A 115,343-nucleotide genomic window follows, 5' to 3' on the forward strand; every position below is an offset into this window, starting at 1 on the left:
GGCGTTGGACCACCATCGCAGGCAGTGCTCGCCGATCCGCAGCGCCTCTGCCTGCAGCATCCGTTCGCCGTCGAGGAGGATCACCGCCCGGTAGCCCCCGGCGACGACGGGCTCGGCGCCCCGCGTCGCGATCACGAGTGCGGGGCGCGGCTCGACCTCGCTCAGCGGATGCTGGCCGTCGGAGACGATCACCCGCGTGCCGGCGAAGGCGCGCCCGAGCTCGTCGGCGGTGCGCTCGCTCCCCGACGACGACATGCGCAGGGTCGTGGCCTCGCAGTGCGGGCAGACCCAGGAGTGCGCGGCGCGTCCGCACCACGCGCAGACCGGGACGGCTCCCGGCCGGGCGGCGCGGAGGGGGCCCGTGCAATGCCGGCAGCGGGCGGGCCGCCGGCACTCGCCGCAGACCAGTGAGGGCGCGTAGCCGGGCCGGGCGACCTGGACGAGAACCGGACCCTGCGCGAGCGCTTCGCGGGCGGCGGCGAAGGCCGCGGACGGCACGCGGGAGCCGCGGTTCTCACCCTCGCGCGTCGCGCTGAGCACGATGCGCGGCGACGGGCGTCGTGCGGCAGGTGCCTCGTGCACGAATCCGATCTCGACGAGCCGCTGCACCTCGGTGGTGCGGGTGTGGCCTGCGAACAGCAGCGCCGAGCCCTCGAGCTCCTGTCGGACGAGGGCGGCGTCGCGCGCGTGCACCCCGGGCGACAGCTGCTCGGAGAGGAGGGGATCTCCGTCGTCCCAGATGGCCACGAGCCCCACGTCGTGCGCGGGGGCGTAGACCGCCGAGCGTCGCCCGACCACGATGCAGGGGGCAGTGCTCAACGAGCGCAGGAATTGCCCATAGCGGGCGGGGTTCGACTGGTCGGCGTCGTGTCGGATCACCGCGTCGTCGTCGACGAACAGCGCCAGTGCGGCCGTCAGTTGCGCCTGGTCGCGGTAGTCGGGAACCACCACGATGGCGCTGCGCCCCCGCGCGAGCGTGCGCGTCGCCGCCGCGGCGAGCACGACGGCCCATTCGCCGACCGCGATCGCGGTCGAGGGGCGAGGGGGTGCGTCGAGGGCGATGCGCGCACCGGCGTCGAGGTGCCCGCCGAGGGCGGGGAAGCCGGCGATCACGGCGTCGGCGCGGGCGAGGGACTCGTCGGAGACCCGCGGAGCGTCGGGTTCGGGCGCCGACGCCCAGACCTTCTCGGCGCGCACCATGCGCTTCGGGATGGCCAGTCGCAGGATGTCGGCCGCCGACCCCGCCGCGCGATCGGCGACCCGGCGGGCGAGGGCGTAGAGCCCCGGGGTCAGCACGGGCACGGGAGAGACCACCGCGTCGATCTCCGACAGCGGGCGCTCCCCCGGGTCGTCGTCGGTCTCGACGACGTAGGCGTCGACGAGGCGCCCCGCGGTGCGCAGCGGCACCCGGACGCGCACGCCGGGTACGGCCTCGTCGGCGAGCCGCTCGGGGATCGCGTAGTCGAACAGCCGGTCGAGCTGCGGCAGCGGCGACTCGAAGAGCACCCGCGCGACGCGCCGCGGCGTCACGCCGAGATCAGCACCCGGTGCCGACACCTCACAGACCTGCGGCCGCGCGCAGCTCCTCCACCCGGTCGGTGCGTTCCCAGGTGAAGTCGGGAAGCTCGCGGCCGAAGTGCCCGTAGGCGGCGGTCTGCGCGTAGATGGGGCGGAGGAGGTCGAGTCGATCGATGATCGCCTTCGGCCGGAGGTCGAACACCTCGAGCACGGCACGGGTGATCGCGTCGTCGTCGATGTGACCGGTGCCGAAGCTCTCGACGTAGAGACCGACGGGCTGCGCCTTGCCGATCGCGTACGCGATCTGCAGTTCGAGCCGGTCGGCGAGGCCCGCCGCGACCGCGTTCTTCGCGACCCAGCGCATGGCGTAGGCGGCGGAGCGGTCGACCTTCGACGGGTCCTTGCCGCTGAACGCACCGCCGCCGTGACGCGCCGCGCCGCCGTACGTGTCGATGATGATCTTGCGCCCCGTGAGGCCGGCGTCGCCCTTGGGGCCGCCGACGACGAAGGGCCCGGCCGGGTTGATGTAGTACTTCACGTCGGGCAGGTCGAGGCCGGTCTGCTCGAGTACGGGGTCGATGATCTCGGCGCGCACCCGCTCGCGCAGGTCTTCCTGCGACACCCCGGGGTGGTGCTGGGTCGACAGCACGACCGACTCCACCGTCTTGGGTACCTGGCCGTCGTAGCCGAGCGTCACCTGGGTCTTGCCGTCGGGGCGGAGGAACGGCAGCTGCTCGGACTTGCGGACCGAGGCGAGGCGCTCGGCCATGCGATGCGCGGTCCAGCTCGCCATCGGCATGAGCTGCGGGGTCTCGGTGGTGGCGTAGCCGAACATGATGCCCTGGTCGCCGGCCCCCTGCTCGTCGCGGGGGTCGACCGAGCCGCGCTCGCGCTGCTCGAACGCCTTGTTGACGCCGGAGGCGATGTCGGAGGACTGTGCCCCGATCGAGATGCTGACGCCGCAGGAGTCCCCGTCGAAGCCGGTCTCGCTCGAGGTGTAGCCGATGCGGTTCACGACGTCTCGGACGATCGCGGGGATCTCGACGTAGGCGCTCGTGGAGACCTCGCCGGCGACGTGGACGAGTCCGGTCGTGACGAGCGTCTCGACGGCGACGCGACCGGTGGGGTCTTCGCGGAGGATGGCGTCGAGGATGCTGTCGGAGATCTGGTCGCAGATCTTGTCGGGGTGCCCCTCGGTGACGGACTCGGACGTGAAAAGCCGCAGCTCGGTCATGGTGCTCCTGATCGGCGGGTCGGGGATGGCACAAGTATGCCCCGGGTGGCCGACAGCCGGCCCGGGGCTCTTGTTACTTCGTCATCCGCGCCGCCGGGGGCGACGGGGATGGGAGATCGCTGCGGGAGCGATCGCTCAGACAGCCTCTTCGACAGCGCGCAGGCGCAGCTTGTCTTCGTGGATCTCGTGGAGCGCGATCGTCAGCGGCTTGTCTTCGACGGTCGAGTCGACCAGCGGGCCGACGTTGTCGAAGAGGTTGCCCTCGTGCAGATCGGAGTAGTAGTCGTTGATCTGGCGGGCGCGCTTCGACGCGTAGATCACGAGCTGGTACTTCGAGTCGACCTTGGTGAGAAGGCTGTCGATGGGCGGGTCGATGATGCCCTGGTTACGAGTCGGCATGCGGAACCTCCTGGTTCGGTGACGGATGCGGCGCGCTGGGCGCCGAAGCATCCCCTCAGTCTACCGCGTCCGCCACCCGGGAGCCGAGAGTGCCCGTTCCTGCCGTTCGTGTCCGAAATCACGGGCACCGACGGTCGAAACGGGCACCTCGGCGGGTCAGTGCGCGGCGACCGCGACGACGGCGTCGGCCGCGGCCGGCACCTCGTCGTTGACGACGCGGTAGTCGAACTCGTTCTGGGAGGCGAGCTCGACACGGGCGGTGCGCAGACGCCGCGCGCGCTCCTCGGCGTCTTCGGTGCCTCGGCCGACGAGCCGCTGCACGAGTTCGTCCCAGCTCGGCGGCAGGAGGAAGACGAGCGTCGCCGACGGGTCGGCGGCTCGAACCTGCCGGGCACCCTGCAGGTCGATCTCGAGCAGCGCGGTGCCGCCGCCGTCGAGGACGCGCTCGATCGGCTCGCGCGGCGTGCCGTAGCGGTACTTGTTGTGCACGGTCGCGTACTCGAGCAGCGCGCCGGTGGCGATCATGCGATCGAACTCCGCGTCGTCGACGAAGTAGTAGTGCTCGCCGTCGACCTCGCCCGGTCGGGGCGGTCGCGTGGTGGCCGAGACCGACAGATGGATCTCGGGGTAGTGCTCCTTGATGTGCGCGGCGACCGTGCCCTTGCCGACGGCGGTCGGCCCCGCGAGAACCACGAGCCGGCTCCGGCCGGCGCGCGGGCCGGGCTCGGGCCAGCGGGAGTCGAGGAAGGCGGCGAGGGCACGGCGCTGGCGCGCGCCGAGGCCGCCGAGGCGCTTGACCGGCGAGATCGCGAGATCGGCGAGGATGCGATCGCGCTTGCCCTCGCCGATCGCGGGGATCGCGGTGAGGAAGTCGGTCACGCGCATGGCGCCGGCCGCCGATTCGGGGTCGGCCAGCGCACGGCGCAGCAGTTCCTGCGGGCTGATCACGCGGGTGGCGACGTCGCGCTTCAGCGCCGCGCGGGCGCGCCGCGCGGCGACGGCGCGACGGGATGCCGCGACCCGGTCGACCTCGGGCGGTCGGGGGGCATCAGCCACGGTCGGCTCCTCGGTACAGGGCGGCGCGCTCGGCGATGCGGTCGGCGAGACGGTCGGGGCCGACGGCGAGGATGCTGCGGCTCTCGTTCGCGATCACGTTCATGGCGACGTAGCCGAACAGGCGCGGGATGTCGGCGGGGTCGGCGCCCTGCGCGCCGAAACCCGGCGCGAGTATCGGCGTGCCCGCGAGCACCATGTCGGTCAGGCCGAACGCCTTGCGGTCGACGGTGGCGCCGACGACGACACCGATGGAGCCGAGTGCCCCGGGAAGGCCCATGTTCATCGACCCCACGTCGCGGGCCACCCGCTCAGCGACGCGCTGGCCCTCGACGGGTGCATCGTCGTCGACCAGAGCCTGCTGCACGACCGCGGCCTCGGGGTTGCTGGTCGCTGCGAGGACGAACGCGCCCTTGCGATGCCGGAGCGCCGTCTTCAACGTCTTGTCGAGGGAATCGGGCCCCAGGTAGGGGCTGAGCGTCACCGCGTCCGCCTCCAGCGGCGAGCCCGGCTCCAGCCACGCCGAGGCGTAGCCCTCCATGGTCGTGCCGATATCACCCCGCTTGGCGTCGGCGATCACCAGGAGGCCGGCGTCGCGGGCGGCGGCCAAGACGTCCTCGAGCGCGGCGAACCCCTTCGAGCCGTATCGCTCGAAGAACGCCACCTGCGGCTTCACTATCCCGACACGGCCGACCGATGCGTCGACCACGCGCAGACCGAACTCGCGCGCTCCGGCGGCGTCGGCATCCAATCCCCACGCCTTCAGCAGAGCTTCGTGCGGGTCGATCCCGACGCAGAGCGCGCCGTGCGCGTCGAGCGCCCCCGTGAGCCGCTGGCCGAACGTGGTCACAGTCGTGCGGCCCGGTCGACGGCGTACTCCTGGAGGCTGCGCACCTCGAAGCCCTCGCCGAGCACTCCGAGAGCGCTCACGGCCGCGCCGAGTACCGCCATCGTCGTGAACAGCGCCTTGTCGGCGGCGACCGCGGCCGCCCGGATCTCGTACCCGTCGGCTCGGGCGAGCCCCCCGCTCGGGGTGTTGACGATCATGTCGATCTCGCCCGCGTTGATGAGGTCGACGATGTTCGTCTCCCCCGACTCCTGGGTCGCCGAGTACTTGTTCACCACGCGTACGCGGATGCCGTTGCGCGCGAGGATCTCGGCGGTGCCCTCCGTCGCGATGAGCTCGAACCCGAGCTCCTGCAGGCGGTGGGCCGGCAGGATCACGGCGCGCTTGTCGGCGTCGGCGACGGAGATGAAGACGGTGCCCGACAGCGGCATGCCGCCGTAGGCCGCCTCCTGGCTCTTGGCGAACGCGGTCGGGAAGTCGCGGTCGATGCCCATGACCTCGCCGGTCGAGCGCATCTCAGGGCCGAGAACCGAGTCGACGATGTGCCCCTCCTTGGTGCGGAAGCGCTTGAAGGGGAGGACGGCCTCCTTGACCGCCACGGGCGCGTCGAGGGGCACGCGCGAGCCGTCGGCGACGGGCAGGAGACCCTCGGCCTTCAGGTCGGCGATCGACGTGCCCGACATCACGCGCGCTGCGGCCTTCGCGAGAGGGATTCCGAGGGCCTTCGACACGAAGGGGACCGTGCGGCTCGCGCGGGGGTTCGCCTCGATGACGTAGAGCACGCCCGCCGAGATGGCGAACTGCACGTTCAGGAGGCCGCGCACGCCCACGCCCTCCGCGATCGCGAGGGTCGCCACCCGCACCCGGTCGATGTCGGAGCGTCCGAGCGAGACCGGCGGCAAGGTGCAGCTCGAGTCGCCGGAGTGGATGCCGGCCTCTTCGAGGTGCTCCATCACACCGCCGATGTAGAGCTCGGTGCCGTCGTAGAGCGCGTCGACGTCGAGCTCGATCGCGTCATCCAGGAAGCGGTCGACCAGCAGCGGCAGGCCGGGGCCGATGATGGCCTGGTCGGCGACGCGCACGAAGTAGTCGCGCAGGCTCGGGGTGTCGTAGACGATCTCCATGCCGCGGCCGCCGAGCACGAAGCTCGGGCGCACGAGCACGGGGTAGCCGATCTCCTCGGCGATGACCACGGCCCCGTCGACGTCGATCGCGGTGCCGCTGCGCGGAGCGACGAGGCCCGCTTCGTCGAGCAGGCGCGAGAAGAGCTCGCGCTCCTCGGCCAGGTCGATGGCCTCGGGCGAGGTGCCGAGGATCGTGTAGCCCGCCTCCTCGATGCCCTTCGCCAGGCCGAGCGGCGTCTGGCCGCCGAGCTGGCAGATGACGCCGAGGATCGTGCCCGACGCGGCTTCGGCGTGCAGCACCTCCAGCACGTCCTCGAGCGTGAGCGGCTCGAAGTACAGGCGGTCGGAGGTGTCGTAGTCGGTCGAGACCGTCTCCGGGTTGCAGTTGACCATGATCGTCTCGTACCCGGCGTCCGACAGCGCGAACGAGGCGTGCACGCACGAGTAGTCGAACTCCACGCCCTGACCGATGCGGTTGGGGCCGGAGCCGATGATGACGACCTTGGTGCGATCCGACGGGGCGACCTCGGTCTCGAAGTCGTAGCTCGAGTAGTGGTACGGGGTCAGCGCCGGGAACTCCCCCGCACACGTGTCGACGGTCTTGTAGACCGGACGGATGCCCAGACCGTGCCGCACTCCGCGCACCTCGGCCTCGTCGTCGCCGCGCAGCTGCCCGATCTGCGCGTCGCTGAAACCGTGGTCCTTCGCGAGGCGCAGGGTCTCGGCATCCAGTTCGGCGGCGGTGCGGATCGTCTCGGCGACCTCGTTGATGAGCACGATCTGGTCGAGGAACCACGGGTCGATCGCCGTCGCGTCGAAGGCCTGCTCGACCGTCGCCCCCTTGCGCATCGCCTGCTGCAGCACGACGATCCGACCGTCGGTCGGCGTCTTGGCGACCTCGAGCAGCTCGTCGACCGACCGGGGCTCCTCGCCCCAGTGGAAACTCGATCCGCGCTTCTCGAGCGAGCGGAGCGCCTTCTGCAGGGCGGTGGCGTAGTTGCGGCCGAACGCCATCGCCTCTCCGACCGACTTCATGGTGGTCGTGAGCGTCACGTCGGCGGCCGGGAACTTCTCGAAGTTGAAGCGGGGCACCTTCACCACGACGTAGTCGAGGGTCGGCTCGAAGCTGGCCGGCGTGACCTTCGTGATGTCGTTGGGGATCTCGTCGAGCCGGTAGCCGAGAGCGAGCTTCGCGGCGATCTTGGCGATCGGGAAGCCGGTGGCCTTCGACGCCAGGGCCGAGGAGCGCGAGACGCGCGGGTTCATCTCGATGACGATGATGCGGCCGGTGGCGGGATCGACGGCGAACTGGATGTTGCACCCGCCGGTGTCCACGCCCACGGCGCGGATGATGTCGATGCTGATGTTGCGGAGCTTCTGGTACTCCCGGTCGGTGAGGGTGAGCGCGGGCGCGACGGTGATCGAGTCGCCCGTGTGCACGCCGACGGGGTCGACGTTCTCGATGGAGCAGACGACGACCGTGTTGTCGGCCGTGTCGCGCATCATCTCGAGTTCGTACTCCTTCCACCCGAGGATCGACTCCTCCAGGAGCACCTCGGTCGTGGGCGAGTCGTGCAGGCCGGCGCCGCCGATACGGCGCAGATCGGCCTCGTCGTAGGCGAAGCCCGAGCCGAGTCCGCCCATGGTGAACGAGGGGCGCACGACGAGCGGGTAGCCGAGCTTCTCGGCGCCGGCGAGCAGCTCGTCCATCGTGTGGCAGATGACGGATGCGGCGACGTCGGCGCCGGAGGCGAGCACGAGCTCCTTGAAGACCTGGCGGTCCTCGCCCTTGCGGATCGCATCGACCTTCGCGCCGATGAGCTCCACGCCGTACTTCTCGAGGATGCCGCGGTCGTGGAGAGCCATCGCGGCGTTGAGGGCCGTCTGACCGCCGAGGGTCGGCAGGATGGCGTCGGGCTTCTCCTTGATCAGGATGGTCTCGATGATCTCGGGAGTGATCGGCTCGATGTAGGTGGCGTCGGCGAAATCGGGGTCGGTCATGATCGTGGCCGGGTTCGGGTTCACGAGGATGACGCGCACCCCCTCTTCGCGGAGCACGCGGCAGGCCTGCGTGCCCGAGTAGTCGAACTCGGCGGCCTGGCCGATGACGATCGGGCCGGACCCGATGACGAGGACGGAGCGGATGTCGTCGCGCTTGGGCATCAGTTGTTGTCCTTCGTGTTCGCGGCGATGACCATGTCACGGAACCGGTCGAAGAGGTAGTTGGCGTCGTGGGGGCCGGCGGCGGCCTCCGGGTGGTACTGCACGCTGAACGCCGGGATGTCGAGGGCGCGGAGGCCCTCGACGACCTGGTCGTTGAGTCCGACGTGGCTCACCTCGACCCGGCCGTAGCCGTGCGGGCTCTCGAAGTCGCCGTCGAGCGGTGCGTCCACGGCGAACCCGTGGTTGTGGGCGGTGATCTCCACGCGGCCGGTGGTCTTGTCGAGCACCGGCTGGTTGATTCCGCGGTGACCGAACGGCAGCTTGTAGGTGCCGAGACCGAGGGCACGGCCCAGCAGCTGGTTGCCGAAGCAGATGCCGAAGAACGGCAGGCGGTCGTCGAGCACGGCGCGCAGCAGCTCCACGTGGTCGTCGGATGCCGCGGGGTCACCCGGTCCGTTGGAGTAGAACACCGCGACCGGGTCGATCGCGCGGATGTCGTCGATCGTCGCGCTCTGCGGGAGCACGTGCACGTCGAAGCCGCGCGCGGCCAGGTTCAGGATCGTCGCCTGCTTGACGCCGAGGTCGAGCACCGCGAGGTTGCCCACGCGCTCGCCCGTCGCCTCGGTCACCTCGGTGACGTCGACCGAGACCTCGGCCGAGAGGTTGAGTCCGGCCATCTGCGGCGCCTCGCGGACGATGCGCACCTGCTCCTCTGCGTCGATGCTCGCTGCATCTCCCGAGAAGATGCCGCCGCGCATCGAGCCGACCGAACGGATGCGGCGGGTCACGGCGCGGGTGTCGATGCCGCTGATGCCCACGACGCCGTCGTTCTCGAGCGCGTCGTCGAGGGTCTCCTCGGAGCGCCAGTTCGACACGACGCGCGAGGGGTCGCGCACGACGTATCCCGACACCCAGATGCGGCGGGACTCGCGGTCTTCGGCGTTCATGCCGGTGTTGCCGATGTGCGGTGCGGTCTGCAGGACGATCTGGCCGGCGTACGAGGGGTCGGTGAGCGTCTCCTGGTAGCCGGTCATGCCGGTGGCGAAGACGACCTCGCCGAGGGTCGTGCCGACGGCGCCGTAGGCGCGGCCGACGTGACGTGTGCCGTCTTCGAGGACGAGGACGGCGGACTCCGTGTGGGGCGTGGCGGTCATGCGTTTCCTGTCGGGAGGAGCGGGCGGATGGCGTCGGCGAGTTGGCGCGCCGATGCCTCCTGCGGGCGGATGTAAGAGTCCACGAGGGTGTCGGGTGACACGCGCCACGTGATGCGGGTGAGGCCGTCGCGTTCGACCACGCGATCGATGGCGACGGTGGCTTGTGCGGCGTCCACGAGACGGTCGGGGGTGATCGTCATGCGGGGCTTGCCGGCGAGGTCGAGGGCGATGCCCTTGTCGGTCACCGTGACGTCGGCACGGGAGCGGAACCCGAGGCCGCGGATGGCCAGGCGCTCGAGCGGCTCTCCGTGGCGGGTCGTCGCGACGTAGAGGGTGGTGAACGTCGCCGTCGTCCGGGCGCCCTCGGGCAGCTCGCCGAACGGCGCCGGGTACGCCGCGTCGCGACGCGCGCGACGCCACCACGACCACGCGAGCAGGCCCAGGCAGAGCAGGGCGAGCCCGATCATGATCGTCAGGAGCGCTTCGCGGGTCATAGCGAGGCCGCCGGATCGTCGCGCAGCGCGCCGTCGGCGACGGTGACGCGACCGCGATGGATGGTCCATCGCACGTCACCGGGGAGCTCGCGTCCGACGTACGGCGAGTTCGTGCTTCGGCCGCGCAGGTCGGCTGTACCGAACGTGCGCGCGGGCCGCGGGTCGTAGAGGGTGATGTTCGCCGGGCTTCCGACCGTCAGGGGCGTGCCGTGGTCGGCGAGGCGGCCGATGCGGGCGGGCATCCGCGACATGACGCGCGCCACGTCGCCCCACGTCAGCATCCCGGTGTCGACGACGGCCTGCTGCACGACGCGCAGGGCGCTCTCGAGCCCGACCATCCCGTTCGCCGCCGCCTGCCACTCGCAGGCCTTCGCCTCGGTGGGGTGCGGGGCGTGGTCGGTCGCGACGATGTCGATGGTGCCGTCCGCGAGCCCTTCGCGCACCGCCATCACGTCCTCTTCGCGGCGCAGCGGCGGGTTCACCTTGAACCGCGCGTCGTACCCGCGAACCAGTTCGTCGGTGAGGAGCAGATGGTGCGGCGTGACCTCGGCGGTCACCGCGACGCCGCGCTTCTTCGCCCAGCGGATGATGTCGACCGACCCCGCCGTGGAGAGATGGCAGACGTGCAGGCGAGAGCCGACGTGCTCGGCGAGCAGCACGTCGCGGGCGATGATCGACTCCTCCGCGACCGCCGGCCACCCGGCGAGACCGAGTTCGGCCGACACGGAGCCCTCGTTCATCTGGGCGCCCTCGGTCAGTCGGGGGTCCTGCGCGTGCTGCGCGACGACGCCGTCGAACGCCTTCACGTACTCGAGCGCGCGCCGCATGATCAGCGGGTCCCAGACGCAGAAGCCGTCGTCGCTGAACACCCGCACGCGGGCGCGGGAGTCGGCCATCGCGCCGAGCTCGGCGAGACGCTCGCCCTTCTGTCCGACCGTGACGGCGCCGATGGGCTGCACGTGGACGTACCCGGCGGCCTCGCCCAGGGCGAGCTCCTGCTCGACCACGCCGGCCGTGTCGGCCACGGGCGAGGTGTTCGGCATGGCGAACACCGCCGTGTATCCGCCGGCCGCCGCGGCGCGCGAGCCGGTGAGGATGGTCTCGGATGCTTCGTATCCGGGCTCTCGGAGATGGGTGTGGAGGTCGACCAGGCCGGGGAGGGCGACGAGGCCCGCGGCATCGACGACCGTCGCGCCCGTACGGGACAGGCTCGTGCCGATCTCGGCGATCACTCCGTCGTCGAGCACGATGTCGGCCGCCTGACCGCCCTCGATGCTCGCTCCGCGAAGAATCAGGACTCCGGTCATCGTGCGTCCTCCTCGTGCATCCCCGCGCTGCGGGCATTCCCTGCGCTAGTGGCGTTCTCGGTGCGCTCCCCCGCGAGCAGCAGGTAGAGCACGGCCATCCGCACCGACACACCGTTCGCGACCTGCTCGAGCACCGTCGAGCGAGGCGAATCGGCGGCTTCGGCGGAGATCTCCATACCCCGGTTCATCGGCCCGGGGTGCAGCACAATGCTACCGTCCGGTAGGGCCGCCGCACGCCGCGCGTCGAGACCCCACCTCCGGGAATACTCCCGTTCAGTGGGGAAATACGCGGCATTCATGCGCTCCAGCTGGATGCGCAGCATCATCAGGGCGTCGGGCCCGCGGCCGATCGCCTCGTCGAGGTCGTAGACGATCTCCACAGGCCAGGTCGAGACGTCCTGGGGCACGAGCGTGGGCGGCGCGACGAGCGTCACCGAGGCGCCGAGGGTGTGCAGCAGCCACACGTTCGAGCGGGCGACCCGCGAGTGCAGCACGTCGCCCACGATCGTGACCGCGAGGCCCTCGAGGTCGCGCCCGCGACTGTCGTCGCCGAACGTGCGCTTGCGGATCGTGAAGGCGTCGAGCAGCGCCTGGGTCGGGTGCTCGTGGGTTCCGTCGCCCGCGTTGACCACCCCCGCGGTGATCCACCCGCTGGTGGCCAGGGTCTGCGGGGCCCCCGACGCGCCGTGGCGGATGACGACAGCATCCGCCCCCATGGCCTGGAGGGTCTGCGCGGTGTCCTGGAGCGACTCGCCCTTCGACACGCTCGAGCCCTTGGCCGAGAAGTTGATGACGTCGGCCGAGAGCCGCTTCGCGGCCGCCTCGAACGAGATGCGCGTGCGGGTGGAGTCCTCGAAGAACAGGTTGACGACGGTCTTGCCGCGCAGCGTCGGGAGCTTCTTCACCTCGCGTCGCTGGGTGTCGGCCATGTCTTCGGCGACGTCGAGGATGCGCAGTGCGTCTTCGCGGGAGAGCGTGCGGGTATCGAGCAGGTTCCTCATGCGCCCGTCACCGGCCCCTCGATCGTGACGGCTTCGATGCCGTCGTGCTCGGTCAGGCGCACGTTGACCCGCTCGTCGCGGCCGCTCGGCAGGTTCTTGCCGATGAAGTCGGGGCGGATGGGCAGTTCTCGGTGGCCTCGGTCGACGAGGATGGCGAGGCGGACGGCCGCAGGACGACCGATGTCCTGCAGGGCGTCGAGGGCCGAACGGATGCTGCGCCCCGAGAAGAGCACGTCGTCCACCAGCACGACGACCTTGCCGTCGATCCCGCCCGGCGGGATCTGCGTCGGCTGCGGGGTGCGCGTGGGGTTGCGATGCAGGTCGTCGCGGTACATCGTGACGTCGAGCGCTCCGACGGGGACCTCCGCGCCGCCGAACTCGCCGACGAGCGCGGCGATGCGATGGGCGAGCGTGACGCCGCGGGTGGGTATGCCGAGGACGACCAGATCGTCGGGGCCCTTGTTGGACTCGAGGATCTCGTGGGAGATCCGAGTCAGTGCGCGGGCGATGTCGGCCTCATGAAGCACAGTTCGCGTGCTCATCCGCCGCTCCCTTCTCCGCCTCTCTGGACGGTGTTAAAGGTTGCTGTGGTGCTCCCCCAGCCTAGCCGGTCCGAGCGCGGACGCCGCGTGAGACACCAGAACCGGCGAACACGCCCCGCCTGGCGGGATGTGTCGGCCGATAGGTGTGTTTCGTACGGCGGCCGGCGCGCTCAGGCGGTGGGGACGGATGCGTCGGCGAGGCTCGCGCGGATCGGGTGGCCCTGGGTCGTCAGGCACTTGCCGCTGGTCAGGTCCCACTTCCAGTCGTGGAGGCTGCACGTGAGCACGCCGTCCTCGATCTTGCCCGTCTTCGTCAGATCGGCGCGCAGGTGCGGGCAGCGACGCTGCACGGTCCACCCATCGATCTCCGCGTCTTCGGTCTGATCGGACTGCTCGGCGTACCAGTTCTCGACGTACTCGATGCGGTCGCGCGAGAGGCACTTGAGGAACGTCGTGAGGAACTCGTTGAACTTCCCGCTGCGGCCGACGGAGAACTGCATCGACAGGAAGATCGAATTCGACCAGTCGATCTCGTGGTCGCGGATGTTGGTGGAGACGAGGTCGGCGGGGATCGTGTACCAGTAGACGCACTCCTCCCCCGCGTACTCGCGCACCTTGGCCTTCGGGAAGTCCACGACCATGTCGAGCTCGCCGATGCGGAAGCGCACGTTGCCGCCCACGCCGTTGCGGATCGTGCGCGCCCGGCGGATCAGGGGCTCCCACCACTCCTTGATCGCGGCGAGCATCTCGGCCGGCGGCAGGATGTCCGCCCGCGAAGCCTCCTCCGCCTGCACCTCTGCCTGGCGGCTGTCGCGCTGCTCGGCGAGGTAGGCCCACTTGTCGGTGAAGATCCGCTCGATCTCCTCGTCGGTGAAGAGCGTCTGCGTGACCTTGACGTCGCTGTGGTGCACGTCGACCTGCGTGCCCGGGACGAACAGGTAGCCCTTCTGCGCCGGGCGCTGCTCGCTCATGTGCGCGAGGAACTGGCTCTGGTCGGTGAAGATCGAGTCGTTCTCCAGCCCGACCCCGTTGTAGCGGAAGAGCTCCTCGCGCAGGAACATCGGCGGACCGGCCATCGGGAAGACGTGCTCGGCATCGACCTTGTCGATGTAGTACATCGCCCGCTTGTTCTGCGCATCGCGCTTGAGCTGGGCGAAGTTCTGCTTGGCATCCTGCGGGAGGTCGTAGACCATCGGCCACCAGATGGCCCCCGAGACCTGGGTGAAATACGCGTCGGGCTTGCCGAATGCGAACAGCTTGTCGAGGTCGAGCGGGTGGGAGTCGTTCTGGTTCAGCACGCTGGCAGTGCCGTCGTCGACGCTCAGCGAGGAGTCGCCGATGGGTCCGTCGCTGGGAGCCCGCAGCGGGGTCACCATGAGCTTCAGGTCGCCGAACTCCAGAGGCTCCCCCGCGTGGGTGTAGACGATGTTGTCGTAGCCGAGCGCACGCAGATCCGACTCGAGGTCGTCGGTCGGGTAGTCGGGCAGCAGGACGCGGATGCTGGTGGGAACGAATCTGCGCAACAGCGCCGGGTCGAAGTGGTCGCGGTGACGGTGCGAGATGTAGAGGAAATCGGCCGCGCCGAAGCGCTCCCAGTCGAGACCGCGGTTGTCGGGGAACGGAAACCACGAACCGAAGAAGCTCGGACCGATGACCGGGTCGCAGAGGATGCTGCCGCCCGCCGTCTCGATGAACATTCCCGCGTGCCCGAGCCCTGTGATGCGCATGGATACCTCTCGTGTCTGACCGATCGAGTCTACGTCGCCCCGCTGGACCGGCCCTGGGTCCGCTCGGTCGTCTCAGAGGTCGAGGAGCCCGCGGATGTCGTCGGCGCTCAGCGATTCGGCGAACAGGTCGCCGTCGTCGACCACCGCATCGAAGAGCTCGGACTTGCGCTGCTGCAGCAGCCGTACCTTCTCCTCGATCGTGTCGGACGCCAGCATCCGGTAGACGAAGACGTGGCGGTCCTGACCGATGCGGTGCACGCGGTCGATCGCCTGCGCCTCGGCCGCGGGGTTCCACCAGGGGTCGAGCAGGAACACATAGTCGGCCTCGGTGAGGGTCAGTCCGAAACCTCCGGCCTTGAGGCTGATGAGGAAGACCGGGGCCTCGCCCGAGCGGAAGCCTTCCACCACCTCCCCTCGTCGCAGGGTCGACCCGTCGAGGTGCGCGTACGCGATGCCCGCGGCGTCGAGGCGATCTGCCGCCAAGGACAGGAACGACGTGAATTGGCTGAACACCAGCGCGCGGTGCCCTTCGGCGATCACCTCGGTCAGACGGGTGAGCAGCGCGTCGAGCTTGCTCGACCCGATGGGTGCGTGGCGCTCGTCGATCAGCGCGGGGTGCAGGCTCAGCATCCGCAGCAGTGTCAACGAACGGAAGACGATGAAGCGGTGCCGGTCGAGGTCGTCGAGGAGACCCAGAACCTTCTGCCGCTCGCGGTGCAGCACGGTGTCGTAGAGGGCCCGGTGCTCTGGCGACAGGTCGATGTGCAGATCCTGCTCCTGCTTCGGCGGCAGATCGGGGGCGACCAGCTCCTTGGTGCGCCGCAGCATCAGCGGGCGGATGCGGCGCCGTAGGCGTGCGAGTCTCTCGGCGCCGTGCGCACTCGCCGTCGCGTCGTCGCGTCGCGCGTTCTCGATCGGGAGCACGTACTCTTCGCGGAATCGCCGCGCCGAGGGGAAGAGCCCCGGTGCCGTGAGCGAGAACAGCGCCCACAGATCGCCCAGTCCGTTCTCGAGCGGCGTGCCGGTGAGGGCGATCGTCATATCGGCCGTCAGGTTCTTGGCGGCGCGATGGCCCGAGGTCTGGGGGTTCTTCACGAACTGGGCCTCGTCGAGGACGACCCCGGCCCATCGCTCCGCCGTGAACGACGTCTCGTCGAGCCGGAGGATCGCATACGACGTGACGACGACATCGGCGCCGGCCGAAGCATCCGTCACGGTCATCCCCGTCTTCGTCACCGTCGCCTCGATGGTGCGGACGACGAGGCCCGGGGCGAAGCGCTCGGCCTCCTCGCGCCACGTCGCGAGCACCGACGTCGGGGCGACGACGAGGAACGGGCGCTGCTCGCCCCGCTCTCGGGCGTGCAGCATCAGGGCGAGCAGCTGGAGCGTCTTGCCGAGCCCCATGTCGTCGGCGAGGATGCCGCCGAGCCGATGGCGCCACAGGAAGGCGAGCCAGTCGAAGCCGCGCTTCTGATATCCGCGCAGGTCCGCCTGGAGCCCTTCCGGAAGCTCCGTCTCCTCGATGCCTTCGACGGAAGCGAGGCCGCGCACGAGCCGTCGCCACGCCTGCGCGGGCTCCGCCTGGTCGGCGAGGTCTTCGAAGTCCGACCACAGCGCGGTCTGGTGACGGTGGATGCGCTCACCGGTCTCCCACTCGTCGAGCGAAGCGGCTTCGTCGAGCAGCTCCTTGAGTCGTGTGAGCGCGGGATGGGCGAGCGAGAAGTAGGCGCCGTCGGACAGCCTCATGCGCCGGCGCCCCCGCGCCAGCGCGGTGAGCAGCGGCGCGAGCGGCACCCAGCGGCCTTCGATCGTGACGATCACGCCGAGGTCGAACCAGTCGGGATCGTCGGTCGGCACCGTGGTGACCGACACCTCGGGGGCTCCTGTGAGCTCCCGCACCGAGGGGCGCACCCCCGTGATCTCCACGCGGACATCGTCGAGCTGCTGCAGCGCGGGCACGATCTGCGTCGAGAACTCGCCCGCGTCGGGGCCGCGCAGTGTGCCCGACGCGGCGAAGGGGAGATCGGATGCGCCGGCCCACGCGAGGGTCAGCGCCGCAGCCCGTTCCGCCTCGGCCGCCGTATCGCGCTCGGGGTGCTCTACGGCTGGATAGGGAAAGGGCGGGAGCCCGGGGTAGATCCACTCGAGCGCGTAGGTCACGGTGTCTACGTCGAACGCCGCCGTGAGCCGCAGGCTCGGCCGGGGCGCGGGCGGCGGATCGAGTCCGCCGACCGGCGTCACCCTCGTGCGTCGGGCGAGGCGGGGGTATGCCTCGCGCACGAATTCCACCGCCTCGTGCGCCGGTACCTCGACGCCCTCGGGGGCGCCCAGGAGGGCGGTCACGGTGTCGTCGAGGGTCGCAGGGGCGATCGTGATCCCGATGACCTCGGTGTCGAGGGTGAAGGAGAAGAACGCGCCCGTGCCGAGCGGTCGCACGCGTGAGACGTCGGTGGGGGCGCCGTCGACGCTGATCCGTGCGGCGACGCGCAGCGTGCCACCGCTCTCCGGGCCGACCAGGACGTCGACCGCCGCCGTGCCTGCGAGGGCGATCGACTGCTGGGGATGAGTCGCGACCAGGGCGACCCCCGCACGTTCGGCGGCGCGCAGGTGCATCCACAGGAGCGACGACGACGACGGTCCGAGGGGCACCCACTCCGACACCGACGAGAACGCGCCCACCGCGGCGGAGGGGCGCGCGATGGCGAACAGCTCGGTGAACCATCGCACCGCCTCGGGGGCGAAGCGCGACGTCGACCGTCGGACGTCGTCCCAGGCGGCGTCCTTCTTCACCCACCCGCCCCGCGCCCCGCGCGTGAGGGGGCGCACCGCGAGCTGGAGCTCGTCCTGCCGCCGGGCCAGCGCGCGAGGGGCGACCGCGTCGGTGGTGCGCGGATCCCATCGGCGCGGGTCGTGCGGCTCGCGCTGCCGCAGCTCGACGCCCAGCGCCAGCGGGGCGTGCGCAGAGGTCGACGAGCTCGCGACGAGATCGCGCCACGACAGCGGCGACGCGTCGTGGTGCGGTCGATCGGCGGGCGCGTTCACGCGGAGATCCTCTCAGGGCTCTCCGACAGGCCGAGCGCGCAGCGCGAGTCTCAGCCCGCGCGGGAGATGCGGCCGAGCACTCCGTGGACGAACGAGCCCGACTCCTCGGTCGAGAACTCCTTCGCGAGCTCCACCGCCTCGTCGATCGCCACCGCGGCGGGGACCTCGTCGTTGAAGAGCACCTCCCACGTGCCGATCCGCAGCAGTGCGCGGTCGACGGCGGGCATGCGGGCGAGCGACCAGTCCTTCGCGAACGTCACGATCTGCTCGTCGATCTCGTCTCCGTGGTCGATGATCCCGTCGACGATGTCCCGGGCGTACAACCAGGACGACTCGCGGGCCGGCTCGTTCGCCGCGCGCTTCGCCTCGGCGGCCAGGATCACCGGCAGCTCTTCACCGCGGACATCGGACTGGAACAGGATGTCGAGGGCGCGCTTGCGGGCCTTCGTGCGTGCACTCATCGTGAGGGCGCGTCAGCTGACGCGGCCGAGGTAGTCGCCCGTGCGGGTGTCGACCTTGACCTTCGTGTTGTTCTCGACGAAAAGCGGCACCTGGATCTCGTGACCGGTCTCGAGGGTGGCCGGCTTCGTACCCGCCGACGAGCGGTCGCCCTGCAGCCCGGGCTCGGTGTAGGTGATCTCGAGCACGACCGATGCCGGCAGCTCGACGTAGAGCGGGTTGCCGTTGTTGGTCGCGAGGGTGACCTGCTGGTTCTCGAGCAGGTAGTTGGCCGCGTCGCCGACGATCGTGGCGGGCACGGTGATCTGGTCGTAGTCGTCGGTGTTCATGAAGACGAAGCCTTCACCGTCGTTGTACAGATAGGTGAAGTCCTGGCGGTCGACGTTCTCGATGTCGATCTTGGCGCCGGCGTTGTAGGTGCGGTCGACGACCTTGCCGGTCATGATGCTCTTCATCTTGGTGCGGACGAATGCGCCGCCCTTGCCCGGCTTGACGTGCTGGAACTCCACCACGCTCCAGAGCTGCCCGTCGATGTTGAGGACGACGCCGTTCTTGATATCTGCGGTGGAAGCCATGGCTGAAGGGAGTCCGTTCGTAGGAGGGTCTGCGGGCGGTGCGCTCGTCGGAGCGCGGCCCGAGGGTCGATTCTACGGGATGGGCGCGCGCAGCGCCGGGTTCAGCCCTCGGCTCGCCCGGTGACGACGTCGCAGAGCAGGGTGACGGCTCGGGCGTACCCGGCGACGCCCTCGCCGATCACGTGCACCACGGCGACGTCGGCGACATAGGAGTGGTGGCGGAACGGCTCTCGTGCCCGCACATCGGAGATGTGCACCTCGGCCACGGGGAGGTCGACGCCCGACAGCGCGTCGCGCAGCACGACCGAGGTGTGCGTGAGCCCGCCCGGGTTGATGACGATGCCCGCGCAGTCCTCGCGGGCGGCGTGGATCGCGTCGATCAGCACACCCTCGTGGTTGCTCTGCACGGCGCGCACCTCGAAGCCCCGCGCGCGGGCGGTGTCGGCGGTGAGCCGCTCGACGTCGGCGAGGGTCTCAGTGCCGTAGATGGCGGGCTCGCGGGTGCCCAGCAGGTTGAGGTTCGGGCCGTTCAGAAGGAGGAGTCGTCGCGGGGTGGTCACCGGGGCAACATATCAGCGAGGGCGTCGGCGGCTGCGGGAGTCGTCGTCGAGGTCAGGATGCGGTCGGCTCTGCTGTAGACGTTGAGCGACTGCCCGCGCGAGAAGCCGACGAGGGTGATCCCGCGAGCCTCCGCGAGGTCGACGGCCAACGACGAGGGCGCGGAGACGGCCGCAAGGATCGGGATCCCCGCCATCGCCGCCTTCTGCACGAGTTCGAAGCTGGCGCGGCCGGAGACCTGCAGCACGGTGCCGCGCAGCGGCAGCCGATCGTGGAGGGCGGCCCACCCGACGACCTTGTCGACGGCGTTGTGGCGCCCGACATCCTCGCGCAGGACGAGCAGATCGCCGGTCGCGGCGTCGAACAGGCCCGCGGCGTGGAGTCCGCCGGTCTTGTCGAAGACCGCCTGCTGGGCGCGTAAGAGATCCGGGAGCGACGCGAGCAGCGGGAGGTCCACGGTCGCCCGGTCGGTGGAGACGTCGTAGCTCGACACGGTCTCGACGGCGTCGATCGAGGCCTTCCCGCAGACCCCGCAGGAACTCGTCGTGTAGAACGAGCGGGCGAGGTCGGGTGACGGCGGGCGCACACCCGGTGCGAGCGTGACGTCGAGCACGTTGTAGGTGTTCTCCACCCCTCCGGTGCCCGGCCCACCGCAGTGGATGGCGCCGGAGAACTCGTCGCCGCGGGAGATCACGGCCTCGGAGACGAGGAACCCCGCCGCGAGTTCGACGTCGTGCCCGGGCGTGCGCATCGTGACGGCGAGCGGAGTGCCGCCGATGCGGATCTCGAGGGGCTCCTCCACGGCGAGCGTGTCGGGGCGGCGGCGTTCCTCCCCGTCCACGCGCAGCGTGAGGATCGGTTTGCGCACGGTGATGCGTCCCATTCGCGCCTCCATCGGCTCTTTCCCCCAGCCTAAGACGCACGGCAGGCCCGCGGCCGGTCGCGCTGTCGTTACGCTGGCCGGATGGTCATGCGCACTGTTGCGGAGCACCGGGCGCACGTGCTCGGTGCCGTGCGGCGGCTGCCGGCCGATGAGGTGCCGCTCACCATCGCCGCCGGTCGGACGCTCGCCGCCGACGTGGTCACCGCTCTCGACCTGCCGCTGTGGGACAACGCGGCGATGGACGGCTTCGCCGTCCGCTTCGCCGACGTGCGTGCCGCCTCGCCCGATGCCCCCGTCTCGCTGCGGGTCGTCGCCGACGTGCCGGCGGGTTCCGAGGCCGACCCGCCGCTGCGCGACGGCGAGGCCGCCCGGATCATGACCGGTGCACCGCTGCCAACGGCGGCCGACACCGTCGTGCCCTTCGAGGCCACTCGCACGGGGCTCGCCGACTCGCTGAGCGCCACGACGGTCGTCGCAGCGCCCCGCGCCCTCGGCGCGCACGTGCGCAGACGCGCCGACGACATCGCCGTCGGCGACGTCGTCCTCCCGGCCGGCGCACGACTCGGCGCGTGGCAGATGGGTGCGGCGGCAGCGGCCGGCGCCTCGACCGTGCGCGTGACACGCGCTCCACGGGTCGCTGTCGTCTCGACGGGCGACGAGTTGAGACCCCTGGGATCGGCGCTGCGTCGAGGGCAGATCCCGGAATCGAACGCGACCCTCCTTGCGACCTTGGTGACCGAGGCGGATGCCGACATCGTGCTCCGCGAGAGCGTCGGCGACGAGGCCGGTGCCTTCTTCGCGGTGCTCGATCGCGCCCGTGCGGCGGGCGCGGACGTCGTCGTGACCTCGGGCGGCGTCAGCGCCGGAGCCTTCGAGGTGGTGAAGATCGCTCTCGGCGGCGAGGACTCGGTGCGATTCGTGTCCGTCGCCATGCAGCCGGGTCGCCCTCAGGCGTTCGGCGCGCTCCCCGGGGGCGCGCTCTTCTTCGGGCTCCCGGGCAACCCCGTCGGCGTCGCCGTGTCGTTCGAGCTGTTCGTCCGGCCCGCGCTCCTCCGGCTGCAGGGGCGCGCCGACCTCGATCGTCCGGTGCTGCGGCTGCCTGCGGCGTCGGGGTGGCGCACTCCCCCGGCGCGGCGCCAGTACGTGCCCGTGCGGGTGATCCGCGACGATCCAGGGCGGTGGACCGTCTCGACGGTCGTCGCCGAAGGGTCCGGCGCGCACCGTGCGGGCGCCCTCGGACGCGCCGACGCCTACGCGGTCGTCGAGCCGGGATCGCCCGATATCGGTCCCGGCGACCTCGTCGACGTGATGCTGCTGTCGTGACGAGGATCGCTGCGATCATTCTCGCCGGGGGACGGGGAAGCCGTATGGGCGGCATCGCGAAGCCCCTCCTGGAGATGGGTGGCTCGACGCTCCTGGGGCGGGCGGTGGATGCGGCGCACGCCGTGGGCTGCGACGCGATCGTGGTCGTCGGTCCGCGCGTCGAGGGCCTGCGACGTGTGCGGTGGGCGCGCGAGGATCCACCGTTCGGCGGACCGGTCGCGGCGCTTGCTGCCGCGCTGCCGCTCGTCGCGGCCGAACGGGTGCTGGTGCTGCCGGCCGACCTCGTCTCGCCGCGTGATGCGGCGCGTGCCCTGGTGGATGCGGGTCGCGACGGCGACGGTGTCTGCCTCGTCGACGACGACGGTCGGGAGCAGTGGCTCACGGGCCTCTACCGCACCGCGGCTCTGAGCGAGCGGCTCGCAGCGTTCGGGGACGGTGTCGAGGGGCTCCCCGCCCGTCGGCTGCTGGACGCGCTGCGCGTGGCGCGGGTCGGAGCCGGAGCGGCGGCAGCGGCCGACGTGGATACGTGGGATCATCTCCGCGAGGCTCGGCGACGCGTCGGCGCCGGAACGGAGACCACCATGGCCGATTCCTCCTCCCGTACCCTCCCGCCCGAGGCGCTCGACGCCTGGGCCTCGGTGCTCCGCGATCGCTTCGGCCTCTCCGAGGACGATCTGCCGATCGCCCTCATCCTCGATCTCGCCCGGGACGTCGCGAACGGCGTCGCCCGCCCGGCCGCCCCGTTCAGCGCATATGTGGCGGGGCTCGTCGCCGGTCGCGCGGGCGGTTCGCCCGAGCAGGTCCGCGCGGCGGTGGCGGAGATCACCCGGCTCGCCGCCGCGCACGGCGCCGGCTGAGGCTCAGACCTCGCGGCGCTCGATCCGCACGATGACCGACTTGGAGGTCGGCGTGCCGCTCGTGTCGGCGACCGAGTCGAGGGGCACGAGCACGTTCGTCTCGGGGTAGTACGCGGCTGCGTTCCCCCGGGGCGTGTCGTAGGCGATCACGCGGAACGCCTCGGCGCGACGTTCCTCGACGGTGCCGTCGTGGGCGGTCCACTCCGAGACGAGGTCGACGATCTCGCCGTCGGAGAGCCCCTGTTCGGCGATGTCGTCGCGGTTCACGAAGACGACGCGGCGCCCGCCGTGGACGCCCCGATAGCGGTCGTCCTTGCCGTAGATCGTGGTGTTGTACTGGTCGTGCGACCGCAGGGTCTGCAGCAGCACGCGCCCCTCGGGGATGACCGGGTACTCCAGTGCATTCGCCGTGAAGTGAGCGAGGCCGTCGGGTGTTGCGAACGTGCGGTCGTCGCGGGGTCCGTTCGGAAGGACGAACGTGCGCCCCTTGGCGATGCGTGCCTCGTAGTCGGCGAAACCCGGGACCACGCGGGAGATGTGATCCCGGATGAGCGTGTAGTCGTTCTCGAGACGCCGCCAGTCGGCGCGCGGCACGTTGGGGGAATCGGCGCGGTCGCCGAAGACGAGGTTGCAGATGCGCGCGAGGATGGCGGGTTCCGACAGCAGATCGTCCGCCGGGGGGCGCAGGCGTCCTCGCGAGCCGTGCACGGCGCTCATGGAGTCCTCGACCGTGACGCGCTGTTCGCCGGTCCCCCGCACATCGCGGTCGGTACGCCCGAGCGTGGGGATGATGAGAGCCCGTTTGCCGGTGACCGCGTGGGAGCGGTTGAGCTTCGTCGATACCTGAACCGTCAGATCGACCGAGCGCATCGCCGCTTCCGTCACGAGCGTGTCGGGCGTCGCACTGACGAAGTTCCCGCCCATCGCCATGAACACGCGCGCCTTGCCGTCGCGCATGGCTCGGATCGCCTCGACCGTGTCGTAGCCGTGCTCTCGCGGAGCATAGAAGTCGAACTCCTCGTCGAGCGAGGCGAGGAAGCCCTCGTGCGGCTTCTCGTAGATGCCCATCGTGCGGTCCCCCTGCACGTTGGAGTGCCCGCGCACGGGACAGAGCCCGGCGCCGGTGCGCCCCAGGTTGCCCTGCATCAGAAGGAGGTTGACCACGTCGCGGAGGGTGGGGACGGAGTGCTTGTGCTGGGTGAGACCCATCGCCCAGCAGACGATCGTCGACGTCGAGCCGCGCACGATCTCGGCGATGCGGCGGAGCTCCGTCTCGTCGATACCGGTCGCGGTCTCGAACTCCGACCACGACGCGTCGTTCATCGCGCGCTCGAAGTCGTCGAACCCGCTCGTGTGGCGCTCGATGAACGAACGGTCGAGTACCCCGCCGCGCTCCCCCTCGACCTCGAAGAGGTGCTTCGCGATCGCCTGGAACAACGCCTGGTCCCCGCCGAGCCGGATCTGCACGAACTCGTCGGCGAGCTTCGTGCCGCCCAGCAGCACGCCGCGCGGGGTCTGCGGGTTCTCGAAGCGCATCAGGCCCGCCTCGGGGAGCGGGTTCACCGCGATGATCGTGGCGCCGTTCTGCTTCGCCTTCTCGAGGGCGCTGAGCATGCGGGGGTGGTTGGTACCGGGGTTCTGCCCGGCGACGATGAGCAGGTCGGCGCGGTGGATGTCCTCCAGCGAGACCGTGCCCTTGCCGATGCCGATCGTCTCCACGAGCGCCGAACCGCTGGACTCGTGACACATGTTCGAGCAGTCGGGAAGGTTGTTGGTGCCGGTTCCCCGCACGAGGAGCTGGTAGAGGAACGCGGCCTCGTTGGAGGTGCGACCCGAGGTGTAGAAGATCGCCTCGTTCGGGTCGTCGAGCGCGCGGAGGGCGTCGGCCACCGTCTGCAGCGCGTCGTCCCAGGAGATGGGTCGGTAGTGCGTCGCGCCCTCGTCGAGCATCATCGGCTCGGTGAGGCGGCCCTGCTGCCCGAGCCACCAGTCGTCGTGCTCGTTCAGCTCGGAGACGGAGTGCTGGGCGAAGAAGGCGGCGTCGACGCGTCTGACCGTCGCCTCCTCGGCGACCGCCTTCGCACCGTTCTCGCAGAACTCGGCGATGTGGCGCTTGTCCTCCTCCGGCCAGGCGCAGCCGGGGCAGTCGAACCCGTCCTTCTGGTTCACGCGGAGAAGCGTCTGCGCCGAGCGCGTGACGCCCATCTGGTCGACCGAGATCTTCAGGGCGTGGAGGACGGCCGGGACTCCGACGGCCACCTTCTTGCGGGAGCCGACGGTGACGTCGGATTCGTCGATGTCGTGTGCGGGGGGCTTCGTCGCCATGCCCTGAGCTTACCTATGTCGAGAGGGAAAAGGTCAGCCGGCGACTTCCTGGTAGGCCGCGAACAGCAGCGACTCGTCGGGTGCCTGGAGCACTGTCGGGCGAGCGAGATCGTCCAGCACGATGAATCGCAGCATTCCGCCGCGGCTCTTCTTGTCTCGCTGGATCGTCGAGAGCAGCTGCGGCCACGCGCCCGGCCGGTAGCTGACCGGCAGCCCCAGCGCGCCGAGGACGTCGCGGTGTCGCTGGGCGACAGCATCCGGAAGCCGCCCGGCCAGTCGCGAGAGCTCCGCGGCGAAGACCATGCCCACCGAGATCGCCGCTCCGTGACGCCAGCGGTACCGCTCGGCGTGCTCGATCGCGTGCCCCACGGTGTGTCCGTAGTTGAGCACTTCGCGCAGTCCCGCTTCGCGCAGGTCTTCGCCGACGACCCGCGCCTTCATGTCGATCGCCAGCTCGATGCACCGGCGGAACGCGTCGCCGCGGGAGTCGACCACACCCTCCGGATCGGCTTCGATGAGATCGAGGATCTCGGGGTGCCAGATGAACCCGGCCTTCACGACCTCGGCGAACCCGGCAGTGGCCTCGTTGCGCGAGAGCGAGTCCAGAAGCGCCAGGTCGCATACCACGGCACGCGGCGGCCAGAACGCCCCGACCAGGTTCTTGCCCTCGGCGGTGTTGACCCCGGTCTTGCCGCCGACGGCCGCGTCGACCATCGCGAGGACCGTCGTCGGCACCTGGACGACCGACACGCCGCGGAGCCACGTGGCGGCGACGAAGCCGGCGAGGTCGGTGACCGAGCCGCCGCCGAAGCCCACGACGACGTCGGTGCGGGTGAAGTCCGACTTGCCGAGGATCTGCCAGCAGAACGCCGCCACCTCGATGCGCTTGCCCTGCTCGGCATCGGGGATCTCGGCCAGCAGCACCTCGCGGTCGCCGACGAGCTGCTGACGCAGTTCCTCCGCCTTCTCGGCGAGCGTCGGCGCGTGGATGATGAGCACCTTGCGCGCGTCGGGCGGGAGCACGTCGCCGAGGCCCGCGAGGATGCCGCGACCGATGGTGACGTCGTAGGGGGCGTCGCCGGCGACGGAGATCGTGGTGAGGTCGGTCATGCGTGCTCCTCGGTGGGGGTGGGGGTGCGTGCCCAGGTCGCGATCGCGTCGACGACCGCCTGCAGGGGGCCCGAACTCGTATCGAAGGTGGCGTCGGCCGCCTCCTCGTACAGCGGACGGCGCTCGGCATAGATCGCCGTCCAGCGCCGCATCGCGTCGTCGCCCGCCAGCAGCGGGCGGGAGTCGTCACGCAGGCGTGCGGCCACCACCCGGGGGTGGACGGTCAGGAGCACCACGCGATGCGCACGGAGGTCGTCGCGCGTCTGAGGGTCGAGGATCGCTCCCCCGCCGAGCGAGACCACCCCGCCGGCCACGAGCGACGTGCGGACGGCATCGCGCTCGATCCGGCGGAAGTGGGCTTCACCGTGGTCGGCGAAGATCTGCGGGATCGGGCCGTGCTCGCGCACGAGGGCGATGTCGGTGTCGGTGAACGACGTGCCGAGAGCCTTCGCGACCCTCCGGCCGACGCTCGTCTTTCCGGCCCCCATCGGGCCGATCAGGACGAGCGCCTCAGCCGACGAGGTCATGCGCGGCCAGCGACGCGTCGCTGTCGGCGGTGGTGCGAAGGGTCGTCGGCAGGTGGGCGAGGTAGGTCTCGATGTTGCGACGGGTCTCGCCGACGCTGTCGCCCCCGAACTTCTCGAGCACGACGTCGACGAGCACGATCGCGGTCATCGCCTCGGCGACGACGCCGGCGGCCGGCACGGCGCAGACGTCGGACCGCTGGTGGTGCGCGGCCGCAGTCTCGCCCGTGGCGACGTCGACGGTGCGGAGGGCGCGGGGCACGGTCGCGATCGGCTTCATGCCGGCGCGCACGCGCAGCACGGTGCCGGTGGACATTCCGCCCTCGGTTCCGCCCGCGCGGTCGGTGGACCGGGTGATGCCGTCGGCCGTGGTGAACAGCTCGTCGTGCGCCTCGGATCCGCGACGGGTCGTCGTGAGGAAGCCGTCGCCGACCTCGACGCCCTTGATGGCCTGGATGCTCATGAGCGCCTGGGCGAGCTTGCCGTCGAGGCGGCGGTCCCAGTGCACGTGCGAGCCGAGTCCGGGCGGGAGGCCGTAGGCGAGAACCTCCACGATGCCGCCGAGCGTGTCGCCGTCCTTCTTCGCGGCGTCGACCTCGGCGACCATGCGCTCGCTCGTCGCGGCGTCGAAGCACCGCAGCGGATCGGCGTCGAGGGCGTCGACGTCGTCGGGGGCCGGGAATGCGGCCCCTTCCGGAACGGCGACGGTGCCGATCGACACCGTGTGGCTGACGAGCCGGATGCCCAGCTCCGACAGGAAGGCGCGGGCGAGGGCGCCGAGTGCGACGCGTGCCGCGGTCTCCCGGGCGCTCGCGCGCTCCAGGATGGGGCGCGCTTCGTCGAAGTCGTACTTCTGCATGCCCACCAGGTCGGCGTGACCGGGACGCGGACGGGTGAGCGCGGCACCGCGGCCGCGGGACTTCTCGGTCAGCTCCGCAGGCTCGGGACTCATCACCTCGACCCACTTGGGCCACTCGGTGTTGCCGATTCGGATGGCGATCGGGCTGCCGAGGCTCAGGCCGTGCACGACGCCGGACGAGACGTTCAGCTCGTCCTCCTCGAACTTCATGCGCGAGCCGCGGCCGTAGCCGAGCTTGCGACGGGCGAGGTCGGCGCGGATCGCGGCGAGCGAGATGGGGACGCCGGAGGGCAGACCCTCCATGATGGCGACGAGTTCGGGGCCGTGCGATTCGCCGGCAGTGAGCACGCGGAGCATTCGTCTAGTCTCCCATGACCGCTTCGCGCATCGCCGCCAGCACCCGGGGTTCGTCGGTCAGCGCGAGTTCGGTCGAGCCGGAGACGAACACGCGCACCTGCAGGACCGCCTGGTGCAGCAGCATCCCGAGTCCCGAGATCGCGCGACCTCCGCTGCGCTCCCAGGTGGTGGCGAGCGGCGTCGGCCACGAACCGTACACGACGTCGACGAGCAGACCGCCGCGCGCGGCGTACGGGTCGGCGCTCGCGCCGAGGTCGGTTCCGCCCGGGAGCGTCGCGATCGTCACGGTGGCGTCCGGCGAGGGGGCACGCGCGAAGTCCGCGGGCTCGACGTCGACGCCGAGCGCTTCGCCCAGGGCGACGAGGGGGTCGGCGGCCTCCGGCCGACGGGCGATCACGTCGACGCGACGCGCTCCGAGTTCGGCCAGAGCGACGAGAGCCGATCCTGCCGTGGCGCCGGCGCCGAGGATGCGCCCGAACGGCACCTCGTCCACGCCCTGCTCGCGGATGGTGGCGACCAGTCCCCCGACGTCGGTGTTGAAGCCGTGCGGGCCGTCGTCAGCGAGGAGCAGGGTGTTCACCGCTCCCGTCAGGCGTGCGCGCTCGTCCAGGGAGCGGGCGGCTGCTGCGGCGGACCGCTTGAGCGGCATCGTGAGCGAGAGTCCTCGCCAGCCGTCGTCGAGGCCGGCGAGGGCGTCGTCGAACGATGCCTCGTCGATCCGTCGGCGGTCGTACTCCCAGTCGAGCCCGAGCACGCGGTAGGCCGCCGCGTGCAGGCGCGGCGACATGCTGTGGGCGACCGGGTCGCCCCACACCGCCAGCTTCGTACCGGTCAGCATCCCGAGTCGGGGTTGTCGCGGCACCACTGGATCCACTGGTTCACCGCGGCCTGGTGTTCGTCGGCCGTCGAGGTGAAGACCGTCTCCCCCGTGTCGAGGTTCACCGTCACGAAGAAGAGCCACGTGCCGTCCGCCGGGTGCATGGCGGCGTCGATCGCCTGGTCGCCAGGGTTGGAGATGGGGCCGGCCGGCAGACCGGAGATCACGTAGGTGTTCCACGGGTTGTCGTCGAACTGCGCCTCGCCCGAGGTGCTCGCCGAGCCCGCGTGCAGCTCGCCGTAGCCGTACTGCGCCGTCGAGTCCATCTGCAGCTGCATGCCCTGGTCCAGACGGTTCTGGATGACGCGTGAGACCTTGTAGAAGTCCTCGGATTGCCGCGCTTCGCGCTGCACGATCGAGGCGACGGTCAGAACGCGCTGGCGGTCGTCGACGGGGACCCCGGCGGCATCCAGCGACTGGATGGTGCGGGTGACCATGGTCTGGATCGCCGCCGACGCGGTCGTGCCCGGATCGAAGGTGTAGGTCGCGGGGAAGAGCCAGCCCTCCAGGCTCGACGCGGAGACACCGTAGGCGGCGGGATCGGCCACGGCGGCCTGGAGATCCTCGAGAGGGATCTCGGTCTGCTCCGACATCCGGGAGATCGTCTGCTCCACCGTGAGTCCCTCGGGAAGCTGCGCGGTGTTGGTCAGGTGGTTCGCGGGATCGCGGAAGGCCACCAGGACCGCCTCCGAGGTCATCTGCTGCTGGAAGCGGAAGACGCCGGGCTGGAACGTGAACGGGGTCGACGTCTCGATCAGGTAGTCGTAGAACGAGGTCGGGGCCTTCGTGACGCCGGCGTCGTAGAGCTTCTGCGACACCTGCGGCCCTGCGTCGCCGCTGACGATCGTGATCGTGGCCTCGCCCTGCGCGATACCGGGTTCGAAGTCCTCGCGCACGTCGGGAGCGAAGATCCCCTGGATCTGCGCGCCGAAGGTGTTGACCGCCCAGAACCCGCCGAGCGTGATGCCGCCGATGATGACCACGGCGATCGCGAGAGCGATCCAGCCGCCGATGCGTCGCTTGCGGCGCTCCTTCGGCGGTGGCGTCGAACCCAGCTCGTCGGTGCTGCGGCGACCGGTGAACAGGTCGTCGAGCGTCCCTGCTGCGGGGGGCGGGCCGGCTCGGCCCGCCTCGGGGCGCGGGATCGGCGGAGCGGGACGCGTCTGGGTCTGCGTCGCCGTCGGCCGTCCCTGCGGCTCCGGCTGGGCGGCCGCCCGCGGTGCGGCGACGGGCTCGGCCGGCGGGCGGGTGATCGGGGGGCGAGCGTCGGTCGGCCCGGTGTCTGCTCTCGCGGCGCGCGCGGCACGGCGCGACGTCGGGGCGCCGCCGGGGGTGGGCGCACCGCCCTGATCGCGGCGCGGGTCGGGCAGTTTTCCGTACAGATCGGCGAGCGGATCGTCGAACGGGGAGGAATTGTCGGGCATGTCAGGCGGGCTCCTGTCCCGAAGCTACGGCGGTTCCGGCCGGGTTACCGGACTGTCTCTCGACATCGAGCGCCTGTTGCAGAAGGACAACGGCGGCGACCTGGTCGACAATGCTACGAGACTTTCGCTGAGAACGCCCGGATCGACGGAGCGCATCGTGCGCGGTGACGGTGCTGAGCCGCTCATCGACCAGCCGTATCGGAAGGTCGCTCGCTGCGGCGAGCTCGTCGGCGAACGCCCGTGCGTCGGCGGTCGATGCGGTCTCTCCCCCGCTCAGACTGACCGGGAGTCCGACGAGGATCTCGAGCGCGTCGTACTCCGTCGCGATCTCCACGATCCGCGCGATCGGGGTGCCGACGCGCGCCACGGTCTCGACCGGCACCGCCAGGAGCGCGTCGGGATCGCTGCGCGCGACACCGACCCTCGCGCGGCCGACATCGACCCCGAGGCGCACGCCGCGACGCAACGTCACGCGGCGGTCGTCCTCACGGCCGCCACGATGGCATCCAGGGCACCCGGCAGCGCCGCAGCATCCGTTCCCCCACCCTGGGCGACGTCGTCACGCCCGCCGCCGCCGCCGCCGAGCGCCGCAGCCGCCGCCTTGGCCAGGGCGCCGGCCTTAATGCCGCGAGCACGGGCGGCGTCGTTCGTCGCGACGACGACGGCGACACGATCCCCGACCAGCGCGCCGAGAGCGGCAACCGCCGGCTCGGAGCCGAGGCGATCGCGCACCTGCAGAGCCAGCGAGCGTACGTCGTCGGCGGTCGCGGCCGTGCCGAGCGACTGGGCGACGACGCGGACCGAACCCGCGGCGACCGCAGAGTCGACCAGCTGCGGCAGACGATCGGCGAGGGCGCGCGACTCGAAGGCGGCGATCTTCTTCTCGGCGGCCTTGAGGCTCGCCGCCAGCTCCGCGATCTTCGCGGGCAGCTGGTCGCGCGGAGTCTTGAGCGACCCGGTCAGCTGCGACACGATGGCGCGCTCGGCGGCGAGTTCTCGGAACGCGTCCAGGCCGACGAGGGCCTCGACGCGGCGGTTCGACGCGCCCACCGACGACTCGCCGACGAGGTTGATGAGGCCGACCTCGGAGCTGGATCCGACGTGCGTGCCGGCGCAGAGCTCGCGCGACCACGGCCCGCCTATGTCGACCATCCGTACCGTCTGCCCGTACTTCTCGCCGAACAGCGCCATGGCGCCGGCCTCTTTGGCCTCGTCGAGCGAGAGCACCCGAGTGGTGACCTCGAGGTTGTCGCGTACCGCGTTGTTGGCGATCTCCTCGATCTCCGAACGCGTCTCGGGCGAGAGCGCCTGCCCCCAGCTGAAGTCGAAGCGGAGGTAGCCTGCTCGGTTCAGCGAGCCGGACTGCGTCGCGCTCCTGCCGAGCGTGTCGCGGAGGGCGGCGTGCACGAGGTGCGTCGCCGAGTGCGCCTGGCGCGCAGCACGACGGTTGGCCGCATCGACGACGCTCGTCGCAGGCTGACCGGCCGCGACCTCGCCGATCTTCACCTCGACCGTGTGGCTGACCAGACCGGGCACCGGCTTCTGGACGTCGATCACGTCGAGCTCGTAGCCGGGACCGACGATGACGCCCTTGTCGGCGACCTGTCCGCCCGACTCCGCGTAGAGTGCGGTCTCGGCGAGGATCACCTCGGCGATCTGTCCCTCGCGGGCCCGGTCGACCGACACCCCGTCGACCAGGACCCCGAGGATCGTCGACGGCGTCTGAAGGTCGGTGTAGCCCGTGAAGACGGTCTCGCCCAGCGCACGGAAGTCGCGGTAGACGGTGTGGTCGGCGATCGCGCGGCGACGCGATTTGGCATCGTCCTTCGCGCGCTGACGCTGCTCCTGCATCAGCGCGTCGAACGCGGCGCGGTCGACCGTCAGGCCGGCTTCCTCGGCGACCTCGAGGGTGAGATCGACGGGGAACCCGTAGGTGTCGTGCAGCAGGAACGCCTCGGATCCGGTGATGGCAGAGCCGCCGGCATCCTTCGTCTGCGAGACCGCGAGATCGAGAATGGTCGATCCCGACGCGAGCGTACGGAGGAAGGTCTCCTCCTCGGCGTAGGCGTAGGGCGCGATGCGCGACCAGTCGTCGGAGACGATGGGGTAGGCGTCCTTCATCGCGTCGCGTGACGCGGTGAACAGCTCGGGGAAGGTCGCGCCCTCGACGCCGAGGAGGCGCATGGAGCGCACGGAGCGCCGCATGAGGCGGCGGAGGATGTACCCGCGTCCCTCGTTCGAGGGCGTGACGCCGTCGGAGAGGAGCATGAGCGACGAGCGCACGTGGTCGGCGATCACGCGGAAGCGCACGTCGTCCTCGTGAACGGCGCCGTACTTGCGGCCCGACAGCTCGACCGCGCGGTCGAGCACCGGGCGCACCTGGTCGATCTCGTACATGTTCTCGACGCCCTGCTTGATGAAGGCGACGCGCTCGAGACCCATGCCGGTGTCGATGTTCTTCTTCGGCAGCTCGCCGACGACGTCGAAGTCGACCTTCGAACGCACGTTGTTGATCGCGTACTGCATGAAGACGAGGTTCCAGATCTCGGTGAACCTGTTGTCGTCGGCGACGGGGCCGCCGTCGCGGCCGTACTTCGGGCCGCGGTCGAAGTAGATCTCCGAGCAGGGCCCGGCGGGTCCGGGCTGACCGGTCGTCCAGTAGTTGTCCTCGCGACCGAGGCGCTGGATGCGAGAAGCGGGCAGCCCCGCGACCTTCTGCCAGAGCGCGACCGCCTCGTCGTCGTCTTCGTAGACGGTGACCCACAGGTCGCGCTCGGCGAACCCGAGACCGCCGTCGGACTCGGCGGAGGTCAGCAGCTCCCACGCGTAGGAGATCGCGCCCTCTTTGAAGTAGTCGCCGAACGACCAGTTGCCCATCATCTGGAAGAACGTGCCGTGCCGAGCGGTCTTGCCGACCTCTTCGATGTCATTGGTGCGGATGCACTTCTGCACATCGGCGGCGCGTGGATACGGCGCCGGCACGACTCCGGTGAGGTACGGGATGAACGGGACCATGCCGGCGATCGTGAAAAGGATCGACGGGTCGTCGCTGACCAGGGAGGCCGACGGGACGATGGTGTGGTCGTTCTTCTCGAAGTAGTCGAGATAGCGCTGAGCGATGTCGGCGGTCTTCATGGGATGGAGTCTCCGGAGGGCAGGATCGTGCGCGCCCGCGAGGGGCGTCGGTGGCGACGGTTCAGTCGGTGAGCTTGGCGGTGGCGTTCTTCGCGGCCTCGGCAGCGTCGGCGGCGACGTTGCCGGCGGCGGCGACCGCATCGGATGCGGCGGTCTTGGCCTCTGCGACGAGGTCGACGAACTGCGCCTCCTGGTCGCGGTAGGCGTCACCCATGCGGTCGGTGAACTCACCGATGCGGGCATCGACCTGCGAGAGCATCTCGTGTCCGCGCGGGTCTTTGTTCACCAGGTGGGCGACGACGAAGCCACCGGCGATACCGAGCACGAACCAGACGAAGGTCTTCATAGTCACCATTTTCTCGCGAGGAGCCGCGAACACGGCGTCCTTTTCATCGTACTGCGCAGACGCGGAAGGGCGCCGGGGTGAACCCCCGACGCCCTTCTGAGCGGTAACGCTGAGCGCTTAGCGCGCCGCGTAGTACTCGACGACGAGCTGCACGTCGCACGTGACGGGCACCTCGGCACGCTTCGGACGACGCACGAGGCGCGACTGCAGCGTGGTGAGGTCGACCTCGATGTACCCCGGAACCAGGGGCAGCACCTCGGCGTGACCGCCGGCGGCTGCGACCTGGAAGGGCTCGAGGCCTTCGCTCTTGGTCTTGACGTGGATGAGCTGACCCGGCTTCACGCGGAACGACGGGCGGTCGACCGTCTGGCCGTCGACCAGGATGTGGCGGTGCACGACGAGCTGGCGGGCCTGCGCCGTGGTGCGGGCGAAGCCCGAACGCAGGACGAGCGCGTCCAGACGCATCTCGAGGAGCTCGACGAGGTTCTCACCGGTCAGGCCCTGGGTGCGGCGCGCCTCGTTGAACGCGTTGCGCATCTGCTTCTCGCGGATGCCGTACTGCTCGCGCAGACGCTGCTTCTCGCGGAGACGGACGGCGTAGTCGCTGTCGGTCTTGCGCTTGGTACGGCCATGCTCGCCGGGAGCGTAGGGACGCTTCTCGAGGTAGCGGGCGGCCTTCGGGGTGAGCGCGATACCGAGCGCTCGGGACATACGGACCTTGCGGCGGTCCTGGGACTTCGTAGGCACGAAGAACTCCTTCTGGGACGTGGCCGCGCATCTCGCAGCTCACGGACGTATCACCCGCTCCCGCCCTACCGGTGCGCACGTCGGGGCATACCGGAAGGTGATCGAGGAAGAAGGGGATGCCCGAAAACTGTGTTTCGAGCCGATCCAGCCTAACAGACGGAGCTGGGACGCCCTCTCCGCGTCACTCGCCGTCGACGATCCGGCGGATCTTGGCCAGACGCGCCGAGATGTCGCGCTCCTGCCCGTGCGTGGTCGGGTCGTAGTACCGACGCCCGCGGAGCTCGTCGGGCAGGTACTGCTGTGTCACGATGCCGATGTCGCTGTCGTGCGGATAGAGGTAGCCCTTGCCGTGGCCCAGACGCTTCGCGCCCGGGTAGTGCGCGTCGCGCAGATGCGGGGGCACGCGCCCGAAGCCGCCGGCGCGGACATCGGCGATGGCGCTGTTGATCGCGTTGTAGGCCGCGTTCGACTTCGCCGTCGTCGCGAGGTACGCCGTGGCTTCGGCCAGGGGGATGCGCCCCTCCGGCATGCCGATGAACGCGACGGCGTCGGCGGCCGCGATCGCGATCTGGAGCGCCTGCGGGTCGGCGAGGCCGATGTCTTCCGCCGCGGAGATGACGAGACGGCGCGCGATGAAACGGGGGTCCTCCCCCGCCTCGACCATCCGAGCGAGGTAGTGCATCGCGGCATCGACGTCGGATCCGCGGATCGACTTGATGAAGGCGCTGATGACGTCGTAGTGCTCGTCGCCCTGGCGGTCGTACCGCAGGAGCGCGCGGTCGACGGCCTGCGCGATGTGGTCGGCGGTGATCGTCGGGTCGGCGTCGTCGGTGTCGAGGGCGACGGATGCTGCGGCCTCGAGCGCCGTGAGGGCGCGTCGTGCGTCGCCCGAGGCCAGTCGTACCAGGGCGCTCCGCGCGTCGTCGTCGAGCACCACCGACCCGGCGAGTCCTCGGGGATCGCTGACCGCCCGGTCGATGAGCCCGGCGAGGTCGTCGTCTTCGAGCGGACGGAGGGTGAGCAGGAGCGACCGGGAGAGCAAGGGAGAGATGACCGAGAACGACGGGTTCTCTGTCGTCGCCGCGATCAGGACGACCCAGCCGTTCTCGACGCCCGGGAGCAGCGCGTCCTGCTGCGCCTTGGTGAAGCGGTGGATCTCATCGAGGAAGAGGATCGTCGAGGAGTCGTAGAGGTCGCGCTGCGTCAAGGCCTCCTGCATGACCTCGCGCACGTCCTTCACCCCCGCCGTCACCGCCGACAGCTCTACGAAACGGCGGCCCGATGATCGGGCGATCGCCTGGGCGAGAGTGGTCTTGCCTGTTCCCGGAGGGCCCCACAGGATCACGGAGGCCGCGGTGCCCGGACTCGATGCATCCGACGAGGCCAGCGTGACGAGGGGCGATCCGGGACGAAGGAGGTGGCCCTGGCCGGCGACCTCGTCGAGGCTCGTCGGCCGCATCCGCACCGCCAACGGCGTCTGCCCGGGGAAGAGGGCGGCGGAGGGAGTCACTCGAACAGGCTAATCGCGACACGCGACATCGGTTCCGCGCGCGTTTGGTGCGCCGCATCCGCCCTGCGTAGGATTTCTCGCGCCCGGACGCACCGGACGGAGGAGGCCCGCGTGGCGACAGGTGGCAAGGACCGAAGCGCGAAAGCGGCTCGCGAACGCGCGAGGATCTACCAGGCCCGCCAGGAGCTGCACGCCGCGCAGAAGCAGCGTCGCACGCGCGACAACCTGATTGCCGGGGTCGCCGGCGCGGTGATCGTGCTCGCGGCCATCGGCGCGCAGGTCGCCTACTTCACCGCCGGCCCGGGAGCGCCCGAGCCCGTAGCCACGAGCGAGCCGTCCCCCTCGACGAGCACCGCACCCGGCACGGAGTCGACGCAAGCGCCGACGCCCGATGCGACGGAGCCCGCCGCCACACCGACGCCCTGATCCTGCGAGCGTCTGCCGGTCGTACTAGGCTCAGGTCCGTCCATGCACGCCTACGGCGCGAGCCGCGATGAGGGTAACAACACGTGACTGCTGGCGCAGACCTCCCCGAAACAACTCCGACCCCGTGGGGTCGCGTCGATGAAGACGGAACCGTATCGGTTCGAGAATCCGACGGCTGGCGTGTGGTCGGCCAGTACCCCGACGGCACCGCCGAAGAGGCGCTCGCCTACTACGAGCGCAAGTTCGCCGATCTCGCCGGAGAGGTGACGCTCCTCGAGGTGCGCCACCGCCGCGCCGGTGCTTCGGCGTCCGACCTGCGGAGCACCGCGTCGACGCTGCGCGGCCGTATCGAGGGCGCATCGGCGGTCGGAGACCTCGCCGCGCTGCTCGCTCGCCTCGAGACGCTCACCGGCGCTCTCGCCGAGGCGACCGAGACAGAGGCCGCCGCCGCGAAGGAAGCCGTCGACGAGGCGGTGCGCGAGCGCACCGCTCTGGTCGAGCGTGCCGAGGCGCTGGCCGCCCGCGACCCCAAGACGGTGCAGTGGAAGCAGGCCTCGGCCGACATGACGGCCCTGTTCGATCAGTGGCAGAGCCACCAGCAGAACGGCCCGCGGCTTCCGAAGTCTCTCGCTCAGCAGCTGTGGCGCCGCTTCCGCGACGCTCGCGGCACCGTCGACCGCCACCGCCGCGAGTTCTACGCAGAGCTCGACGAGACGCAGAAGTCGGCCCGCGACGCCAAGACCCGCCTCGTCGAGCGTGCCGAAGCGCTCGCTCCGCGCGGGGAGGACGGAATCGGTTCGTACCGCGACCTCCTCGACCAGTGGAAGGCTGCCGGCCGCGCCGGCAAGAAGGCCGACGACGCGCTCTGGGCTCGTTTCAAGGCGGCGGGCGATGCCCTCTACTCCGCCCGGACCGAGCGCGAGGCCGCCGAGGTCGAGGACTCCCGCGAGAAGATCGAGCAGAAGAAGGCCCTCCTGGTCGAGGCCGCTCCGATCGTCGACGAGCGCGATCTCGCACGCGCGCGCGCCTCGCTCACTGCGATCCAGCGCAAGTGGGACGAGATCGGCCGCATCTTCCCGCGCGACCAGGAGCGCGTCCTCGACGACGAGCTCCGCAAGGTCGAGCAGAGCGTGCGCACGCGCGAAGACGCCGAATGGAAGAGCAACAACCCCGAAACGAAGGCGCGCACGAACGATATGACGCGCCAGCTCACCGACGCGATCGACAAGCTCGAAGCCGAGGTCGCCGAGGCGAACGCACGCGGCGACAAGCGTGCGGCGGCTCAGGCGTCCGAGGCCCTCGAAGCCCGTCGCGCGTGGTTGCGCGCCGTCGGCGGCTGAGTCCTCCCCCGGGTCGCGAGCCCGGGCTCTTGTCCACAGTCGTCCTCGATCCGGCGCACGGCGTCGAGCCGAGCGGCAGACTTCGAGGATGCCCTCGCCGTTCGTGTACCTCCCGGGCGTTCGTCTGACGGAGGCCGAGCTGTCCGCGGCGTGCCTCGACGGGCACGTCGTCGCCCTCGGCGATGGCTACATCCCGGCAGACGTGGTCGAGAGCACGGTGCTGCGAGCGGCATCGGTGGCGCACCTGCTCGGCACCACCCTCGCGGCTACCCACGAGAGCGCGGCGTGGATCCTGGGGCGGCTCGATGAGCCGCCCGCGCGGCACAGTGTTCAGCGCGCGGTCGACAGGCGGCTGCACCACGTCGTCTCCCGCCGGCTCCTCTACCGCGACCCGTTCATCGAGGGGTCCGACCTGCTCGAGATCGCCCGCGTCCGTGTGAGCACCCCCGCGCGCACGCTGGCCGATCTCGCGCGCAGCCCCGAGTCGTCGAGCCGGGCTCTCGCGCGCCGCTGGGCGCTAGAACGGCCCGACGACGCCGCCGAATCCCTGGCGTGGCTCGAGCGGCATCGCAGCATCCCCCACAAGAGGAACGCGCGGATGCTGCTGGCCTCGGTCAGGACGTCGTGACGCGGTAGACGTCGTAGACCGCGTCGATGCGACGCACGGCGTTGAGCACCCGGTCGAGATGCACGGTGTCGCCCATCTCGAAGACGAAGCGGCTCAGCGCGAGCCGGTCGTTCGTCGTCGAGACGGTCGCCGAGAGGATATTCACGTGATGCTCGCTGAGCACCCGGGTGACGTCGCTCAGCAGCGCCGAGCGATCGAGTGCCTCGACCTGGATCTGCACGAGGAAGACGCTCTTCGACGTCGGTGCCCACTCGACCTCGATGATGCGTTCGGGGTCGTTGCGGAGAGCCGTGACGTTCGTGCAGTCGGTGCGGTGAACGGAGACACCGCTCCCCCGCGTGACGAAACCGATGACCTCGTCGCCGGGCACCGGCGTGCAGCACTTCGCGAGCTTCACCAGGATGTCGGGAGCACCGCGCACGAGAACGCCCGAATCGCCGCCGCGCGGGGCATGGCTGCGGCCCACGTGCGGGATGTCGATGGGGCCGGTCGATGTGTCGCCCGCGCTGACGAGCGCGGTGACCTTCTCGATGACCGACTGCGTCGAGACGTTGCCCTCGCCGACGGCGGCGTACAGGGCCGAGACGTCTTCGTACTTGAGCTGGTGGGCGACCTCGGAGAACGAGTCCTGGTTCATGAGGCGCTGGAGCGGCAGGTTCTGCCGACGCATCGCGCGTGCGATGGCGTCCTTGCCCTGCTCGATGGCCTCTTCGCGGCGCTCTTTGGTGAACCATCCGCGGATCTTGTTGCGGGCGCGGGTGCTGCGCACGAAGCCGAGCCAGTCCTGGCTGGGGCCGGCATCGGGGTTCTTCGAGGTGAAGACCTCCACCACGTCGCCGCTCTTGAGCTCCGACTCCAGCGGGACGAGGCGGCCGTTGACCTTCGCACCCATCGTGCGGTGACCGATCTCGGTGTGGACGGCGTAGGCGAAGTCGACCGGGGTGGCACCGGCGGGCAGTCCCACCACGCGCCCCTTGGGCGTGAAGACGTAGACCTCCTTGGCACCGATCTCGAACCGCAGCGAATCGAGGAACTCGCTCGGGTCGGCGGTCTCGGCCTGCCAGTCGGAGATGTGCGCCAGCCACGCCATATCGGCGTCGAGCGACTTCGAGTCGGCCTTTCCGCCGGCCATGCGCTCTTTGTACTTCCAGTGCGCAGCGACGCCGTACTCCGCCTGGTGGTGCATCTCGTTCGTGCGGATCTGCAGCTCGACCGTGCGTCCTGACGGCCCGATCACCGTGGTGTGGAGCGACTGGTACAGGTTGAACTTCGGTGTGGCGATGTAGTCCTTGAAGCGCCCCGGGAGCGGGGTCCAGCGCGCGTGTATCGCGCCGAGCACGGCGTAGCAGTCGCGGACGGTGCCGACGAGGATGCGGATGCCGATGAGGTCATAGATGTCGTCGAACTCGCGGCCCCGCACGACCATCTTCTGGTACACGGAGTAGAGCTGCTTGGGTCGTCCCATCACCCGTCCGCGGATGCGGAGCTCGCGAAGGTCGGCGTCGACGGCGGCGATGACGTTCTGCACGTACTGCTCGCGCTGCGGGGTGCGCTGTTTGACGAGGCTGTCGATCTCTGCGTACAGCTTCGGGTGGAGGACCGCGAACGAGAGATCTTCCAGTTCGGACTTGATCGCCTGGATGCCGAGGCGGTTCGCCAGCGGAGCGTAGATCTCGAGCGTCTCGGTGGCCTTCTTCGCCGCCTTCTCGGGCGGGACGAAGCCCCACGTGCGGGCGTTGTGGAGTCGGTCGGCGAGCTTGATCAGCAGAACCCGGATGTCGCGCGACATCGCGACGATCATCTTGCGGACGGTCTCGGCCTGGGCGCTCTCGCCGTACTTGACCTTGTCGAGCTTCGTGACCCCGTCGACGAGCATCGCGACCTCGTCGCCGAAGTCGGCGGCCAACTCGTCGAGCGGATAGCCGGTGTCTTCGACGGTGTCGTGAAGGAGGGCCGCCGCGATGGCGCGCGGTCCGAGTCCGAGATCGGCCAGGATCTGCGCAACGGCGAGCGGGTGCGTGATGTACGGCTCGCCGCTCTGGCGCTTCTGTTCGCGATGCGCCTTCTCGGCGACCGTGTACGCCCGCGTGATGATCCCGAGGTCGCCCTTCGGGTGGTGCGTGCGCACCGTCTGCACGAGCTTGTCGACGTCGTCGCGGCGCGCCGCGCGCGAGAAGATGCGCGGCACGAGGCGGCGCAGGCTGGAGGTCTGCGCGGCAGGAGGAACGATCTCGGTCACCCGGTCACCTCCACCTGTCGACGAATCTCACAATCCTACGCCGCACTCAGCCGGTGATCGTCGCTCAGGCCGGGACGCGTGCGAGCTCGCGCGCCGCGAGGATGCGCTGATCGCGCGCCTTGATCGCCGGCTCGTTCTCGCGCATGAGCGAGAACAGCGGCGCGGCGACGAACAGCGTCGAGTAGGCCGCGACGATCGTGCCGACGAAGATCGACAGCGAGATGTCGCTCAGGGTGCGCGCACCGAGCCAGATGGCACCGATGAACAGGATCGCTCCGACGGGGAGGATCGCCACGACGGTCGTGTTGATCGACCGGATGAGGGTCTGGTTGACCGCGAGGTTCACCGACTCGCCGAAGGTGCGCCCGGATATCTCGCCGTCCTCCCGGGTGTTCTCCCGGACCTTGTCGAAGACGACGGTGGTGTCGTACAGCGAGTAGGAGAGGATCGTGAGGAAGCCGATCACCGCCGCGGGCGAGATCTCGAACCCGGCGAGGGCGTAGATGCCGATCGTGATGACGAGCACGTCGACGAGGCCGATGATGGCGGCCACCGACATCTTCCAGGTGCGGAAGTACAGCGCGAGGATGACGAACGTCAGGGCGAGGAAGATCGCGAGACCCCAGAGCGACTGACGGGTGACGTCGGCGCCCCAGCTCGGCCCGATGAGGGACGAGGTGACCTCGGACGTCGGGACCCCGTACGCCTCGGCGAGAGCGGTCGTGACCGCCTGCACGTCGTCGGCGTCGGCGATCTCTTCGGTCTGCACGCGCACGGCGTTCTCGCCGATGACGGTGACCTTCGTGGTCGCGCCGGGCGCGACCTGGAGCACCGCATCGGTCGCCGCCGTCTGGTCGGGCGAGCTGACGCCCGAGACGGTGAACTGCGATCCGCCGGTGAACTCGATCGAGAACTGCACCGGGCGCACGAGCGGCACGAGGCACGCGGCGATGACGAAGACCGCGGCGATGATGAACCACAGTCGGCGGCGTCCGACGAAGGGGAACGACGTCTTCCCGGTGTAGAGATCGTTGCCGAGCTGATTCATGGAACGCATCAGTCGTCGCCCTCCTTGACGGCGGTGCGTGTGCCGCGGTCGTTCGTGGCGGACAGCTCCGCCTGTTTGCGTTCCGCGATGGTCTGGCGACGCTGGGCCTCACCGCGTGAGCGGGCCGTTCGTCCTTCGCGCGACACCGGCGCGCGGAACTCGGCCCGACCCCGGTACACGGCGCCGAGGGCGTTCGGGTCCATACCCGACAGCGGGTGACCCGATCCGAAGAACCGGGTGCGGGAGAGCAGCTGCATCACCGGGTGGGTGAAGAGGATGAAGATCAGGATGTCGATCGCGGTGGTGAGGCCGAGCGTGAACGCGAAGCCCTTCACCGTGGCGTCGGCCAGGATGTACAGCACGACGGCGGCGAGGATGTTGATCGACTTCGAGATGTAGATCGTCCGCTTCGCGCGCGCCCAGCCGTCCTCGACGGCACCGGTGATCGACTTGCCGTCGCGCAGCTCATCTCGGATGCGTTCGAAGTAGACGATGAACGAGTCGGCGGTGAAGCCGATGGTCACGATGAGTCCCGCGACGCCGGCGAGTGACAGGCGGAAGCCCATGCGCCAGGCGAGGATGCACAGCGCGATGTAGGTCAGCACGCCCATCACGGCCAGCGAGGCGATGATGACGAAGCCGAGTGCGCGGTACACGATCAGCGAGTAGATCGCGACGAGGGCAAGACCGATGAGACCGGCGATCAGACCGATCTGCAACTGCTGCGAACCGAGCGTCGCCGAGATCGTGTCGGAGCTCACGACCTCGAAGCTGAGCGGCAGGGCGCCGTACTTCAACTGGTCGGCGAGGATCTTCGACGACTCCTGGGTGAAGCTTCCCGAGATGCTCGGGTTGCCGTCGAGGATCACGCCGTTCATCGACGGGGCCGAGAGCACGGAGCCGTCGAGGACGAAGGCGAACTGGTTCAGGGGCGACGTCGCCCCGTACAGCCGCTGGCTGATCTGGCCGAACGTCTGGGTGCCCTCGTCGTTGAAGTTGAGGTTGACCACCCAGCGGTTGGTCTGCGATTCGAGGCCGTTGGTCGCGTCGTCGATCGACGAACCGTCGAGCTCGACCGGTCCGAGGATGTACTTGGCGGTTCCGTCGGCGTCGCAGGTGATCAGCGGCTGGTCGGCGGGTGCCGCGGCGGGATCGTTGGCGGGATCGGCGCAGTTGTAGGCGAGGAACTCCGCCTGCAGAGCCGGCGTGATGTACGCGGTGTCGCTGCCGTTCGTGGGCGCCGTCGTCGGCGTCGACTCCAGCGAGGGGTCGGGGGTCGGGTACGGCGTCTCGACCTGGTCCTCACCGACGAAGGTGTTGGCGGGTGCTCCGGCGTAGAGCACCGCGCGCAGCTGGAGCTGGGCGGATGCTTCGATCCGGTCGCGCGTGGCCTGGTCGGCTTCGCCGGGGAGCTGCACGACGACGTTCTTGCCGCCCTCGGTCGTCACATCCGCTTCGGCGACACCGGAGGCGTCGACGCGCTGGCGGATGATCGACACGGCCTGGGTCAGCTGGTCGTTGGTCGGGTTCGCCCCGTCGGCGGTCTGCGCCTCGAGGATGATCTGGGTGCCGCCCTGCAGGTCGAGCGCGAGTTCGGGGACCCACGAGCTCTGCTGGAAGCCGTAGACGCCCAGCGCGTTGATCCCGAACAGGACGCCCGTGATCGCAAGGAGTCCGATCAGTGCACGCCAGGCGTGCCGGACGGGGGTGGAAGTGGCCACGACGGGTCGACTTTCTCTGGAGCAGGAGGCGGATCAGGCCTGGGGCTTGTTGCGGTTCTCCGGGTCGACGTCGTCGACGGCCTCGGCGCGCAGGCGCTTCTGGTCGTCGCTGATCGAGGTGATGTCGCCGTCCGCGACACCGGCGATGTACTCGGCTTCGCTCTCCTCGGCCTCGATGAACTCGTCTTCCGTGACGAAGCCCTCGGCCGGGTTCACGATGCGGAGGATGGCCTGGCTGTGCACGCGGATCTCGACGCCCGGGGCGATCGACACGACAGCGGGCTTGTCGAGGTCTTCAGCGTCGTACTCGACGATCGTGCCGTACAGGCCACCCTGGAGGAGCACCTCGGAACCGGGAACGGTCTGACGTGCCTTCTGCTCCTGCTCGGCCTTCTGCTTCTGCACGCGACGTCGCGAGCTGAAGAACATGAAGACCAGCAGGAGCACCAGCAGGATGATGATGCCGTAGTTGGCGAAGAAGTCGGCAAGAGCCATGAGAAAAGGAGAACCTTTCGGATCAGGCGCACACGGGAGCGTCGCCTAAAGGGGATGTCGGCGAAAGCCTCCGCCGATTATAGGTCATTCACGCCTCGTCGAATCTGAGGGCGCCGTCCGCGTGCGGGATCCCGAGGTGCGCGTAGGCGGGGGGCGTCGCGATCCGCCCGCGCGGGGTGCGGCCCATGAAGCCGATCCGCACGAGATACGGCTCGACGACCGATTCGATCGTCTCGGCCTCTTCGCCCACTGCGACGGAGAGAGTGCCGAGCCCGACAGGTCCGCCGCGGAACCTGCGCACCAGAGCGTCGAGGACGGCGCGGTCGAGGCGATCGAGCCCGATCTCGTCGACGTCGTAGAGCTCCAGCGCGGCCCGCACGGCGTCGACGCCCTTCCGGTCGCCGTGCACCACTTGGAAGTCGCGAACGCGCCTCAGCAGGCGGTTCGCGATGCGGGGGGTTCCCCGCGAACGCCGTGCGATCTCGGCGCGACCGTCGTGCGGCAGAGTGACGGCGAGCATCGCGGCGGCGCGGTCGACGACCAGCTCGAGCTCCTCCGGCTCGTAGTACTCGAGGTGGGCCGTGAAGCCGAACCGATCGCGGAGCGGATTGGGCAGCAGGCCCGAGCGCGTGGTCGCGCCGACGAGGGTGAAGGGAGCCAGCTCGAGCGGGATGCTGGTGGCCCCGGCGCCCTTGCCGACCATGATGTCGATACGGAAGTCCTCCATCGCGAGGTAGAGCATCTCCTCGGCCGAGCGGGCCATGCGATGCACCTCGTCGATGAAGAGCACCTCGCCCGGCGTGAGGCTCGACAGGAGGGCCGCGAGGTCGCCGGCATGCTGGATGGCGGGTCCGCTCGACATGCGCAAGGGCCGACCGGTCTCGTGGGCGACGATCATCGCCAGCGTCGTCTTGCCCAGCCCCGGAGGGCCTGAGAGCAGGATGTGGTCGGGCGGGCGCTGCTGGATGCGAGCGGCGTCGAGCAGCAGTTGCAGCTGCCCTCGCACTTTGTGCTGCCCGACGAACTCGGCGAGGGATTCGGGCCGCAGCGCCCCCTCGATCGCGAGTTCGCTGTCGTCGATGGGAGTGCCGACGTCGCGGACCTCATCCACCGGCGGTCTCCTTGCGCGCGGGGCCGAGCGTGCTCAACGTGCGCCGGAGAAGCGCCTGCACCGTGGCCTTGTCGGCGTCGGTCGCATCTTCCAGCGTCGCGGCGACCGCCTCGCCGGCGGTGCGCTCCGACCATCCGAGTCCCATCAGGGCCTGGGTGACCTGCAGCGGCACGCCGGGGGCGACGGATGCTGCGGGAGCGCCGCCCGCCGTGGGCGGTGCGAGACGGCCGGCCAGCTGCACGACGATGAGCTTGGCCGTCTTCGGCCCGATGCCCGACACGCGGCGGAACGGCGCGTCGTCGTCGGACGCGACGGCCTCGGCGATCTGCGGGACGGTGAGGGACGACAACACCCCGAGCGCCGACTTCGGCCCGACCCCGGTGACGCCGATGAGCTGCGTGAAGACGACCAGCTCCTCGCGGTTCTCGAAGCCGTAGAGCGAGAGGGCGTCTTCGCGGACGATGAGGTTGGTGTGCAGATGCACCTCTGCGCCGACATGCGTTGCGCGCGCGACCTGGGGCGTGACGGCGACGGAGAATCCGACGCCGCCGACCACGATGACGAGCGAGTCGTCGCCGACGGACGCAGCGGTGCCCTGGAGCGAGGAGATCATGCTCCGACCCTACGCGCCGGTTCGGATCTTTGTTCGAGCGACACGCGTCGGCGACTTCGACCGCGACTCGGCCTCCGCCCATGCCCGCTGCGCCGGGGTGAGGCCGCCGCCGGCCGCGGGGGTCGAGGCCGGCGTGCGCCACGCGTGGCACAGCGCGAGCGCGAGCGCGTCCGCAGCATCCGCCGGCTGAGGGAGGGCGTCCAGGCGCAGCACGCGGGCGACCATGGTCTGCACCTGGCGCTTGTCGGCCGCGCCGTACCCGGTCACGGCCGCCTTCACCTCGCTGGGCGTGTGGGTCGCCGCCGGGAGACCCGCCTCCGCGGCGACGAGCAGCGCGATGCCGCTGGCCTGGGCGGTGCCCATGACGGTGCTGCGGTTGTGCTGTGCGAAGACGCGCTCCACGGCCACGACCGCCGGGCCGTGCTCGGCGACGACGGCGCGGATGCCCGCTGCGATGGTCGCCAGGCGGCGCTCGATGGGGTCGTCCACCGCTGAGCGGATGACTCCCACGTGCACGAGCGTGGCCGACCGGTCGCGGGCGACGTCGACGACGCCGACTCCGCACCGGGTGAGGCCCGGGTCGATGCCGAGCACGCGGAGCGTTCGGGAGGTCACTCCCCCACGCTAAGCGCTCGCCTCGGCACCCGACCCAGGCGCGCGGGCCTACTCGTCGTTCTCGAGCTCGGCCTGCACCTCGGCGGTGAGGTCGAAGTTGCTGAAGACGCTCTGCACGTCGTCGCTGTCCTCCAGCGCGTCGATGAGGCGGAAGACCTTGCGCGCCGTGTCGGCGTCGATCTCGACCTTCAGCGAGGGCACGAACTCGACGTCGGCCGACTCGTAGTCGATGCCGGCCTCCTGCAGCGCGGTGCGAACGGTCACGAGATCGGTCGCTTCGGTGACGACCGCGTAGCCGTCGCCGTGCGGCTCGACCTCCTCGGCACCGGCTTCGAGCACGGCGAGCATGACGTCGTCCTCGCTCGCACTCTCGCTCGCCACGACGATGACGCCCTTGCGCGCGAAGTTGTAGGCGACGCTGCCCGGGTCGGCGAGGCTGCCGCCGTTGCGGCTGAGCGCGGTGCGAACTTCGGCGGCGGCGCGGTTCTTGTTATCGGTGAGGCACTCGATCATGAGCGCGACACCGTTGGGACCGTAGCCTTCGTAGAGGATCGTCTGGTAGTCGACCGCTTCGCCGCCGACGCCCGCACCGCGCTTGACGGCGCGGTCGATGTTGTCGTTGGGGACCGAGGTCTTCTTCGCCTTCTGGATCGCGTCGAAGAGGGTCGGGTTGCCTGCGAGGTCGGCGCCGCCCATCTTCGCGGCGACCTCGATGTTCTTGATGAGTTTGGCGAACGACTTCGCACGGCGGCTGTCGATGACGGCCTTCTTGTGCTTGGTGGTCGCCCACTTGGAGTGGCCGGACATAACGACCAGTGTACGAAACGCTCAGCCCGCGATCTTGCGCAACGTGCGGAGGTTCCGATTCGTGGTCGTCTCGCGGTACGCCCTCCCGGCGAGGACCTTGGCGAACGGGGTCGACACCGTGGTGCCTTTCGCGGGGTTCCAGTAGACGACGCCGGGTGCGTCGGCGACCGGGTCCACCTCGCCGTCGAGGTCGGCCGCCGCATCCACGAGCGCCCTCCGCGTCTGCTCGCGGAGACAGAACACGACGTAGGGCTGCCGCTCGCCGTCCTCCTCGTCGAAGGGGAACCCCGCTATGGCCGCGGCCACCTCGTCACGTGTCACGAGCACGATCCGCGCGTCGTAGTCGAAGCGTGCACTCAGCGCCTTCTCGATCCGCGCCGTGAGGTCGCCGCGCGCCCCCGCCGCGCGGAAGAGCAGGTTGCCGCTCGCCAGCACGGTGCGCGCGTCATCGAGTCCGATCGACGTGGCGACGTCGCGCAGTTCGGCACCGCGGATCGTGACGCCCCCGACATTCACCCCGCGCAGCAGCGCCACCCATTCGGTCACATCCCCATTTCACCGGAATGTGGCGCATTCCCGCGACTGACACCACCGATTCATGGGGGCCGTCACCGGAAAGTGGCGCATTCGTGCCGGGGAGTCGCGCGCGGGAGGCGTCAGCGGCGCGCGCGGACCTTCGCCAGGAACCGCTCGTGGAAGCGGGTCTCGCCGGAGACCTCGGGGTGGAAGGCGGTGCCGAGCAAATTGCCCTGCTCGACGGCGACGATGCGCCCGTCGGGCAGCGCGCCGATCGCCTTCGCTCTCTCCCCCACCGAGCTGACGATCGGCGCGCGGATGAACGCCGCGTGCACGGGGCCGCCGACGAACCCGTCGATCTCGAGGTCGGTCTCGAACGACTCGGTCTGCCCGCCGAAGGCGTTGCGCGCGACCACCGCATCGAGGCCCCCGAATGTCTCCTGACCGTCGATGGCACCGGTGATGCGGTCGGCGAGCAGGATCAGGCCCGCGCAGGTCCCGTAGACCGGCATACCGTCGGCGATGGCGGAGCGGATCGGATGCTGCATGCCGAACGCTCGCGCGAGCTTGTCGATCACGCTGGACTCCCCGCCGGGGAGCACCAGCCCGTCCACGCCCGCGAGCTCGTCGGGGCGGCGGACGGGCGCAGCGTCCGCCCCCAGCCGCGCGAGCATCGCGAGATGCTCGCGCACGTCGCCCTGCAGGGCGAGCACGCCGACGCGGGGACGACCCGCCACGGTTACCAGCCGCGCTCGGAGAGGCGGTGGGGTGCAGGCAGATCGGCCACGTTGATGCCGACCATCGCCTCGCCGAGCCCGCGCGACGCCTCGGCGATCACGCCGGCGTCGTCGAAGAAGGTCGTCGCCTTCACGATCGCCGCCGCTCGCTCGGCGGGGTTGCCCGACTTGAAGATGCCCGAGCCGACGAAGACGCCGTCGGCGCCCAGCTGCATCATGAGGGCCGCGTCGGCGGGCGTCGCGACGCCGCCGGCGGTGAAGAGGACGACCGGGAGCTTGCCGGTCTCCGCGATCTCGGCGACGAGCTCGTAGGGCGCCTGCAGCTCTTTCGCCGCGACGTACAGCTCGTCTTTCGTGCGCGAGCGCAGGGCGTTGATCTCGCCCTGGATCGTGCGGATGTGCTTCGTCGCCTCCGAGACGTCGCCGGTGCCGGCCTCGCCCTTGGAACGGATCATCGCCGCTCCCTCGGTGATGCGTCGCAGCGCCTCGCCGAGGTTGGTCGCCCCGCAGACGAACGGGACGGTGAAGCCCCACTTGTCGATGTGGTTGACGTAGTCGGCCGGCGAGAGCACTTCGGACTCGTCGATGTAGTCGACGCCGAGCTCCTGGAGCACCTGTGCTTCGACGAAGTGGCCGATGCGGGCCTTGGCCATGACGGGGATCGAGACCGACGCGATGATCTGGTCGATGAGGTCGGGGTCGCTCATGCGCGCGACTCCCCCCTGTGCGCGGATGTCGGCGGGTACGCGCTCGAGCGCCATCACCGCGACGGCTCCGGCGTCTTCGGCGATCTTGGCCTGGTCGGCGGTGACGACGTCCATGATCACGCCGCCCTTGAGCATCTCGGCCAGTCCCCTCTTCACGCGGGTGGAGCCGGTGGATGCTGCGGAGGTCTGCTCGGTGCCTTCGGGGGCGTCGCTGAGGGTCATGACGGCCAAGTGTATTGCGTTGGACCGCGGCTCTCGGCCGCATGACGTCCCGCGCGGTGGGAGGATCGAGAGCGTGAAGATCCTCTCCATCCAGTCGGCGGTCGCTTACGGCCACGTCGGCAACTCTGCGGCCGTGTTCCCCCTCCAGCGCATCGGCGTGGAGGTGCTGCCGGTCTACACGGTGAACTTCTCGAACCACACCGGGTACGGCGCGTGGCGCGGGCCGCTCATCAGCCCCGACGACGTGCGCGATGTCATCGCCGGCATCGAGGACCGCGGCGTGTTCGGGTCGATCGACGTGGTGCTGTCGGGCTACCAGGGCGGCGAGGGCATCGGCGACGTGATCATCGATGCGGTCTCACGCGTCAAGGCGGCGAACCCCTCCGCGATCTACGCGTGCGACCCCGTGATGGGCAATGCGAAGTCGGGATGCTTCGTCGCCCCCGCGATCCCGGAGCTCCTGCGCGAGCGCGTCGTCCCCGTCGCCGACATCATCACCCCGAACCAGTTCGAGCTCGGGTTCCTCACCGGGACCGACCCGCACACCCTCGACGAGACGCTCGCCTCGGCCGACGCCGTGCGTGCGACGGGCCCGCGGACGGTGCTCGTCACGAGCGTCGAGCGCCCCGACCGGGAGGACGGCACGATCGAGATGCTCGTCGCCGACGACGAGGGCGCCTGGATCGTGCAGACCCCCCTGCTGCCGATGAAGGCGAACGGCTCGGGCGACGTGACGGCGGCCCTCTTCACGGCGCATTACCGTCGCACGGGCGACGCCGCCGACGCCCTCGCCCGCACCACGTCGAGCGTGTTCGACCTGCTCGAGCGCACCCACCTGTCGGGCGAGCGCGAACTGCAGCTCGTCGAGTCGCAGGAGGCCTACGCCCACCCGCGCCTGCAGTTCGCCGTGCGTCAGGTGCGCTGACGGTCGGCCGAGTGCGTCGAACCCTCTTCGGGCCAGGCGTTCGCGACGGCCTCCCGCACCTCGCCGAGCAGCTGAGGCAGAGCCTTGGTGCGCGCGATGATCGGGAAGAAGTTCGCGTCGGTCGCCCAGCGCGGCACGACGTGCTGGTGCAGGTGGCCGTCGACGCCGGCGCCGGCGACCGCTCCTTGGTTCATCCCCAGGTTGAAGCCGTCGCATCGTGAGACGTCTCGCAGCACCCGCATCGCGGTCTGCGTGAGCGAACCGATCTCGGCGACCTCCTCGGGGGTCGCCAGGTCGTACGTGGCGATGTGCCGGTACGGGCAGACGAGCAGGTGGCCCGAGTTGTACGGGAACAGGTTCAGCAGCACGTAGGCCGTTCGACCGCGAGCGACGATGAGGCCGTCCTCGTCCGATTTGTGCGGCGTCGCGCAGAACGGGCATTCGTCGCGCAACGGCTGCGGCCCCGCCTGGATGTAGGCCATCCGGTGGGGCGTCCACAGCCGTTGGAACTCGTCGGGCACGCCCGCGAACCCGGCCGCCGACTCGAGCCCGTCGATCGCGGGCTCCGACCGACCGCCGGGGTTCGCAGCATCCGTCATCTTCGTCGCCCGCTCACGCCAGGTCGTCGGCGGAGTCGACGAGGGTCTTCGCGTCGATCGACGAATGGATGCGGCGGATCGCCTCGTCGACGGGGATGCCGTTGAGCTGCGTGCCGTCGCGGAAGCGGAACGAGACCGTCCCGCCCGCGCGGTCCTGCTCGCCGGCGATGAGCTGCAGCGGCACCTTCTGGGTGGTGTGCGTGCGGATCTTCTTCTGCATGCGCTCGTCGCTCGTGTCGAGCTCGGCGCGGACCCCGTCTTCGCGCAGGCGCGTGACGATCTCGCCGAGGTAGTCGGCGTACTCCTCGGCCACAGGGATGCCGATCACCTGGAGCGGCGCGAGCCAGACCGGGAAGGCACCGGCGTAGTGCTCGAGGAGGATCGCGAAGAAGCGTTCGATGGAGCCGAACAGGGCGCGGTGGATCATGATCGGGCGCTTCTTCTGCCCGTCGCGGTCGGTGAACTCGAGCTCGAACCGCTCGGGCAGGTTCACGTCGACCTGCACCGTGGACAGCTGCCAGGTGCGACCGATGGCGTCCTTCGTCTTCAGGTCGATCTTCGGACCGTAGAAAGCGGCCTCCCCCGGCACCTCGGTCACCTTGAGCCCGCTGGCGTGAGCGACGTTGCGCAGGGCGTTCGTGGAGTACTCCCAGAACTCGTCGCTCCCGATCCACTTCGACTTCTCGTCATCGCGCATGGAGAGCTCGAGCTCGAAGTCCTCGAGCCCGAAGTCGCGCAGCATCGAGATGACGAACTCGAGCACGCGGGTCGTCTCCTCCTCGAGCTGGTCGGGGGTGACGAACAGATGGGAGTCGTCCTGCGTGAAGCCGCGGACGCGGGTGAGACCGTGCAGGGCGCCCGACAGCTCGTTGCGGTAGACGGTGCCGTTCTCGGCGAGACGCATCGGCAGGTCGCGGTAGCTCCGTGCGCGCTCCCTGTAGATGAGGATGTGCATCGGGCAGTTCATGGGCTTCAGGTAGTAGTCCTGGCCCTCCTTGGTGACGTGCCCGTCGGCGTCGCGCTCCTCGTCCATGACGATGGGCGGGAACATCCCCTCCTTGTACGTCACGAGGTGGTTCGAGGTGAGGAAGAGGTCTTCCTTGGAGATGTGCGGCGTGTAGACGTAGGTGTAGCCGGCGGCACGGTGACGTCGCAGTGCGTGCTGCTCCATCTCCTGGCGCACGACGCCGCCTCGGGGGTGCCAGACCGACAGGCCCGAACCGATCTCCTCGGGGAAGGAGAAGAGGTCGAGCTCCTTGCCGAGCTTGCGATGGTCGCGCTTCGCGGCTTCCGCGAGGCGCTCCTCGTAGGCGCGCAGTTCGTTTTTCGTCGGCCACGCGGTGCCGTAGATGCGCTGCAGCTGGGGGTTCTTCTCGCTCCCCCGCCAGTAGGCACCGGCGATGCGCGTGAGCGCCCACCCGTTGCCGATGGTGCGGGTGCTGGGCACGTGCGGGCCGCGGCACAGGTCTTTCCAGACGGTCTCGCCGTCGCGGTTGACGTTGTCGTAGATGGTGAGCTCGCCCGCGCCCACCTCGACGCTCGCGCCCTCGGCTGCTTCCTTGCCGCCCTTCAGGCCGATGAGCTCCAGCTTGAACGGCTCGTCGGCGAGTTCGGCGCGCGCCTCGTCGTCGGTGACGACGCGACGGACGAAGCGCTGGCCCTCGCGGACGATGCGCTCCATCTCCTTCTTGATGGCCTTGAGGTCTTCCGGGGTGAAGGGCTGGTCGACGCCGAAGTCGTAGTAGAAGCCGTCCGTGACCGGGGGCCCGATCCCGAGGTTCGCCTGCGGGTTGATCCGCTGCACCGCCTGCGCCAGCACGTGGGCGGCGGAGTGGCGGAGGATGTTCAGTCCGTCGGGGGTGTCGATGCCGACGGGCTCGACAGCATCCGTCTGCTCGACCTTCGTCGCGAGGTCGCGCAGCTCGCCGTTGACGCGTAGCGCGACGACGGAGCGGTCGGGGAACAGGGTGAATCCGTCGGCGGGGTAGGACACGTCAACGGGCAGGGCGGCGTCGGTCACGAAAGGTCTCCAAAGTGGCTCGGCATCCAGGCTATCGCCGTGGAGCGATCCTGCCGCGCGGCAGAGGATGATGGATGCCGTGAAGCTCGCGGTCATCGGCATCGTTCTGCTCGTCGCCGGGGGCGTCGGGCTGCTCACGGGCGTCCTCACGACCGACGACGCACTGACGATCGCCGATCGCGTCTGGCCCATCCTGCTCTTCGTCGTGGCGGTGACGATCGTCGCCGAACTCGCGTCGTCGGCGGGTGTCTTCGACGCCGTCGCCGCGGTGCTCGCACGGGTCGCCCGCGGCCGCGCGCGCGTGCTCTGGGCGCTCACCGTCGTACTCGCCGTGTTCGTCACGGCCTTCCTGTCGCTCGACACGACCGCCGTGCTGCTGACGCCCGTGGTCATCGCCCTCGCCCGCCGGCACCGCCTGGACCCCGTTCCGTTCGTCTTCGTCACGGTCGTGCTCGCGAACACCGCGTCGCTCGCCCTGCCGGTGTCGAACCTCACGAACCTGCTCGCCGCCGACGTCCTCGGCACTCACGACCCGCTGCCCTTCCTCGCGCTCGTGGGCCCGTCCGCGCTGGTGGCCGCCCTCGTCTCCATCGCGGTGCTCGCCGCGGTGTTCCTCCGCCGGGTGCCGGTGCGGTTCTCGGACGCGCCCCCGCTGCGCACCGTCGATCGACCGCTGCTCGTCGTCTCGGCGGTCGTGACGGCCCTGCTGCTTCCGGCGCTCGTGGTCGGGCTCCCGCCGTGGATGCCGGCGTCAGCGGCCGCCGTCGTGCTGGTGATCGTCTTCGCGGTGCGCGCTCGGCGGACTCTGCGGCTGCAGATGGTGCCATGGCAGCTCGTCGTCTTCGCCTCGGGACTCTTCCTCGCCGTCGGGGTGCTCGAAGGCCTCGGGTCGCAGGCCCTCCTGGCGAACGTGGTGGGCAACGGGGAAGACCTCTTCTCCCTCTGGCAGGTCGCCGGAATCGGTGCGCTCGCCGCCAACATCGGCAACAACCTTCCGGCCTACCTCGCGCTCGAGTCAACGGCCGGCTCGCCCGCCCGACTCGCCGCTCTGCTGATCGGCGTCAACGCCGGACCGCTGATCACACCGTGGGCATCCCTCGCGACGCTGCTGTGGCACGACCGGCTGCGCTCGCAGGGCGTCGAGATCTCGTGGCGGCGATTCATCGTGCTGGGGTGCCTCATCGGTCCGCTGACCGTCGCCGCCGCCGTCGTGCCGCTCGCCCTGCGCGGGTAGGGCGGGGGTCGGCGCGCGGTCGCCGGAATCGGGCGGGTCGCTCAGCCCACCCAGACGATGTTGCGCAGCGACTCCCGCGTCTCGGCGAACCGGATGGACCGGTCGGTGACGAAGAACACCGCACCGGGTCCGTCGGAGTACGTCGTGCTCAAGTAGGTGCCGCCCTCGCCGGTCGAGACCTCGAAGGGCTCTCGCGCCTGCAGCTCGTCGATGACATCCGCGGCCTGGCCCGGCGCCAGCGGGCCCCACGAGTACACGTAGGTCGCCTGCTGTCCGGGGGCGCCGGCTGGTCCCCACGGGCAAGAGATGCCGCCTTCGACCTCCACCCCGTGGGCGGTGAGGAAAGGCTTGGCCAGCGGTTCGAGACCTTCCGCGCGATACTGCGCGGCGACGGCTTCGTCGATCATCGTGTCGCAGGTCACGGGTGCCCCCGCGGTCGGCGGCGCCGTGTCGCTGGGCGTCGGCGACGCGGTCGGCGAGAGGGACGGCGCGGCGCTGGCCGCCGGTGCGGGCGTGCTCGCGCTCGCGCTCGTCTCGGGAGGCTCGGGTGCCGCGGCGTCGGGGCTCGTGCATCCCGCGAGCAGCACAAGCGCTCCCAGGGCGATCGACGCCACGCGCACAGACCTCATGCGGCAACAGTACGGAGTCGCTGCGGGCGGGCACCGCTTCCCGTGCCGGTGCGTGACACCCTCGGGGTCGGCTGAACGGCGTACAACAATGTTTCGGGCCTTCCCCCCTACCCACGAGCCGGGGGCGGTGGGACGCTCAAGATCCCCGTTGCTTCGGCGCGGAACACGAGAGGCCTCCTCGAACCCGTCATCCCCCGATGGGTTCGAGGAGGTCTTCTTCATGAGGTGGACCCGCCGGGTGCGAAGGGGCCGCGGCCCGGCGGGTCCGTCAATGATTCGGAGAGGGCGCCGAACCGGATGTCGCCGGCGTGCGTCCGACCCGGTCGAAGGGTGGAGAGAACACCGGCGACGCGGGGTTCTCGCCCTCCGCGTGATCCGGGGATTCGCAGCATCCTGCTGACCTCTGAGGTGAGGGTCACCCGATGGCGTGTGGGGTATGCCGGTCCGCTCACGCTCCCCCCGGACGGAGCGGACCGACAAGTGAACAATGGCTTTCTCGCAAGCCCCAAGCTGGCGGCCCCCTCCACTGTTCGGCCGAGATAGCCCCGTCGCGTACCTCGGGCTTCCCCCAACCTCGACTGTAACCGTGCGCGTTAGACATGTCCAACGCGGAGGGCGACGACGCTCCGCGCAGCGGCCTCAGACGTCGTCGGCTCTGAGGAAGCGCGCGGTGCTCGCGATGTAGTCGGCCGGCCCGGCATTCCATCCTGTCGTGTGGCCGCCCGCGGAAGGCACCAGGGTGGCACGGGGTGCGCGCTCCGCGAATGCCCGGGAGTCGTCGAGGGGTACGGACCAGTCGCGGGATCCGTGATGGACGAGCACGGGCTGCGTGATGCGCTCGGCTCGGCGCACCCAGTCCAGCCGGTCGAGATCCACCGGTGACGACAAGCCCACGGCCCGAGCGCGACGACGCCCCTCGAGCCACGGGATGGCGAGACGCGCGAGCCTCGGCGGGACCTTCGCTCGCGCCGCATTCGCGTCCAGGACGCTTCGCCAGTCGAGCACCGGAGAATCGAGAACCAGGCGGTCGATCCGAGAACCCCAGGCGGCGCTGTCCGCCAACTGCAGGGCTATCTGCGCGCCCATGGACCACCCGAAGAGCACGAATCTCTCCCCGCCAGTCACGGACAGCGCGCCGAGCACATCCGCGACGTCGTCGACCTCCGTCGCGCCGAGGTGCGACCGGCCGCGGCCCACCGTCGGCCCCTCGAGCGTGTTGCGATATGCGGGAACGGCGGACGGGATCCCCTCATCAGAGGCGATGCCGACGCTCCGCAACATGCCCGATCGGGTCGACCCGAGACCGAAGATGTGAACGGCCCATACCGGGTGCTCGTCGCCCGGTGCGCTGTCGAAGAACCATGTGGGCACGGCGCCGGCTCGCGCGGGGACCGGGTGATCGACGTAGGTGCGTGCCGCTGACGCGGGGTCGACCGCGACGATGCCGCTCCACGCCGCGCGCCGGCCCTCCTCCGGTGGCCCGCAGCGCTCGTCGATCCGCCACGTCACCGTCGGCCCGTTCCGTCGTGGCTCGCCTGAGACGCGCAGGTGCGCGCCGCTGTCGAGGAAGACGCCCCACTCCCCTGCCTGCATGGTCGATTCCGTGGCGGGCACCGTGAGGAAGCCGGGAGCCGACGGCAGAACGGTCAGGCGGTGTCGCCGGGGACGCGGCGGGGCGGTGAGACGCCGCGCCATCGCGTATCCGAGGGTCACACTGCGCCCGCGCCGAGCCGGTCCTCCGCCTCGGCGAGCAGCCGGCGATCGTCGGCGGTGAGAGCGAATTGATTCCGGCCGTCCATGGCGGCGTCGCGGATCTCCACGATGCGGCGGTGGAGTCGGTGGGTGGCGTCGACCTCGGCCGTCTCGAGGCGGAGCGAGGCGCGAGCTTCGATGGCTTCCTGCCAGAGAGGGGTGATGCGGTCGAGGTACCGACGGACATTCCGCTCCCGTCGAGACTGCCCGACCCATCGCACGATCGGCGCGGACGCCAGACCGGCGGTGAGGAAGAGGAAGGTGCTGACCTGGAGGCCGTAGTAGGCGGGGCGCCACGGCTCGGCCGCGGGGAGCCCACCGATGAGCTGAGCGGTGCTCATCCCGATGACGGTGACGGACAGAGCCATCGTGCAGAGCGATCCGACGAGCAGGAGCGCGCCCGCGATCCGCTCGCGGGTGAGGGTGCTCTGCCGGATGGTCGAGACCGCGGTCAGGAGAAGTGCGCTGAAGACGATGAGGAAGTAGACGTATTGCGCGCAGGAGTAGACCGCGGCCGCGGGGTAATCGCCGTACTCGCGCATGAAGCTCTCGCTCGTGCCGCCCCGATGCGGCACGAGGAAGAATGCGACCGTGGTGACGACGATGGCAGCCCACAGCACCACCAGCGCGGGGACCCCGCGGAGATATCGCGGGGCGCCGGCTCGAGATATCCCCTGCGCGAGGAAGTGCACGCCGACCATGAGGATGATGGCGCTGAGCAGGTGCACGATGTCGCGGGCGCCGAACCACCCGTCGACGAGCATGTAGAGGTCGTCGTTGTTGAGCATCATGGTGACGGCGATGGTGATGGCGGCGTAGAGGACGGAGCGTTCCTTCCGGGCGCGGCGGAAGACGACGAGGACGACGACGAGCGCCCACATCAGGGCGCTGATGGTGAGTTCCACCATCAGCCGAAGATCTCCGAGAACCGAGACACGGGCTGGCTGCGGATGTACGTGGCGATGACGTCGGCGAGTCGCTCCGCGCGCCGCTCGTACTCGTCGTTGATGCTGTCTCGGGCGAGGGCCTTGATGACGGTGGCCGGCTCCATGTCGGGGAGGACGCTGCCGGTGACGTACTCGACCTTGTCGTCGACCCGGTCATGGAGGAGCAGCATGTGCGCGAGCTCGTGAAGGATGAACTGCTCGCGATGCAGTCTCGACTCGCTGGGGGCGTGAAGGATGATGTCGACGTCGTCGGTGGCGAGCCAGAGGCCGCAGAGCGCTCCGTCGCTGTCGGAGAGCGCGGGGAGCTCGTCGATGCGCAACGGCCTGCCTCTGGCCACCTGGACGCGGCGCGTCAGCTCAGCGAGGGTGATGCCGGGCTCGATGTCGACGGGCAGGTGCGGTCGGCCTTCTTCGATCCAATCTCGCATGGGATGTCCTCAGCTCTGCGGTCCGCGGACGCGCTCTGCTTCCTTATCCAGGTAGGTGGTGATGGCGCTCAGAGTCTCCGGCGACAGGTCGCCGAGCGTGCGCGCGGCGAACGAGCGCACCTTGGCCGCCCGCATCGCGCGGACGAGATCGAGCTGTGCTGTGATCGGCTCGGGGACTCCGGCCTCTCCCCGGAGGTACCCGTGCGGCATCTCGAAGAAGTCGGACAGCGCGTCCAGCAATGCGACATCGTCGATGCGGCGATGTCCGTTGAGGATGTACGACCATCGTGACCGGCTCAGGGTCACACCGCGGCCGGAGAGGTAGTCGGAGATGGCGGTGAAGGTGACCTCTTCGCCGGTGCGCGCCTCGACGACATCCATCAGCGTGCGCAGGCGGTTGGCGAGCAGCTCGGTCGCAGACTGCTGCTGCTCCTCAGATTCCTTCGCCGACACGGGCCTAGCGTACCTGCCGCTCGCCGCTCCCCGCCTGACATTCACCGAGCGATCGGCGCCAACGGCCGGATCGAGGACCTACGGAGCGCCGGGAAGACTCTCGCAGGGAATCCCGTCGTTGTTCCCGTCGAGCTTGGCGATATCCCCGTAGTAGGGGTAGTACGTGTCGAACCACGCCTTCGCCTCCGTGTAATTGCGGAAGTCGGAGCAGTTCTTCGTGTCGCCGGGATTACCCGGCTGGGAGGGACCGGGATTTGGGACGGGCGGCTGGTCGACGGGGACACCGGCAGCAGGAACTCGGAAATTATCGCCCTCATAGGACCAGGTCGCAGACCAGTTGCGAATAACGCCATCGCGCTCCGTCACGCTCGCGGTATAGAAGTGGTGCTGGGAGGCCGAGCTCCAGAAGCGAGCAACCGGAACGGTATCGGGGGCACTGGTGGTGTTCGGATAGACGTAGTACGCGACCCCTTCGTAAGACCACGTGTCGGGCCATCGAGCGATGACCGCGTCGCGCTCGGACACATCAGCCGTGTAGAAGTGGCCGTTCAGCTGTGCGGACCAGAATCGATACAAAGGAATCGTGCCGGCTACTTGAGTCGAAAACGCGGTGTACCTCGGCCCTTCGTACGTCCAGATGTTGGACCATCGCGCGTTGATGGCATCGCGCTCGGCAACGTCCGTCGTGAAGAAGTGCGCTTGGTAGACAGGGCTCCAGAACCGGTACACCGATACGGGCTCGGCGGCAGCCGCGGATTCGACTGACATGGTCGCGGCGGGAGCTTGATCGCTCAGAACGTCCACGTCGTGGAACGACTCGGTCGGCGCGGACTCGAGGGCGGTCGCCGCAGCGGGCGCGAGAGTCATGAGAAGCAGGAAGGCGATAGCGGCGCTGCCGACGCGCGTGTGTAGACGCATGAAGTAAAAATCCCCCAGGATCGCGAGGACGCTCGCGACATGGAGCATCCGAGATCAGTGTGAGGTATCTCAGCGAGGCTGCACAACTCCGAGAGGCCATCCGCTCTGTTTGCATTTTGCGCTCGAGTATTGGCTCGATGCGAGTGTCCGGGTGCATGGTGCAGATGCGTAGTGCGAGGAAATGCACGGGCCGTCCAAGGGAACGAAAAAACCCCCGGTCTCCCGGGGGTTTGTCTGTGCGCGATACTGGGATCGAACCAGTGACCTCTTCCGTGTCAGGGAAGCGCGCTACCGCTGCGCCAATCGCGCCCGTAATGGGCTATTAAGTTGTCGTCGAGGTGGCGACGGGATTCGAACCCGTGTAAACGGCTTTGCAGGCCGGTGCCTAGCCGCTCGGCCACGCCACCGCGTGGGGTTCGGCCCACGTGTCGTGGTCGCCTTCCGGATCACTCCGTATGACGACCTCGCACTCGAGCGGATGACGAGATTCGAACTCGCGACCCTCACCTTGGCAAGGTGATGCGCTACCACTGCGCTACATCCGCGTGTCCCTGGTTGCCCCGGGCACTCGTACGACTTTAGCCCATTCCGAGCGCAGCGACAAACCGAGACGCCACCCGCGTGTCGAGGGTTACTGCGTCCGTGAACGGTCCGCGAATCGGGTACGATCGATGAAGCCCTTCGGGGCGTCAGGGCGATTGGCGCAGCTGGTAGCGCGCTTCCTTCACACGGAAGAGGTCGTGGGTTCAAGTCCCGCATCGCCCACCATGAAACCCCCGGTCAGCCGGGGGTTTTTGGTTTCCGGCGTGGGGTTCACGCGGGCCGTGGGGCATCTGTGGGGCGCACCCAGCGGGTCACCAGCGGAGTGGTCACTCATCCTGTCATCGACACCACGGCTGCAGCCTCGGGAGCGGGGTCGACAGCCAGCCGGGCGTGCGTCTCGACGTCGTAACGGTCGCTCCCGTAACGGAGCTTCTCTCGCTCGATGCCCTCGACTCGGAAACCCGCCGCGGTCGCCACCCGACATGAGCCCGGATTGTTCACCCGGTGCCCGAGCTCGAGCCGGTACAGCCCGTTCTCAAAGGCCCAGTCGCTCGCGGCGATGAGAGCCCCGGTCGCATACCCCCTGCCGCGCGCTGAGGCCGCAAGCCAGTAGTACATCCACGCGGTCTCGTGCCGAAACTCGATCGCGGACGCTCCGACGTTGCCGACGGCAACGCCATCCTCGACGACAGCCCAGTTCTTCACGTGCTCGTCGAGTCGCAACGCCTGTTCGATGAACGCCTCAGCGGCTGGCCTGGTCGACAGGTCGGCGTCGCCGAACTGAGTCGCCAGATCGGGAGTGCTCTGAAAGGCGTCGCTCAGCGCCGAAGCATCGCTGCGGTTCCACGGGCGAAGCACGACACTCACGCCTCAATCCTGCCTCAGCACGGGCGCCGCGTGGATCGCTGCCGGCGCAGCATCCATCCGACGTCGAGACACCCGTTTCGGCCGAGAAACACCGCCCGGCGTGGTGTTTCGGCCGGAGGGTGTGTTCGGAGGCCCTGGCACGCGTTCAGCGCGCGGAGATGCGCCAGCCGTAGCGCTGGCGCAGCGCGGCGGCGACGACGGCGAAGCGGTCGCGCGGAAGAGCGGATGCTTCGCGCCTCAGGCCGCGCACGTGGACGCTGTAGAGCTGCTCGATGTCGACCCACGAGGGGCGCCGCTGGGGGTCCCACTCCCCCGCCCCGAGCGGCACGAAGTCGCGCGAGCCCTGGTGCGGGGTGCTCGTGAGGCGCACCGCGTACACGTGATCGGCATCGTGTGGCGCGATCACCAGCACGGGGCGGTCCTTCCCGCGTCCGTCGTTCTCCTCGTACGGCACCCAGGTCCACACGATCTCGCCGGCGTCTGCGTCGCCGTCGCGCATCGGCGCGTACGCGATCGTCAGACCCCGGGCCGACGGAGGGCTCACCGCCCTCGTGGCGGTCGCGCCGGACCGTCCGGGGCTGTCGACGGCGGTGACGCGCGCGGAATCCGAGACGGGCGCCCGTCCGCTCGGACGGAGGGCGCGGGCGAGAACGGAACCGAGGCGGCTGAGAAGGCTCACCTCGCCACCCTAGACCGCGGCCAAAACGCGGACGGCGCCGCAGGCCGAAGCCCGCGACGCCGTCCGTCGAGTGTCGAGATCAGGGGTTGGTCTCGACGAGGGCGTAGCCCTCCTCACCGTGAACGGTGGTGTCGATGCCGGCGATCTCGTCTTCGTTCTTGACGCGGAAGCCGATGGTCTTCTCGATCGCGAAGCCGATGATGAAGGCGACGACGAACGAGTAGATCAGCACGCCGAGGGCGGCGATGACCTGGACCACCAGCTGGTCGGCGTTGCCGCCGACGAACAGGCCGGTCTCGGTGGCGAAGAAGCCGAGGTAGATGGTTCCGATGAGACCACCGACGAGGTGGATGCCGACCACGTCGAGCGAGTCGTCGAAGCCCCACTTCCACTTGAGCTCGATGGCCAGGGCGCAGACGGCACCCGTGACGATACCCAGCAGCAGAGCCCAGCCGGGGGTGAGGTTCGCACACGCGGGGGTGATGGCGACCAGACCGGCGACGGCACCGGATGCGGCGCCGACCGACGTGGCCTTGCCGTCCTTGAGCTTCTCGACGATGAGCCAACCGATGATGGCGGCCGCGGTCGCACCGATCGTGTTGACGATGATGAGGCCGACCGAGGAGTCCTCGGTGCCCAGCAGGCCGAACGTGCCCTCGGCGCCGGCATTGAAGCCGAACCAGCCGAACCACAGGATGGCGGCACCGAGCATGACGAGCGGCACGTTGTGGGGCTTGTGAACGCCCTTCTGGAAGAGCACGCGGCGTCCGAGCACGAGCGACAGCGCGAGCGCGGCGGCACCGGCGTTGATGTGCACCGCGGTTCCACCGGCGTAGTCGATGACGCTGACGTCGAAGCCGAAGGTCTCACCGAGGCCCATGATCCAGCCGCCGCCCCAGACCCAGGCTGCGACGGGGAAGTAGACCACGGTGGCCCAGATGCCGGCGAAGATCATCCAGGCGCCGAACTTGGCGCGGTCGGCGATCGCACCCGAGATGAGCGCGACGGTGATGATCGCGAACGTCGCGCCGTAAGCGGCTCCGACGAGGGCGTTGTCATCGAGCGACGCCAGACCGAGGTCGGCGAAGGGGTTTCCGGCGAAGGCCCAGGTGCTGTCGACGGCGCTCATGTTGAAGCCGTACAGGATCCAGAGCACGCTGATCAGTCCGAGCGCGCCGAAGCTCATCATCATCATGCTGACGACGCTCTTGGCCTTGACCAGACCGCCGTAGAAGAACGCCACACCGGGCGTCATAAAGAGCACGAGCGCCGTTGCGGCGACGGCCCAGGCGAGATTTCCGCTGTCCATGAGGTTCCTCATCTGTGTGTCGTGTTACTGAGGGACCCGCGGCATGCGCTGTGTCGGGTAGCGATCTCGCGGGGCGTCAACAGTTTCGCGACGCGCGGTTTCCAACGTCGGCGGGGTCTTGTTTCGAGGGCGTTACAAGACTCGGGCTCGTGTAAACATCGCGTTTCGTGCGGCCGCGAGATCTCGACGAAAGCGGTGCTCGCCCTGGCGTCGGCGGCGAAAGCGGCCTCGGCGAGGGCGTCAGGAGTGCGTCAGGGCGACCAGACGAGAGACCGCGCGCAGGTACTTCTTGCGGTACCCGCCGGCGAGCATGTCGTCGCCGAACACCGAGCTCAGCGACTCCCCCGTGGCGCGGATGGGGATCTGCGCGTCGTAGGCGCGGTCGACGAAGGCGACGAGCCGGAGGGCGGCGGCCTGGTCGAAGAGCGTGTGAACGCCGCGAAGTCCGATGACGTCCACCCCGTCGAGCAGCCGCAGATAGCGGGAGGGGTGCACACGGGCGAGATGCGCGACCAGCCCGTCGAACGCGTCGTCCGAGACGACGCCTCTCAGCGAGGCCTCGTCGAGAGCCTCCGCGTACGCCGCATCCGTCCACACCTTCGCCTCGCCGTCGATCGCGCGCTGGCGATAGTCGGTTCCGTCGATGCGGAGCGTCTCGAAGCTCGCCGACATGGCCTGGATCTCACGCAGGAAGTCCTGCGCGGCGAAGCGTCCTTCGCCGAGCGCGTTGGGCGGGGTGTTGGAGGTCGCCGCCAGACGCGTGCCCGACGTGACCAGCTCACCGAGCAGTCGTGTCATCACCATGGTGTCGCCCGGATCGTCGAGCTCGAACTCGTCGATGCAGAGCAGATCCGAGCCGCGGAACAGCTCGACGGTCTTCTGATATCCCAGCGCGCCCACGAGCGCGGTGTACTCGATGAACGAGCCGAAGTACTTCCGGCGGGCCGGCATCGCGTGGAAGATGGCCGCCAGCAAGTGCGTCTTGCCGACGCCGAACCCGCCGTCGAGGTACACGCCGGGCTTGGTCTCCGGCTCTTTCTTCGCGCGCCGGAAGAACCCGCCGCGAGGGGCGGATGCTGCGGGCCGCGCGAACGCGCTGAGTCGCTCCTTCGCATCCTCCTGCGAGGGATACGCGGGGTCGGCGCGGTACGACTGGAAGGTCGCGCCGTCGAACTGCGGCGGCGGCACGAGCGAGGCGACCATGTCGGTCCCCGAGACCGCCGGGTCGCGGTCCGCGAGATGGACGATGCCGGTGGTGGCGGATGCAGCGGTCATTCGGCCGTCCTGTGTCGCAGTCTTACGCATCGAGTGCGCTGTTATCACGGCCCGCATAGGGTCGGAAGGGCGGTGTCCACCCTACGCCGTCGCACTGCAGCCCCGACTCCGAGGAGCCTTCCGTGACCATCGAATTCGACACCACATCGTCCAAGTTCGCCGAGTACTCCGAGCCCGGCCGACTCGTGACCGGGGAATGGCTCGAAGCCCGCCTCGGAGAGCCCGGCCTCGTCGTCGTGGAGTCCGACGAAGACGTCCTCCTCTACGAGACCGGGCACATCCCCGGTGCCGTGAAGATCGACTGGCACACCGAGCTGAACGACCCGGTCGTCCGCGACTACGTCGACGGCGCGGGTTTCTCCGAGCTCCTCAGCCGCAAGGGCATCTCGCGTTATGACACGGTCGTCATCTACGGCGACAAGAACAACTGGTGGGCCGCTTATGCGCTGTGGGTCTTCTCGCTGTTCGGTCACGACGACGTTCGACTGCTCGACGGCGGGCGGGACAAATGGATCGGCGAGGGCCGTCCGATCACGACCGATGCGACCGCGGTGACGGCGACGGACTATCCCGTCGTCGAGCGCGACGACAGCAAGCTCCGCGCATACAAGGACGACGTGCTGTCGCACCTCGGCCACCCGCTGATCGACGTCCGTTCCCCGGAGGAGTACTCGGGAGAGCGCACGACGGCGCCCGCCTACCCCGAGGAGGGAGCGCTCCGCGCAGGACACATCCCCACCGCGCAGAACGTACCGTGGGCGAAGGCGGTCGCGGAGGACGGCGGATTCAAGTCGCGCGCAGAACTCGACGCGATCTACCGCGACGGTGCCGGTCTCACCGACGGCGAGCCGATCGTGGCGTACTGCCGTATCGGCGAGCGGTCGAGCCACACCTGGTTCGTGCTGAAGCACCTGCTCGGGTTCGACGACGTCCGCAACTACGACGGATCCTGGACCGAGTGGGGCAGCGCGGTGCGCGTGCCGATCGTGACGGGCGCCGAGCCCGGCTCCCGCTGACGGGGTGGGACCGGCAGGCGCCTCGCCGCCGGTCCCCCGTCACCGAGCCGTCCGAGCCGGCCCCCCGGCGGCGTGGAAGGATGACGAGGGTGACCGAGACCGCTCTCCCCGAAACCCTCGCTGAAATCCGCGACGAGTTCCTCGAGCTCGCCGAACCTGAACGGCTTCAGCTGCTCCTGGAGTACTCGCAGGAGCTTCCGGCCGTGCCGCCGGAGTACGACGGTCACCCCGAGATGTGCGAGCGCGTCGCGGAGTGCCAGTCGCCCGTGTACATCGTCGTCGACGTGGACGAGGACGGCATCGTGGCGATGCACGCGACGGCTCCGGCCGAGGCGCCGACCACCCGCGGATTCGCCAGCATCCTCGTCCAGGGCATCAGCGGCCTCACCGCCGATGAGGTGCTGGCCATCCCTGACGACTTCCCTCAGACCATCGGTCTTATGCGGGCAGTGAGCCCGCTGCGTATCGCCGGGATGACCGGGATGCTGATGCGAGCGAAGCGCCAGGTGCGCGCGAAGCGCGTCTGACCGTGCGCGTCTCCGAGGTGCTCCCCGCAACGGGGATCGCCCACGACCCCGCTACGCCGGAGGGGCGGGCGTGGCTGGAATCCGTCTACGCCCGCGACGACGCCTCCTACGTGCGGCTCAACATGATCACGAGCATCACCGGCGCCGCGGCAGGAGGCGACGGCACGAGCGAGACGCTCACCAGCCGCATCGATCGCGCGATCCTCGGCATCATCCGCGCGCATGCCGACGTGGTCGTGGTCGGGGCGGCTACCGTGCGGGCCGAGGGGTATCTGCTCCCCCGGTCGACGCGACTCGCAGTCGTCACTGTCTCGGGAGACCTCAGCGGTCACCGTTTCGAAGACGACGGTGCGTCGATCCTCCTCGTCTGTCCGGCCGGGAGAGCGGATGCGGTGCAGGAGCGCTCGGGTCTGACGGCCGCGGAGGTCGTGGCCGTGGACGGCGGCGATGACCTCCATCCGGCGGCGATCGTCTCCGCCCTCGCCCACCGAGGACACCCGCGCATCGTCTGCGAAGGCGGTCCCACCCTCGCCGGGCGCTTCGCGTCAGCGGGCGTGATCGACGAGTACTGCGTGACGATCGCACCGGTGCTCGAACCCGCGGAGCACCCTTTCCTTCCGCTGACCGCAGGGAGCGCGCCCCGCACGGAGCCGACGGGGATGCTCGTCGACGACGCGGCGTTCAGCTACTTCCGGCTGCGGGCTCGTTCGTGAGGCCCTGCCGGCGCAGCCACTCGGTGATCGTCCGCGTCCAGCGGTCCTGGTCGTAGTTCCAGAGCTTCGTGTGACGGGCCACCGAGAAGGTCTCGAGCTGCACGAGGTCGGGCCGGGCTGCTGCCAGACCGTGGGAGGCTTCCGACGGCACGAAGCCGTCGTCGTCGCTGTGCAGGATGAGGATCGGATGCGTCAGTTCGTCCGCTCGCGCGACTCCGTCGAGCCGGTCGAAGGGAATCGCATGCCCCGCGCGTGTCACCGGCGTCGCCCAATCTGAGCCGAGCGCGCCGATCGCGAGGTTCGTCACGGGCGTCGGGAGGCGCAGCATCCGTCCCTGGTAGTCGAGCACCACCCGCCAGTCCACAACGGGCGACTCGAGGATGAGGCCGACGAGCAGCTCTTGGTGCGGGGACGACAGCTCGACCTGCAGGGCGACGGCTCCACCCATCGACCAGCCCATGACGATCACCCTGCGGGCTCCCGCTCGGCGCGCGTAGCCGATGGCGGCGTCGACGTCGCGCCACTCGGTGGCGCCGAGGGCATAGGTTCCGGCCCGGCTGCGCGGCGCCTCGCCGTCGTTACGGTACGACACCAGGAGAGACGTGATGCCGAGTGCGCGGAAGACCGGGACGGCGCGCAGCGCCTCCGCGCGGGTCGTCCCGCGGCCGTGCACCTGCACGACCCAGACGTCGGTTTCGACCTCTGCCGGGAACACCCATGCCGGGCACGGACCGACCGAGCTGCCGATGAGCTCGCTCCGGTACGGGACGTGGAGCTCATCGGGGCTGTCGAAGTACCAGCCGCTGAAGGCGGCGTCCGGCGCGAGCTGCTCTCCCGCCCCGACGTGGGTGAGCAGTTTGCGGGTGACGGACGTGGCGTCGGACGACAGCACCTGACCGAGCTTCACGTAGGACTTCGAGCCCGTCGTGAACAGCCCGTATCGACCCGGAAGCTCGGTGTCGGGCGTGCGGGCCAGGGTCACGGTCTGCGCCGGTGCGTCGACCGCGACGATCCGGGTGTCGGGGAGGCGCGGAGCGGGAGTGACCACGCGACGAGCGACGCGGATCGCGATCGCTCCGACGGCCGTGACCACCGCTGCGGAGGCGATCGCGACGAGAGCGATGGAGGTGCGCAGGGCGCCGGCGTACTGTCGGGAGCCGCCATCGGGCGCGGCGTGCCTGGACGCGTTCATCTCGGCCTCACTCTAGTCTGTGCGGGTGACCGATGTTCGTCCTCCCGAGGCGTTGACGCCGTTCGCACGGGCGGTCGACGAACTTCGTTCGACCTCGTTCCGTGACGATCTGCTCGTGCGCGAGATCTCCGCTCCGACAGGACTCGCCCCCGAGGCCCTCGCGCTCGCGGCCGACGTGCGACCCGACGTCGAGGGCGTCGACTCGCCCTACGGGATCGGTCGGTTCATTCTTCTGCACGACCCCGAGGAGCCCGATCCGTGGGGTGCGCCCTGGCGGATCGTGTGCTTCGCCCAGGCGCCTCTCGAGCCCGAGATCGGATCGGACGCGCTTCTAGCCGACGTCGCCTGGTCGTGGCTGGTCGACGCTCTCTCATCGCGCGGTGCCCGGCACCACTCGGCGTCGGGAACGGCCACGAAGACCCTGTCCAAAGGATTCGGCTCGTTGGCGGCACAGGGAGATGGCGCGCAGATAGAGCTGCGCGCCTCCTGGTCGCCTGAAGGACCATTCGGACCACACGTGGAGGCGTGGGCCGAGCTCGTTTGCATGCTGGCAGGTCTCCCTCCGGGAACCGAGGGAATCGCCACGCTCGGAGCCCGGAGGGCAGCCCGTGACTGAATACGTCGTGATCGAAGACGACGCCGCTCTCGCCGATGCGGCCGAGGCGCTCGCCTCCGCCGACGGCCCCGTGGCCGTCGACGTGGAGCGAGCGTCCGGGTTCCGCTACTCCCAGCGTGCGTACCTCATCCAGGTCTTCCGCCGGGGAGCCGGGGTCTTCCTGTTCGACCCCGCCACGATCGCCGACTTCACCCTGTTGCAGGCTGCGATCGGCGACGCCGAATGGGTCTTTCACGCGGCGAGCCAGGATCTGCCGTCGCTGCGCGAGCGCTCGCTCGAGCCGTCGCGCATCTTCGACACCGAGCTCGCCGCCCGGATCCTCGGTCACGAGCGCGTCGGTCTCGGCGCGGTGGTGGAGTCGACGCTCGGCATCACGCTCGCCAAGGCGCACTCCGCGGCCGATTGGTCGACGCGCCCGCTTCCGCAGTCGTGGCTCGAGTACGCGGCCCTCGACGTCGAGCATCTGGTCGATGTGCGCGACGCGTTGGCCGACCAGCTCGTCGAGCAGGAGAAGACCGAGATCGCGGCGCAGGAGTTCGCCGCGGTGCTCGAGCGTCTGCCCAAGCCTCCGCGCGAGGATCCCTGGCGCCGGTTGAGCGGCCTGCACACCGTGCGCGGACGCCGTTCGCTGGCCGTGGCTCGCGCGCTGTGGCAGGCCAGGGAGGACTACGCCCGTGAACAGGACGTCTCCCCCGGTCGACTCGTGCCCGATCGCTCGCTCGTCGCGGCGGTGATCGCCGATCCCCCGTCGAAGCAGGCCCTCGCGGCATTGAAGGAGTTCAACGGACGGGCCAGTCGCACGCAGCTCGACCGCTGGTGGAACGCGATCCAGGAGGGGCGGGCGACCGAGGAGCTCCCGAGCGACCGCGTCCCGTCCGATGCGCTGCCGCCGCCGCGCGCGTGGGCTGATCGCAACCCGTCGGCCGACGCACGCCTGCGTGCGGCTCGCCCGGTCGTGGAGGAACGGGCTGAGCAGCTCGGCATGCCGACCGAGAACCTTCTGACCCCTGAGACTCTGCGGCGCGTCGCGTGGTCTCCCCCGGCGTCGCTCAACGCGGAATCGGTCGGCGCGATCCTCGCCGAGCACGGTGCGCGGCCATGGCAGATTGAGCAGACTGCACAGCTGATCGCCGATGCCTTTGTGGATTCCGTCAACGCCCCGGCCGAGGTCGCCGCCGACCCTTCGTAGGTTCGACCCAACCGATTCCGGGCGATTCGGCGCCCTCCCTAGGCTGGCGTCATCCCTAGTTTTGGAGGCAGAGTGGCCGAGCTCTCGGACGTCTTCTTCGTCGATGGAATGCGCACCCCTTTCGGGCGCGCGGGCGAAAAAGGAATGTACTGGAACACCCGCGCGGATGACCTGGTCGTGAAGGCGATCATCGGTCTGCTCGAGCGCAATGATGCGGTGCCGAAAGACAGGATCGACGACGTGGCGATCGCGGCCACGTCGCAGACCGGCGATCAGGGGCTCACCCTCGGCCGCACCGCGGCGATCCTCGCGGGGCTCCCGATGTCGGTTCCCGGTCTGGCGATCGACCGCATGTGCGCGGGCGCCATGACGAGCGTGACGACGATGGGCGCCTCCATCGGCTTCGGACAATACGATCTCGCCCTGGCCGGCGGCGTCGAGCACATGGGCCGTCACCCCATCGGGGCCAACGCCGACCCGAACCCGCGCTTCGTCGCGGAGCGCCTCGTCGACCCGGGTGCCCTCAACATGGGCGTCACGGCTGAGCGCATCCACGACCGCTTCCCACACCTCACGAAGGAACGTGCCGACCGCTTCGGCATGCTGAGCCAGCACAAGGCGCAGACCGCCTACGAGGCGGGCAAGTTCCAGCCCGACCTCGTCTCGGTGGCCGTGAAGGACGCCGAGGGTGCCTGGGGCCTCGCAACTGAGGACGAGGGGCGCCGTCCCGAGACCACGATGGAGGGTCTCGCTTCTCTCAAGACCCCTTTCCGTCCGCACGGTCGCGTGACCGCCGGCACCTCCTCGCCCCTCACCGACGGAGCGACCGTGAGCCTCCTCGCGGGCGGCGACGCGGTGAAGGAACTCGGCCTCACCCCGAAGATGCGCATGGTGTCGTTCGCGTTCGCCGGCGTCGAGCCCGAGATCATGGGCATCGGCCCCATCCCGGCGACCGAGAAGGCGCTCCGCAAGGCAGGGTTGTCCATCGACGACATCGGGCTCTTCGAGCTCAACGAGGCGTTCGCGATCCAGGTGATCTCGCTGCTCGACCACTTCGGCATCGCCGACGACGACCCTCGGGTGAACCCGTGGGGCGGTGCGATCGCGCTGGGGCACCCGCTCGCAGCATCCGGTGTGCGTCTCATGATCCAGCTCGCCGCGCACTTCGCCGAGCGACCCGACGTGCGGTACGGCCTCACCGCCATGTGCGTCGGGCTCGGTCAGGGCGGCACGGTGATCTGGGAGAACCCGCACTTCACCGGCAAGAAGCGCAAGGGAGGACGGGCATGACGAACTACGACGAGATCGACTTCGCTCCCCTCGACGCCCTCGCCGTGGACGAGGTGGTCACGCACTCGCGAGTGCGCGACGTTCGCCTGGCTTCGGGCAAGGTGCTGGCGCTCATCACGCTCGACAACGGTCGTGACCACACGCGACCGAACACCCTCGGGCCCGGCACGCTGAAGGAGCTCGGCGAGACGCTCACCGGGCTGAAGGCGCGCGCGGCCGCAGGCGAGATCGATGCCGTCGGCATCACCGGGAAGCAGTACATCCTCGCGGCCGGCGCTGATCTCTCGCAGGTCGCTCAGCTGCCGTCGAAGGACATCGCCCGCCTCATCGCCCAGCGCGGACACCAGGTGCTCGGGTCGCTCTCCGAGCTCGGCGTTCCTTCTTTCGCGTTCGTCAACGGCCTCGCGCTCGGCGGCGGCGTGGAGATCGCGCTGAACTCCACGTATCGCACGGTGGATGCCTCGGCCGCAGCGATCGCGCTGCCGGAGGTCTTCCTCGGGTTGATCCCGGGCTGGGGCGGCGCGTACCTGCTGCCGAACCTCATCGGCATCGAGAACGCCCTCGAGGTCGTCATCTCGAATCCGCTGAAGCAGAACCGCACCCTCAAGCCTCGTCAGGCCTTCGAGCTCGGGATGGTCGATGCCATCTTCCCCGCGTCGAACTACCTCGAGGATTCGCTCCGCTGGGCCGACGGCGTCCTGACCGGACGGGTGAAGGTCGATCGCAAGAACGAGCCGGGCAAGATCGAGCGACTGACCAAGTGGCCGATCGCGATCAAGATGGCGCGCGGGATGCTGGAGAGCCGCATCGGCACCGTTCCGCGCTCTCCGTACGTCGCCCTCGACCTCCTCGACAAGGCCAAGAGCGGCACGAAGGCCGAGGGCTTCACCCGCGAGGACGAAGCCCTCGCCGACCTCATCAGCGGCGATCAGTTCGTCGCATCGATGTATGCCTTCGATCTCATCCAGAAGCGCGCCAAGCGACCGGTCGGAGCACCCGACAAGTCGCTGGCCAAGAAGGTCGCCAAGGTCGGGATCATCGGGGCAGGCCTCATGGCCAGCCAGTTCGCGCTGCTCTTCGTGCGCAAGCTCCAGGTGCCGGTGCTCATCACCGACCTCGATCAGGCGCGCGTCGACAAGGGCCTCGCCTACATCCGTGACGAGATCGGCAAGCTCGAGGCGAAGGGACGGCTCGACGGCGACTCGGCGAACCGTCTGCGCGCTCTCGTGCACGGCACCACCGACAAGACCGAGTTCGCCGACTGCGACTTCGTCATCGAGGCGGTCTTCGAAGAGGTCGGAGTGAAGCAGCAGGTTTTCGCGGAGATCGAGCCGCTCATCGCGGACGACGCGATCCTCGCGACGAACACCTCGTCCCTGTCGGTGGAGGAGATCGGCGCGAAGCTGGCCCACCCTGAACGCCTGGTCGGGTTCCACTTCTTCAACCCGGTCGCCGTCATGCCGCTGATCGAGGTCGTGAAGACCCCGACGGTGACGGATGCTGCGCTGTCGACCGCGTTCGTCGTCGCGAAGAACCTCGGCAAGAACGCGATCCTCACCGCCGACGCACCCGGTTTCGTCGTGAACCGCCTGCTCGCCAAGGTCATGGGAGAAGCGGCGCGCGCCGTCTACGAGGGCACTCCGCTGCTGACCGTCGAGAAGGCGTTCGCGCCCCTCGGCCTCCCGATGACCCCGTTCCAGCTGATCGACCTCGTCGGCTGGAAGGTCGCCGCCCACGTGCAGGACACGATGGCGGGTGCGTTCCCCGACCGGTTCTTCGCGTCGGAGAACTTCCACCGCCTGGCGGAGCTGCCGGAGGTCGTCGAGAAGGACAAGAATGGCAAGGTGACGGGCTGGAGCAAGAGCGCCCAGAAGGTGCTCGAGACCGGTTCTGCCCCGGCGTCCGAGGCGACGATCCTGGCGCGTGTGCAGGACGGCCTCGCGCAGGAGATCAGGATCATGCTCGACGAGGGCGTCGTACCGGAGGTCGAAGACATCGATCTCGGTCTCATCCTGGGTGCCGCCTGGCCGTTCATCGACGGCGGCGCCTCCGCCTACCTCGATCGCGAGGGGGCGTCCGAACGCGCCTTCGGCGATACGTTCCACCACCCGCCGCTGCGCGGCGTGGGGAGCTGAGGCGCACCACGATCGACGGCCCGTCACCTGCTCGGTGGCGGGCCGTCGGCCATGCGGCCGGCGTCAGACGTGCAGGGTCGTGCCGCGCTGCGACTGCGCGCGCTGGATGGCCATCTGCTCGTCGAACTCCTCGCGCCAGTTCTCGCTGACGACGATCGCGTTGCGGGCTGCTTCCTCCGTCGACAGCTCCACGGGGAAGCCGAACGTGTCGTAGAGCACGAACAGCTCACGACCCGTCACCCCCGTTCGGGAGTACTGGTTGAGCTGCCGGAGGCCCTTCCGCAGCGTTCGACGGAACGCCTGCTCCTCCTTCTCCAGGATGCGTTGCACGTCGGCCGTGTGCTCGCCCACCTCGGGGAAGTGCTCCTCGTAGATGCCGGCGATTGTGGGGATGATCTGCGGGAAGAAGTTCTCCTCCAGGCCGAGGTCGAAGGCGAAACGGATCGCGCGCCGGATGAGCCTGCGCATCACGTAGCCCTGCGCCTTGTTGCTCGGGGTCACCCCGTCGACGGCGAGGAACGTCGCCCCCCGCAGGTGATCGGCGATGACCCGCATGGCACGGGTGTGCTCGTCGTACGTGCGTCCTGAGAGCTCCTGCAGCCGCTCGATGATCGGCCAGAGGAGTCCGATGCGGAAGACGTCGGGGCTGTCCATCGCGGCAGCGGCGATCCGCGCCAGCCCTCCGCCGTAGTCGACATTGCGGCGCGGAAGCGGGGCGAAACCCTCCTCCGTGCGCTGGTACTCCATGAACACCGAGTTGCCGAGTTCGATGAAACGCCCGCAGTCGCAGTTCTGGTGGCAGTGCTCTCCGAACGCCGGGTCATGCTCGATCTGGGGGAAGAGGTAGAAGATCTCCGTGTCGGGTCCGCCGGGTTCGCCGACGGGCATATCGGCGGCGCTGCCGCCTCGACACCACCAGTTCTTCTTGCTGTAGAAGGCGATCCGCGCTCCCCCGGTGCCGACCGCGGCCGCATGCTCTTCGGTGCCGAGGTCGACGTGGTCGGCGCGGATGCCCTGCTCTTCGAACAGCCGCGACCAGATACCCGCGGACTCTTCGTCCTTCGGGATCCCGTGGTCCGGATCTCCGCTGAAGCACGAGACGAAGATCCGGTCGGCCGACAGACCCACACGCTCGGTGAGAAATGCCCAGATCTGAGGGATCTGCTGCTGCTTGAAGTAGTCCCCCAAGCTCCAATTGCCGAGCATCTCGAAGAAGGTCGTGTGCCGGTTGTCGCCGACCTCCTCGATGTCCTGAACGCGGAGGCAGGTCTGGCTGTCGGCGAGCCGAGTGCCGGCGGGATGCCGCGCACCCAGCAGGTACGGAAGGAGGGGCTGCATGCCGCTCCCGGTGAAGAGGGTGGTCGGGTCGTCCCGCGGGATCAGCGGGGCACGTGGGATGACCGTGTGTCCTCGCTCCTCCATGTACTCGAGGAACGCGCGGCGGATCTCGTCAGCGGTCAATGTCATGGGTGGCACCCTTCGTTGGTCGTCCGTTCGATCGAGTCGGACAGCGTCGTCCGTACCTTCGGCGTCGTGTTGCCTCTCGCGCTTCTGCCCTCGCTGTGGATATGATCACGGTCTCGGGGGACGCGCACATGAGGCGCCCTGTCAGGTGCGAATCCTGAGTCCTCCACCACGATCGGCTCGGTCCTCGCGCACAGTCTGCCAGTGCGGCGTGCTGCGCGGCAGGTGCAATTTTGCACCTGGCGCAGATGCTCCGGGTGCGACGATGATGAGTTCACCCGTCGCGGCTCGCGCGATGGAGGCGGGAGAACGTGCATGGAGACGGTTCTGCTGAATGCACCGGACGGGATCTCCGCGCGGCTCGGATCCGATGCGCACGCCGAAGACCACGATCGCAAACGTCAGCTGGCCAGGGAGATCGTCGCAGCGAGGCTCCACGTCAGAGAGGACGACGTGCGGGTGGAGCGGGAGTCGCCCGCACAGTTCGGATACCACACCCGGCTGGTGGCGAGAGTGGCCGGAGCAGTGGTTCCCCTGGCGATCACCAGCGCCGCCGCCGGCTCGTCGACCGTCGTCGTGGTGGCCGACAGCGTCGTGCCGTTGGGAATCGACCTTCGCTCCGCGCGGCCCGCCGCCGACGAGCTCGAGCAGATGCGTCAGCACTCTCACCTGTTCCCCGGCGTCAGCCGCGATGCCCTCCTGACCCACTGGACGCGCGTCCAGGCCGTCCGGCACGCTGACGGGCGCGCACGCATACGGCCGGAGGAGGTCATGATCGACCCGGCTCTCGTGAGGGGGTGGGTCCCCGATCGACGGGTGCACTATCAGCTCGCCGATCTCTCTCACGGCAGCTGGACTGTCACCCTCGCCTACGGCGCACTCCCGGTCTGAGGACACGACGGATGACGACGCAGGCCACCGCGGGAACGACGGAGCTCGAGCGCGGCCTCAGCAACCGCCACATCCAGCTCATCGCGATCGGCGGCGCGATCGGCACCGGTCTCTTCCTCGGTTCCGGCATCGGGATCCATGCGTCCGGACCGTCCATCCTCCTGGTCTACGTCGTCGTCGGACTGATGCTGTTCGTCATGATGCGGGCGATGGGAGAGCTGCTGCTCTCCAATCTCGGGTACCGCACCTTTCAAGACTTCGCCGCCGACTATCTCGGGGACTGGGCGCGATTCTTCGTCGGGTGGACCTACTGGTTGTGCCTCCTCTCCATCGCAGCCGCCGACGTCGTGGGCATCCAGACGTATGCGAGATTCTGGTGGCCCGAGCTGCCCGGCTGGGTCCCCATGACGATCGCCGTGGTCTTCGTCCTCGGGCTCAATCTGGTCGCGGTGAGGGCGTTCGGAGAGGCGGAGTTCTGGTTCGCGCTCATCAAGGTCGTCACCATCCTCGTGCTGATCGTCGTCGGAGTCGTCCTGATCGTCATCGGGTTCACCTCGCCGAACGGCGACCAGGCCAGCGTGACTCATCTGTGGGACGAGGGCGGGTTCTTCCCGAACGGGTTCGTGGGCTTCCTCGGCGGCTTCCAGATCGCCATCTTCGCGTTCGCGGGGATCGAACTGGTCGGCACCACCGCGGCCGAGGCGAAAGACCCCGAGAAGAATCTGCCGAAGGCGATCAACCAGGTGCCGCTGCGCATCCTGTTCTTCTACGTGCTCGCCCTGGGTGTGATCGTCTGCGTGACGCCGTGGACCGAGGTCGACCCGTCCGAGAGCCCGTTCGTCGCGCTCTTCACCCTCGTAGGTTTCGCGGGTGCGGCCGGGGTCATCAACGCGGTCGTCATCAGCTCGGCGACATCCGCAGCCAACAGCGGCGTGTTCTCATCGAGCCGGATGGTCTACGGGTTGGCGACGACCCATCAGGCTCCGGCAGTCTTCTCCCGACTCACCCGTACGGCGGTGCCCGGATTCGCGCTCGTGCTCTCGTGCGTCATCGTGCTGGTGAGCGGCTCTATCGGCATGATCTTCGACGACGCGTTCCAGCTCATCACCACGGTGTCGTCCATACTCTTCCTCTTCGTCTGGTCGGTCATCCTGGTCGCGTACCTCGTCTATCGCCGCCGCCGCCCCGACCTCCACGCTTCCTCCACCTACCGGCTCCGGTGGGGTGTTCCGCTGTGCTGGCTGGTGCTGGCGTTCTTCGGTGCGATGGTCGTGATCCTCGCGCTCTTCGAGAGCACGCGGGTACCGCTGCTCTGGACGCCGCTGTGGTTCGTCATCCTGGGCGGCGTCTATCTCGTCGTGCGGCGCCGCGTCGCGCGGCCGAACCCGGAGCGGTGACCTATGTGGACCCAGTCGATCGATCCCACCGGGCAGCTCTGGCTCTCGGCTCTCGTCGCGGTCGTGCCGATCCTCGTCTTCCTGCTGTGTCTCGTGGTCTTCAAGCTCAAGGGGATCACGGCGGGAATCATCGCCGTCGTGCTCCAGGTGGTGATCGCGGCATGGCCGTTCGGGATGCCGGCGGAATCCATCGCCGGGGCGGGTCTCCTGGGCATCCTCACCGCCGTCTGGCCGATCGCGTACATCATCGTCGCCGCCGTATGGCTGTACAAGCTCGCCGTGGCCAGCGGCCGATTCGACGTCATCCGAGCGAGCATCTCGGGGATCTCCCCCGACCAGCGCATCCAGGTACTGCTGATCAGCTTCTCGTTCGGAGCCTTCCTCGAGGGGGCGGCGGGCTTCGGCGTGCCGATCGCGATCTGCGCGGCACTTCTCGTTCAGCTGGGTTTCGGCCCCGTGAAGGCGGCGATGCTCTCGCTCGTGGCGAATGTCGCTGCCGGCGCATACGGAGCCATCGGGATCCCGGTCATCATCGGCGCCCAGGTCGGTGAGGTCGGGTTGTCGGGGCTCACCCTCGACATGGTGCTGGTGCTTCAGCTGCTGACCTTCGCGGTGCCCTTCATTCTCGTCATGATCCTCGACGGGTGGCGCGGGGTGCGGGAGACATGGCCGGTGACGCTGGGTGTCAGCGCTGCGTACAGCGTCGTCCAAGCCGGCATCCTGATCTTCCTCGGCCCCGAGCTCGCCGACATCGTGCCGGGCCTGTTCGGAATGGTCGTCATCTTCGTGATCGGCCGGGTGTGGCAGCCCCAGCGCATCTACCGCGAGGACGGCGGTGACGTGCCTGCCGTCGACAAGCACGACTTCGGCGAGGTGGTCGTGGCGTGGAGCCCGTTCTACATCCTCACCGCGGTGATCTTCGTCTGGAGCATCCCGTGGTTCAAGTCGCTCTTCGCTGCGGACGGGCCGCTCTCATGGCTCGTGTTCAGCGTGCCGATCCCCGGGGTGACGGGAGCCATCGTGCCCGCGGGGTCGGACGCCCCGGTCGCTACAGCCTGGGCGTTCACCCCGGTGAATGCGACCGGAACCGCGATCCTGGTGGCGGTGCTGATCACGTTCTGGACGACCCCGCAGCTGCGTACCCGTGATCTCTGGGCTCAGCTGGCGGCGACCGTTCGAGACCTGTGGCGACCGGTGATCCTCATCGCCTTGATCCTGGTCGTCGCCAACATCGCGAACTTCTCGGGAGGCTCGGCGAGCATCGGCAACGCCCTGGCGGCCGTCGGGCTCCTCTTCCCGCTCTTCGCGCCCATCATCGGATGGTTCGGAGTGTTCATCACCGGGTCGGTCGTGAACAACAACACCCTCTTCGCGCACCTGCAGTCGGTGACGGCCCAGCAGATCGGCGTCGATCCGACCCTGCTGGTGGCTGCGAACACTGCGGGCGGCACCGTCGCGAAGGTCGTGTCACCCCAGTCGATCGCCATCGCCGCGGGAGCGGTGGGCTTGACGGGCCGCGAGGGCGAGATCCTGCGCGCTTCCATCAAGTACAGCCTCGGGATGCTCGTCTTCGTCTGCGTCTGGGTCTTCCTGCTCTCGCTCGTGATGCCACACGCGAGCTGAATCCCTCCCCGCCTCAGGGAGCCGAGAGGCCGAGCACGGGGTAGAGAACCCGGAACCCCTCGTCGAGGCCGCCGGTGATGGCGGAGACGAGGTGGTCGGCGCCGGGGACCACGTAAGACGTGACAGACATCCCGGCCTGCTGCGCCGCCGCGGCGACGGTCTGGGATGCGGCGACGAAGCCGGGGTCCTCGCTTCCCGCGGTGAAGACCGCGGTCGTTCCCGCGTAGGTGCCCGGCGAGGCTGAGCTCATGATGTTGACGGGCTTCGACGCGTCGAAGGCGGCCTGGTCGCCGCCGTAGATCGTGGCGAGCACGCCGGACACGTCCTCGGACCCGGGGAACTCCTCCCCCGACACATCGATGATGTTGGAGAACATCTCCGGGTAGGCGGCGCCGTACTTTATCGCGCAGCCGCCTCCGTTGGAGTATCCGGCGATGACCCAGTAGCGGGGGTCGTCGATGATCTTCAGATTGGCGCGGGCCCAGGCGGTGACGTCCTTCGTGATGTACGTCTCGGCCGCGCCGTACGCCGCGGAGTCGGCGCACGCGGGATCCTGGCTGCTCCCGGTGCCCCCGATCTGATCCGCGACGATGACGATCGGGGCGAGGCCGTCATGGTCGGCGGCGTACTGGTCGAGCACGCCGGCGATGAACGACACGTCGGGGTTGCCGGGATAGCCCATCATCATGATCACGAGAGGCAGTGCAGGAGCATCGGGGGCCAGCGCGGCAGGTGGGAGGTAGATCCCGGCGGGACGGGCGACGAACCCCGACTGCGTACCGGGGATGTTCTGCGTTCCCTGCTGCCCGGCCGCCGCCAGATCCTCGGGGGCCCTCCACGTCGTGTAGATGGGCTGCGCGGGCGCGGCGGTGGAGCCACCCGTCTGGGGAACGTCGATGGGCGCGTCGACGACGACCCCCAGCAGGGATCCGAGTGTCGGGTTGAGTCCGTAGTAGGCGTTCACACCGATGACGCCGCTCACGAGGAACCAGACCACGGCCACCCCGGCGACGACGCGCCGCCAGGGCCGGGAGCGAGGAAAGGACGCGACCCCCAGACCGACGGCTGCGAAGCATCCGGCCGCCCAGAACCCCACGGTGAGGGGCAGGTCGGTGCCGAAGGCCTCGACGGCATTCGCCACCAGGAAGAGGACCAGTCCTGCCGCGGCACCGCCGACGAGGCCGATCGACGCCCGCGCCCACCAGCCGTCGCCGACGGGGCGAGCGAGCAGGACGATCGCGAGGACGACAACGCCGCCGTAGACCAGCCACATGGCCGGTGAGTCGATGATCGGCAATCTCAGAAGTGCGTCCACCGGGTTCTCCTTCGTGGTGATCAGGCACCCGCGGGGGTGCAGCCCGGCGGCTCCGAGTTGCCGCTGATGGCGAAGTCCTCACAGGTGAGGAAACGGGACTGGTTCACCCCGAGGAGGAACGAACCGCCGACGACGGCGACGACGACGAACGCGATGCTGACCTTCGCGCGGCGGGGAGTCTCGCCGCCGAGGTCCGGCCAGGTGATCTGAACGAGCACCCAGAGCGTGAACGGGAGGCCGACGAGTACGACGAAGATCCCCATGAGTGCCAGCAACCCCGCTGCGAGATCGGTGCTCTGGTCGTCGACGATGAAGTTCAGCAGCAGCCAGAAAGACGGCACCAGGAGCACGAAGGCTCTGAGCAGCTTCTGCCCGACGCGGCGGTGCTCGACCAGCACGAACACGAACCCGGCCGTCGATGCGGCCCACACGGCGAGGATGTCGTCGAAGAAGACCTCGTGCCACGCACCCAGGGTGAACGCGGGCCACCACACGATCACCGCCATCCCGACCATGACGACGCCGATCGGCACGTCGCGCCGGCGACGTTCCGACTCGCGAGACGGAGGGTTGACGGGGTCACTCACAGTCGCACGTTATTCGCCCGGGCGGCTTCGGGGAAGACGAGGATGCGAGAACCTCGTCCCCGCGCACGTATCGGGGGCGACTCATCGAATCGCTGGACGGAAAGCCTGTGCGGATCGCCGGCGTCTCCATATCCTGAGAAACATGAGCGAGTCGCAGAAGACCGGCGGAGCCGAGGTCGCGAAGGAGCCCGACCGCTCTCCCGTGCCCCGCGTGATCAGGGTCGTCTCCCGCATCCCGGCCACCGCGTCGTTGGTGGTGCTCGTCCTGGCGGCGGGGATCGCGTCGCAGGGTCTGTGGACGGCGGCGTCAGCGCAGGCGTGGTGGCCGGCCGTCGCCTACGGCCTCCCGTCGCTCCAGGAAGGGCGGTGGTGGACGCCGGTCACGGGCACGTTCTTCGTCGTCGACCCGTGGGCCTACGTGCCGACCATGATCGCGTTCTTCTGGGTGGGGCTGCTGGAGTGGCAGCGGGGAACGCGGGTGACACTGCTGTACTTCGTGGGTGGTCAGCTGTTCGCCGTCCTCGCGACCACGGCGTTCCTCGCCCTCGCGGGCATGCTGGCGTGGCCATGGGCGGTGACCCTCGCGGGCACGCTGGATGCCGGGCCGTCGGGCGGGACGATGGCCTGTTTCGCGGCGTGCGTCGGGTTGTTCGCGTCGCCGTGGCGACAGCGGGCGTGGATCGTCGTGTTCGGCTACGTCGTGATCGGCGTGCTGTTCTTCGGCACGCTCGCCGATCTCGAGCATGCGTTCGCAGTCGTCCTGGTCCTGGCGATCGACCGCTCGTTCCGCATCAGGCTCGCGAGCACTCGGGAGCGCCGGTTCCTCGCCTTCGCCATCAGCCTCGCACTCGGCGTCGTGCAGCTGATCACCCTGGTGATCCCGACGAACGGTCCTTTCGGACCGACCGCGGCCCTGGACGGATCGTGGATCGAGGTCGCCGTCGACGTCGTGGTGATCCTCCTCGTGTCGAACGGACTCCGTCGCGGACGGCGATGGGCGTGGACGCTGTCGGTCATCTGGGCGAGCGTCAACGTGCTCGTCGCCGGACTGTACGTGGTGCTCGCGGTCGCTTTCCCCGCCGATGCGCCTCTGGAGTGGGGCGACACGGATGTGTCCATCGCGACCTCGGTGCTGTGGCTCCTGTTCTTCGCCTACCTTCTCGCCACTCGGAGCGCGTTCGGCACGCGCAGGCGCCGTCAACTCGGGGTCGAGCGCGGCACGCGCTCGCCCGACCCGGCGACGGCCGACGATGCTCGTGAGCTCATCGAGACCCACGGCGGCGGCACTCTCTCGTGGATGTCGACGTGGGAGGGGATGGACTACTTCCGCACGTCGGATCGACTCGTGCCGTACCAGAAGCATGCCGGTGTCGTCGTCGCTCTCGCCGATCCCCTCGGGCCGCCCGAGGCCGCGCGGACGAGCGTTGCGGAATTCATCCATGCTGCGGAGCGCTCGGCCCTCATCCCGTGCTTCTTCAGCGCCAGCCAGGTCGTGCGCGACGTGCTCCCCACCGGATGGCGGTCGCTCGTCATCGCCGACGACACGATCGTCGATCTCCCGGGGCTGGCCTTCACGGGGAAGCCGTGGGCGCACGTGCGCACCGCGCTCAACAAGGCCGATCGCGAGGGCATCACCTTCCGGATGACCACCCTCGCCGCCGAGACATGGGGCATCCGCCAGCAACTCCGAGCGATCTCCGAATCGTGGGTGGGAGACAAAGGACTGCCTGAGATGCGTTTCACGCTGGGCACGCTGCAGGAGGCGGAGGCGTCCGAAGTGCGACTCGCCCTGGCGATCTCGGCGCAGGGCGATGTCGACGGATTCCTCAGCTGGCTCCCCGTCTACGGTCCCGCGGGCGAGCACCGCGGGTGGACGCTCGACCTCATGCGGCGGCGCGACGGCGGGTTCGCCGGAGTCATGGAGTTCTTGATCGGGTCGTCGGCACGCGTGTTCGCCGAGGAGGGCGCGCAGATCCTGTCGCTGTCGGGGGCGCCCCTCGCGCACGAGGTCGGTGAAGACGAAGGGCGCATCGCCCAGATGCTCGAACAGCTCAGCAGCATCCTCGAACCGGTGTACGGATTCCGGTCCCTGCATCGCTTCAAGCAGAAGTTCAACCCGCGCTACGAGCCCATCTATCTGCTCTACCGGGACGAGGGAGACCTCGCGCGCATCGGTCCGGCTCTCGTGAGGGCGTTCCTCCCCGATGCCACGCTCCGGCAGTACGCGGGCGCCGGCATTGACATGCTGCGAGGGAGCTGACCCTCAGTCGCGCGAGTCGTGCCGCTGAGCGTCTTCCGGGAGCCAGAGCGTCTGCTGGTCACTGGGACGGGCGATGGGGATGCGGGTACCGAGCACCTGCGACACCACGTCCTGTGCGATCTTCGCCGCCGTGAGACCGGCGTCTTCGAGGATCTGTTCGCGGGTGGCGTGCGGGATGAACTCGTCGGGCAGCCCCAGCTCGTCGACGGCCGTATCGACCCCGGCCTCGCGGAGCACCTGACGCACGCGCGTTCCGACGCCGCCTACACGGATGCCGTCTTCGATCGTGATGACGAGTCGATGGCTGCGCGCGAGTTCGACGATCGACGGCTGCACGGGGATGACCCATCGCGGGTCGACGACGGTGGCGCCGATCCCCTGTGCCTCGAGGCGCTCCGCCACCTCCGTGGCGAGATGCACCATGGGTCCGATGCCCACGATGAGGACGTCGTGCGTCGCGGCGCGGGAGATCACGTCGACTCCGTCGGCGAGCCGCTCGATGGCCGGGAGATCGGCGGCCGCCGATCCCTTGGGGTAGCGCACGACGGTCGGCGCGTCCGAGACCGCGACCGCCTCGCGGAGCTCCTCGCTGAGGCGGACGGCATCGCGCGGCGCCGCGATGCGGATGTTCGGCACGAGCTGCAGCATCGCGAGATCCCAGATGCCGTGGTGGCTCGGTCCGTCCGGGCCGGTGACGCCCGCGCGGTCGAGTGCGAAGGTGACGCCGGCTCGGTGCAGCGCGACATCCATCAGCACCTGGTCGAAGGCGCGATTCATGAAGGTGGCGTACATGGCGACGACGGGGTGCAGTCCGCCGAAGGCGAGACCCGCGGCTGACGCGACGGCGTGCTGTTCGGCGATGCCGACGTCGTAGGTGCGCTCGGGGAACCGCTCGGCGAACAGCTGCAGGCCGGTCGGACGCAGCATCGCCGCGGTGACGGCGATGATGTCGTCCCGCTCCGCGCCGATCGCGACCAGCTCGCGTGCGAAGACGTCGGTCCATCCGTCGCCGGTGGCGCTCGCGAGGGGTTCGCCGGTGATCGGATCGATCTTGCCCACCGCATGGAACTGGTCGGCCTCATCGCTGCGGGCGGGCGCGTATCCGCGGCCCTTGTCGGTGATCGCGTGGACGATGACGGGCGCGCCGTACGACTTCGCGAGGGTGAGGGTCTCGAGCAGTGTCTCGAGATCGTGTCCGTCGACGGGGCCGAGGTACTTGATGTCGAGGTTGGAGTAGAGGGCCTCGTTGTTCGTGAACCGCGAGAGGAACCCGTGCGTCGCACCGCGCACACCGCGGTAGACCGCGCGGGTGGCCGGGCCGAGCGCCCGGAAGAGCGAGTCGGAGCTCCGGTGGAGAGTGCGGTACGCGTCGGCGGTGCGGACGCGATTGAGATAGCGGGCCATACCGCCGATGGTCGGTGCGTAGGAGCGTCCGTTGTCGTTGACGACGATCACGAGATTGCGATCGTTGTCGTCCGAGATGTTGTTGAGCGCCTCCCACGTCATTCCGCCCGTGAGAGCACCGTCGCCGACCACGGCCACGACGTGCCGATCGCGGCGTCCGGTACGGGTGAGAGCGCGAGACACCCCGTCGGCCCAACTGAGCGAGCTCGACGCATGAGAGGACTCCACGACGTCGTGGATGCTCTCGGAGCGCTGCGGATACCCGGCGAGCCCCTCGCGGGAGCGCAGGGCCGAGAAGTCCTGCCGCCCGGTCAGCAGCTTGTGCACGTAGGACTGATGCCCGGTGTCGAAGATGATCGGATCCTGGGGCGAGTCGAAGATCTTGTGGATCGCGATGGTCAGTTCGACCACGCCGAGGTTCGGCCCGAGGTGGCCACCGGTGCGGGAGACGTTCTCGATGAGGAACTCGCGCACCTCGCCGGCCAGCTGCTCGAGCTGCGGCAGGTCGAGCGCATCGAGGTCACGCGGCCCCGTGATCGTCGGCAGAACAGCCATCGGACTCCTTTCGTCGTCGATCCCGAGGATCGACGGGCGACCAGCAGACAGTCTAATCCGGGCTCCCCCGGCAGCCGGCGGAGGCGCGTCCGGTTGACAGGCGGGGTGGAGCACGCTCGCAGGCACGGCGAAAGGGCCCCGACCGAGGTCGAGGGCCCTTCACGGTGGTTCGTCGGTCAGACCAGCGAACGCAGCACGTACTGCAGGATGCCGCCGTTGCGGTAGTAGTCCGCCTCGCCGGGGGTGTCGATGCGCACGGTGGCGTCGAAGGTCACCGTCTGCTTGCCGTCGGCCGAGAACTCGCTCGGCTCTGCGGTCACCTTCACCGTCTTGGGGGTGACGCCCTCGTTGAGCTGTTCGAGACCCTCGATCGAGACGATCTCGGTGCCGTCGAGGCCGAGCGACTCCCAGCTCTGTCCGGCCGGGAACTGCAGCGGCACGACGCCCATTCCGATGAGGTTCGAGCGGTGGATGCGCTCGAAGCTCTCGGTGATGACGGCCTTCACGCCCAGGAGGCTCGTGCCCTTCGCCGCCCAGTCGCGGGACGATCCGGAGCCGTACTCCTTGCCGCCGAAGACGACGAGCGGCGTGCCCTGCTCCGCGTAGTGCTGGCAGGCGTCGTAGATGAACGACTGCGGTCCCTCAGGCTGGGTGAAGTCGCGGGTGTAGCCGCCCTCGACCACCGCGCCGTCGTTGACAGCGCTGACCAACTGGTTCTTCAGTCGGATGTTCGCGAACGTGCCGCGGATCATGATCTCGTGGTTGCCGCGACGCGAGCCGTAGGAGTTGAAGTCCTTGCGGTCGACGCCGTGCTCCACGAGGTACTGACCGGCGGGGCTGTCGGCCTTGATGTTGCCGGCGGGGCTGATGTGGTCGGTCGTCACCGAGTCGCCGAGCGTCGCCATGACGCGGGCACCCGAGATGTCGCGGACCGGGGTCAGCTCCATGGTCATGCCCTCGAAGTACGGGGGCTTGCGGACGTAGGTGGACTCGTCGTTCCACTCGAACACGTCGCCGGTCGGGGTGGGCAGGTTCTTCCAGCGGTCGTCGCCCTCGAAGACGGTCGCGTACTGACGGGTGAACATCTCCTCGTTGATCGACGAGTCGATCGTGGACTGCACCTCCGCAGCATCCGGCCAGATGTCCTTGAGGAAGACGTCGTTGCCGTCGGTGTCCTTGCCGAGCGCGTCGGTCTCGAAGTCGAAGTTCATCGACCCGGCGAGCGAGTAGGCGATCACGAGCGGCGGGCTCGCGAGGTAGTTCATCTTCACGTCGGGGTTGATGCGACCCTCGAAGTTGCGGTTGCCCGAGAGCACGGCGGTGACGGCCAGGTCGTTCTCGTTGATCGCGGTCGAGACCTCTTCGATCAGGGGGCCGGAGTTTCCGATGCACGTCGTGCAGCCGTAGCCGACGGTGTAGAAGCCGAGGTCCTCGAGATCCTGCGTGAGGCCCGCCTTCTCGTAGTAGTCGGTGACGACCTTCGAGCCGGGTGCCAGCGTGGTCTTGACCCACGGCTTGGCCTTGAGGCCCTTCTTGACCGCGTTGCGGGCGAGCAGGCCCGCGGCGAGCATCACCGACGGGTTCGACGTGTTCGTGCACGACGTGATCGCCGCGATCGTGACCGCGCCGTGGTCGAGCACGAACGACTCGCCGTCGGCCAGCGTCACCGGCGACGGCTTCGACGCCGACTTCGGCGAGTGGCTGTGGTGGTGGTGCTGGTGATCGTTGTGCTCGTCCTCGGGAGTGTTCGACGGCGGATCGGATGCCGGGAACGACTCGGATCCTTCGAGGTCGACCAGATCGTGGGAGACCTGCGCGTAGTTGATGAGGTCGCTCTCGAACTGCTGCTTCGCGTGCGTCAGCTCGATGCGGTCCTGCGGGCGCTTCGGGCCGGCGATCGAGGGGACGACCGTGGACAGGTCGAGCTCCATGTACTCGCTGAATACCGGCTCCACCGAGGCGTCGTGCCAGAGGTGCTGCTCCTTGGCGTAGGCCTCGACGAGTGCGAGCGACTGCTCGCTGCGCCCGGTGAGGCGCAGATAGTCGATCGTCACGCTGTCGATGGGGAACATCGCCGCCGTGGATCCGAACTCGGGGCTCATGTTTCCGATGGTCGCGCGGTTGGCCAGCGGCACCGAGGCCACGCCCTCGCCGTAGAACTCCACGAACTTCCCGACGACCCCGTGCTTGCGCAGGAGGTCGGTGATGGTGAGCACGACGTCGGTGGCCGTGACGCCGGTCGGGATGGCGCCCGTCAGCTTGAAGCCGACGACCTTGGGGATGAGCATCGAGACGGGCTGCCCGAGCATCGCGGCCTCGGCCTCGATACCACCGACGCCCCAGCCGAGCACGCCCAGGCCGTTGACCATCGTGGTGTGCGAGTCGGTGCCGACGCAGGTGTCGGGGTAGGCGCGCAGCACTCCGTCGAACGAGCGGTCGTAGGTGACCTTCGCGAGGTGCTCGATGTTGACCTGGTGCACGATGCCGGTGCCCGGGGGGACGACCTTGAAGTCGTCGAACGCGGTCTGGCCCCAGCGGAGGAACTGGTACCGCTCGCCGTTGCGCTCGTACTCGATCTCGACGTTGCGCTCGAGGGCGTTCTCGCTGCCGAACAGGTCGGCGATCACGGAGTGGTCGATGACCATCTCTGCGGGCGAGAGCGGGTTGATCCGCGACGGGTCGCCGCCCAGGGCCGCCATCGCCTCGCGCATCGTCGCGAGGTCGACGATGCAGGGCACGCCGGTGAAGTCCTGCATCACGACGCGGGCGGGAGAGAACTGGATCTCGGTGTCGGGCTCTGCCGCGGCATCCCAGGATCCGAGCGCCTCGATCTGCTCCTTCGTCACGTTGGCGCCGTCTTCGGTGCGCAGGAGGTTCTCCAGCAGCACCTTGAGGCTGAACGGGAGCTTCTCGTAACCGGGGACGGTGTCGATGCGGAAGATCTCGTAGTCGGTGCTGCCGACTGTCAGGGTGCTCTTGGCACCGAAGCTGTCAACCGTGGACACGTGCGTCTCCTTCGTCGGCGGTGCGCGGGCGTTACCCGCACGAACCATCTTCTCCAGGTCGCTCACGACCGGCTAGCAAGGTGGACCTAACCGTGGCGCGTGGGGAATTTATCTTGATGTCGAGATAAATATATCAGGAACCGGTCGCGCGGGTCTTGACATACAGCGCTCGCACGGCGAGCAACGTGACCGCCACGAGCGGAGCGAACAGCGGCAGTCCCATGGCGATCTTGAGCGTTCCGAGCAGGGCCACAGCGCTCTCGCGGTTCGCCGGGTCGAGCGACGTCAGGTAGATCGGCAGCTGCACCGCCAGGCGGGCGAAGAACAGTGCGGCCCACGCGAGCGTCAACCAGAAGAAGGTGCGGCGCTTCCGTCGGTCGTTCCGCCAGGCGACGCCCTCCGCCATGAGGTACCCGGCGGCCAATCCGATGATCGGCCAGCCGACGAGGGCCGAGACGAGCATCGCGAGTCCGTACCCGGCGTTCGTGAGAAGCCCCGGTACGAAGTTGTCGGAGGGGTTGCCGGTGATCAGCGCGAGAGCGGCGGCGGCGCCGGCAGCGACGAGGCCGCCGATCGCGGCCGAGGGCGGAGATTTCTGCACGAGGCGGACGATGGTGAACACGACCGCGATGCCGACCGATGCGATCAGTGCGGGGATCAGCTGCTGCGTCGTGGTGAACACCACGACGAACAACAAACTCGGCAGAACCGACTCGAAGATGCCCCGCCATCCCCCCATCGCGGACCAGACCGCGGCGCCGGTCGAGGTGTGCTTCGCGGGGTCGAGCCCCGCCCGACGCGCCGCTTCGCCCAGCGCAGAACTCAGAGCCTCCGACGCGGAGGGCGGCTCGAGGCTCGTCGGCTTGCTCTCGTCTGGCGTCGGCGCGTCGGTCACGGCGTGCCGGGGGTCGCGGGCATCCGCAGGGGAATGAGGTCTCGCGGCGGCATCGGGGCGCTCCCGCGCACGACCACGATCGATCGGAAGAGGTCCTCGACCTGGGCTGCTGCCTGCACGTCGCTCGTGGCCGCGCCGCCGATCACCCCGCGCAGGAACCACCGGGGACCGTCGACGCCGACGAACCGAGCCAGCCGCATGCCCGCTCCGGCGCCCTCCGCCTGGACGGGGACCTCGGCGAGGAGTTCGGGACCGAGGGGGCCTTCGCGCTCCTCGACTCGACCGCCCTGCTGTCGCACCTGCCCTCGGATCTGCTCGCGCGTCTCCTCCCAGAGACCGGCGGTGCGCGGAGCCGCGAACGGCTGCACCTGCAGAGTCGAATCCGCGTAGTCGAGACCGACCGCCACGATGCGCTTGGTCTGCTCCTCGACCTCGAGGCGGAGGTTCAGTCCCTCGCGCGGGAGGATCTTGATCCCGCCGAGATCGATGTAGGGCCGAACGGGGTTCGCCTCCGACTCGTCGAAGGGCCCTTCGACGCTGCGGTCGCCCAGAGGTGACTGATCGGGCGTCTCGCCCGTGGACACATCGCTCATGCCGTGCCTTCTTCCCGCGTCTGATATCCGGTGGACCCGAAGCCGCCGCTCCCGCGGACGCTGTCGGGCAGTTCATCGACCGGCACGAACGTCGCCCGGTGCACGGGCATGACGATGAGCTGCGCGATCCGGTCGCCCGAGGCGACGTCGTACCGCGTGGTCGTGTCGGTGTTGAGAAGGGCGACCTTGATCTCGCCGCGGTAGCCGGCGTCGATCGTGCCGGGGGCGTTGACGATCGTGATGCCGTGCTTGGCCGCGAGACCGCTCCGCGGGACCACGAAACCGACGTACCCGTCGGGGAGCGCGATGCTCACACCGGTCGCGACGAGCGCTCTCTCGCCGGGTGCCAACGACACCGGTTCGGCCGCCCTCAGGTCGGCGCCGGCGTCACCGGGATGTGCGTACACCGGAGGTTCGGCCGCGATAATGGGGACGTCCACGGTTTCGGTCACCCCACGAGGGTAATGCAGGCAAGAGGGTGCAGCATGCGTGAACGTCCCGCATATCGTGAGCGGCTCAGTCCGTCGCTCTGGGTCCTGGTGGCGGCCGCCGTCTGCGCTCCGATGGCGGCGCTCGTCTTCGCCCCGGTCGATACGACGCTGGCACTCGTCGTGGGAGTCGTGGTCGGGGTGGCGATCGTCGTCGCCTTCGTGCTGCTCTCCCCCGTGATCGAGATCGACGGAGGCGTGCTGCGCGCCGGCAAGGCGCACATCGACGTCGCTCTTCTGGGCGATCCCGTGCCGACCGAGGGTCTCGAGGCGAGGGCCGCACGCGGCGCTGGACTCGACCCGCGTTCGTGGATGCTCATCCGCGGGGGGATCGACGGTGTCGTGACCATCCCCGTCACCGATCCCGACGATCCCACTCCCGTATGGGTCGTTTCTACTCGGACGCCCGACCGCCTCGCGGCCGGCGTCCGTCGTGCTCAGCTCAGGCAGCGCACTCCACGCAGATGAAGCCGGGGCCGTCTTCGTGGTCGATCTGCGAGCGGTGCTTCACGAGGAAGCAGCTCATGCAGGTGAATTCGTCTTCCTGAGGGGGCAGCACGACGACGTCGAGCTCGAGATCGGAAAGGTCTGCGCCCGGGAGTTCGAAGCCGGAGGGGTTGTCGGAATCCTCGACATCCACCGACCCCGACATCTTGTCGGGGACGCGCTCCTTGAGGGCCTCGATCGACTCGCTGTCGTCCTCGGTCTTGCGGGGTGCGTCGTAATCGGTGGCCATGCGTGAACGTCTCTACTTCCGGTGATGCGGGATGTGTCGCCCGAACGGGCGGCCACAGTTTGCATGAACGGCGTCCGTTTCGCAAATGCGCTCGGATCGCCCTCAGGCGTTGCGATGAAACTCGCGGCGCGCCCCGGATATTCCCGGACTCGGGGGCCGTGCGTGCGACCATGGGCGCTAACCGCAGAACGAAGGGGTGTTTCCGCATGGAACAGCTCAAGGTCATCGGAACCGAGGACGACGTCCTCGTGCTCGCGACCGAATCGGGCGAGCGTTTCACGCTGCCCGTCGACGAAGTGCTGCGCGCCGAACTGCGCCGCACGCGACGCGATCGCGATGAGCGCGTCCCGCGCGCCAGCCCTCGCGAGATCCAGGCGCACATCCGCTCCGGGCTCTCCGCTCCAGAGGTGGCGACGCTGCTCGGGGCGAGGCTCGAAGACGTCGTGCGTTTCGAGCGCCCCGTCCTCGCCGAGCGCGAGCACGTCGTCGGCCAGGCTCTCGCCGTGCCCGTGCTGCTGGGCGGCGACCTCGAGCACGACGCACCCGTCACCTTCGGTGCCGCGGTCAGGGCGAAGCTGGCGGAGGCCGGCGCGAGCAATGAGCGCTGGACGAGCTGGCGAGGCCCGAACGGGTGGATCGTGAAGCTGGAGTTCACGGCGAACGAGGTCGACCACGACGCCCGATGGGGCTTCGAGCCTCGGAGGAGTTCGCTGTCCCCGCAGAACTCCGATGCGATCCAGCTGTCGCGTCAGGGTTCCCTTCCTGAGGGACTCATCCCCCGTCTCCGCGCGCTCGACACCCCGCTGGCGAAAGACGACACACGTTTCGACAGCGGAGCCTTCGGTCCCCGCCGTATCGTCGAGCCCGAGGCCGACCTCGCACCCGAGACTCCCTCGCACGCGACGCCCGCCGTGCAGGATGCGGCGATCAAGCGCGCCCCCGATGCTCCTGTCACGTCGTCCGAGACGGCCGACCTCCTCGAAGCGCTCCGTCGACGACGTGGTCAGCGCGAACCGCTGCCGGGCACCGATTCCGACACTGCCCCCACCCGTACGGTGGCACCGGTCGCTCTCTTCGACGCGCTCGAACCGGGGTACGAGGAGTCGCCGCCCGAGGCGGCGCCCGAGCCCGAGTCTCCGTCGGATGCGGCGAGCCGACGCAAGGGCCGGACCTCCATGCCGTCGTGGGACGAGATCGTCTTCGGCGCTCGTTCCGACGACGCGTAGATCAGGAGAAGGCGCCCAGTCGTAGGAGCGGCACGACGCGTTCCTCGGCGGTGAGTGAGCCGTGCTGGCCCACCATCTTCTGCGGTCCCTTGTCCGTGAGCCGGTCGTCGTAGTACGCGACGGCCGAGCGTGCGGCGACGACGACGTCTCCGATACGTTCGCGGACCGCCTCGGCGACCGGGCCGAACAGTCCCGCGTCGATCGCCTCGTCGCGCGTCATGACCCACGATCTCGCCGACTCGGACGCGAGCCATTCGGCATGGACCTCATCCGCTCGACCGGCGTCGGTGTAGAGGTGCAGCATCCGCGGTTCGCCGCCGATACCCGCGACGCCGTCGACCAAGGGGCTGTCCGCGGTGAGCAGCAACTGGCGGTGACGGGGAACGTCGACCATCCCGTGGTCGGCGGTGACGAGGGCGCCCACGTCGGCGGGCAGGGCCTCTGATAGGCGTCGCGCCGCAGCATCCACCGTCTCGAGGGTTGCGCTCCACGACTCGGACTCCCACCCGAGCTTGTGACCGACGCTGTCGAGATCAGGCGCATAGAGGTAGACGAGGGCGCCGCTGTGGCGCGCGGCGAGGTCGGCGGCGATGGCCGCGCGTTCGGCGAGGTCGACGGCGCTGACGAACTCGGCGCCCCGCAGGGTCGCCTCGGTGAACCCCGTGCCGACGTACTCGGGTCGTGAGACGACGAAACACGGACGACCGCGCCGGGACTCCCGCTGCATGAGCGGCTCCTCCCGCTGCCAGGTCTCGGGGTCGAGCCCGTCGGTCTCCCAGCCCTTCAGCTGGTTCGGCAGGAGATCGGTGCCCGGGATGCGCAGGCGATAGCCGACGATCCCGTGCTGGCCCGGCGGCGTGCCGGTGAGCAGGCTCGTCAGCGCGGCCGCCGTCGTGGAAGGGAACACGGTGCGGGCGACGTCGCGCTTCGTCGTGAGCGACGCCAGGAAACGGGCGTGCCCCTTGCGGGCGGAGAGGTTCAGCGCTCCGAGCCCGTCGACCACGCAGATCACGACGCTGCGTGCGGGGGCGAACCAGTCGGATTCGCCGGTGAGTGCGGCGATCGACTCGGTGGCCACACCGGTGAGGCTCCGGGCGTGCGGGGGGTCGGCCGGTAGGCTGAGTGACATCCCGGTCAGTCTCGCACACGCGAGCTGTACGCGTCGGAACCCGACCCGAACCATTCCCGAGGCAAGAGGTACATGCCTGCATCCCGGCCCTCCCCCGCAGCTGCCGCGAACGTCGTCGAACGCATCGAAGACGTCGATGTGTCGACCGAGATGCAGGGGTCGTTCCTCGAGTACGCCTACTCGGTCATCTACTCGCGCGCCCTCCCCGACGCCCGCGACGGACTGAAGCCGGTCCAGCGCCGCATCCTGTATCAGATGGCCGAGATGGGCCTGCGTCCCGACCGGGGCCATGTGAAGAGCGCGCGCGTCGTCGGCGAGGTGATGGGAAAGCTCCACCCCCACGGAGACTCGCCGATCTACGACGCGCTGGTGCGTCTCGCGCAGTCGTTCACGCTCCGGGTCCCGCTCGTGGACGGACACGGCAACTTCGGTTCGCTCGACGACGGACCCGCCGCATCGCGGTACACCGAGGCGCGGCTCGCCCCGCCCGCGCTCGCCCTCACGGAGAACCTCGACGAAGACGTCGTCGACTTCATACCGAACTACGACGGACAGTTCCAGCAGCCGGAGGTTCTCCCGGCCGCGTTCCCCAACCTCCTCGTGAACGGCGCCACCGGCATCGCGGTCGGCATGGCCACGAACATGGCGCCGCACAATCTCATCGAGGTCGTCGCGGCGGCGGTGCATCTTCTGGCCAACCCCGGGGCCAGCGTCGAAGAGCTCATGGAGTTCGTCCCCGGCCCCGACCTCCCCACCGGCGGCATCATCGTGGGGCTCGACGGCATCAAGGACGCCTACACGAACGGCCGCGGAACCTTCCGCACTCGCGCCAAGGTCTCCATCGAGTCTCTCGGCCCGCGCCGTACCGGTCTCGTCGTGACCGAGCTGCCGTACCTGGTGGGTCCCGAACGCCTCGTCGAGAAGATCAAGGACGCGGTCAATGCGAAGAAGCTGACCGGCATCTCCGACGTCACCGATCTCACGGACCGCAACAACGGGCTTCGTCTCATCATCGGCATCAAGACGGGCTTCGACCCGCAGGCCGTGCTCGATCAGCTCTACCGTCTGACGCCGTTGGAAGACTCGTTCGGCATCAATAACGTCGCGCTCGTCGACGGACAGCCGAAGACCCTCGGACTCCGCGAGCTGCTGCGGGTCTACATCGACCACCGCATCCGCGTCGTCACCCGGCGGAGCGAGTTCCGCCTCGCCCGCAAGCAGGAGCGCCTGCACCTCGTCGAGGGCCTCCTCATCGCGATCCTCGACATCGACGAGGTCATCCAGGTCATCCGCGGGTCGGACGACGGCGAGGCGGCGCGGCTGCGCCTCATGGAGGTGTTCGACCTCTCACAGGCTCAGGCTGAGTACATCCTCGAGCTGCGTCTGCGCCGACTCACGAAGTTCTCGCGGATCGAACTCGAGGCCGAGCGCGACGCGCTCAAGGCCGAGATCGCGCAGCTCATCGAGCTGCTCTCGAGCGAGGCCCTGCTGCACGCGCAGGTCGCCCGCGAACTCGAGGCCGCCGCCGAGGCCTACGGTACGCCGCGACGCACGATGCTCCTGAACGGCGGACCCGTGGTGCCGCGCTCAGCAAAGGCTGCGGCGGCCGCCGACCTTCAGATCGCCGACGCCCCGTGCCGCGTCTTCCTCTCGGCAACCGGCCGCATGGTGCGCGCCGAGCTCGTCGCAGACGCCCCTGACGGGGGCATCGTGGCGCCCTCGCGCAGGTCGAAGCACGATGCGATCCGCTCGGCCGTCGACAGCACGACCCGGGGCGACCTGGGAGCGGTGACGAGCAAGGGGCGTCTCGTGAGGTTCACCCCGGTGGACCTTCCCTCGGTCCCCGCGAACTCGGTGCAGCTCGCCGCCGGCACTCGCGTCGACCAGTATCTCGGGCTTCCGGGTGGCGAGCACGTCATCGCCATCGTGCCGCTGGATGAGGCTCCGCCTCTCGCGATCGGTACCGCTCACGGCGTGGTCAAGCGCGTCGCGGCATCCGAGATCACCAATAAGCCCGACGTCGAGATCATCGCGCTCAAACCGGGCGACCGCGTCGTGGGCGCAGCCCCCGCCCCTGACGACGCCGAGCTGGTGTTCGTCGCGGCCGACGCGCAGCTCCTCCGCTTCGACGCGTCGGCGGTGCGGCCCCAGGGGCGTTCGGCCGGGGGCATGGCCGGCATCCGACTCTCTTCCGGTGTCGAGGTCGTCGCGTTCGCGGTCGTTCCCGCGGCGGCTGCGGAGACCGTGGTCGTCACCGTCGCCGGTGATTCGACCGCCCTCCCCGGCACGGACGCGGGCTCGGCGAAGGTCTCCGCATTCACCGAGTATCCGCCCAAGGGTCGCGCCACGGGCGGTGTGCGCGCTCAGCGTCTCCTCCGCGGTGAGGATGCGCTCACGCACGCCTGGGTCGGCGAGGAGCCGCGCGCGGTCGGGCCGGACGGCTCCACTCGGGCGCTCCCCGATGTCGGAGCGAAGCGCGATGCGTCGGGCTCCTCGCTCGACGGTTCCGTCGGCGCCATCGGCACCGTCGTTCGCTGACGGGTGCGCGCCCTGCGCCGGACGTCGGTGATGGCGTCGACGTAGGACCATCGCGCAACATCCGTCCTACGTCCGACGCATGTCCTACGTCCGACGCATGTCCTACGTCCGGCGGAGGTCAGACGTCGATGCGCTCGCGCGCGAGCCGATCGCTCGAGTCGATGATGAACTCCTTGCGGGGGGCCACGTCATTGCCCATGAGCAGCTCGAAGACGGATGCGGCGACCTCGGCGTCTTGCATGCGCACTCGCCGGAGCAGTCGACCTCCGCGGTCCATCGTGGTCGTGGCGAGCTGGTCGGCATCCATCTCGCCGAGGCCCTTGTATCGCTGGATGGGTTCCTGCCAGCGCTTGCCCGACTTGGTCAGCTTCGCGAGCAGGCCGTGGAGCTCCTGCTCCGAGTAGGTGTAGATCGTCTCGTTCGGCTTCGAGCCCGGGTTCATCACGATGACCCGATGCAGCGGCGGAACGGCGGCGTACACCCGGCCCTCGTCGATCAGCGGCCGCATGTAGCGGAAGAACAGGGTGAGCAGGAGGGTGCGGATGTGGGCGCCGTCGACGTCGGCGTCGCTCATCAGGATGATCTTGCCGTAGCGCGCCGACTCCAGGTCGAACGAGCGGCCCGATCCTGCACCGATGACCTGGATGATGGAGGCGCATTCGGCATTCGAGAGCATGTCGCTGATCGAGGCCTTCTGCACGTTCAGGATCTTGCCGCGGATCGGCAGCAGCGCCTGATACTCGCTGTTGCGGGCGAGCTTGGCCGTGCCGAGCGCCGAGTCTCCCTCGACGATGAAGAGTTCGGACGCGTCGACGTCGTTCGTGCGGCAATCGGCGAGCTTCGCCGGCAGCGACGACGACTCGAGGGCGTTCTTGCGCCGCTGCGTCTCCTTGTGCTGGCGCGCGGAGATGCGCGCCTTCATCTCGGAGACGACCTTGTCGAGCAGCAACGAGGTCTGGGTCTTGTCGTCGCGCTTCGGTGAGGCGAAGCGGGCGGCCAGCTCTTTCGCGACGACGTTCGACACGATCTGACGTGCGGCCGGCGTGCCGAGGATCTCTTTCGTCTGGCCCTCGAACTGCGGCTCGGGCAGTCGCACCGTGAGGACGGCGGTGAGCCCCGCGAGGATGTCGTCTTTGTCGATCTTGTCGTTGCCGACCTTCAGTCGCCGGGCGTTCTGCTCGACCTGACTGCGCAGCACCTTCATCAGCCCGACCTCGAAGCCCTGCTGATGAGTGCCGCCCTTGGGCGTCGAGATGATGTTGACGAACGAGCGCACTCGCGTCTCGTAACCCGTACCCCAGCGCAGGGCGACGTCGACCTCGCACTCGCGCTGCACCTCGGTCGGAACCATGGCGCCGGTGGGCTGGAGCACCGGAACCGTCTCGACGAACGACCCCGTGCCGGTGAGGCGCCAGGTGTCGGTGACGGCCGCGTCGGGGGCGAGGAACTCGGCGAACTCCGAGATGCCGCCGTCGAAGCGATAGGTGGTCTCGACGGGCTCGGTCGACACGACGCCGTCGGAGCCGGTCGAGGGGCGCTCGTCACGGATGACGATCTCGAGACCGGGAACGAGGAAGGCCGTCTGCCGGGCGCGCTGTTCGAGCTCCTCGAGGTTGAAGGAGGCGTCCTTGGTGAAGATCTGCCGGTCGGCCCAGTACCGGATGCGTGTGCCGGTCACGCCCTTGGGAGCCTTGCCGACGACTCGCAGTTCGCTCTTCTTGTCGAAGGGGCTGAATGCGGAGTCGGGCGCGTCGCCGGCGAACGAGCCGGGTTCGCCTCGGTGGAACGACATCGCCCAGGTCTTGCCGCCCCGGTCGACCTCGACGTCGAGTCGTTCTGACAGAGCATTCACGACAGAGGCGCCGACGCCGTGGAGTCCGCCCGAGGCGGCGTACGAGCCGCCGCCGAACTTGCCACCGGCGTGGAGCTTGGTGAAGACGACCTCGATGCCCGACAGACCGGTGCGGGGCTCGATGTCGACGGGAATCCCGCGCGCCCGGTCGCGGACCTCGACGCTGCCGTCGGTGTGCAGCACGATGTCGATGCGGCCGCCGTGCCCGCCCAGGGCTTCGTCGACGGAGTTGTCGATGATCTCCCACAGGCAGTGCATCAGGCCACGGGAGTCGGTCGAGCCGATGTACATCCCGGGGCGCTTGCGAACCGCCTCCAGCCCTTCCAGGACCTGCAGATGATGGGCGGAATACTCGGCTGTCACAATCTCCAACGATAACCGCGGGGCCTGACACGCGGCTCGAGGACACACGGGCGGGCATTCCCGCGTACGCGTAGAGCGAAATGTCGGGACACGACGGCATACCCCTCGGATACCCGTGGTTACATGTCTTGCACGCACCCGAACGCGCTGCACCGAGGAGGCACCGAGATGAGCACCACATCGACACCGACTGAGAACACCGCCGTCCTCGACTACCGACTCACGGCTGCCGATCGCTGCGACTCCTGCGGCGCTCAGGCGTACATCGCCGCCGAGGTCAACGGCAGCGAGCTCCTGTTCTGCGCCCACCACGGTCGCAAGTACGAGGAGAAGCTCCGCAGCATCGCCACGTCGTGGCACGACGAGACCGCACGCCTCAGCGAGAGCGTCTAGTCGACTCGTCCCTCGTAGCGGCGAGGGACCAGCGGCGACAGTCGCACGAGGATCTCCTCCCCCACCGATCCGATCGCCTCGGCGAGATCGGTGGGGGATTTCTCGTTGTCGGCGCCGCCGAAGACGGTCACCACGTCGCCGATCGACGCCGATGGCCACCCCGCGATGCGTGAGTGCTCGCCGACGGATTCGAGCTGACGCGGACCGGCCGGGGTGAGCACCTCGACACGCCCGCCGAGCGTGCTCGGCAGGCCGTCCAGCGCCCCGAGTTCGATGTGCGCACCCTCGTCGTCCACGCTCGTGACCTCCGCACGAAGGCTCGAGATGAGGCGCACGCCCAGATCGCGCTCGTCGACCCCGCCGGCCGAGCGCACGCCGTACGCGAAAGCGCCGATCCGCACGAGGTCGTATCGGAACTCCGCACGTGCGAACGAAGCCGCACTGGCCGCCAGATGTCGATGCGACGGCCGCAGACCGGACTGCTCGGCGACCGTCACGGCCGCGTCGAAGATGCGCCGGGCGTCGTCGTCGTCGTCATCGGACGCCTCCGCGATGTGGCTCCAGACGCCCACGACCTCCACGACGCCCTCGTCGACCAGGGCGGCGGCCCGCGTCACGAACGCGGGCCACTCCTCGGGCCGCACGCCGTTGCGGTGCAGGCCGGTGTCGATCTTGAGGTGGATGCGGGCCCGGCGTGCGAGGGTACGCGCGGCCGATGCGACGTCGTCCAGAGACGCGGCGTCGCCGACGCCGATGTCGAGGTCGTCGTGGACCGCGTCGAGGGCGTCATCGGCGGTCGCCGTCATCCATACGAAGATGCGGGCTGCCTCGCCGAGCTCGCGGCGGACGATGCGGCCGGTGCAGACGTCGAAGGCACCGAACCAGCGGACGCCTTCGGCGGCGGCGCGCCGGACGACGGGCACGAGGCCGTGCCCGTACGCGTCGTTCTTGACGACGAGCATCGGTTCGGACGGCGCGACGGTCGCCCGCACTCGCGCGAGGTTGGCCGCGAGGAGGTCGAGATCGACGTGCAGCGCGGCGGTCATCCGACGACTCGCCGTGTGGCATGCAGTCCCGCGGCGGTGGCGAGCTCGCCTCCGGAGAGCCCGGTCACGGCGCACCACTCCCCCAATGAGGGCTCGTCCCGGGCGGGATCGCCGAAGAAGACGGCCTCGTCGCCGCGCTGGATCGCAGCATCCGCGATCTCGACGACGCAGACGTCCATCGCGACCCGTCCGACGATAGGGTGGCGGCGTCCTGCGAAACTCACATCGACGGAGCCGCCCAGCGAGCGCACGACGCCTTGTCCGTAGCCGCCGGTGACGAGCGCGATGCGGGTGTCGGCCGCGGCGCGGTAGAGATACCCGTAGGAGACGCCCTCGCCGGCGCGGAGATCTTTCGTCGCAAGTACCGCACCGCTGAACCGCAGTGCAGGGGCGGATGCTTCGGGGCCACCGGGGAGCCCGAAGAGCGCGACGGGGTCGAGGGAACCCGGCGTCGCCGCGGCGGGATCGGTGAGGGTCAGCCCGGCCTCAGACAGAACGTCGACGACGGCATCGGCGCCGTGGCCCCATGCGTCGGAACGGAGGACGCGGGAGGTGTACGTGCGGGCCCGGGAGGCGACGGCATTGCGCAGCAGAGCGGCCCGTGAGACGGAGGCGAGCGGCGTACGGTCGCCCCTGCCCTCTGCTCGCTCACGGAAGGCCCCAGTCACGACAACTAGACTAACGGGGTCTTGTCCGCCGACCCCGGAGCTCGCATGCCAGACCAGGGCTTCGCCCTCGCGCCCCGCCTTCGCTACCTCGTCGGGCGCGCCCGACGCATCGACGTCGGATCCGTCTTCGAGCGCGCGCGGGAGGCTTCGCGCGACCACGGGAAGTGGACGCCGCTCGTCGTCGTCGACATGCTCTGGCAGGCGGGTTTCCGCAATGTGGGGTTCCAGGACTACATCGATTACGACTTCTCGATCCTGAACCGCGCCGAGCGCGCGACGTACATGACGCACCCCGTCTCGAACCAGATCTCGCAGAAGTACGACCACCCCGACTACCGGCATATCTTCCAGGACAAGGTCGAGTTCGACGGGGTCTTCAGTGAGCACCTGCACCGGGATTGGATGGTGGTGACGGCCGACAACGCAGACGACGTCAGGGCGTTCGCGGAGCGGCTCGGCACGATCGTGACGAAGGAGCCGGTCGGCCAGGCCGGCACCGGGGTGCACCGGTATCACGCGGCGGAGGTCGAGGACTGGGCGCAGTTCCACCGCGGTCTGTGGGAGCGGGGCGAGCTGCTCATCGAAGAGGTCATCGCGCAGCATCCCGACCTCGCCGCGGTCTGCCCCGGCACCGTGAACACGACCCGGGTCACCGCGTTCTTCGACGGTCAACGCACCCACATCCTCGCTATGGCGCAGAAGTTCGGACGCGGTGCGGTCAGCGATCAGATGACCTTCGGCGGCTTCTACACGATGCTCGACGAAGCGGGTCGAGCGGTCGGTCCCGGATACGACTCGCACGGTCATGTGCACGAGACGCACCCCGACTCGGGCTTCCGCATCGCCGACTTTCAGTTGCCCCTGATGGACGACGTGCGCGCGTTCGTCGACCGCGTCGCGCGTGTGGTCCCCCAGGTGCAGTACGTGGGGTGGGACATCGTCGTGACGGCCGACGGCCCGGTGCTCGTCGAAGGCAACTGGGGCGCGGGTGTCTACGAGAACAAGCCCAGTGTCACCGGCATCCGCACGGGGCACAAACCGCGCTACCAGGCCGCGATCGGTTTCTGACGAGACGACGGAGCCCCGTTGCCGATATCCCTCTCCGGGATGAGGGCAACGGGGCTCCGTCGTGTGTCAGACCTTGCGGACCAGGCCCAGGGGGGTCGATTCGTGTCCCTGGCCGAGAGGGTTGTCGGACAGGATCGCCAAGAGGCGACGCTCGCCCGCCTTGTCGAGGGTCGAGCCGAGGATGTTGCCGCCCAGGTCGTTGATGTCGACCACGGCCACCTCGGCGGACACCGGGAGCATCGACTTGACGTGTGCGGCGACCTCACGCGGACGCTCCGGACCCAGGACGACCGCCTTGTTGTACGGCGGGATCGTGCCCTTGGTCGGGCCGTCGATCGCGCGCGCCTTGTCTCCCGCGATGCGGTAGAAGTCGCCCTTGCGTCCGAACGCCTTCGTCACCGCAGAGACGGCGGCGGCGAAGAGGATGCGGGGTGTGCCGCACTCGCGCAGCGCCATCTCCATCGTCTCGGGCATGCCGAGACCGATCCCGTAGGGCGTACGCGTGACGTACTTGGAGAGGAACAGCGCCAGGCGGCGGGGCGTGATGTCTTCGACGAGGTAGGAGCGGCCCTGGGTGATCGCGACGATCTTCTCGGTCACGAACAGGATGTCGCCGGCCTCGACGGCCCCTACCGCGTACTCGCGAAGGAACGCGTCGAGGTCGTCGCCCGGTAGCACGACCCGCGTGCGGATCGGAATGCGAGCGAACGACGAACCGTCGACGGTCGTGGTGAGGGCTTTACCGGCGTTGGCTGCGTCGGTCACGGACACTCCTGCTTACTCGAGGTAGTCGCGCAGCGACTGCGACCGGCTGGGGTGGCGGAGTTTCGCCATCGTCTTCGACTCGATCTGGCGGATGCGCTCGCGCGTGACGCCGAACGTGTCGCCGATCTGGTCGAGGGTCTTGGGCTGTCCGTCGCCCAGGCCGAAACGCATGCGGATCACGCCGGCCTCGCGCTCGGAGAGCGAATCCAGGAGCGACTCGAGCTGGCGCTGCAGCATGGTGAATCCCACCGCGTCGGCCGGGACGACCGCCTCGGTGTCCTCGATCAGGTCGCCGAACTCGCTGTCGCCGTCCTCGCCGAGCGGGGTGTGCAGCGAGATCGGCTCGCGGCCGTACTTCTGCACCTCGATGACCTTCTCGGGGGTCATATCGAGCTCGCGGCTCAGCTCCTCAGGCGTGGGTTCGCGACCCAGGTCCTGGAGCATCTGGCGCTGGACGCGCGCGAGCTTGTTGATGACCTCGACCATGTGCACCGGGATGCGGATGGTGCGCGCCTGGTCTGCCATGGCGCGGGTGATCGCCTGACGGATCCACCAGGTGGCGTACGTCGAGAACTTGAAGCCCTTGGTGTAGTCGAACTTCTCGACCGCACGGATGAGGCCCAGGTTGCCTTCCTGGATCAGATCGAGGAACTGCATGCCACGACCCGTGTAGCGCTTCGCGAGCGAGACGACGAGTCGGAGGTTCGCGCCGAGCAGGTGGCTCTTAGCGCGCTGACCGTCGCGGGCGACCCACTGCAGGTCGAGTCCGAGCTGCTTCGACTTCTCGGCGGCCGACATGTGCGAGAGCTTCTCTTCGGCGAACAGACCGGCCTCGATGCGCATCGCGAGCTCGACCTCTTCGGCCGCGTTCAGCAGCGGAACCTTGCCGATCTGCTTGAGGTAGTCCTTGACGGGGTCGGCCGTGGCGCCGGTGATCTGCGCCGAGTAGACCGGCACCTCGTCGTCGTCGCCGGAGGAGATGACGATCGCGCCCGTCGGGAGCGGCTCGGCGAAAGCCGGCTTGGTCGACTCTTCCTCGTCGTCGTCGCCGTCGGTCTTCTTCGGGGTCGCCGCTGCGGGAGCGTCGTCGCTCGCGTCGTCGGAGTCGTCGGTGTCGTCGACCTCGACCTCGCCGTCCAGCTCGGTCTCGTCCTCGGCATCTTCGTCGGAGGCCTTGGCCTTCGCCTTCGATGCTGCCTTGGGCTTGGCGGCTGCCTTCGCCTTGGCGGGGGCCTTCTTGGCCGGGGCCTTCTTCGCGGGCGCTGCCGCGGTGTCGGTCTCGACGTCGTCGAGGTCGGTGTCCTTCGGGGTGCGGGTCTTGGTGCTCGTGCCTGCCACGTTTCGCCTTTCGCCGGGTAGGTCCGTCGGCTGCCGCCGGACGTTCTCGGACACTAGTAAGACCCTTGTCAAGTCCGAACGGCGAAGCGGATGCGAACGCCGACCGGTCGACAACGGGTCAGGGTCTTCATTGTCGCACACGTTGGACAGCGGACCTGACGCGCGCGGAAGGGTACACCTCGGATAACGCCGGGGTCCAGTGTGATATTCCGCTCAGCCCAGGCCGTTTCGAGGCTCTTCATCGCCGGACGGGCGCGAAGCGAGGAAGCGCTCGAGTTCGGCGCCGAGCTCGTCGGCGCTCGGGAGATCGCCGGTGTGGATGATCGGCGTCGCCTGGGTGGAACCCGCCATGTAGGAGTCGTATCGCTCCTCCAGGCCCTCGATCATGCGCGTCAGGTCGTCGCTGGCTCCGACCTGATCTTGGACCTTCGTCAGGAAGTCGCGGTTCTCGTCGCGGAGGCGGTCGCCGGAGAAGACGAGGCCGGTGGCGACGGTGAGGCTGTCGAGACCGGCCAACGCAGCCGCGGGGTACTCGGTGTCGCCGAGGTAGTGGGGAACGAGCAGGACGAAGCCCGCGATCTGCGCCCCCGACTCTGCGAAGCGGTACTCGAGCAGGTGGCCAATGGTGGCAGGCACCTGGGTCTGCGGCCGCCACACGGAATGGGCTTCGACGAGGTCGGCGCGCGTGCCGCTGACCGTGGTGCCGACCGGACGCGTGTGCGGGACGGGCATGGGGATCGCGTGGATCCAGGTGACCGAAGCGACCTGCAGCGTCGCCGCCAGCTCGAGGACGGAGGCGGCGAAGGCGTCCCAGGCGAAGTCGGGTTCGTAGCCGGCGAGGAGGACGAACGGCTGCCCCAGAGCGTCGTGCGCGAGGGAGACCTCGAGCCGCGGCGGCTGGTAGTCGGAGAGATGATCGCCGTCGAAAGAGATGATCGGGCGGCGGGCGCGGTAGTCGAGCAGGACATCGTTGGCGTACACGAAGACCGGCGACGGGTCGAGGTCATCGCGGAAGTACTCCACCACCTGTGCGACTGCTCCTCCGGCGTCGGTGAAGCCGGTGAGTGCGATCACGAGAGGCAGACCCGGCGGCACCGGCGGCGCCGACGCGGCGCGTTCGAACAGCGGCGCGGAAGAGGGCATACCTCCACTCTAGAAGCGTTGCGCGACACGGGACCCGCGCGGGGGTCCCGCTGACAGCGAACAGCGCTCCTTAGGATGGAGACATGCCGTTTCCCCGTCTCGCGCACAGCAGCTCATCGGTCCGCGAGGCCGATGCCGACGCGCTCCTCCTCGTTCTTCCGCACCTCGACGACGCCACGGAGATCGACGGATGGCCCGGACTCGCAGCGCAGTTGCGGCGCATCGGGTTCACCGGCGGCGCGGGCTCGTACCAGCGCATCGCCGCCGAGGGCATCGAGCTTCCGCTGGCCGTCGTCGGGCGCGGACGGAAGAGCGACGCCGCGGCTCTGAGGGATGCCGCGGGTGCGGGGATCAGATCGCTCACCGGCTTCGATCGGGTCGCCGTCGCCGCTCCCGGTGCGGAAGGCGACGTCTGGCGGCCGCTGGCGGAGGGCGCCGCACTGGGCGGGTACCGCTTCACGGGCTACGCGGTGAAGCCCCCCGCGTCGCGAGCGACCGAGGTCACCGTGCACACCGACGCCGCTCCGTCGTCGTCGGACGTCGCCGCCGTGGCCGCCATCGGTGACGCCGTCGCGCTCGTGAAGGATCTCGTCACCACCCCGGCCGAGTGGCTGGGACCGGCCGATCTGGCAGAACGCGCCCAGTCGTCCCTCGCCGACCTGCCCGTCGACGTGCGCGTGTGGGACGAGGACGCCCTCCGTGCCGACGGTTTCGGTGGAATCCTGGGCGTCGGGCAGGGCTCCGACCGCCCGCCACGCCTCGTGCGTCTCGACTACGCGCCCGCCGGTGCCACGCGCCATGTCGCCCTCGTCGGCAAGGGCATCACGTTCGATACCGGCGGACTGTCGTTGAAGCCCGCAGCGTCGATGGTGGGAATGAAGTACGACATGTGCGGGGCGGCGACCGTTCTCGCCGTGGTGTGCGCGGCCGCCGCGATGCAGCTCCCGGTGCGGGTCACCGGCTGGCTCTGCATCGCTGACAACATGCCGTCGGGTCGGGCCACCCGCCCGGGTGATGTGCTCCGGATGCTGGACGGGCAGACCGTCGAGGTGACCAACACCGACGCCGAAGGGCGTCTTGTGCTCGCCGATGGTCTGGTGGCGGCGAGCCGCGAGCACCCCGATCTGGTGGTCGACATCGCGACCCTCACCGGCGCGGTGACCGTGGCGCTCGGCACCCGCCACACCGGAGTGATGGGCGACGACGACGCGGTCGCGGGCTACCTCGCCGCGGCGGAACGCACCGCCGAACTCGCGTGGCGTCTCCCCCTGCCCGAGCACATGCGCGACGAGCTCGACTCCCCCATCGCCGACCTCCAGAACGCCAAGATGGGCGACCCTGCGGGCGGCACGATGTTCGCGGGTCTCTTCCTGGAGCGGTTCGTCGGGCGCGTGTCGGACGACGCGGATGCTGCGCGGATCCCCTGGCTGCACCTCGACATCGCCGGGGTCGGCATGAACAAGGGCGGCGCCTTCGGCTTCACAGACAAAGGAGTGACCGGGGCGGCGACGAGATCGCTCATCGAACTCCTCGCCGCAGAGGCCCAGCGGTGACCGACCACACGGCGGATCTCGTGATCCTCGGCGGAGGCAGCGGCGGTTACGCCGCGGCCCTCCGCGCGGCGGAACTCGGAGCCTCTGTCGTGATCGTCGAGAAGGACAAGCTGGGCGGCACCTGCCTGCATCGGGGCTGCATCCCGACCAAGGCGCTGCTGCACGCGGGCGAGGTCGCCGACACCGCGCGCGACGCGGCATCCGTGGGGGTGCACGTTCACCTCGACCGCGTCGATGCTGCCGGCGTGCGCGAGTACCGCCAGGGCGTCGTCGCCAAGAAGTACAAGGGTCTCCAGGGTCTGATCGGCGCTCGGGGCATCACCGTCGTCTCCGGCGAGGGCGTTCTCGTCGAGGGGCCGGCGGTGCGCGTCGGCGACGACGTCTACCGCGGCCGGGATGTGATCCTCGCCACGGGTTCGTACAGCCGGACGCTGCCCGGTCTGACGGTCGAAGGGCGCGTGCTCACCAGCGAGCACGCGCTCGAACTCGACGTGATCCCCGACCACGTCGTCGTTCTCGGCGGCGGGGTCATCGGTGTCGAATTCGCCAGCGCGTGGCGCTCGCTCGGGGCCGAGGTCACCATCGTCGAAGCCCTCGACCGCCTCCTCCCGACCGAGGATGCGACGTCGAGCAAGGCGCTCGAGCGCGCGTTCCGCAAGCGCGGCATCGTCGCGCGGACGGGCGTGCGATTCGACTCGCTCGCGCAGACGGCCGATTCCGTCACCGTGCGGCTGGAGGAGGGGACCGAACTGGTCGCCGACTACGTGCTGGTGGCGGTCGGCCGCGCCGCGGCGACGGAGGGCCTCGGGTACGAGGAGGCCGGCGTCGTGCTCGACCGGGGGTTCGTGCAGACGGACGAGCGGCTCCGCACCGACGTCCCGCACGTCTGGGCCGTCGGTGACATCGTGGTGGGCCCGCAGCTCGCGCACCGCAGCTTCCAGCAGGGCATCTTCGTCGCCGAGGAGATCGCGGGACGTGCGCCGGTTCTCATCCCGGACGAGCAGATTCCTCGCGTCGCCTATTCGCGACCGGAAGTCGCGTCGGTGGGCGTCACGGAGGCCGACGCCGTCGCCGCGCACGGCGCCGACGCCGTCGTGGCGTACGAGTACAACCTGGCGGGCAACGCCAAGAGCGAGATCCTCGGCACGACCGGTGTCGTGAAGATCGTTCGCAAGAAAGACGGCCCGATCCTCGGTGCGCACCTCGTCGGCGATCGCGTCGGCGAGCTCATCACCGAGGCGCAGCTAGCGATCGGCTGGGAAGCGCATCCAGAAGACATCGCACCGTTCATCCACGCACACCCCACGCAGAGCGAAGCCCTCGGAGAAGCGTTCCTCGCTCTCGCGGGCAAACCGCTGCACACGCTCTGACGCATTCCGCGTCACTAAGCTAGAACCACTTACGGTTTTGAAGGAGACAAGCTCATGAGCACTTCCGTCGTCCTCCCCGCGCTCGGAGAGAGCGTCACCGAGGGAACGGTCACCCGCTGGCTCAAGAACGTCGGCGACACCGTCCAGGAAGACGAAGGTCTGCTGGAGATCTCGACCGACAAGGTCGACACCGAGATTCCCTCGCCTGTCAGCGGTGTCCTCGAAGAGATCCTCGTCCAGGAGGACGAGACCATCGAGGTCGGCGCCATCCTCGCCAAGATCGGTGACGGTTCGTCCGCGCCGGGGTCGTCGGCCCCTGCCGACGAGGCACCCGCCGAGACGGCGGAGGCGCCTGCTGAGGAGGCACAGCCCGAGCCCGAGGCTCCCGCTGCAGACCCCGAGCCGCAGGCCGGGGCGGCTCCGGCCGACTCCGGGGACGCCGCCGAGGTGCGTCTGCCCGAACTCGGCGAGAGCGTGACCGAAGGCACCGTCACGCGCTGGCTGAAGGCCGTCGGAGACGACGTCGAGGTCGACGAACCGCTTCTCGAGATCTCCACCGACAAGGTCGACACCGAGATCCCCTCCCCCGTCGCTGGCAAGCTTCAGGAGATCCTGGTAGCCGAGGACGAGACCGTCGAGGTCGGTGCTGCGCTGGCACGCATCGGCAGCGGCTCCGCCCCCGCGGCGCCGGCCGAGCCCGAGGCCCCGAAGGCCGAGGAGCCCGCCCCCGAGCCCGAGGCTCCGGCTGCCGAGCAGCCCGCCGCGGAAGCCCCGAAGGCCGAGGCTCCCCAGGCCGCTCCTCCCGCTCCGAAGGCCGAAGCACCCGCGCCGAAGGCCGAGGCCGCGCCGGCTGCTGCCGACTCGGTCGTCGCGTCGAACGACGAGGTCACCTACGTCACGCCGCTGGTGCGTCGCCTGGCTCAGCAGCAGGGCGTAGACCTCGCGACCGTGACCGGAAGCGGCGTCGGCGGACGCATCCGCAAGGAAGACGTGCTGAAGGCCGCGGAGGCCGCGAAGGCTCCGGCAGCCGCCCCCGCTGCCGCGCCCACCGCTGCCGCACCGGCGGCGGTCGAGGTCTCGCCGCTGCGCGGAACCACGCAGAAGATGTCGCGTCTGCGCAAGGTTATCGCCGAGCGCGCGGTGGCATCGATGCAGGCCACCGCGCAGCTCACGACCGTGGTCGAGGTCGACGTCACCAAGGTGGCGGCCTACCGCGACGCGGTCAAGGCACAGTTCCAGGAGAAGACGGGCGACAAGCTCTCGTTCCTGCCGTTCTTCGCCCTCGCCGCGATCGAGGCGCTCCAGGCGTTCCCGATCGTCAACGCCACCGTCGACGGCGACTCGATCGTCTACCCGGAGTCGGAGAACGTGTCGATCGCGGTCGACACCGAGCGCGGACTGCTCACCCCGGTCATCCGCGACGCCGGCGGCAAGAACCTCGCCCAGTTGGCGCGTGAGATCGCCGATCTCGCCGCGCGGACGCGCGACAACAAGCTGAAGCCCGACGAGCTCGCCGGTGGCACCTTCACGCTGACCAACACCGGTTCGCGCGGCGCGCTGTTCGACACCCCGATCGTCTTCCTGCCGCAGTCGGCCATCCTCGGCCTCGGCGCGGTCGTGAAGAAGCCCGGCGTCGTGTCGGTCGACGGCAAGGACGCGATCTCGGTGCGCTCGTACGTGTACCTCGCTCTGTCGTACGACCACCGCATCATCGACGGTGCGGACGCGGCCCGCTTCCTCGGAGCGGTCAAGGCTCGCCTCGAAGCTGCGCAGTTCGAGGCGCAGCTCGGCATCTGAGAATCGATCCTCCCGGGGTTCACCGCCCCGACGAGGCTCAGGATGGCGCATCGGTGACGTCGTGTACGTCGCGGATGCGCCATCCGTCTTTCGTCTCGACGACCGTCACGATCTGCGTGCCTGGACCCGACAGGGAATCGACACGGACGACGACGATCCCGCCCAGGTCGTCGAGAAGCGTCGCCCGACGGGTCTCGGCAGGGTCGTCGATCACGCCCGCCGGAAGCTCCCGGGCCGGATCTTCCAGCACCGTCGTCAGACACGCGATGTCGTCGCACGCGGTTCGGCGATCAAGGAGTTCCATCGTGACGGCGGCAGCGTCTCCGGTCACGGGGCCGGGCACGACCGACCGCGACTCGGACGGGTGTGCTTCGTCGCGAGGCTCCGGTGCCGACGCCGACGTTCCCGGGTCCGCTGCGGGGGCGGTGTGCTCTTCGTCCGCGGGCCAGAGCAGCCCGGCGCCGATGATGAGGGCCGCGACCACGGCGCCGATGAGGAGCGGCCGTCTGGGGAACGCAGAGCGACGGATGCGGCGAACCGCTGCGTGCACCACGTCGGACGCGGTGTCGGCAAGGTCCGCGTCCATATGGGAGGCGAGGCGCCGCCAGAGGGATTGCTCCTGCGGCGGCTGCTCGGAGTCGGGTTCAGCGGCGAGGTGTCGTGCCCGGCGTGGACCGAAGACCTCGGTCACGAGGGGTTCGGGCTCGGCGCACGCGAAAAGCGTGTCTTCGCACTCCGTGTCGATCCGCGCCGGGTCGGCCTGCCGCGCCACATCGGCCAGTTCGCGCAGGGTCGCCCCGAGGCGACTGCGCGGCAGGTCTTCCGACATGGTCGCGAGGAGACGCGCGGAGGCTTCGCGAGCGGACTCGTCACCCACCCCCTCCACGAGGAGCGGCCGACCGTCGTCCGTGAGCCACCACTCGCCCTCGACACAGTCTTCCCGGAGGAGCGAAGCTGACAGACCGCGGACGATGCTGACGGCGAGGGTAACGGCTTCTCCCCCGGCGACCGGGGCTCCCGCATCCTGACGCCGCCGCATGAACTGCGCCACGTTCTCGGTGAGGAGGGGGAAGACGACATCGTGCCCATCTGCACGGCGGAGGACGTCGTGCGGCGTGAGCAGGTGCGCGTGTCCCTCCGCACTCCACCCGGGGAGGTCGGCGACCGTCGAGCGGTCTGCGAGCATCACGCTGCGCCCGTCCGCGCTCTCCGCGACCGTGGCATCGAAAGGACTCGCGGGCGGCCGCACCGACCGCACCGCGCGGAGGGTGTCGAAGGCCGGCGGGATCGGTGAAGGGAGCACGTTGCGATGCTCGTCCTCCCGGTCGCGGGGAGGGCGACATCACGCAGGACAGTGGATGGCGCGCAACCTCTCGACCGCTGGGGAGGAGACGACTCGACGCCAAAGCTAGAATCGAACCATGGCCGCTCGACCCACCGCTCCTGAGAAGCGCCCCAACTTCTTCTCCCAGCTCCGCACCCTCTTCACGTTCACGCGGGATGCCTACAAATGGCTCCCGTACGTGCTGGCGGGCATCGTCGTTCTGGGTATCGCCCTCGGCGTCGGTATCGGGTTCCTGATCCCGCCGTTCGCGATCTGGAGCGTGATCCTCTGGGGCTTCACCGGCCTCCTCGCGGGCATCCTGGGCGCGATGATCACGATGACGCGGCTGTCGACCAAGGCGATGTACCGCAAGATCGACGGCATGCCGGGCGCTGCGGGCCACGTGCTCTCGACGTCTCTCGGTCGCCATTGGCAGTCTTCCGAGATGCCGGTGGGCGTGAACCCCCGCACGCAGGAAGCCGTCTATCGCGCCATCGGTCGCGGCGGTGTCGTTCTCGTCGGCGAGGGCTCGCGTGGCCGTCTCACCCGTCTGGTGAACGAAGAGCGGTCGAAGATCCAGCGCGTGGCCTCGGGAGTGCCGGTGACGGTGCTCTATCTCGGCCACGGTGACGACGAGGTCGAGGTCAAGAACCTCGCCTCGGCGATCAAGTCGCTTCCCAAGAAGGTCGACCGCGCGTCGATGGCCGCGGTCATCAAGCGGGTGGACTCCGTGTCGCAGTCGCTCGCGTCGCTGCCGATCCCGAAGGGCATCGACCCCACCAAGGCGCGGGCGCCGCGCCCGCGCTGATCGCGCGTCAGCGGCGTACGAGCACCGTTCCGACCGCCTTGTCGTGCAGGCCGCGCTGATCGGCATCCCAGATCACCGCGGGGATGACGAGGATGAGCAGCACGGTGCGGATGACCGGCTTCCACAGCCCCACCCAGCCACCGTCAAGACGCTGCAGGCGCAGCCCGACGATGCGGTGTCCGGGGCTGCCCTGGAGCGTGGGCAGGAAGACGATCTGAATCGCCGCGAAGATCGCGAAGATCGCGAGGGCGTCCCACGCGAAGAACCCCGAGATCAGGTATGCCGCGCCGTAGTCGATGAAAAGCGCGCCGACACGTCGCCCGAGTCGAGCGACGGATCCGGGACCTTCTTTCGGGTATCCGAGTCGATCACCGGGGAAGTCGGACGGGGCGAAGGTCATCCGGCAAGCCTAACCACGGGCTCGTAACATCCCGGAAACATATGGGACACTGGCGAGCAATGCCCTGCCGATAGGTTCGACTGGTCAGGCCTGGCGGCCGGCACATCCCGATTCGCTACCTCTGGAGTCTTCATGTTCAAAGATTCGTCCGAGGTTCTGCGCTTCATCCAGGAAGAGGACGTCAAGTTCCTCGATATCCGTTTCACGGATCTCCCGGGTGTGCAGCAGCACTTCAACATCCCCGCGGCCACCGTCGACGAGGAGTTCTTCACCGTCGGGCAGCTGTTCGACGGGTCCTCGATCCGCGGATTCGCGAACATCCACGAATCCGACATGCAGCTCATCCCTGACGTCACCACGGCGTACCTCGACCAGTTCCGCGAGGCGAAGACGCTGGTCATGGTCTTCGACATCTACAACCCGCGCAACGGTGAGATCTACTCGAAGGACCCGCGCCAGGTCGCCAAGAAGGCCGAGAAGTACCTCGCCTCCACCGGCATCGCCGACACCGCGTTCTTCGCCCCCGAGGCCGAGTTCTACATCTTCGACGACGTGCGCTTCGAGGTGAAGCAGAACTCGAGCTTCTACTCGGTGGACTCCGAGGAAGGCGCGTGGAACACGGGTCGCGAAGAAGAGGGCGGAAACCTCGCCAACAAGACCCCCTACAAGGGCGGGTACTTCCCGGTCTCCCCCGTCGACAAGACGGCCGACCTCCGCGATGACATCACGCTGAAGCTGATCGAGGCGGGCTTCCAGCTCGAGCGCTCGCACCACGAGGTGGGCACCGGTGGTCAGCAGGAGATCAACTACCGCTTCGACACGATGCTGCACGCGGCCGACGACATCCTGAAGTTCAAGTACATCGTCAAGAACACCGCCGAGCAGTGGGGCAAGGTCGCGACCTTCATGCCGAAGCCGCTCTTCGGCGACAACGGCTCGGGTATGCACACGCACCAGTCGCTGTGGCAGGACGGCAAGCCGCTGTTCTACGACGAGACCGGCTACGGCGGGCTCTCCGACGTCGCGCGCTGGTACATCGGCGGTCTGCTCGCTCACGCGCCCGCGGTGCTCGCGTTCACCAACCCGACGCTGAACAGCTACCACCGTCTCGTGAAGGGCTTCGAGGCCCCGGTCAACCTGGTCTACTCGGCCGGTAACCGCTCGGCCGCGATCCGCATCCCGATCACCGGTTCGAACCCGAAGGCGAAGCGCATCGAGTTCCGTGCACCGGATGCTTCGGGCAACCCGTACCTCGCGTTCGCGGCTCAGCTGATGGCCGGCATCGACGGCATCAAGAACCGCATCGAGCCGCACGAGCCCGTCGACAAGGACCTCTACGAGCTCCCTGCCGAAGAGGCCAAGAACATCCCGCAGGTTCCGAACTCGCTGCTCGACTCGCTCGAGGCGCTCCGCGCAGACCACGAGTTCCTCCTCGCCGGCGGCGTGTTCACCCAGGAGCTCATCGACACCTGGATCGAGTACAAGATCGAGAACGAGATCCAGCCCATCGCACAGCGTCCGCACCCGTTCGAGTACGAGCTGTATTTTGGTGTCTAACACGTAGCAACGCGTACCCGTGCGTGCCCTATGCGCAGCAACAGCGACAGGGTTGGGCACGCTGAAGCGACTCGCAGAACCCCGGTTACTACTGGAACCCCCGCGAAAGCGGCCAGTTAGTCACCGGGGTTTTGTGGTTTCTGGGGCAGGCTCCCGATCCCCCGTGCAGGTACGGGTTGATACCGGATAGTTGGCCAAGGATCAGCCCTAGGTCTTTCCAAGCTCGACGGGCTCGGCCTCAAGTCAACTCTGACTTGACTGGCGGCGCATAACGCACATCCCGATCACCCCGCTTTCCCGGGCCTCCCCCTTCTAGTGCATCGCGAACGACCTCAGACGGCGTTGGGAATGGCTCGCGCAACTCCGAGCGGCGCCGCGTACAAGATCGATATGAGCATCCACAACCCCAATCTGGACACTTCGACACCACTCCGCCCGGACTCGGGAGCACCGCGCATAGGCGGGTCATGACCACGAACCGATTGATACTCCCGCTGCAGCTGACCCCTCGAGAGCTAGCGGAATATCTCAGCATTCCGCGGACTCGGGGGCTGGCGCACGACGAAGAAGGGGGCCGCCGTTCAACCGAATCGGCGAGCACGTAATGTACCCCGCTGGCAAGCTCGAGGTATGGCTGAGTCAGCGAGTGTCCGCTTAGACCGCTCTACTCTCTGGAAGATGTAGTTCATGCGACAGCTTGCTCGCCCGGCGTCCAGCGTCTTGTCCACGCGTCTGTGTCGGCGCGGGACGCATAGAGTCATTGAGTCAAACCTCACCTGATTCGGCCCTGAGGGAAGCGGCGGTGATTCTCGCGACCAGCAATCGATATGGTGATTCCGACGCTCGCGAGGCGCTGAGGACAACTAGTTCGAGCGGTTTGCGCAAGAGCGCCTGCGCGACTCGAACCCCTGACCCCCCTGCACTGCTTGGCCCCTCCCTGGATGTCCCCCCCGCTTCCCTGGATGTTCTCGTGACCGATCATGGGCACGCCCCCGCACTCATCTCGGCGACTTCTCCCGGAACACGTCAGGAGTGTGCCGAGGAGTTTCACGGCGGTGCAGCATGGAGCGTTTATGCAGAGCGACGCGGGAGTTGGTCAGCGGAGCGGGGTGATTCCCTGAGTCCCGCGGGGGAAGGTTGCGAGCACCGAAGGGTCGATGTTGAGGTGCGCGGACACCAGCTGCGGCGGAACGTGCGACAGCCAGTTCGCGAGAGAGATTTCTTCGTACGTGGGGGCTCGGAACACCTCGAGAAACTGCAGCACGTCATCGCCGGTGTTCTCGATGTAGTGGCCATAGTTCTTCTTCACGACCCCCACATCGCCCGGTCGGAAGTCTGTGGTGTTCGCGTGCGGACCCGTGTTGAAGACGGTCATGCGCGCTGAACCGCGAAGGTAGTACTGCCACTCGTCTGCGTTCGGGTGCCAGTGGAGCTCCCGCATCGATCCCGGTTCGACTGTGACCAACGCGGCGGCAACGGTGTTCGAGAGGGGAAAGGTGGTGCTGTCGGCGATCTGGATGCTGCCGCCGCTGTTCTGGTGGCGTGGCTGCGATCGGGACAGACGGAAGATGACCGGTTCAGATGCCCCCCAACTCACGCCCGCAGCGTCCTGATCGGCCGCAAGATCACCGGGCTCCTCGCCGGGGAAGATCCAGAGATTGTGCAGCGGGATGTCGGTGAACACCTCCTGCGCAACACCGAAGTTCTTCGCCAGCACCTCGGGCGGCGTGTGGGCGAACCAGTCCGTCAGCAGCAGGGTGTTGCTTTCGGATTGATTGCCGTCATCGAAGGCGAGGACGAACTCCGCGCCTTCCGGGCCCAGGCCCTGCAACGAGTGCGGGGTACCTGCGGGGAAGAACCAGAGGTCTCCCTCCTCGACGTCCTCGACGCTCGGGAGCCCGGCGCGGCTGAGGGTCGTGACTCGGCACTTGCCGCGGGTCATCACCGCCCATTCTGCTGTCTGGTGCCAGTGAAGCTCGCGAATGCCGCCGGGCTCGAGGTGCATGTTGACGCCAGCGATCTCCTCCTGGATGGCGAAGTCCTGCTTCGTGAGTTCCCGAGCCCACCCGCCCTTCTGGACGCGGCGGGGTGAGATGTTGAAAGAGGACCAGAAGAACGCCTGCGTGCTGATGTCCGTCGCGGGCGCGTCGATCTGGTTGGGGAACTGGCTTTCGATGACGGCGTTCTGCGGGCCGGTCATCGCCGTGGTCTGCAGGTTGCCGAGGGTGTTGATTTCGCCTTCAGCCGGGAGGTCGGGGTTCCCGAAAGTGGGCGTCTCGTGATTCGCCGCCGTGCCGTCGCTGGTTTCCATTGCGTGCTCCTCGATCCGTCGATAGTTACATCGCAAGAATCCATCGCCCATCGCCGGTGCCCTTCCTTCAGTTGTCGAGAATGTCTCGACAACTGTCGTGGAAGCCGTAGCGCGGCGACGGGTGTGATGGTCGCGTTGGCTTTCTACGAAGCGGAGGACCCCGAATGACCTCGACAGCGGTGACAGAACGCGCGCGATATCCGCTTCTGGAACGCCCATCGGCCGCTATCGCTTTAGCCTTCGTTGCCGGACTGTTGAACGCGTGGACCTTCGGAAATACGCAGACCTTCGCGACGGTTCAATCCGGCAACATCGTCTCGATCGGCTACTTCCTCGTCGCCGGCGATATGGGGCGTGTCGGCGTTGCCGCGGTGTCGGTTCTGGCCTTCTTCCTCGGCGCGTGCGCGTGCAGCATCCTGATCTTGTGGTTAGCGCGTCATCGCCGCGCATACTCGATGGTCGTTCTTGCCGTGGAGACGTTCCTGCTCTTGGTGTTGGCCGGTGTCTCGATGATGGGTGCGGTGGACCCGTGGTGGGTCGCGTGGAGCATCAGCTTTCTCGCTGGGGTCCAGGGCAACGCCTTTCATCGGGAAACGGGAATGCTGTACGGCAACGTCGCCGTGACGCTCGTGGTGCAGATGGCGGGAAGTCTCCTCGGTCGGGCACTCGGGGTGAGGATTGCGTCGGACGGCCAGCCGCATCTGCGTCCGGCGGGTGGGTTCCTGCTCATCCTGGGGGGATTCGCTGCCGGCGGGGCAGTGGGCTGCGCTATCGATCTCGTCTGGAGGGGCGGCCCCCTTCTGGCGGCCGGCCTGCTGCTGGCGGTCTTGGCCGTCATGGCAGCCACGCATCGCGGCCCGGTTGACCCGGCCCAGAATGCGCCGACGCCGTGAGGAATCGACGACCGCTCAGGCTAGGAAGTCGCGGCGACTCCTCCCATCGTCACCGCGCGGAGCGAGCCGTGAACCCGGAGCATCGCCGCTTCAGTCACGAAGATTATTTGCTGTCGCGTTGAGGCCCGGGCCTTCTACGGGGCGGCGGTGGCTCGGGGAAGTAATGCTGCTCGCGAGGTTCGCTCTCGGTGTGCGCACGAGCGGCCGTCTGGATCTCACGATCACGACCGGTCAGCCTTTGGGTCTGCTGCCGCCGGTATTCGCTCCACGAGGGGACCATGAACGACTCCAGCAGCGAATCCTCCTCCTCGCCGCTGCGAAGAAGCGTCCAGCGGTACCCGCCGGTGCGGCGCCGGGAACCCTCGACCAGTCGCATGGATTCGCGGAATGAATCGATGTTCTCGGGGTGAACGGCGTAGGTGATCTGCACAAGCACGGGGCCGTCGGTCGGCTGGGGATCGAGAACAAGGGTGGGCGTGGGCCACGACGTCGAGACAGTACGGTCGACGGTGCTGGTGCCCGGCAGAAGCGGCAACCACGCCACACTGGCGGCGACGACGACAAGCATCGCCGCGGCCACCGCTAATGATGTCGCCGTGCCGACGGTCCCCGCCAGGGCGCCCCAGCCGAACG

100 protein-coding genes, 4 tRNA genes and 1 pseudogene (2 of these 105 cut by a window edge) are annotated in these 115,343 nt (G+C 69.0%); 30 read left to right on the forward strand and 75 right to left on the reverse strand.

Features of this window, described 5'->3' with window-relative positions; genetic code table 11:
- From FVP77_RS06000 to fdhD, 17 genes and pseudogenes are all read right to left on the reverse strand, one after another.
- Positions 1-1,530: the 5' portion of a primosomal protein N' family DNA-binding protein gene (locus FVP77_RS06000; RefSeq protein ID WP_147893683.1), read on the reverse strand. 450 nt of this gene lie to the left of the window's left edge; 1,530 of the gene's 1,980 nt are visible here — the first part of the coding sequence; it begins with the start codon at positions 1,528-1,530; its stop codon lies off the left edge, out of view.
- Between the two features lie 28 nt (positions 1,531-1,558).
- Positions 1,559-2,752: a methionine adenosyltransferase gene (metK, locus tag FVP77_RS06005; RefSeq protein WP_147893684.1), complete on the reverse strand. Its 1,194-nt coding sequence runs from the start codon at positions 2,750-2,752 to the stop codon at positions 1,559-1,561.
- Between the two features lie 135 nt (positions 2,753-2,887).
- Complete coding sequence (gene rpoZ, locus FVP77_RS06010; protein ID WP_116646616.1) at positions 2,888-3,151, reverse strand: DNA-directed RNA polymerase subunit omega; 264 nt, start codon at positions 3,149-3,151, stop codon at positions 2,888-2,890.
- 156 nt (positions 3,152-3,307) lie between these two features.
- Positions 3,308-4,207, reverse strand: a complete 900-nt coding sequence (gene gmk / locus FVP77_RS06015) for a guanylate kinase (protein ID WP_147893685.1) — start codon at positions 4,205-4,207, stop codon at positions 3,308-3,310.
- A complete protein-coding gene (gene pyrF, locus FVP77_RS06020) occupies positions 4,200-5,054 on the reverse strand; it encodes an orotidine-5'-phosphate decarboxylase (protein WP_147893686.1) in 855 nt (284 codons plus the stop codon). Before pyrF ends, gmk begins: the two co-directional genes overlap by 8 nt.
- Positions 5,051-8,338, reverse strand: coding sequence for a carbamoyl-phosphate synthase large subunit (carB, locus tag FVP77_RS06025; protein ID WP_147893687.1), 3,288 nt, complete (start codon positions 8,336-8,338; stop codon positions 5,051-5,053). The genes pyrF and carB overlap by 4 nt, the downstream gene beginning before the upstream one ends.
- Positions 8,338-9,492, reverse strand: a complete 1,155-nt coding sequence (carA, locus tag FVP77_RS06030; RefSeq protein WP_147893688.1) for a glutamine-hydrolyzing carbamoyl-phosphate synthase small subunit — start codon at positions 9,490-9,492, stop codon at positions 8,338-8,340. Before carA ends, carB begins: the two co-directional genes overlap by 1 nt.
- Positions 9,489-9,986 carry a PH-like domain-containing protein gene (locus FVP77_RS06035; RefSeq protein ID WP_147893689.1) on the reverse strand — a complete coding sequence of 166 codons (498 nt, stop codon included), beginning with the start codon at positions 9,984-9,986 and terminating at the stop codon, positions 9,489-9,491. Before FVP77_RS06035 ends, carA begins: the two co-directional genes overlap by 4 nt.
- Positions 9,983-11,293: a dihydroorotase gene (locus tag FVP77_RS06040; RefSeq protein ID WP_147893690.1), complete on the reverse strand. Its 1,311-nt coding sequence runs from the start codon at positions 11,291-11,293 to the stop codon at positions 9,983-9,985. Before FVP77_RS06040 ends, FVP77_RS06035 begins: the two co-directional genes overlap by 4 nt.
- A complete protein-coding gene (locus FVP77_RS06045; protein WP_222707696.1) occupies positions 11,290-12,294 on the reverse strand; it encodes an aspartate carbamoyltransferase catalytic subunit in 1,005 nt (334 codons plus the stop codon). Before FVP77_RS06045 ends, FVP77_RS06040 begins: the two co-directional genes overlap by 4 nt.
- Positions 12,291-12,839: pseudogene (gene pyrR, locus FVP77_RS06050) on the reverse strand (bifunctional pyr operon transcriptional regulator/uracil phosphoribosyltransferase PyrR); the annotation flags it as partial. The gene FVP77_RS06045 and the pseudogene pyrR, both read right to left, overlap by 4 nt.
- Before the next feature lie 167 nt (positions 12,840-13,006).
- Positions 13,007-14,563 (reverse strand): Rieske 2Fe-2S domain-containing protein, encoded by a 1,557-nt coding sequence (locus FVP77_RS06055; protein ID WP_147893692.1) that lies wholly within the window; start codon positions 14,561-14,563, stop codon positions 13,007-13,009.
- Between the two features lie 72 nt (positions 14,564-14,635).
- On the reverse strand, positions 14,636-17,605 hold the full coding sequence (locus FVP77_RS06060; RefSeq protein ID WP_246133993.1) for a DEAD/DEAH box helicase: 2,970 nt from the start codon (positions 17,603-17,605) through the stop codon (positions 14,636-14,638).
- Positions 17,606-17,655: 50 nt separating this feature from the next.
- Complete coding sequence (nusB, locus tag FVP77_RS06065; protein WP_116646606.1) at positions 17,656-18,066, reverse strand: transcription antitermination factor NusB; 411 nt, start codon at positions 18,064-18,066, stop codon at positions 17,656-17,658.
- A 12-nt stretch (positions 18,067-18,078) separates the two neighbouring features.
- Positions 18,079-18,639, reverse strand: a complete 561-nt coding sequence (efp, locus tag FVP77_RS06070; protein ID WP_116646605.1) for an elongation factor P — start codon at positions 18,637-18,639, stop codon at positions 18,079-18,081.
- Positions 18,640-18,740: 101 nt separating this feature from the next.
- Positions 18,741-19,199, reverse strand: coding sequence for a type II 3-dehydroquinate dehydratase (locus FVP77_RS06075; protein ID WP_147893693.1), 459 nt, complete (start codon positions 19,197-19,199; stop codon positions 18,741-18,743).
- Entirely contained in the window at positions 19,196-20,080 is an 885-nt protein-coding gene (gene fdhD, locus FVP77_RS06080; RefSeq protein WP_147893694.1) for a formate dehydrogenase accessory sulfurtransferase FdhD, read from the reverse strand. Before fdhD ends, FVP77_RS06075 begins: the two co-directional genes overlap by 4 nt.
- A gap of 87 nt (positions 20,081-20,167) precedes the next feature.
- Here fdhD and FVP77_RS06085 point away from each other — a divergent pair, with 87 nt between their 5' ends.
- Positions 20,168-21,403, forward strand: a complete 1,236-nt coding sequence (locus FVP77_RS06085) for a molybdopterin molybdotransferase MoeA (protein ID WP_147894461.1) — start codon at positions 20,168-20,170, stop codon at positions 21,401-21,403.
- Positions 21,400-22,260 (forward strand): NTP transferase domain-containing protein, encoded by an 861-nt coding sequence (locus tag FVP77_RS17025; RefSeq protein WP_147893695.1) that lies wholly within the window; start codon positions 21,400-21,402, stop codon positions 22,258-22,260. The genes FVP77_RS06085 and FVP77_RS17025 overlap by 4 nt, the downstream gene beginning before the upstream one ends.
- 3 nt (positions 22,261-22,263) lie before the next feature.
- On the opposite strand, the gene FVP77_RS06095 is transcribed toward FVP77_RS17025, so the two are convergent.
- The 11 genes from FVP77_RS06095 to FVP77_RS06145 form a co-directional block, all read right to left on the reverse strand.
- On the reverse strand, positions 22,264-24,585 hold the full coding sequence (locus tag FVP77_RS06095) for an FdhF/YdeP family oxidoreductase (protein ID WP_147893696.1): 2,322 nt from the start codon (positions 24,583-24,585) through the stop codon (positions 22,264-22,266).
- A 33-nt stretch (positions 24,586-24,618) separates the two neighbouring features.
- Positions 24,619-25,695 (reverse strand): 3-dehydroquinate synthase, encoded by a 1,077-nt coding sequence (gene aroB, locus FVP77_RS06100; protein WP_147893697.1) that lies wholly within the window; start codon positions 25,693-25,695, stop codon positions 24,619-24,621.
- On the reverse strand, positions 25,692-26,222 hold the full coding sequence (locus FVP77_RS06105; protein ID WP_147893698.1) for a shikimate kinase: 531 nt from the start codon (positions 26,220-26,222) through the stop codon (positions 25,692-25,694). The genes aroB and FVP77_RS06105 overlap by 4 nt, the downstream gene beginning before the upstream one ends.
- Positions 26,206-27,435 (reverse strand): chorismate synthase, encoded by a 1,230-nt coding sequence (gene aroC / locus FVP77_RS06110; RefSeq protein ID WP_147893699.1) that lies wholly within the window; start codon positions 27,433-27,435, stop codon positions 26,206-26,208. The genes FVP77_RS06105 and aroC overlap by 17 nt, the downstream gene beginning before the upstream one ends.
- 4 nt (positions 27,436-27,439) lie before the next feature.
- A complete protein-coding gene (locus tag FVP77_RS06115; protein WP_425463122.1) occupies positions 27,440-28,297 on the reverse strand; it encodes a shikimate dehydrogenase family protein in 858 nt (285 codons plus the stop codon).
- Complete coding sequence (gene mltG / locus FVP77_RS06120) at positions 28,267-29,736, reverse strand: endolytic transglycosylase MltG (protein WP_147893700.1); 1,470 nt, start codon at positions 29,734-29,736, stop codon at positions 28,267-28,269. The genes FVP77_RS06115 and mltG overlap by 31 nt, the downstream gene beginning before the upstream one ends.
- A gap of 1 nt (position 29,737) precedes the next feature.
- Positions 29,738-30,202, reverse strand: coding sequence for a Holliday junction resolvase RuvX (ruvX, locus tag FVP77_RS06125; protein ID WP_147894463.1), 465 nt, complete (start codon positions 30,200-30,202; stop codon positions 29,738-29,740).
- Between the two features lie 2 nt (positions 30,203-30,204).
- On the reverse strand, positions 30,205-32,871 hold the full coding sequence (gene alaS / locus FVP77_RS06130; RefSeq protein ID WP_147893701.1) for an alanine--tRNA ligase: 2,667 nt from the start codon (positions 32,869-32,871) through the stop codon (positions 30,205-30,207).
- A gap of 61 nt (positions 32,872-32,932) precedes the next feature.
- Positions 32,933-33,217: an ATPase gene (locus FVP77_RS06135; RefSeq protein WP_147893702.1), complete on the reverse strand. Its 285-nt coding sequence runs from the start codon at positions 33,215-33,217 to the stop codon at positions 32,933-32,935.
- A gap of 117 nt (positions 33,218-33,334) precedes the next feature.
- Positions 33,335-33,964 carry a 30S ribosomal protein S4 gene (gene rpsD / locus FVP77_RS06140; protein WP_116646592.1) on the reverse strand — a complete coding sequence of 210 codons (630 nt, stop codon included), beginning with the start codon at positions 33,962-33,964 and terminating at the stop codon, positions 33,335-33,337.
- 181 nt (positions 33,965-34,145) lie between these two features.
- Positions 34,146-35,474, reverse strand: coding sequence for a replication-associated recombination protein A (locus tag FVP77_RS06145; protein WP_246133994.1), 1,329 nt, complete (start codon positions 35,472-35,474; stop codon positions 34,146-34,148).
- A 111-nt stretch (positions 35,475-35,585) separates the two neighbouring features.
- On the opposite strand from FVP77_RS06145, the gene FVP77_RS06150 reads away from it, so the two are divergent.
- The 3 genes from FVP77_RS06150 (at position 35,586) to FVP77_RS06160 (ending at position 37,868) form a co-directional block, all read left to right on the forward strand.
- The gene (locus FVP77_RS06150) at positions 35,586-35,900 is read left to right on the forward strand and encodes a dioxygenase (protein ID WP_147893703.1); all 315 of its coding nucleotides are present in this window, start codon (positions 35,586-35,588) and stop codon (positions 35,898-35,900) included.
- A gap of 83 nt (positions 35,901-35,983) precedes the next feature.
- Positions 35,984-37,240: a DUF349 domain-containing protein gene (locus FVP77_RS06155; protein WP_147893704.1), complete on the forward strand. Its 1,257-nt coding sequence runs from the start codon at positions 35,984-35,986 to the stop codon at positions 37,238-37,240.
- Positions 37,241-37,328: 88 nt separating this feature from the next.
- Entirely contained in the window at positions 37,329-37,868 is a 540-nt protein-coding gene (locus FVP77_RS06160) for a type IV toxin-antitoxin system AbiEi family antitoxin (protein ID WP_147893705.1), read from the forward strand.
- On the opposite strand, the gene FVP77_RS06165 is transcribed toward FVP77_RS06160, so the two are convergent.
- The 11 genes from FVP77_RS06165 to pdxS all read right to left on the reverse strand — a co-directional run bounded on the left by FVP77_RS06165 (position 37,855) and on the right by pdxS (position 48,699).
- Positions 37,855-40,107: a RelA/SpoT family protein gene (locus tag FVP77_RS06165; RefSeq protein WP_183042386.1), complete on the reverse strand. Its 2,253-nt coding sequence runs from the start codon at positions 40,105-40,107 to the stop codon at positions 37,855-37,857. The genes FVP77_RS06160 and FVP77_RS06165 overlap by 14 nt on opposite strands.
- 64 nt (positions 40,108-40,171) lie before the next feature.
- Positions 40,172-41,164 (reverse strand): protein translocase subunit SecF, encoded by a 993-nt coding sequence (secF, locus tag FVP77_RS06170; RefSeq protein ID WP_147893706.1) that lies wholly within the window; start codon positions 41,162-41,164, stop codon positions 40,172-40,174.
- Entirely contained in the window at positions 41,164-42,876 is a 1,713-nt protein-coding gene (secD, locus tag FVP77_RS06175; protein WP_147893707.1) for a protein translocase subunit SecD, read from the reverse strand. The genes secF and secD overlap by 1 nt, the downstream gene beginning before the upstream one ends.
- A 33-nt stretch (positions 42,877-42,909) precedes the next feature.
- Positions 42,910-43,371, reverse strand: coding sequence for a preprotein translocase subunit YajC (locus tag FVP77_RS06180; RefSeq protein ID WP_147893708.1), 462 nt, complete (start codon positions 43,369-43,371; stop codon positions 42,910-42,912).
- An 88-nt stretch (positions 43,372-43,459) separates the two neighbouring features.
- Positions 43,460-44,482: a Holliday junction branch migration DNA helicase RuvB gene (gene ruvB / locus FVP77_RS06185; RefSeq protein WP_147893709.1), complete on the reverse strand. Its 1,023-nt coding sequence runs from the start codon at positions 44,480-44,482 to the stop codon at positions 43,460-43,462.
- A complete protein-coding gene (gene ruvA / locus FVP77_RS06190) occupies positions 44,475-45,095 on the reverse strand; it encodes a Holliday junction branch migration protein RuvA (protein ID WP_147893710.1) in 621 nt (206 codons plus the stop codon). Before ruvA ends, ruvB begins: the two co-directional genes overlap by 8 nt.
- Before the next feature lie 9 nt (positions 45,096-45,104).
- Entirely contained in the window at positions 45,105-45,710 is a 606-nt protein-coding gene (gene ruvC, locus FVP77_RS06195; RefSeq protein ID WP_147893711.1) for a crossover junction endodeoxyribonuclease RuvC, read from the reverse strand.
- A gap of 48 nt (positions 45,711-45,758) precedes the next feature.
- Positions 45,759-46,517, reverse strand: coding sequence for a YebC/PmpR family DNA-binding transcriptional regulator (locus FVP77_RS06200; RefSeq protein WP_116646580.1), 759 nt, complete (start codon positions 46,515-46,517; stop codon positions 45,759-45,761).
- 21 nt (positions 46,518-46,538) lie between these two features.
- Entirely contained in the window at positions 46,539-47,063 is a 525-nt protein-coding gene (locus tag FVP77_RS06205; protein WP_147893712.1) for a DUF1697 domain-containing protein, read from the reverse strand.
- A 110-nt stretch (positions 47,064-47,173) separates the two neighbouring features.
- Positions 47,174-47,770 (reverse strand): pyridoxal 5'-phosphate synthase glutaminase subunit PdxT, encoded by a 597-nt coding sequence (gene pdxT, locus FVP77_RS06210; RefSeq protein ID WP_147893713.1) that lies wholly within the window; start codon positions 47,768-47,770, stop codon positions 47,174-47,176.
- Positions 47,771-47,772: 2 nt separating this feature from the next.
- Positions 47,773-48,699, reverse strand: coding sequence for a pyridoxal 5'-phosphate synthase lyase subunit PdxS (gene pdxS, locus FVP77_RS06215; protein ID WP_147893714.1), 927 nt, complete (start codon positions 48,697-48,699; stop codon positions 47,773-47,775).
- 73 nt (positions 48,700-48,772) lie between these two features.
- Here pdxS and pdxY point away from each other — a divergent pair, with 73 nt between their 5' ends.
- On the forward strand, positions 48,773-49,624 hold the full coding sequence (gene pdxY, locus FVP77_RS06220) for a pyridoxal kinase PdxY (protein WP_147893715.1): 852 nt from the start codon (positions 48,773-48,775) through the stop codon (positions 49,622-49,624).
- Here the strand turns inward: pdxY and FVP77_RS06225 are convergent.
- Both FVP77_RS06225 and thrS read right to left on the reverse strand, forming a co-directional pair.
- Positions 49,612-50,223, reverse strand: coding sequence for an HIT family protein (locus tag FVP77_RS06225; RefSeq protein WP_147893716.1), 612 nt, complete (start codon positions 50,221-50,223; stop codon positions 49,612-49,614). The two genes, pdxY and FVP77_RS06225, sit on opposite strands and share 13 nt — an antisense overlap.
- Positions 50,224-50,236: 13 nt before the next feature.
- On the reverse strand, positions 50,237-52,243 hold the full coding sequence (gene thrS / locus FVP77_RS06230; RefSeq protein ID WP_147893717.1) for a threonine--tRNA ligase: 2,007 nt from the start codon (positions 52,241-52,243) through the stop codon (positions 50,237-50,239).
- Positions 52,244-52,313: 70 nt separating this feature from the next.
- Here thrS and FVP77_RS06235 point away from each other — a divergent pair, with 70 nt between their 5' ends.
- Positions 52,314-53,477, forward strand: coding sequence for an SLC13 family permease (locus FVP77_RS06235; protein WP_147893718.1), 1,164 nt, complete (start codon positions 52,314-52,316; stop codon positions 53,475-53,477).
- Positions 53,478-53,518: 41 nt separating this feature from the next.
- Here the strand turns inward: FVP77_RS06235 and FVP77_RS06240 are convergent, their stop codons facing one another.
- From FVP77_RS06240 to FVP77_RS06270, 9 genes are all read right to left on the reverse strand, one after another.
- Positions 53,519-54,106, reverse strand: a complete 588-nt coding sequence (locus tag FVP77_RS06240) for a hypothetical protein (protein ID WP_147893719.1) — start codon at positions 54,104-54,106, stop codon at positions 53,519-53,521.
- 639 nt (positions 54,107-54,745) lie between these two features.
- Entirely contained in the window at positions 54,746-55,801 is a 1,056-nt protein-coding gene (locus FVP77_RS16755) for an alpha/beta hydrolase family protein (RefSeq protein WP_187266832.1), read from the reverse strand.
- A 14-nt stretch (positions 55,802-55,815) separates the two neighbouring features.
- Entirely contained in the window at positions 55,816-56,766 is a 951-nt protein-coding gene (locus FVP77_RS16760) for a DUF6545 domain-containing protein (RefSeq protein WP_187266833.1), read from the reverse strand.
- On the reverse strand, positions 56,766-57,233 hold the full coding sequence (locus FVP77_RS16765; RefSeq protein ID WP_187266834.1) for a hypothetical protein: 468 nt from the start codon (positions 57,231-57,233) through the stop codon (positions 56,766-56,768). Before FVP77_RS16765 ends, FVP77_RS16760 begins: the two co-directional genes overlap by 1 nt.
- Positions 57,234-57,242: 9 nt before the next feature.
- Entirely contained in the window at positions 57,243-57,686 is a 444-nt protein-coding gene (locus FVP77_RS06250; RefSeq protein WP_147893720.1) for a hypothetical protein, read from the reverse strand.
- A gap of 78 nt (positions 57,687-57,764) precedes the next feature.
- A complete protein-coding gene (locus tag FVP77_RS06255; protein WP_147893721.1) occupies positions 57,765-58,652 on the reverse strand; it encodes an excalibur calcium-binding domain-containing protein in 888 nt (295 codons plus the stop codon).
- A 189-nt stretch (positions 58,653-58,841) separates the two neighbouring features.
- Positions 58,842-58,913: transfer RNA gene (locus FVP77_RS06260), tRNA-Val, on the reverse strand.
- A gap of 27 nt (positions 58,914-58,940) precedes the next feature.
- A tRNA-Cys gene (locus FVP77_RS06265) sits at positions 58,941-59,011 on the reverse strand.
- Between the two features lie 66 nt (positions 59,012-59,077).
- Positions 59,078-59,149 (reverse strand) — tRNA-Gly (locus FVP77_RS06270).
- 147 nt (positions 59,150-59,296) lie between these two features.
- Between FVP77_RS06270 and FVP77_RS06275 the strand changes: the two genes are divergently transcribed.
- Positions 59,297-59,372 (forward strand) — tRNA-Val (locus FVP77_RS06275).
- A gap of 105 nt (positions 59,373-59,477) precedes the next feature.
- Here the strand turns inward: FVP77_RS06275 and FVP77_RS06280 are convergent.
- From FVP77_RS06280 to zapE, 4 genes are all read right to left on the reverse strand, one after another.
- Positions 59,478-60,014 (reverse strand): GNAT family N-acetyltransferase, encoded by a 537-nt coding sequence (locus FVP77_RS06280; protein ID WP_147893722.1) that lies wholly within the window; start codon positions 60,012-60,014, stop codon positions 59,478-59,480.
- 145 nt (positions 60,015-60,159) lie between these two features.
- Positions 60,160-60,693 (reverse strand): type II toxin-antitoxin system PemK/MazF family toxin, encoded by a 534-nt coding sequence (locus FVP77_RS06285; protein ID WP_246133995.1) that lies wholly within the window; start codon positions 60,691-60,693, stop codon positions 60,160-60,162.
- A gap of 79 nt (positions 60,694-60,772) precedes the next feature.
- Positions 60,773-62,002 (reverse strand): ammonium transporter, encoded by a 1,230-nt coding sequence (locus FVP77_RS06290; protein ID WP_147893723.1) that lies wholly within the window; start codon positions 62,000-62,002, stop codon positions 60,773-60,775.
- A 240-nt stretch (positions 62,003-62,242) separates the two neighbouring features.
- Positions 62,243-63,277, reverse strand: coding sequence for a cell division protein ZapE (gene zapE, locus FVP77_RS06295; protein WP_147893724.1), 1,035 nt, complete (start codon positions 63,275-63,277; stop codon positions 62,243-62,245).
- A gap of 122 nt (positions 63,278-63,399) precedes the next feature.
- Here zapE and FVP77_RS06300 point away from each other — a divergent pair, with 122 nt between their 5' ends.
- The 3 genes from FVP77_RS06300 (at position 63,400) to FVP77_RS06310 (ending at position 65,533) form a co-directional block, all read left to right on the forward strand.
- Positions 63,400-64,293, forward strand: coding sequence for a sulfurtransferase (locus FVP77_RS06300; protein WP_147893725.1), 894 nt, complete (start codon positions 63,400-63,402; stop codon positions 64,291-64,293).
- Positions 64,294-64,373: 80 nt separating this feature from the next.
- Complete coding sequence (locus FVP77_RS06305) at positions 64,374-64,820, forward strand: SufE family protein (RefSeq protein WP_147893726.1); 447 nt, start codon at positions 64,374-64,376, stop codon at positions 64,818-64,820.
- A 2-nt stretch (positions 64,821-64,822) separates the two neighbouring features.
- Complete coding sequence (locus FVP77_RS06310) at positions 64,823-65,533, forward strand: dihydrofolate reductase family protein (RefSeq protein ID WP_246133996.1); 711 nt, start codon at positions 64,823-64,825, stop codon at positions 65,531-65,533.
- On the opposite strand, the gene FVP77_RS06315 is transcribed toward FVP77_RS06310, so the two are convergent.
- On the reverse strand, positions 65,502-66,725 hold the full coding sequence (locus tag FVP77_RS06315; RefSeq protein WP_147893727.1) for an alpha/beta hydrolase family protein: 1,224 nt from the start codon (positions 66,723-66,725) through the stop codon (positions 65,502-65,504). The genes FVP77_RS06310 and FVP77_RS06315 overlap by 32 nt on opposite strands.
- A 25-nt stretch (positions 66,726-66,750) precedes the next feature.
- On the opposite strand from FVP77_RS06315, the gene FVP77_RS06320 reads away from it, so the two are divergent.
- From FVP77_RS06320 to FVP77_RS06335, 4 genes are all read left to right on the forward strand, one after another.
- Entirely contained in the window at positions 66,751-67,341 is a 591-nt protein-coding gene (locus FVP77_RS06320; protein ID WP_147893728.1) for a DUF3000 family protein, read from the forward strand.
- On the forward strand, positions 67,334-68,530 hold the full coding sequence (locus FVP77_RS06325) for an HRDC domain-containing protein (protein ID WP_147893729.1): 1,197 nt from the start codon (positions 67,334-67,336) through the stop codon (positions 68,528-68,530). Before FVP77_RS06320 ends, FVP77_RS06325 begins: the two co-directional genes overlap by 8 nt.
- Positions 68,531-68,602: 72 nt before the next feature.
- On the forward strand, positions 68,603-69,820 hold the full coding sequence (locus FVP77_RS06330) for a thiolase family protein (RefSeq protein ID WP_147893730.1): 1,218 nt from the start codon (positions 68,603-68,605) through the stop codon (positions 69,818-69,820).
- Positions 69,817-71,955: a 3-hydroxyacyl-CoA dehydrogenase NAD-binding domain-containing protein gene (locus FVP77_RS06335; protein WP_147893731.1), complete on the forward strand. Its 2,139-nt coding sequence runs from the start codon at positions 69,817-69,819 to the stop codon at positions 71,953-71,955. The genes FVP77_RS06330 and FVP77_RS06335 overlap by 4 nt, the downstream gene beginning before the upstream one ends.
- 63 nt (positions 71,956-72,018) lie before the next feature.
- Here the strand turns inward: FVP77_RS06335 and FVP77_RS06340 are convergent, their stop codons facing one another.
- Positions 72,019-73,422: an alanine--tRNA ligase-related protein gene (locus FVP77_RS06340; protein WP_222707697.1), complete on the reverse strand. Its 1,404-nt coding sequence runs from the start codon at positions 73,420-73,422 to the stop codon at positions 72,019-72,021.
- A gap of 312 nt (positions 73,423-73,734) precedes the next feature.
- Here FVP77_RS06340 and FVP77_RS06345 point away from each other — a divergent pair, with 312 nt between their 5' ends.
- The 3 genes from FVP77_RS06345 to FVP77_RS06355 are packed head-to-tail and all read left to right on the forward strand — an operon-like array spanning position 73,735 to position 77,330.
- The gene (locus tag FVP77_RS06345) at positions 73,735-74,310 is read left to right on the forward strand and encodes a hypothetical protein (protein ID WP_147893732.1); all 576 of its coding nucleotides are present in this window, start codon (positions 73,735-73,737) and stop codon (positions 74,308-74,310) included.
- Between the two features lie 11 nt (positions 74,311-74,321).
- Positions 74,322-75,707 carry an amino acid permease gene (locus FVP77_RS06350; RefSeq protein WP_147893733.1) on the forward strand — a complete coding sequence of 462 codons (1,386 nt, stop codon included), beginning with the start codon at positions 74,322-74,324 and terminating at the stop codon, positions 75,705-75,707.
- A gap of 3 nt (positions 75,708-75,710) precedes the next feature.
- Complete coding sequence (locus FVP77_RS06355; protein ID WP_147893734.1) at positions 75,711-77,330, forward strand: L-lactate permease; 1,620 nt, start codon at positions 75,711-75,713, stop codon at positions 77,328-77,330.
- 13 nt (positions 77,331-77,343) lie between these two features.
- Here FVP77_RS06355 and FVP77_RS06360 read toward each other — a convergent pair whose 3' ends face one another.
- On the reverse strand, positions 77,344-78,645 hold the full coding sequence (locus FVP77_RS06360) for an alpha/beta hydrolase (protein WP_147893735.1): 1,302 nt from the start codon (positions 78,643-78,645) through the stop codon (positions 77,344-77,346).
- A gap of 20 nt (positions 78,646-78,665) precedes the next feature.
- The gene (locus tag FVP77_RS06365; protein ID WP_246133997.1) at positions 78,666-79,232 is read right to left on the reverse strand and encodes a hypothetical protein; all 567 of its coding nucleotides are present in this window, start codon (positions 79,230-79,232) and stop codon (positions 78,666-78,668) included.
- 142 nt (positions 79,233-79,374) lie between these two features.
- Between FVP77_RS06365 and FVP77_RS06370 the strand changes: the two genes are divergently transcribed.
- On the forward strand, positions 79,375-81,492 hold the full coding sequence (locus FVP77_RS06370; protein WP_147893736.1) for a bifunctional lysylphosphatidylglycerol flippase/synthetase MprF: 2,118 nt from the start codon (positions 79,375-79,377) through the stop codon (positions 81,490-81,492).
- A 3-nt stretch (positions 81,493-81,495) separates the two neighbouring features.
- Here the strand turns inward: FVP77_RS06370 and dxs are convergent, their stop codons facing one another.
- The 5 genes from dxs to dut all read right to left on the reverse strand — a co-directional run bounded on the left by dxs (position 81,496) and on the right by dut (position 88,396).
- Entirely contained in the window at positions 81,496-83,451 is a 1,956-nt protein-coding gene (gene dxs, locus FVP77_RS06375; RefSeq protein WP_147893737.1) for a 1-deoxy-D-xylulose-5-phosphate synthase, read from the reverse strand.
- Between the two features lie 176 nt (positions 83,452-83,627).
- On the reverse strand, positions 83,628-86,456 hold the full coding sequence (acnA, locus tag FVP77_RS06380) for an aconitate hydratase AcnA (protein ID WP_147893738.1): 2,829 nt from the start codon (positions 86,454-86,456) through the stop codon (positions 83,628-83,630).
- A gap of 133 nt (positions 86,457-86,589) precedes the next feature.
- The gene (locus tag FVP77_RS06385; protein ID WP_147893739.1) at positions 86,590-87,351 is read right to left on the reverse strand and encodes a DUF3159 domain-containing protein; all 762 of its coding nucleotides are present in this window, start codon (positions 87,349-87,351) and stop codon (positions 86,590-86,592) included.
- The gene (locus FVP77_RS06390) at positions 87,348-87,944 is read right to left on the reverse strand and encodes a DUF3710 domain-containing protein (RefSeq protein WP_147893740.1); all 597 of its coding nucleotides are present in this window, start codon (positions 87,942-87,944) and stop codon (positions 87,348-87,350) included. Before FVP77_RS06390 ends, FVP77_RS06385 begins: the two co-directional genes overlap by 4 nt.
- The gene (gene dut, locus FVP77_RS06395) at positions 87,941-88,396 is read right to left on the reverse strand and encodes a dUTP diphosphatase (protein ID WP_187266836.1); all 456 of its coding nucleotides are present in this window, start codon (positions 88,394-88,396) and stop codon (positions 87,941-87,943) included. Before dut ends, FVP77_RS06390 begins: the two co-directional genes overlap by 4 nt.
- Before the next feature lie 33 nt (positions 88,397-88,429).
- Between dut and FVP77_RS06400 the strand changes: the two genes are divergently transcribed.
- Complete coding sequence (locus tag FVP77_RS06400) at positions 88,430-88,900, forward strand: DUF3093 domain-containing protein (RefSeq protein ID WP_246133998.1); 471 nt, start codon at positions 88,430-88,432, stop codon at positions 88,898-88,900.
- On the opposite strand, the gene FVP77_RS06405 is transcribed toward FVP77_RS06400, so the two are convergent.
- Positions 88,875-89,168: a DUF4193 domain-containing protein gene (locus tag FVP77_RS06405; protein WP_147893742.1), complete on the reverse strand. Its 294-nt coding sequence runs from the start codon at positions 89,166-89,168 to the stop codon at positions 88,875-88,877. The genes FVP77_RS06400 and FVP77_RS06405 overlap by 26 nt on opposite strands.
- A 206-nt stretch (positions 89,169-89,374) precedes the next feature.
- Between FVP77_RS06405 and sepH the strand changes: the two genes are divergently transcribed.
- The gene (gene sepH, locus FVP77_RS06410; RefSeq protein ID WP_147893743.1) at positions 89,375-90,394 is read left to right on the forward strand and encodes a septation protein SepH; all 1,020 of its coding nucleotides are present in this window, start codon (positions 89,375-89,377) and stop codon (positions 90,392-90,394) included.
- A 1-nt stretch (position 90,395) separates the two neighbouring features.
- On the opposite strand, the gene FVP77_RS06415 is transcribed toward sepH, so the two are convergent.
- Positions 90,396-91,523: an alkaline phosphatase family protein gene (locus FVP77_RS06415; RefSeq protein WP_147893744.1), complete on the reverse strand. Its 1,128-nt coding sequence runs from the start codon at positions 91,521-91,523 to the stop codon at positions 90,396-90,398.
- A gap of 72 nt (positions 91,524-91,595) precedes the next feature.
- Here FVP77_RS06415 and FVP77_RS06420 point away from each other — a divergent pair, with 72 nt between their 5' ends.
- Positions 91,596-94,061: a DNA gyrase/topoisomerase IV subunit A gene (locus FVP77_RS06420; protein ID WP_147893745.1), complete on the forward strand. Its 2,466-nt coding sequence runs from the start codon at positions 91,596-91,598 to the stop codon at positions 94,059-94,061.
- Positions 94,062-94,179: 118 nt separating this feature from the next.
- Here the strand turns inward: FVP77_RS06420 and FVP77_RS06425 are convergent, their stop codons facing one another.
- Positions 94,180-96,276, reverse strand: coding sequence for a DNA gyrase/topoisomerase IV subunit B (locus tag FVP77_RS06425; RefSeq protein ID WP_425463123.1), 2,097 nt, complete (start codon positions 96,274-96,276; stop codon positions 94,180-94,182).
- Between the two features lie 168 nt (positions 96,277-96,444).
- Between FVP77_RS06425 and FVP77_RS06430 the strand changes: the two genes are divergently transcribed.
- On the forward strand, positions 96,445-96,669 hold the full coding sequence (locus FVP77_RS06430; RefSeq protein ID WP_121149441.1) for a DUF7455 domain-containing protein: 225 nt from the start codon (positions 96,445-96,447) through the stop codon (positions 96,667-96,669).
- Here the strand turns inward: FVP77_RS06430 and FVP77_RS06435 are convergent.
- Both FVP77_RS06435 and FVP77_RS06440 read right to left on the reverse strand, forming a co-directional pair.
- Complete coding sequence (locus tag FVP77_RS06435) at positions 96,666-97,715, reverse strand: alanine racemase (RefSeq protein ID WP_147893746.1); 1,050 nt, start codon at positions 97,713-97,715, stop codon at positions 96,666-96,668. The genes FVP77_RS06430 and FVP77_RS06435 overlap by 4 nt on opposite strands.
- On the reverse strand, positions 97,712-98,383 hold the full coding sequence (locus FVP77_RS06440; RefSeq protein ID WP_147893747.1) for an alanine racemase C-terminal domain-containing protein: 672 nt from the start codon (positions 98,381-98,383) through the stop codon (positions 97,712-97,714). Before FVP77_RS06440 ends, FVP77_RS06435 begins: the two co-directional genes overlap by 4 nt.
- A gap of 45 nt (positions 98,384-98,428) precedes the next feature.
- Between FVP77_RS06440 and FVP77_RS06445 the strand changes: the two genes are divergently transcribed.
- A complete protein-coding gene (locus FVP77_RS06445) occupies positions 98,429-99,451 on the forward strand; it encodes a sugar-transfer associated ATP-grasp domain-containing protein (RefSeq protein WP_147893748.1) in 1,023 nt (340 codons plus the stop codon).
- A gap of 66 nt (positions 99,452-99,517) precedes the next feature.
- On the opposite strand, the gene FVP77_RS06450 is transcribed toward FVP77_RS06445, so the two are convergent.
- The 3 genes from FVP77_RS06450 to FVP77_RS06460 all read right to left on the reverse strand — a co-directional run bounded on the left by FVP77_RS06450 (position 99,518) and on the right by FVP77_RS06460 (position 102,697).
- Positions 99,518-100,216, reverse strand: coding sequence for a coenzyme F420-0:L-glutamate ligase (locus FVP77_RS06450; RefSeq protein ID WP_147893749.1), 699 nt, complete (start codon positions 100,214-100,216; stop codon positions 99,518-99,520).
- A 12-nt stretch (positions 100,217-100,228) separates the two neighbouring features.
- Positions 100,229-101,554: an RNA polymerase sigma factor gene (locus FVP77_RS06455; protein WP_147893750.1), complete on the reverse strand. Its 1,326-nt coding sequence runs from the start codon at positions 101,552-101,554 to the stop codon at positions 100,229-100,231.
- Between the two features lie 213 nt (positions 101,555-101,767).
- Positions 101,768-102,697 (reverse strand): proteasome assembly chaperone family protein, encoded by a 930-nt coding sequence (locus tag FVP77_RS06460; protein WP_147893751.1) that lies wholly within the window; start codon positions 102,695-102,697, stop codon positions 101,768-101,770.
- A gap of 83 nt (positions 102,698-102,780) precedes the next feature.
- Between FVP77_RS06460 and FVP77_RS06465 the strand changes: the two genes are divergently transcribed.
- Genes FVP77_RS06465 through sucB form a run of 3 tightly spaced genes read left to right on the forward strand, consistent with a single transcriptional unit; the run spans position 102,781 to position 107,417 of the window.
- Positions 102,781-104,250, forward strand: coding sequence for a leucyl aminopeptidase (locus FVP77_RS06465; protein ID WP_147893752.1), 1,470 nt, complete (start codon positions 102,781-102,783; stop codon positions 104,248-104,250).
- The gene (gene lpdA, locus FVP77_RS06470; RefSeq protein ID WP_147893753.1) at positions 104,247-105,620 is read left to right on the forward strand and encodes a dihydrolipoyl dehydrogenase; all 1,374 of its coding nucleotides are present in this window, start codon (positions 104,247-104,249) and stop codon (positions 105,618-105,620) included. The genes FVP77_RS06465 and lpdA overlap by 4 nt, the downstream gene beginning before the upstream one ends.
- Positions 105,621-105,674: 54 nt before the next feature.
- Entirely contained in the window at positions 105,675-107,417 is a 1,743-nt protein-coding gene (gene sucB / locus FVP77_RS06475) for a 2-oxoglutarate dehydrogenase, E2 component, dihydrolipoamide succinyltransferase (RefSeq protein ID WP_147893754.1), read from the forward strand.
- 37 nt (positions 107,418-107,454) lie between these two features.
- Here the strand turns inward: sucB and FVP77_RS06480 are convergent, their stop codons facing one another.
- Positions 107,455-108,720, reverse strand: a complete 1,266-nt coding sequence (locus FVP77_RS06480) for a hypothetical protein (RefSeq protein ID WP_147893755.1) — start codon at positions 108,718-108,720, stop codon at positions 107,455-107,457.
- A 118-nt stretch (positions 108,721-108,838) separates the two neighbouring features.
- Here FVP77_RS06480 and FVP77_RS06485 point away from each other — a divergent pair, with 118 nt between their 5' ends.
- Complete coding sequence (locus FVP77_RS06485) at positions 108,839-109,549, forward strand: DUF4191 domain-containing protein (RefSeq protein WP_147893756.1); 711 nt, start codon at positions 108,839-108,841, stop codon at positions 109,547-109,549.
- Between the two features lie 7 nt (positions 109,550-109,556).
- Here the strand turns inward: FVP77_RS06485 and FVP77_RS06490 are convergent, their stop codons facing one another.
- Complete coding sequence (locus FVP77_RS06490; RefSeq protein ID WP_121149430.1) at positions 109,557-109,949, reverse strand: RDD family protein; 393 nt, start codon at positions 109,947-109,949, stop codon at positions 109,557-109,559.
- Positions 109,950-110,081: 132 nt separating this feature from the next.
- Between FVP77_RS06490 and glnA the strand changes: the two genes are divergently transcribed.
- Positions 110,082-111,506, forward strand: a complete 1,425-nt coding sequence (glnA, locus tag FVP77_RS06495; RefSeq protein ID WP_147893757.1) for a type I glutamate--ammonia ligase — start codon at positions 110,082-110,084, stop codon at positions 111,504-111,506.
- Positions 111,507-112,602: 1,096 nt separating this feature from the next.
- Here glnA and FVP77_RS06500 read toward each other — a convergent pair.
- Positions 112,603-114,036 carry a cupin domain-containing protein gene (locus FVP77_RS06500; protein ID WP_246133999.1) on the reverse strand — a complete coding sequence of 478 codons (1,434 nt, stop codon included), beginning with the start codon at positions 114,034-114,036 and terminating at the stop codon, positions 112,603-112,605.
- On the opposite strand from FVP77_RS06500, the gene FVP77_RS06505 reads away from it, so the two are divergent.
- Positions 113,982-114,710 (forward strand): YoaK family protein, encoded by a 729-nt coding sequence (locus tag FVP77_RS06505; RefSeq protein WP_147893758.1) that lies wholly within the window; start codon positions 113,982-113,984, stop codon positions 114,708-114,710. The genes FVP77_RS06500 and FVP77_RS06505 overlap by 55 nt on opposite strands.
- Positions 114,711-114,813: 103 nt before the next feature.
- Here the strand turns inward: FVP77_RS06505 and FVP77_RS06510 are convergent, their stop codons facing one another.
- A protein-coding gene (locus tag FVP77_RS06510; protein WP_147893759.1) for an MFS transporter crosses the window boundary here: on the reverse strand, positions 114,814-115,343 show its final stretch. The gene runs 1,108 nt beyond the window's last position; the window shows 530 of its 1,638 coding nt (coding positions 1,109-1,638); its start codon lies beyond the right edge, outside the window; the stop codon is at positions 114,814-114,816.

The organism is Microbacterium hatanonis, from assembly GCF_008017415.1.
In the GTDB taxonomy this organism is placed as follows: Bacteria; Actinomycetota; Actinomycetes; order Actinomycetales; family Microbacteriaceae; genus Microbacterium; species Microbacterium hatanonis.

Bases quoted from the DNA above. Each gene is read 5' to 3' on its own strand.
- metK (WP_147893684.1), bottom strand. From the start codon at position 2,752: ATGACCGAGCTGCGGCTTTTCACGTCCGAGTCCGTCACCGAGGGGCAC.
- rpoZ (WP_116646616.1), bottom strand. From the start codon at position 3,151: ATGCCGACTCGTAACCAGGGCATCATCGACCCGCCCATCGACAGCCTT.
- carB (WP_147893687.1), bottom strand. From the start codon at position 8,338: ATGCCCAAGCGCGACGACATCCGCTCCGTCCTCGTCATCGGGTCCGGC.
- carA (WP_147893688.1), bottom strand. From the start codon at position 9,492: ATGACCGCCACGCCCCACACGGAGTCCGCCGTCCTCGTCCTCGAAGAC.
- FVP77_RS06035 (WP_147893689.1), bottom strand. From the start codon at position 9,986: ATGACCCGCGAAGCGCTCCTGACGATCATGATCGGGCTCGCCCTGCTC.
- FVP77_RS06040 (WP_147893690.1), bottom strand. From the start codon at position 11,293: ATGACCGGAGTCCTGATTCTTCGCGGAGCGAGCATCGAGGGCGGTCAG.
- FVP77_RS06045 (WP_222707696.1), bottom strand. From the start codon at position 12,294: ATGAGGAACCTGCTCGATACCCGCACGCTCTCCCGCGAAGACGCACTG.
- FVP77_RS06055 (WP_147893692.1), bottom strand. From the start codon at position 14,563: ATGCGCATCACAGGGCTCGGGCACGCGGGAATGTTCATCGAGACGGCG.
- nusB (WP_116646606.1), bottom strand. From the start codon at position 18,066: ATGAGTGCACGCACGAAGGCCCGCAAGCGCGCCCTCGACATCCTGTTC.
- efp (WP_116646605.1), bottom strand. From the start codon at position 18,639: ATGGCTTCCACCGCAGATATCAAGAACGGCGTCGTCCTCAACATCGAC.
- fdhD (WP_147893694.1), bottom strand. From the start codon at position 20,080: ATGGGACGCATCACCGTGCGCAAACCGATCCTCACGCTGCGCGTGGAC.
- FVP77_RS06085 (WP_147894461.1), top strand. From the start codon at position 20,168: ATGCGCACTGTTGCGGAGCACCGGGCGCACGTGCTCGGTGCCGTGCGG.
- FVP77_RS06095 (WP_147893696.1), bottom strand. From the start codon at position 24,585: ATGGCGACGAAGCCCCCCGCACACGACATCGACGAATCCGACGTCACC.
- aroB (WP_147893697.1), bottom strand. From the start codon at position 25,695: ATGACCGACCTCACCACGATCTCCGTCGCCGGCGACGCCCCCTACGAC.
- FVP77_RS06105 (WP_147893698.1), bottom strand. From the start codon at position 26,222: ATGACCTCGTCGGCTGAGGCGCTCGTCCTGATCGGCCCGATGGGGGCC.
- aroC (WP_147893699.1), bottom strand. From the start codon at position 27,435: ATGCTCCGCGTGCTCACTGCCGGCGAATCGCACGGCCCCGAACTCGTC.
- mltG (WP_147893700.1), bottom strand. From the start codon at position 29,736: ATGCCCGACAATTCCTCCCCGTTCGACGATCCGCTCGCCGATCTGTAC.
- alaS (WP_147893701.1), bottom strand. From the start codon at position 32,871: ATGAAGACCGCCGACATCGCTCAGCGCTATCTCGACTACTTCGAGAAG.
- FVP77_RS06135 (WP_147893702.1), bottom strand. From the start codon at position 33,217: ATGAAGACCTTCGTCTGGTTCGTGCTCGGTATCGCCGGTGGCTTCGTC.
- FVP77_RS06160 (WP_147893705.1), top strand. From the start codon at position 37,329: ATGCCCTCGCCGTTCGTGTACCTCCCGGGCGTTCGTCTGACGGAGGCC.
- secF (WP_147893706.1), bottom strand. From the start codon at position 41,164: ATGCGTTCCATGAATCAGCTCGGCAACGATCTCTACACCGGGAAGACG.
- FVP77_RS06180 (WP_147893708.1), bottom strand. From the start codon at position 43,371: ATGGCTCTTGCCGACTTCTTCGCCAACTACGGCATCATCATCCTGCTG.
- ruvA (WP_147893710.1), bottom strand. From the start codon at position 45,095: ATGATCTCCTCGCTCCAGGGCACCGCTGCGTCCGTCGGCGACGACTCG.
- FVP77_RS06200 (WP_116646580.1), bottom strand. From the start codon at position 46,517: ATGTCCGGCCACTCCAAGTGGGCGACCACCAAGCACAAGAAGGCCGTC.
- pdxS (WP_147893714.1), bottom strand. From the start codon at position 48,699: ATGACCCTCAGCGACGCCCCCGAAGGCACCGAGCAGACCTCCGCAGCA.
- FVP77_RS06225 (WP_147893716.1), bottom strand. From the start codon at position 50,223: ATGACGGATGCTGCGAACCCCGGCGGTCGGTCGGAGCCCGCGATCGAC.
- FVP77_RS06235 (WP_147893718.1), top strand. From the start codon at position 52,314: ATGGATGCCGTGAAGCTCGCGGTCATCGGCATCGTTCTGCTCGTCGCC.
- FVP77_RS06240 (WP_147893719.1), bottom strand. From the start codon at position 54,106: ATGAGGTCTGTGCGCGTGGCGTCGATCGCCCTGGGAGCGCTTGTGCTG.
- FVP77_RS16755 (WP_187266832.1), bottom strand. From the start codon at position 55,801: ATGGCGCGGCGTCTCACCGCCCCGCCGCGTCCCCGGCGACACCGCCTG.
- FVP77_RS16760 (WP_187266833.1), bottom strand. From the start codon at position 56,766: ATGGTGGAACTCACCATCAGCGCCCTGATGTGGGCGCTCGTCGTCGTC.
- FVP77_RS16765 (WP_187266834.1), bottom strand. From the start codon at position 57,233: ATGCGAGATTGGATCGAAGAAGGCCGACCGCACCTGCCCGTCGACATC.
- FVP77_RS06255 (WP_147893721.1), bottom strand. From the start codon at position 58,652: ATGCTCCATGTCGCGAGCGTCCTCGCGATCCTGGGGGATTTTTACTTC.
- FVP77_RS06290 (WP_147893723.1), bottom strand. From the start codon at position 62,002: ATGGACAGCGGAAATCTCGCCTGGGCCGTCGCCGCAACGGCGCTCGTG.
- zapE (WP_147893724.1), bottom strand. From the start codon at position 63,277: ATGACCGCTGCATCCGCCACCACCGGCATCGTCCATCTCGCGGACCGC.
- FVP77_RS06305 (WP_147893726.1), top strand. From the start codon at position 64,374: ATGACGAGGGTGACCGAGACCGCTCTCCCCGAAACCCTCGCTGAAATC.
- FVP77_RS06315 (WP_147893727.1), bottom strand. From the start codon at position 66,725: ATGAACGCGTCCAGGCACGCCGCGCCCGATGGCGGCTCCCGACAGTAC.
- FVP77_RS06335 (WP_147893731.1), top strand. From the start codon at position 69,817: ATGACGAACTACGACGAGATCGACTTCGCTCCCCTCGACGCCCTCGCC.
- FVP77_RS06340 (WP_222707697.1), bottom strand. From the start codon at position 73,422: ATGACATTGACCGCTGACGAGATCCGCCGCGCGTTCCTCGAGTACATG.
- FVP77_RS06345 (WP_147893732.1), top strand. From the start codon at position 73,735: ATGGAGACGGTTCTGCTGAATGCACCGGACGGGATCTCCGCGCGGCTC.
- FVP77_RS06350 (WP_147893733.1), top strand. From the start codon at position 74,322: ATGACGACGCAGGCCACCGCGGGAACGACGGAGCTCGAGCGCGGCCTC.
- FVP77_RS06355 (WP_147893734.1), top strand. From the start codon at position 75,711: ATGTGGACCCAGTCGATCGATCCCACCGGGCAGCTCTGGCTCTCGGCT.
- FVP77_RS06370 (WP_147893736.1), top strand. From the start codon at position 79,375: ATGAGCGAGTCGCAGAAGACCGGCGGAGCCGAGGTCGCGAAGGAGCCC.
- dxs (WP_147893737.1), bottom strand. From the start codon at position 83,451: ATGGCTGTTCTGCCGACGATCACGGGGCCGCGTGACCTCGATGCGCTC.
- FVP77_RS06390 (WP_147893740.1), bottom strand. From the start codon at position 87,944: ATGAGCGATGTGTCCACGGGCGAGACGCCCGATCAGTCACCTCTGGGC.
- FVP77_RS06400 (WP_246133998.1), top strand. From the start codon at position 88,430: ATGCGTGAACGTCCCGCATATCGTGAGCGGCTCAGTCCGTCGCTCTGG.
- FVP77_RS06405 (WP_147893742.1), bottom strand. From the start codon at position 89,168: ATGGCCACCGATTACGACGCACCCCGCAAGACCGAGGACGACAGCGAG.
- sepH (WP_147893743.1), top strand. From the start codon at position 89,375: ATGGAACAGCTCAAGGTCATCGGAACCGAGGACGACGTCCTCGTGCTC.
- FVP77_RS06415 (WP_147893744.1), bottom strand. From the start codon at position 91,523: ATGTCACTCAGCCTACCGGCCGACCCCCCGCACGCCCGGAGCCTCACC.
- FVP77_RS06420 (WP_147893745.1), top strand. From the start codon at position 91,596: ATGCCTGCATCCCGGCCCTCCCCCGCAGCTGCCGCGAACGTCGTCGAA.
- FVP77_RS06430 (WP_121149441.1), top strand. From the start codon at position 96,445: ATGAGCACCACATCGACACCGACTGAGAACACCGCCGTCCTCGACTAC.
- FVP77_RS06435 (WP_147893746.1), bottom strand. From the start codon at position 97,715: ATGACCGCCGCGCTGCACGTCGATCTCGACCTCCTCGCGGCCAACCTC.
- FVP77_RS06445 (WP_147893748.1), top strand. From the start codon at position 98,429: ATGCCAGACCAGGGCTTCGCCCTCGCGCCCCGCCTTCGCTACCTCGTC.
- FVP77_RS06460 (WP_147893751.1), bottom strand. From the start codon at position 102,697: ATGCCCTCTTCCGCGCCGCTGTTCGAACGCGCCGCGTCGGCGCCGCCG.
- FVP77_RS06465 (WP_147893752.1), top strand. From the start codon at position 102,781: ATGCCGTTTCCCCGTCTCGCGCACAGCAGCTCATCGGTCCGCGAGGCC.
- sucB (WP_147893754.1), top strand. From the start codon at position 105,675: ATGAGCACTTCCGTCGTCCTCCCCGCGCTCGGAGAGAGCGTCACCGAG.
- FVP77_RS06485 (WP_147893756.1), top strand. From the start codon at position 108,839: ATGGCCGCTCGACCCACCGCTCCTGAGAAGCGCCCCAACTTCTTCTCC.
- FVP77_RS06490 (WP_121149430.1), bottom strand. From the start codon at position 109,949: ATGACCTTCGCCCCGTCCGACTTCCCCGGTGATCGACTCGGATACCCG.
- glnA (WP_147893757.1), top strand. From the start codon at position 110,082: ATGTTCAAAGATTCGTCCGAGGTTCTGCGCTTCATCCAGGAAGAGGAC.
- FVP77_RS06505 (WP_147893758.1), top strand. From the start codon at position 113,982: ATGACCTCGACAGCGGTGACAGAACGCGCGCGATATCCGCTTCTGGAA.
- FVP77_RS06500 (WP_246133999.1), bottom strand. From the start codon at position 114,036: ATGGGCGTTCCAGAAGCGGATATCGCGCGCGTTCTGTCACCGCTGTCG.